This window comes from Mycobacterium sp. MS1601, from assembly GCF_001984215.1.
Lineage (GTDB): Bacteria > Actinomycetota > Actinomycetes > Mycobacteriales > Mycobacteriaceae > Mycobacterium.
On sequence record NZ_CP019420.1, the window covers coordinates 4896913 to 5011435 of the forward strand.

Here is a 114523-nt window from a genome sequence, read left to right on the forward strand (position 1 = left end):
GGTTTCCTCTTTGACTTCCCGCACGGCGGTGTCGGCGATAGTTTCGCCGATGTCGTGGCCGCCGCCCGGTAGCGCCCACAGGGTGTTGTCGCGGCGTTTGATGAGCAGAATGCGACCGTGTTCGTCGGTGACGATGGCCGAGGCCGACGGAACGACACTGTTGGGCGCCGGGGCGTTGGGGTCGTTGTAGTGGTCGGTGCGCATCGGGGTCAGCCTTTCGCGGTCAGCGGTCTGGCGTGGTCCCAGACCTGGGTGAAAGCGTCTTCAAGGGTGACCCAGAGCCGTGGCTCGTGGTGACGTGACAGAACCAGCACAGGGTTGTTGCGCCCGGCTGAGCCGTAGATGTGGAAGTTGACGATCATGGCGTCATCGACCCGAAAGATCGACGTGTAGAGCGCGGTGTCGTGGGTGCGGATGTCCAGCCCCGGGGTGCCGGCGTGAGGGGCGAGCAGTTCCACGGACGTGCGGCAGCGGGCGATGACGGCCTCGCCGATCCCTTCCTCCTCGCCGCGCAGGATCGTGGTGGGGGTGTCGGGGTCCCCGACGAGAAACCGCACCGTCACACCGCGGGCGGCGGCGGCGAGCAGGGTGTCGAGGAATCCGTCGAGGGTGTCGAACAGGAACGTGGCCGCCAAGACGAGGATGTCGATGCCGGTGGTGGCGTCGGCGAAATGCTGCTGCCACATGGTGATGGGTAGCTGGGTGCGGCTGGCATACAGGGTCGCGGTGAACGGCCCACCCGCAGACGCTGTTGCCACTGCGCTCGCGGTGGAGGGTGGGTACTGGTTGGGCCACAGGTCATGCGGGGTGCAGTCGAGCACCTCGCTGGCTCTGTGGGCGTTGTGTTCGCGAATTCTGTAGTCGCTATCGGCCAGCCAGCGTCGCACCGACTTGATATCGACACCCACCGCGGTGGCGAACCGCTGCGAGGACAGACCTTTGGCGTGTAGCCGCTGCACGAGGCGATCGTTGGGAGTGATGGCGGCCTCGGTGCCGTCCTGCTCGTCCATCGTGTCAGCGCACATCTTCCCGTGTCGTCCGTATCCATCCTTCAGCGCGTGGTGTCTAGTTTGCCATGCGACTGCCGCCACCCGGCGGCGATAGTGCCGGTGTGATGTCCGTGGGTATGTCCGGGCCGTGTCCGAAATGCCCGGGGATGTGTCGGAAATGTCGGCATATGTCTCTCGCAACGTCCGTGAAGTCCAAGTGAACTGAGTCCAGCGCCGGACCGGCGTCAACAGATCACGAAAGGACCAGTAGGACAATGCGTTTGAGAATCGATACGTCTGGGACTCGTTTTATCGTCACCCGCGCTCCTGAGCCACGGCTGAACTTCGAAACCGGCGCCCCGAAAGTCGACACCGCCACCGGGATGCCGATGTACGCCACCCAGGTCCTCGCGCTGGATGACTCCGGCGGCGAAGTGCTCAATGTCACTGTGGCAGGAGACCCCAAAGTAACAGTCACGCAGTCTGTTTCGGTAGTTGGTCTGGTGGCCATCCCGTGGGCCCAAGGCGATCGCAGCGGGGTGGCGTTCCGTGCTGATGCCCTCACCGCCGCCACCGCCAGTGGTGCTGCGCCGAGTGAGCAGACACGCCCGCAGAAGTAACAACCCCCAAGCGGGTGTGGGGTGCGGTGAGCAGATCATCGCACCCCACACCCCGACACCCCGGGCATTGCTGTTGACCACACGCTCACGGAGGGCATCTCTCATGACATCGAACAAGAAGAACACCACCAACGGTGGATCAGGCGATGACGACTGGATCGGAGAACTGGTCATGTCGCTGTTCACCGCATCCGGGTATGTGCTGTGGTGGGCGGTGCTCTTCCCGGCGATCAGCGTGCCCATCATCGCCAGCCTCGTCCTTGCTATCAGCCACGGCCCACGCGTGGGCCTGATCTGCGCGATCGTGTGCAGTGCCGGGTATGCGGGCTGGGCCAGGCTCCAACCGGGGTCATTTCGCGCCTGGGTGACCGAACCGGTACGGCGGCGCTGGCTCACGTGGTCGCGCTACACCCGCACCTGGGAATCGACCTGCACCTTGCACGGCCTGACCGCCACCCTCGGCGGACGCACTCTCACTCCCACCCTGCGCACGGTGACGGTCGGTAAAACCACCGATGTGCTCGTGGTGCGGATCGTCACCGGCCAGTCCGTGGCAGATTGGCATAAACAGTCCGACGCGCTGGCCGCCGCGTGGCGCGCCGGCCGCATCAGCATCACCGCCATCTCGCCCGGCGAACTGCGCATCACGTTAATGCGCGCAGACGTGCTAGCTGAACCGATCGCCCTGCCCATGCCAACCCCGGCCACCCGGGCCGATCTGGTGTCGGTGCGGGTCGGGATCACCGAAACGCGACATTGGTGGCAGGTGCCGCTGCTCGGTCACCACGTGCTGATCGCCGGGGCAACCGGCGCCGGCAAAGGCTCAGTGCTGTGGTCGTTGATCGCCGGCATTGCCCCCGCGGTGAAGACCGGGCTGGTCCGGTTGTGTGTCATCGACCCCAAAGGCGGCATGGAACTCGGTGCCGGAGCACCCCTGTTCACCGTGTTCACCCACGACGCCACCGACACCACCCTGGAGTTGCTACGCCAGCTCGTCATGGTGATGCACGCCCGGGCGAATCGTCTGCGTGGCCACACCCGCCTGCACACCCCCACGACGTCGGAGCCGTTGTTCGTTGTGGTGATCGATGAGATCGCCGCACTGACCGCATACGTGACCGACCGCAAGGTCCGCACCGAAATCGAACAACTCCTGGGCCTGCTGCTCTCCCAAGGCCGCGCGGTCGGCATCAGCGTGGTCGCCGCGGTCCAAGACCCGGCCAAAGACACCCTGCCGGTACGGCAGCTGTTCACGGTGCGGATCGGGTTGCGGCTGACCGAAGCCACCCAAACCACCATGGTCCTCGGCCAAGGGGCACGCGATGCCGGGGCAGAATGCGACCGCATCCCCGACACCACCCCCGGGGTGGGCTACATGATGGTTGACGGCATCGCCCACGCCCAGCGGGTGCGGGCCTTTCACGTCACCGACCACGACATCACCGCCCTGGCCAGCCGGTTCCGCCGAACCGCGAGGCGACCGAACAAGCCCCACCAGTCACACAACACCGATACCGGCCACACCGCGAGTGAGGGCAGCGGTGAATAGCTCCACGACATCGGCGCAGCTTGTCCTACCGGGTGTTCCGGATACAGTTGGCACCGCCCAGGTGGTCGAGCAGATGGTGCGGCGCGCCGCCTCGATGGGATACGAATCCTGGTGGCGACGAGCAGAATCCGTCGGATTCTGCGCCCACCCCATCCAGCTGATCGGTGCCGATGAGTACGGGCGTCAGCGGGTGGTATGGATACGCTGCAACAACCGCCGCGCCCACATCTGCCCCTCCTGCTCGGATCTCTACGCCCGCGACACCTGGCAACTCGTGCACGCCGGTGCCGCTGGCGGTCACCACGGCATGCCCACCACGGTGGCCGATCATCCGCAAGTGTTTGTCACTCTCACCGCACCGAGCTTCGGGGCCGTCCACACCGCCACGAAGTCACGGGAGAAGGCAGCGCAGGTGTGCCGCGACCAGCGCCGGGTCGGCGGCTACCGACGCTGTCCGCATGGAAAACAATTGTGGTGCACAATGTCCCATGATCATGGCGACGAGCGGGTCGGCCAGCCGCTGTGTCCGGAGTGCTACGACTATGCCGGGCATGTGCTGTTCACGTGGCACCTGCCCGAACTGTGGCGACGCTTCACCATCACCCTGCGGCGCGCCCTACGCAAAAGCCTGAAAGCCGCCGGAGTTGACCCGGATATGGTGCGAGTGAGCTTCATCAAGATCGTCGAACTGCAAGCCCGCGCTATCCCACACATCCACGCACTGATCCGCCTGGATCCCCACGACGATCTTGACCGCCCCGGGTGGGAATCACCTATCGGTGCAGTCGAACTCGCTAGGGTCATCCAGTACGCCACCCGCACCGTCACACTCACCGTCAACGACCCGATAGCCGATGGCGGTGGCGGTGGCGGTGGGCAGACGATACGGTTCGGCACACAGATCGACACCCAACCGCTAACCGCATCGGTGGATCCACCGCCAAATGAGCACAATTCAGGCTCAGGCCGGTCCATGTCTAGCCGGCTGGTGGCGCGCTATCTCGCCAAGTATGTCACCAAATCCTTGGCAGACCTCGGAATCAGCGCACGCCGACTATCTACGGAAGCCATACCCGACCTGGACGTGTCCGAGCATGTGCGGACCATCCTGACTACCATCAGCGATCTCGCGGACAAAGGACTGTCCGGCATCGGGCGGTGGTTGCACACCCTCGGATTCCGCGGCCACATCACCAGCAAATCCCGCCGTTATTCGACTACTATGACCGTGCTGCGCGAACAGCGCGCCATTTGGACGCGTGAGGAAAACTCGAAAAGCACTGCATACCAACACGATCGCGACTGTGACTTCGCCGGTGGCGATGATATGGTGGCGTGGGAGTTTGACCGTGCCGGCCCCGGGAGCCTCGGCGATCGCAGTCTCGTCTATTCCGCGGCCCTCCAACGTATTCACATCCGCCGCATCGGACTAGTGGAAGCCCGTCGCCACACACGCAGCCAGCATTGGGATTCACCAGGGGCAAGCGATGGCTGAACGATGCCCAACCCCACATGCTCGCTCCGAACGTGACGCTCGAATTAATGCACCGAGCATGTCAGAGGGAGGTGTTCAAATTGACCTGCCGAACCGGAATCGGCTTCCGCGCGAGGCCAACCGCGCGCTGGTAAACGTCATACTGGCTGTGCGGGACCGGACCCGCGGATCACGGAGGGAAGTGGCATGAGCCTCAGGTTCGCTTTCTATGGCCGAGTGAGTACCGAGGACGCTCAAGATCCTGAGGCGAGCCGCAGCTGGCAGAAACGTCGTGCCATCGATCTGATCACTCCGCATGGCGGAGTCCTCGCTGTCGACTACTTCGATATAGGTCAAAGCCGTTCGCTTCCCTGGAAACGCAGACCGGAGGCTTCACGTTTGCTTGCAGATGTCACTTCTCGTGACCGTGGCTTCGATGCCGTGGTGATCGGGGAACCTGCTCGCGCGTTCTACGGACCGCAATTTGCGCTCACCTTCCCGGTGCTCACGCACTACGGCGTCGGCCTATGGGTGCCTGAAGTTGGCGGAGCGGTTGATCCCGGATCCGAGGCACACGACCTCGTGATGACGCTCTTCGGCGGAATGAGCAAGGGGGAACGTGCACGAATCCAGATGCGCGTCCGTACCGCGATGTCGGCACTCGCGCAGGACACAATCAGGTACCTCGGCGGTCGCCCACCGTACGGTTATCGACTCGTCGATGCCGGCCCGCACCCGAACCCCGCCAAGGCAAGTCTTGGGCAGCGTCTTCACCGCCTGGAGCCTGATTCCGAGACCGCCCCGACCGTCGAGCGGATCTATCGCATGTATGCCGATGGTGCTGGCTTGCGCTTCATCGCACAACAGCTCACCGACGATGGAGTGCCATCACCGAGCCAATACGACCCGGCACGGAACCGGCATCGTGACCCACGTGGATGGTCCCATTCGGCGATCCGCGCCATACTCGACAACCCTGCGTACTGCGGTATCCGTGTCTGCGGCAAGCAGGAGAAGTATGAGGTCCTTTTGAACCCCGATGATGTCGCCGCGGGATATGAGACCCGCATGCGGTGGCGCGATCGGGCCGACTGGATCGCACCCGACCAACGCACGCACGAAGCGCTGATCTCTGATGAGCTGGCGCAGGCTGTTCGTCTCCGGATGCGGGCGCGGCGTGGTCCCGGTCGCGTGTGCAGCAGAGAATCGACAGTGCCGTATGCGCTGCGTGGGCTGCTGTTCTGCGCCGCATGTGGACGGCGAATGCAGGGCGCCGCCCGACCGGGGAAGCAAACAACGCGGATCCTCTATCGTTGTGAGTTCGGCAAGTCACGTTCTGTACCTGCGGACCTAAGTGATCATCCGCGCACCGTCTATCTCCGTGAAGACGCAGTGACAGCACGACTCGACGAATGGATCGCCACTCTGGCCGATCCAGAAGACCTCGCACGCGGGCAAGACGTGGACCCGGCGGCCGGACCTGGCTACGCCGCCTTGCAGCGCCAGCTGAGCGAGGCGAATGCCAAGGTGGCCGCGTTGATTACCGCCGTGGAGTCTGGCGTGGCCGTTGAGGATCTAGCTGCCGCGTTGCGTCAACGTACCGCCGAGCGCGACGAGCTGAGGGCACGTCTTGAGCGAGCGGAGCGGCCCCGCGCCATGTCTGCCGCACAGATCAGCGACTTAGTCGAGGAACTGGGTGGACTCTCAGCGGTCCTCGGCGCGGCAACCGGGTCTGAGCGCGCCGAGGTATACGCCAGCCTGGGCCTTCGTCTTGACTACGACCCGCATCTTCAGCGGGTCACGGCGACTGCCGACTTAAGTCGTGTCGCCGGACGTGTCCGAGGGGGGACTTGAACCCCCACGCCCGTTAATAGGGCACTAGCACCTCAAGCTAGCGCGTCTGCCATTCCGCCACTCGGACCTGTGTTTCACACTCGCCCGCTTCGGCTACAAAGCGTGGCGGGCGACTAAGGCTATCGGATGCACCCGGCTGATCCCAAACCAGCGGGTGTTAGAAAGGGGACTGTGAGCACTCCCGCGCAAGAGGTTGTCGGACTCGTCAGCTCGTTGATCCGGTTCGACACCTCCAACACCGGTGATCTCACCACCACCAAGGGTGAGGAGCAGTGCGCCCGCTGGATCATCGAACAGCTCGAAGAGGTGGGCTACACCTGCGAGTACGTCGAATCCGGGGCCCCAGGACGAGGCAATGTGTTCGCCCGGCTCGAAGGCGCTGACCGCAGTCGCGGAGCGCTGTTGGTGCACGGGCACCTGGATGTGGTGCCCGCAGAGGCCTCCGACTGGAGTGTGCACCCGTTCTCGGGGCGGTCGAGGACGGCTACGTCTGGGGTCGTGGCGCCATCGACATGAAAAACATGGTCGGCATGATGCTCGCGGTGGCCCGGCACTTCAAACGGGCAGGCATCGTGCCGCCGCGCGATCTGGTGTTCGCCTTCGTCGCCGACGAGGAAGCCGGCGGCAAGTACGGTTGCCGGTGGCTGGTGGAGAACCGTCCCGAGTTGTTCGACGGCATCACCGAAGCCATCGGCGAGGTGGGTGGCTACTCGCTGACCGTGCCCACCCGCGACGGCGGCGAGCGTCGGCTGTACCTGATCGAGACGGCCGAAAAGGGCATGCTGTGGATGAAGCTGACGGCCCGCGCCCGCGCCGGGCACGGCTCGATGATCCACCCCGACAACGCCGTCACCATGTTGGCCGAGGCCGTCGCCAAACTGGGCCGTCACCAGTTCCCGCTGGTGCTCAGCCCGGCGGTCAACGAGTTCCTCACCGCCGTGGCGGAGGAGACCGGCTACAGCTTCGACCCGGAATCGGCGGACCTCGACGGCACCATCGCCAAGCTCGGCTCCATCTCCCGGATCATCAACGCCACCTTGCGAGACACCGTGAACCCGACGATGCTCAACGCCGGCTACAAGGCCAACGTCATTCCCGCCACCGCCGAAGCGGTGCTGGACTGCCGGGTGATCCCCGGCCGGCAGGCGGCGTTCGAGCGGGAGGTCGACGAGATCATCGGCCCGGATGTCACTCGTGAGTGGGTCACCGAATTGCCGTCATATGAAACGAGTTTCGACGGTGACCTGGTGGAGGCCATGAACTCCGCGCTGCTGACCGTCGACCCGCAGGCCCGCACCGTGCCGTACATGCTCTCGGCCGGTACCGATGCAAAACACTTCGCCCGCTTGGGTATCCGGTGCTTCGGCTTCATCCCGCTGCGGCTGCCGCCCGAGCTGGACTTCACCGCGCTGTTCCACGGCGTCGACGAGCGGGTCCCGGTGGACGCGCTGACGTTCGGCGTCGACGTGCTCGAGCACTTCCTGAAGAACTGCTGACCGAGAAAGGGATCGTCCATGGCATTTCCGTACAACCCGTATGAGTTCCTGCCGAAGCTGCCCGGCTTCACTCTCACCTCCGAGTCGTTCGTCGACGGTGCGGTGTGGGGCAAAGCTCAGGTAAGCGGCTTGATGGGCGCGGGCGGTGAAGACGAATCACCGCAGCTGAGCTGGTCCGGTTTCCCAGAGGAGACCCGCAGCTTCGCCGTCACCGTCTACGACCCCGACGCGCCCACGGTGTCCGGCTTCTGGCACTGGGCGGTGGCCAACCTGCCCGGCACGGTCACCGACCTGCCCGCTGGGGTGGGTGACGGCAGCTCGCTGCCGGGAGACGCCATCACCTTGCGCAACGACGCCGGACTGCACCGCTTCGTCGGTGCCGCCCCGCCCGCGGGCCACGGCCCGCACCGCTACATCGTGGCCGTGCATGCTCTGCAGGTCGAAAAGCTCGACCTCACCGAGGACGCGTCACCGGCATACCTGGGCTTCAATCTTTTCGGAAACGCGATCGCCCGTGCGCTGATCCACGGGACCTACGAGCAGAACTGAGACCGGCCGCCGGGCGTCACCCTCATCCCGTCGGACAGTTTGGACTCCGACCGCACCTGTAACCGGGTGCGGTCGGCCCGGAACAGATCCACGGAGTATTCGGTGGGTCTGCCGTTCTGGTCATAACCCACTCGCTCCAACTGCAACGCCGGGGTTCCGGCGGGCTGGCCCAGCAGTGCTCCCTCGACCGCCGACAACGACACGATCTCGATGGACTCGTCGACCACCGAGATCCGCACGCCCAGCCGGTTCCACAGGGTGCGGTACATCGACGAGGTCATTTCGGTGCGCAGCACCGCCGCCAACTCGGGTCGCAGATACATCTGCTCCAGCGACAGCGTCTCGCCGTCGGCGTGCCGAAGCCGCAGCGCCGAGACCACGGACTGCCCGTCCGAGAGCCGCAATGATTGCGCCACATGGGGATCCGGCGTCACCATGCCGGAGCGGATCACCGTGGTGCCGTCCCGAAAACCCTGTTCGGCCAGGATCTCCGGGATTCCTTTGACCGTGTTGAGGCTGCGCAGCACACCGCGGCTACCGCAATAGGGCTGCGAGGCCTGTGGCGCGGCGTCGCGGGCACTGACCGCGGTCAGATAGGCGCCCCCCGCCCTTCCCTTCACCCGGTTGATGGTGCCCTGCTGCTCCAGCAGCTCGAGGGCCTTGCGCACCGTGGTCCTCGACGTGCCGAGCCGCTCGGCCAGTACCCGCTCGGCAGGCATGCGTGCCTCACCGCGACCGGCCAGCTCGTCGGCCAGCCGTCGCAGCGCTTCGTGAGCGTGCGCAACAGCAAGCATGAATTCACGGTATCGGCGCGCGACGGTCACCGCAGACCTACCTGTCGGTCCACAGGCGCTGTTTACACGTCCTTAACGCACGCCTCACCGAACCAGAAATGGTCTAACCCGACAGTCGAACCCGTGACAGAACGCGACCGCCGCATCGAGCTCGGCTTCTCGATGGCGGCCAGGGCCGGTGAGATCTCCCGGCGCTACTTCGAGGCGCAGGACCTCGACGTGGACGTCAAGGCCGACGGGTCCCCGGTCACCGAGGCGGACCGCGAGATCGAGATGTTCTTGCGCCAGGCTGTGGAGGCTGAATTCGCCGACGACTCCTTCACCGGTGAGGAGTTCCCCGAAACCCGCGGTACCAGCGGATACCGCTGGATCGTCGACCCCATCGACGGCACCAAATCGTTTGTCCGCGGAGTCCCGCTGTACACCAACCTGATCGCGCTGCAGGAAGGTGAGGAGATCGTCTTCGGCGTGATCAACCTGCCCAGCGCCGGGATCCTCGTTCACGCGGAGAAGGGCAAGGGCTGCTGGCGCAACGGCACCCGCGTGTCGGTGTCCGACCGGCCCAGCCTCGACGGTGCCTACGTGATGGCCACCTGGCTGGAGGACTGGGATCCCTCGGTGATCTCCGATCTGCACAGCCAGAACGTGGTGCTGCGCACATGGGGTGACGCGTTCGGCTACGCGATGGTGGCCTGCGGCCACGCGGACGCCGTGGTGGACTACACCGCACACGCTTTCGACCTGGCGCCCATGCCGGTGATCCTGGCAGAGGCCGGCGGCCGGTTCACCAGTCTGGACGGGCGTGAGGTATTCGACGCGGGCAACGGTATTGCCAGCAACGGACGTATCCATCATCAGCTGTTGCCATGGGTGTCATCGGCGTTCGATCAGGAAGGGGTTTCTGCATGAAAGAGTTCATCAAAGGGCTGCCACGCCGTACCATCGTCGGCTTCTTCGGCACGCTGTACGCGCTGGCGCTGCTGTTCGCCCTGTTCCCGCCACTGTACCTGTGGGGCAGTGGAATTCGCGCCGAAATCCTCGGCATCCCGTTCGCCATCATGTACTGGATCATCAATGCCCTGATTCTCGGGCTCACCTTGACGGCGTTCTACGTGGTCGAAGACATCCGCGGCGAGCTCGACAGTGACACTACAGAACCCGAATCGAACGCCCCAGTTACCGGAAGCCTCGGAGGCTGATATGTGGATCATGCTCAGCATGCTGGCGGTGTTCTATGCCATCGTGGTCGCCATTCTCTATGTGACACAACAGAAGACAGCGCCCACCTTCGACGAATACGCCGTCGGTGGGCGCGCCTACGGCCCCTGGTACGTGGCGATGAGCTACGTCAACTCCTGGTGGCCGGGTTCGACGTTCATCGCCTTCTTCGGCCTGGCGGCGGGCGCGGGCGTCTTCGGCCTCTACGGGTTGGCCTACTCCACACTGGGTGTGGCGATGATGTACTTCATGGCCACCCGCGCTTGGCGGTGGGGCAAGAAGTACGACCTGCGTTCCCAGCCGGACCTGCTGGGTAAGCGGTTCAATTCGTCTGCGGTGCGCGTGATCTCCAGCGTCATCGGCATCGTGTCGCTGTTCCCCTGGGTGGTGCTGGGCATGCAGGCGCTTGGCTCGGTCTTCGAACTGGCCAGCGACGGCGCATGGTCGGTGACCACCTGCCTGATCGTCGGCCTGGCCGTGATCATCATCCGCCAGTACTGGACCGTGCGGATGGGTATGCGCGGCCTGATCATGACCGACGCGTTCCAGGGCACCGTCGCCTATGTCTTCGCCGCGATCGTCTGCCTGGTCCTGCTGTCCGGTGCGGCCGGCGGCCCGATCAGCTTCGCCGTGCTGGGCGACGTCGCCGACGAGTTCCTCACCCTGCCCGGTGACGGCGGCTCTTACGGGCCGTTGTACATCTTTGCGCTGATCTTCACCGGTGTCATCGGATCACTGTGCTGGCCAACCAGTTTCCAGCGCATCTACACCGCTTCCAGCGTCCGTTCGGTGAAGTCCGGCACGCTGTGCACCGTGCTGATCTCCGGAGTGTTCTACACGCTGTTGATGCTGGTCGGCATCGCCGCCACCGTCATGCCCGACGTGCTCGACGCACCGCAGATGGGTTGGTTCACCATCATGAGTGACTACGGCGGCACCTGGCTGCTGGGCCTGGGCATCACCATCGTGTTCGCCGCCTCCATGGGCCACATCGACGGCAGCGTCCAGGTCTGCGGTCTGCAGATCGCCAACGACCTGGTGAACACCGAGAAGCGTCCGCTGTCGGACAAGCAGCTGACCCTGGTGGCCAAGTCCTCGATGATGGGCTTCATGGCGCTGGCCGGCGTGGTTGCCTTCTTCACCTTCAACATGGACCGGCTGCAGCTGCTGGCCCAGATCTCCTACCAGGGCATCGTCCAGTTGGCGGTTCCGCTGTTCTTCGGCATCTTCTGGAAGGGTGGCAACAAGCAGGGCGCTGTCGCGGGCATGGTCGCCGGCTTCCTGGTCGCCATGGTGCTCACGTGGATCTACCCCGACGACATCAGGGCGCTCGGCAGCCTCACCGGCGGTATCGTCGGAATCGTGGTGAACCTCGTGGTGTTCTTGGCCGCGGCATGGCTCATCAAGTCCGATGACGAGGAAAAGGCAAGGGTGGCAGCAATGTTCGACGTGGCACGTACCTCTGTCAAGGGTGCTCCGGCGGCTGCGACGCCGCTGGTGCAGGGAACCCCGTGAGTTCTGCTGACCTCAGCGACCACGCGTTCCTGCAGGATTTCGCAGAGCTGTCGGCCATCGGAGCCACACCCGCGGGCGGGGTACACCGGGAGGCGGCCACCGCCGCCGACGGCCTCGCCCGCGAGTGGCTGCGTGACTGGTTGCTTCGGCACGGGATGAGCTGCCTGGTGGATTCGGTGGGCAACATGTACGGCTGCGCCGAGGCGGTACCGGGCGCTCCGTACGTGCTGATCGGCTCGCATCTGGACAGCCAGCCGACCTCGGGACGCTTTGACGGCGCCTACGGCGTGCTGGCGGCGGCCTACGCCGCCGCCCGCCTGCAGGCCGATCCGCCCGCCGGGATCCGGCTGAACGTGGCTGCGGTGAACTGGTTCAACGAGGAGGGCTCGCGGTTCTCGCCGAGCCTGATGGGCAGCGGTGTCTACATCGGCAAGTTCGACGCCGATACCGTGCTGGACACCGCCGCCCTGGACGGCACCACGGTGCGGGAGGCGTTGCAGGCCATCGGTTTCCACGGCCAGGACACCCCACCGGTGGCCGCGGCGTTCGCCGAGATCCACATCGAGCAGGGTCGCACCCTGATCGACGAAGGACTGGACATCGGCGTCGTGACCCGCAACTGGGCGGCCTACAAGTACGTCGTCACCGTCACCGGCGAGCAGTCGCACACCGGCGCCACCCACATGCGCTACCGCAAGGACGCGCTGGTGGGTGCCAGCAAGGTGGTCCTGGCGGTACGCGACGTCGCCGACGAGTACAACGCCCGATTCGGCGAAGGAGCGCTACTGAGTTCGGTCGGGCAGTTCACCGTCGAACCCAACTCGCCGGTGGTGGTGCCCGCACGGGTCCGGCTGGCCGCCGATATGCGCTCGCTGGACGCCGCGGTACTGGAACAAGCTCACACCAGCCTGATCGCCAGACTGGCCGAGATCGACGAGGTGACGGTCACCGTGGAATCGGCGACCCTGCGGCTGTCCAAGGCCTATCCGGACGCCGGGATCGCCCTGGCCGGTGCGGCTGCCGACGAGCTGGGGCTGAGCTGGAAGGAGTTGCCCACCATGGCTGGCCATGACTCGGTGAACCTGACTGACGTGGTGCCGACGGTGATGCTGTTCGTGCCCAGCGTCGAGGGGATCTCCCACAACGAGCACGAATACACCACCGACGCACAGATGGTGGCGGGAGTTCGGATGCTCACCGGAATCGCCGGGCGCATGCTCACCGGTGTGCTGGAGGTGGGAGCACCGGCATGATCGACACCGACATCTCGACTCTGATCGCCGCCTATCGCAGCGGCGAGGCCACGCCCACCGCGGTTCTCGAGGACACCCTGTCGCGCATCGATGAGCGGAATCCGGCCATCAACGCACTGGCCTACGTCGACGCCGACGCAGCGGCGGCAGCCGCGGCGGCCTCGACGCAGCGCTGGGCGGCGGGCACCCCGTTGTCTGCCATGGACGGCGTCCCGGTGACCATCAAAGACAGCGTCAACGCCAGCGGAATGCCGTGGCGGCACGGCTGTGCGGCCTTCGACGACGTGCCCGACTCGACCGTCGACGCCCCACCTGCCGCACGACTCAAAGAAGCCGGCGCGGTGATCCTCGGCAAGACCACCATGCCCGACTTCGGCATGATGGCCGCAGGCGTCAGCTCGCTCTACGGCATCACCCGGAACCCATGGGATCTGACCCGCAGCACCGGCGGCTCCAGTTCCGGCGCCGGCGCCAGCCTTGCGGCCGGAATCGGTTTCGGCTCCGTGGGCACGGACATCGCCGGCTCGGTCCGCCTGCCCGCCGGACACTGCGGGCTGGTGGCGCTCAAACCCACCCAGGGCCGGATCCCGCATCTGGCGCCGTCCACCATGCGCTCGGCAGGCCCGATGGCGCGCACCGTCGACGACGCGATCGCCCTGTACGACATCCTGAGCCGGCCCGACGTGCGCGACCTGTGGAGCCTGGCCCCCGAGGACGGTGCCACCTCGACAGAACCGTTGTCGCCATCGGGGCTGCGTATCGGAGTGCTGACCGAACTGAACCCCGGCTTCGCCGCCGATACCTGCGTGGCCGCCGTGGTGGATGCCGCGGCCGCTGCGCTGGCCGACGGCGGTGCCATGGTCACCACCATGGCACCGGTGTTCGACGACGACCCGTATCCCGCGTTGGACCGGGTGTTCGCCGTGCGTGCCATAGCCGAGTTGGAGTCCATCCCCGAAGATCGTCGCCACCTGGTACATCCGGCGATCCGCACCTGGTGTGCATCCGCGGCCGCCTACACCGCTGCCGACTTCACCCGCGACAGCGAAGCCGTCGCGCACTCGGCGGAGACCATGCGCGCCGCCTGCGCCGAGTTCGACTTCGTGATCGCACCCGTGATCCCGATGGTCGGTTTCGCCGCTGATGTTTGTGGCGGCGACGAGTCACAACCGTTGGCGCACTGCGGTTTCACCGCATGGTCCAACCAGACGGCGGCGCCCGCGTCGGCGTTGTGTTTCGGCTTCTCCGGCGGGATGCCGGTGGGGATCCAGGTGATCGGCCCGCGCCTGGCCGACCGCGCGGTGCTGCGGCTCACCAAATGGCTGGAAAGCAGGCGCGGTTTCGACATCGAGTGGCCGCACCCCGTCACCGCACAGGCAGGAGGCACCACGTGAGCATCACCGCCCGGCTGAGCGCGCTCGGTCTGTCCCTCGACGGCACGGTCACCGCCGACTCCACCTCGTCGATGGCCAGCCCCAGCTGGTGGGGGGCGGACTCCGAATGCCTGGACGTCCGTTCGGATTCGCAGTCGGTGTTCGTCAAGACCATGATCGGCCATGCCGGCGCCTACACCGATGTCGAGCATGCGTTCGCCGCCGCCACCGCGGCAGGAGAGCTGGGTATCGGACCGAAGGTGCTTGCCGCCGATCCCGCCACGGGCACCCTGGTGCTGGAGAACTTCGTGGACACCGCCTCGACCGCCACCCTCAACCGGTTCGACGACCCTGACGCCTTGCAGAAGCTGATCGACGTCCGCGCCAAGGTACACACCAGCACCGGGATCACCAGGACGGCCACGGTGTTCGACGACATCAGGACACTCACGACGTTGGCGCAGTCACAGAATGTGGTTCTGCCCAAGGATTTCAGCTGGATGCTGCGGCTGCTCGACATGGCCGAGAAGCGGATCCTGGCCACCGGTTTCGACACCGTACCGGCCCACGGTGACGGCAATGTGTCCAATGTGCTGCTGGTCGAGGATGGCCGCACCTTGCTGGTCGACTGGGATGTCGCCGCGGTGATGGATCCGTTGCAGGACATCGGTGTGCTGCTGGCCGAGGTGCGTCCGTTCGACTCACAGGCCAGGGCCGCCTTCGAAATGGCGTGGGGTTCCTATGATCAGGCTCTGTTCGACCGGGCCCGGGTGTACGGCATCGTCGACATGGTGCGCTGGGGCCTGATCGGCGCTTACGCCGACGCGGCGCGGCCGGGCACACTGGAGTACTCCAAGCTGTCGGACTGGCAGTTCCTGCGCGCGCGTGCGGGTTTGGCCGACGGGCACTTCCACGACCGATTGGAGGGTCTGTGACCGTGACAGACGAACGCCCCGACAGCGCAGGCGACCGGACGATGGGCTCCGCCCGGTCGGCCGTCGAGCGCCGGGTGGAAGATGTGCTGAGCCAGATCGAACGCTGGCAGGGCCGCACCCTCACGTATGCCCCGGTGCTGGGCGGACTGATGAACAGCAACTGGCGCATCACCGTCGAGGGGCTGGACACCCGCTACTTTCTCAAGATCCCCGGTGACGGCAGTGACGCCTTCATCGACCGCACCCTGGCCAACGAGGCCACCCGCCGGGCCGGTGAGCGTGGAATCGGCGCCGAGGTGGTGCATTTCGACTCCACCACCGGAGTGGAGGTCATCGAGTTCCTGGAAGGTTACCGCGCCTGCACCAACGGTGACTTCAAACGGCCCGAGGTGCCGGTGGAGATCATCGGCATCTACCGCAACCTGCATGACGGCGGTCTGCTCAGCGGCACCAAGACCATGTTCGACATGATCGAAGAACACTTGGACCAGGCCCGTGAGATCGGCGTGAATCTGCCCGTGGACGCGGACCTGATCCTGGGGAGTACCAGCAGGCCAAGGCGGCATTGCTGGCCAGCGGACTCGACCTTGTTGCCTGCCACAATGATCCGATGCCCGGTAACTTCTTGGTGGCCGACGGCAAACCCATGCGGATGGTGGACTACGAATTCGCCTCCAACAACGAACGCGCCTACGAGCTGGCGCTGTTGATCGTGGAGATGTTCTACACCGAGGAGCAGGCGCTCGAACTCATCGAGCAGTTCTACGGCAACACCGATTTCGCCACCCAGGCGCGCGTCCAGGTGTGCTGCGCGCTCGCCGACACCAAGTGGGGTCTATGGGCGGTGGTCAACCAGCAGCTCAACACCACATGGGATTTCGACTACCACAAGTACGGGCTGTGGAAGCTGATGCGGGCGCGGATGAAGATGTCAGACCCGCGGTGGGCCTACTGGCTGACCGCCATCTAGCGGTCAATCGGTCTATTCGCCGATGGCGGCTGCTCGTCCCGTCGGGTACGGCAGGTCGATGCCGTGCTGATCGTAGGCACGCAGAATCGCCCGCCTGAGCTTGCGCTTGACCGCCCACTGCGCGTTGGGCCGCACCTTCACCGTCATCCGCAGCGTCACCAGGTCGGGCGACAGCTCCTGCACCCCCAGCATCTGGGGTTCGCCGATCACCTTGGCGGCCACTGACGGCTCGGCGACGGCTTCCTCGGCCGCCTGGACCGCGACCTCCTGGGCGCGGTCCAGATCAGCCGTCAGCGCCACGGGCACCTCGATCCGGGCGACGGCGTACTCCTGGCTCATGTTGCCCACCCGGGCGATCTCGCCGTTGCGGACGTACCAGAGCGTGCCGTCGATGTCGCGGACCGTGGTGACCCGCAATCCGACACTCTCGACCTCGCCCACCGCGTCGCCGAGATCGACGGTGTCACCAACGCCGTACTGGTCCTCGAGCAGCATGAACACGCCGGTCACGAAGTCGCGCACCAGGTTCTGTGCGCCGAAGCCGATGGCAAGGCCAACCACACCGGCCGAGGCGATGAACGGTGCGATGTTGACCCCGAGCACGTTGAGGACAGCCAGCACCACCCACACCAGCAACACGATCGACACGGTGGATTTCAGCACCGAGCCGATGGTTTGAGCGCGCTGTTGGCGCCGCAGGATCACCTGCTCGCTGGTGGACGTACTGGGCACCCGATCCCGCAGCTTGCGGACCAGCGGAGGTGTCCGGCCCGGCTTGGTTTCAGAGCCGTCGGCGGCGGTGTCCTTATGAGCCCGGGCTGTGGTGGCCCGGTCGATCATGCGTTGCAGGACAAGCCGGATGACCAGGGCCACTGCGATGTAGGCGACGATCCTGATCGGGACCTCGATGAGCCAGTGCCGACTGGTGTCCGTCCATTCGAAAGCCAGAAACGAAACATCCATAGGAGTCCACCCTACGATCCCGGTTACCCGGCGCCGGACCCCACCGCGTCGGACAGCGAGGCAAAACCCCCCGCATGCAGCCGGGACGCCAGGCCGTCGTGAATGTGCTTGGCCCACATGCCGCCACCGTAAATAAAGCCGGTGTACCCCTGCAGCAGTGAGGCGCCGGCGGTGATCCGTTCCCAGGCGTCGTCGGCGGTCTCGATGCCGCCGACGCTGATCAGCACCAGGCGGTCGCCGACCCGGGCGTGCAGTCGTCGCAGCACCTCCAGCGACCGTCGCGCCACCGGGGCCCCTGACACGCCGCCTGCGCCGAGGTCGGCCGCCCCCGGGGTGTGCAGGCCGGCACGCGAGATCGTCGTGTTGGTCGCCACGATGCCCGCGAGCCCGAGTTCGACGGCCAGATCGGCCACCTCGTCGACGTCACTGTCGGCCAGGTCCGGCGCGATCTTCACCAGCACCGGGGTGTTGCCGGCCTCCTGGAGGACACCGGCGAGGATGGGCCGCAGCGCGGACACGGCCTGCAGGTCGCGCAGGCCCGGGGTGTTGGGTGAGCTGACGTTGACCACCAGGTAATCGGCCAGCGGCGACAACAGGCGGGCGCTGGTGCGGTAGTCCTCGTCTGCTTGTGCTGCCGGGGTGACCTTGGTCTTGCCGATGTTGACGCCGATGGGCACGTCGGCGCGGCGGCGGACCAGTTGGGTGGCCAATGCCGCTGCTCCGTGATTGTTGAAGCCCATGCGGTTGAGCAGCGCGCGGTCGGCAGGCAACCGGAACAGTCGCGGTCGCGGGTTGCCCGGCTGTGCTGCGGCGGTGACGGTGCCGACCTCGGCGTAGCCGAATCCCAGCGCACCCCAGGTGGTCAGGCCGTGGCCGTCCTTGTCGAAGCCGGCTGCCAGGCCGAGCGGGCCCGGGAAATGCACTCCGAACACCGTGCTGGCCAGCACCGGATCCGCTGGGGCCAGCGCATGGCGCAGACGTCGTCGCAGCGGGGCGGGGGCGGTGACACCGCGCAAGGCGGCGAAAGCGATGGTGTGGATGCGCTCGGGTGGCAGTACGAACATGGCCCGGCGCAGTGCGTCGTAGAGCACTACAGCTCCGGCAATTCGTCGGCGTTGGGATTCTGCACACGAGACTTCTTGCGTCGCAGCAACACCCGCCGGGTGCCATCGGTGTAGAGCCGAACCTTGGTCAGCTCCCAGCCGCGGTACTCGGCCTCGATCGACAATCGGGTGGACGCGGTGAGTCGGGTGACGTCCGGTGGCAGGCGCAGTGGCACCCACTCGTAGTCGTCGGACAGGTCCATATCCCAGCCCACCGGCATCCGGCCGCGCCGCGCAGCTGTCACGGGGTGCCTGCTGCGGATTCGATCACCTGGACACCCGCGCCTGAGCCCGACACCACGTAGAGGGTGCCGGTGGCGTCGTCGAATGCCACGAAGTCGGGTTGCTGCACAGTTGGGTAACGCACCTTCTCGACAGGTATTCCGGTCGCCAGATCGTAACCAACAACGGCATTGGTCGCGGTCTGTGACACCCAGGCCAGGTTCGACGAACCGGCGACGCCGTAGGGAGCGGCGGGCACCGGGTAGCGCTGCCGCATGATCAGCGGGTCCACTCCGAACACCAGCAACTCGTCACCGCGGGTGTCGGTCACCAGTACGCGACCTGCCGGATCGGCGGCGATGGACGTGGCCCCCTCACCGGCCCGCAGCGCCTGCTGTGCCTTGCCGTCGGTGTTCACGCTGGTCACCGAGGTCTGACCGCGGTCGAGTACCACGGTGGTGTCTCCCACGGTGGCCAAGGCGTCCACGCGGGCGAAGATCTCCACCCGTTGCTCGACATCTGTTCCGTCGGAGTTCAGCAGATAGACCGCGCCGGTGGAGCTGCCCAGCACCGGTCCGTCGTCCTGGCGCAGTGCCACCGCGGTGAACTCGGTGTCGGCGGCCACCTGGATCTGCTCGGTAGCCCCTGTCGACAGGTTCACCCGCGTGTAGCCGCCGCGGCCGGTGACGTACGCGGTACCCCGGCCGTCGCTGGTCAGCGCGGTGGCCTGCCCGGGAATGTCGATCACGCGGGGGGTCGGTTCCAGCACGGTCACCGTGCTGGTCTCACCGGGAGTCAGTGCCACCAGCGCGTCGACGCCGGCGTCGAACACCGCGGCGGCGGGGCGCCCGGGCAGTGGTCGGACGGTGCCGGCCGGGGTGACGGCGGCCGGCGGGGCGGCGGCGGGCCTGGCCGGCTCGATGGTCGGGGGAGTCGAGTCCACCGCGGTGGTCGAACATCCGGCGCTGAGCAGCGCGAATGCCACCAGAACGGTTGCTGTAGCGGTGGCGGGACGGGCGCTAATACGTTTCAATATGAAGGGCAACGGGTAACTCTCGCGCGTGCGGACGGCTTTCTCCTGGACGAGCAATAGTAGAAAACGCTACTCGGCGTTGCGTATTGACGGTATGGTAAATCCATGACACTGGCCCCTGAGAGAGACGTCACAGGTGGTTTTTTCTTCGAGGACATCACCCCCGGAATCCACGCCAGTGGCTTTGGTGAGGTCGGTGACGGGCGCAGTTTCTCCTTCCACGTAGCCAGGCAGATGCTCAGCGTCGAGGTGTACCGGCCCCGTCTGGCCGGCCCCGTTCCGCACGCCGAGGATGTGGTCGCCAGGTTCACCCGAGGTCTGGTGGACATCGACGTCTCCGATGAACGCAGCATCGCCGCGGCGGTGCGTGATGCGGTGTTCTCCGCGCAACCGATCTCCCGCTAGCCCTACGTCGCGCATCCGGCTCGCCGGTCACGGTACGGTCTTCTCCGGGGCCGCAACCGTGGGGGAGGAGCACACCGTTGGACAGTGCAGTGGCGGCGATGTCGTGGCTGCAGGTGGTGGTTCTCGCCATCGTTCAGGGGCTCACGGAGTTCCTTCCAGTCTCGTCATCCGGACACCTGGCCATCGTGTCTCGAGCGTTCTTCGACGACGACGCAGGCGCGTCGTTCACCGCCGTGACCCAACTCGGTACCGAGGTTGCGGTCTTGGTCTTCTTCGCCAAGGACATCGGACGCATCCTCGTCGCGTGGTTCGCGGGGTTGCGAGACGCAGCCCGCCGCAACGCCGACTACTGGCTGGGCTGGTGGGTCATCATCGGCACCATCCCGATCTGTGTTCTTGGCCTGCTCTTCAAGGACCAGATCCGCAGCGGGGCAAGGAATTTGTGGCTGGTGGCCACCGCGCTGATCGTTTTCGCCTTCGTGATCGCCGCCGCCGAGTACGTCGGCAGGCAGACCCGCAAGGTCGAACAGCTCACCTGGCGTGACGCGGTGATCGTCGGCTTCGCCCAGTGTCTGGCGCTGGTCCCGGGGGTGTCACGCTCGGGCGCGACCATCAGCGCCGGGCTGTTCCTCGGCATGGAACGTGAGCTGGCCGCCCGGTTCGGCTTCCTGCTGGCCATCCCCGCGGTGTTCGCCTCGGGCCTGTTCTCCTTGCCCGACGCCTTCGCGCCGGTGACGGAGGGAATGAGCGCCACCGGGGCCCAGCTCTTGGTGTCCATCCTCATCGCCTTCGTTGTCGGTTACGCCGCCATCGCCTGGTTCCTGAAGTTCCTGGTCAACCACGGCATGTACTGGTTCGTCGGCTACCGCGTGGTCCTGGGAACCGTGCTGTTGATCCTGTTGGGTACCGGGGTGGTCGCGGCCACATGACGGTCATCCTTCTGCGGCACGGTCGTTCGACGTCGAACACCGCGCACACCCTGGCCGGCCGCGCCGAGGGTGTCGAGCTCGACACCTTGGGCAGCGAGCAGGCCGCCGGAATCGTGGCCAGGGTCGCCGGGCTGCCCATCAAGGCGCTCATCCGCTCGCCGTTGTTGCGCTGTGGGCGAACGCTGGAGCCGCTGGCGGCCGAGTTGGGGCTCGAGCCGGTGATCGACGAACGTCTCGCCGAGGTGGACTACGGCAGCTGGACCGGCCGCAAGATCGGCGACCTGGTCAAGGAGCCGCTGTGGGCGGTGGTGCAGCAACAGCCCAGTGCCGCGGTGTTCCCCGACGGCGAAGGGCTGGCGCAGGTACAGGCCCGCGCGGTCGCGGCGGTGCGCGAACACGACAAGCGGCTGGCGCAGGAGCACGGCGGTGACACCCTCTGGGTGGCCTGCACCCACGGTGACGTGATCAAGAGCGTGCTCGCCGACGCGCTGGGCACCCACCTCGACAGCTTTCAGCGAATCACCGCCGACCCCGCGTCGATGAGCGTGATCCGCTACACGACGCTGCGGCCGTTTGTGGTTCACGTCAACCACACCGGCGGCGCGCTGGCCTCCGCGCTGACCGCTCCACCGGCCAAGGAACCCACCTCCGACGCTGTGGTGGGTGGCACCACCGACTGAGCCGATTGTCTCGCTCCGCAGCGGTCTCGTACCGCCCCCGCGAGCGGGAGGTACCCCCAGACCGGATCGGTGGCCTGACGGCTCCCGATTACTGCCGACGACGTTCACCCGGTATTTTGGAGGAGTCATGCCGCGCGCAATTCACGTCTTCCGAACACCCGACCGCTTTGTCGCCGGGACTGTTGGGCAGCCCGGAAACCGGACGTTCTACCTGCAGGCGGTGCACGATGCCCGAGTGGTGTCGGTGGTGCTGGAAAAGCAGCAGGTGGCTGTGCTCGCCGAACGTATCGACGCCCTGCTGGTCGAGGTCAACCGCCGGTTCGGCACACCGCTGCCCCCGGAGACCGCAACCGTCGAGGACCTCAGCCCGCTCGTCACCCCCGTCGACGCCGAATTCCGCGTCGGCACCATGGGTCTGGGCTGGGACTCCGATGCCCAGACCGTGGTGGTGGAACTGCTGGCGGTCACCGACACCGAATTCGACGCCTCGGTGGTGCTCGACGACGCCGAAGAAGGCCCGGACGCGGTGCGGGTGTTCCTCACACCGGAGTCGGCCCGTCAGTTCGCCAACCGGTCCAACCGGGTGATCTCGGCCGGCCGCCCACCCTGTCCGCTGTGTGAGGAACCGCTGGACCCCGAAGGGCACATCTGCGTCCGCACCAACGGGTACAAGCGCGCCGAGCTGTTCGGGTCAGACGATGACCCAGCGGCCTGACGTTCTCTCTCGCGGTGAGCTGACGATCCTCGGGCGAATTCGCTCGGCCAGCAACGCCACCTTCCTGTGTGAAGCCGAATTCGACGGCGCCACAACACACTGCGTCTACAAACCCGTGGCCGGCGAGCAGCCGCTGTGGGATTTCCCCGATGGCACCCTGGCGGGGCGGGAGCTGGCCACCTTCCTGGTGTCACATCAGCTGGGCTGGAACATCGTGCCGCACACCATTATTCGTGACGGGCCCGCAGGCCCGGGGATGTGTCAGCTGTGGGTGGATCAACCGGAGGATCACGACGAGGACCAGGCCAGAACGCCGGATCTGGTGGATCTGTGTCCCGTCGAGCACCTGCCCGCCGGCTACCTGCCGGTGCTGCGGGCCCAGGATTACGCCGGCGATGACGTGCTGTTGATCCACGCGGACGATCTTCGCCTGCGCCTGGTCGCGGTGTTCGACGTCCTGGTCAACAATGCCGACCGCAAGGGCGGCCACATTCTGCACGGCGTCGACGGCTGCGTGTACGGCGTGGACCACGGCCTGTGTCTGCACACCGAGGACAAGCTACGCACCGTCTTGTGGGGCTGGGCGGGTAAACCGGTCGACGACGAGATCCTCGAAGCCGTGGCCCGGTTGGTGCAGGCCGTCGACGGGGACTTCGGTGACCAGCTGGCCCAGCACATCACCGAGACAGAAGTCGTGGCCCTGGGGGTGCGGGCCGCCGAGATGCTGGAGAATCCGGTGATGCCCACCCCGGACCGGCGGCGCCCGATTCCCTGGCCTGCCTTCTGACTACATCGGATCCCAGCTCAGGATGCCGCCGTCGAACATCAGCGACATGTGCAACCGGTCGTCCCTGAAGATGTAGCCCCGCACACTCGGCAGCGCCGCGCTCACCTCTTGATCCAGTGACGGGCCCGGGCATCCCATCAGCGTGGCAGCGATGGGTCCGAACGTCAGCGACCCGGTCTCCCCGTCGCCGGTGGGTGCGGCTTCGTACGTCCCGGTGCCGGTGTTGCAGTCCAGGCCGAACGACGCCTGCCCGTCCTCGCCGAAGGACACGGTGAACACCCCGGGGCCGGGCACCGGGGTGACGCCCTGGGCGTCATTCATCGATTCGATCTGTACCAGCTGCCAGCTGGTACCCACCAGAGACCGTGGTTCGGACTGCGCGGCACACCCAGAAACCACCGTCGCGCACACAACCACCGACGTCCAGACGACCCACCGCAGCGCACCCACGACGTCAATCGTGGCAGCTGCACCGGGGATACTGGGCAGGTGACCCCTTCGAGCGATGCTGCGCTGGCGGCCGACTTGGCCCAGGATGCGGGAAAACTCCTGCTGGCGCTTCGCGACGAGGTGGGATTCGACTCGCCGTGGTCGTTGGGCGACGAGGGTGACAGCCGCGCCAACGAGCTGCTGCTGCGCAGGCTGCGCGCCGAGCGCCCCGATGACGCGGTGCTCAGTGAGGAAGCTCACGACAACATCTCTCGGCGGTTGGCCGCCGAGCGGGTGTGGATCATCGACCCGGTCGACGGCACCCGCGAATACTCGCTTCCGGGGCGCGCCGACTGGGCCGTGCACGTGGCGCTGTGGCAACGCACCGGAGGTCCCGACGGCCAGATCACCGATGCCGCCGTTGCGCTGCCCGCGCGCGGCGAGGTGTACCGCAGTGACACGGTCACCGGAGGCGAGCGCAAGCACACCGGTCCCATCCGGATCACCGCCAGCGCAAACCGGCCGCCCCGGGTGCTGTACCGGATAGCCGAGCGGGTGGAGTTCGAGATGGTGCCCATCGGCTCGGCCGGCGCCAAGGCAATGGCGGTGGTGCGCGGTGACGTTGATGCATACATCCACGCCGGCGGCCAGTGGGAATGGGATTCCGCTGCTCCCGCCGGGGTGGTGCTGGCGGCCGGGATGCACGCCTCCCGCATCGACGGATCGCCCATGTTGTACAACCGCGAAGACCCGTATCTGCCCGATCTGTTGTTCTGTCGACCCGAATTCGCCGACATCCTGCTGGGTGCCATGCGGTTGGCCGGCTGAAGACCGAATAGAGTCGAATCCCATGCGATCGTGGTCGGCCGTCGACGTTCCCCAACTACCGGGGCAGGGGCCTGCGTTACGGCTGTTCGATACCGCCGACCAGCAGGTCCGCCCGGTGTCCGTCGGTGATACCGCGACCATGTACGTGTGCGGCATCACCCCCTATGACGCCACCCACCTCGGTCACGCCGCCACCTATCTCACCTTCGATCTGGTGCATCGGCTGTGGCTCGACGGCGGCCACGGCGTGCACTACGTGCAGAACATCACCGATATCGACGACCCCCTGTTCGAACGCGCGAATCGCGACGGCATCGGCTGGCGTGAACTGGGGGACCGTGAAACCCAGCTGTTCCGCGACGACATGACCGCCCTGCGGGTGCTGCCGCCACGTGACTACATCGGTGCCACCGAGGCCATCGCCGAGGTGGTGGAACTGGTGGAGAAGATGCTGGCTTCGGGCGCGGCGTACGTGGTGGACGACGCGCGATACCCGGACGTGTACTTCCGGGCCGACGCCACCGCCCAGTTCGGCTACGAGTCCGGCTATGACCGCGACACCATGCTGAGGCTGTTCACCGAGCGGGGCGGTGACCCCGACCGCCCCGGAAAAGCCGACCCACTGGATGCGCTGATGTGGCGGGCCGAGCGTGACGGTGAGCCGGCCTGGCCGTCGCCGTTCGGACCGGGCAGGCCCGGCTGGCACATCGAGTGTGCCGCAATTGCGTTGAGCCGCATAGGAACCGGGTTGGACGTCCAGGGTGGTGGTAGTGATCTGGTGTTCCCGCACCATGAGTTCTCGGCCGCGCATGCCGAGTCGGTCACCGGCGAGCGCCGGTTCGCCCGCCACTACGTGCACGCCGGGATGATCGGCTGGGACGGCCACAAGATGTCCAAGAGCCGCGGCAACCTGGTGCTGGTGTCGCAGCTGCGCGCCGAGGGCGTGGATTCTGGCGCCATCCGGTTGGGGCTCTTCGCCGGCCACTACCGCGAGGACCGCTTCTGGAGCCCCGAGGTGCTCGGCGAGGCTCAGGCTCGACTGGCTCGCTGGCGTGAGGCCACTGCTCTGGCGGCGGGCCCGGCCGCCACCGATCTGCTGGCCCGGGTGCGCCGTTACCTTGCCGACGATCTTGACACTCCGAAAGCACTTGCCGCCCTTGATGGCTGGGCCACCGATGCGCTGTCCTACGGCGGACACGACTCGGACGCCCCGGCGCTTGTCGCCGCCGCCGTCGACGCCCTGCTGGGCGTCAGGCTCTGACCGGCCGAGCGGGTTTCTGCACGGCGACACGCCGGTGACGGCGGGCAAGAACGCGTGCTCGCCCTCCTAGGGTGAAGTCATGCACAAGCCGCTGGCCCTCCTCGCGCTGCTGGTCCTGCTCGTCGGGTGCGCAACCGACAACAGCGTCACCACCGAGTCCAGCTCCAGCCCCGAGCCGCCGGGCCCGGTCGCGTCCCCGGTGCCGGCGGACGCCCGCGCCATCGCCAAAGAGGCCTACATCTATGGCTTTCCGATCGTCGACAACTACCGCGTGATGTACTCCTATTTCGTCGACGAGCAGGACCCCGACTACAGGGGCGGGTGGAATCAGGTCCACAGCACGGCGCGGCTGTTCACCCCGGAGGACAAGGCGGTCCAGACGCCCAACTCCGACACCCCGTACTCCATGCTCGGCGCGGATCTGCGCACCGAACCCCTGGTGCTGACGGTGCCCCCGGTTGCCCAGGACCGCTACTACTCGCTGCAGTTCATCGATGGCTACACCTCCAACATCGCCTACGTCGGCAGCCGCACCACCGGCAACGGCGGTGGCAAATACCTTCTGACAGGGCCGAACTGGCAGGGCGACACCCCCGAAGGCATCAACGAGGTGATCCGCTCCGACACCGACCTCACCTCCGTCATCTACCGCACCCAGCTGTTCGGACCCTCTGATCTGGCCGAAGTGGAAAAGATCCAGGCCGGCTACACCGCCGAACCACTGTCGGCCTACCTGGATCAGCCGGCTCCCGCCCCGGCACCGCCCATCGACTTCGTGCCACCGCTGAGCCCCGAGCAGCAGAAGACCTCACCGCAATTCTTCGAGATCATGAACTTCGCGATGCGCTTCGCTCCGGGTCGAGACGGTGAGCAGGATCTCCTTACCCGGTTCGCCACCCTCGGCATCGGACCCGACGGTGACTACCAGGCCGACGCGCTGACCCCGGAACTGCGCGCGGAAATCGAGGGCGGCATGGCCGACGCCTGGACCGAGCTGCAGACCTTCCAGAAGGAGCAACTCGGTACCGGCAAGGTCAGCTCCGCGGACTTGTTCGGCAGCCCCGAAGAGATCGGGGACAACTACCTGTACCGGATGGCCGGCGACGTCCTGGGCATCTACGGCAACTCCAAGGACGAGGCGATCTACCCGGTCACCGATGTCGACGCCACCGGTGCTCCGTTGACCGGAGCCAACCGCTACACCTACCGCTTCGCGGCCGGCCAGCTGCCGCCGGTCAACGCGTTCTGGTCACTGACCATGTACGAGCTGCCGCAAAGCCTGCTGGTGGACAACCCGATCAACCGCTACCTGATCAACTCGGAGATGCTGCCCAGCCTTGTCGCCGGCCCTGACGGGGGTTACACCCTGTTCGTGCAGCACGATTCGCCTGGGGCGGCACAGGAATCCAACTGGTTGCCCGCTCCGGAGGGTCCGTTCCGGCTCGCCCTGCGGCTGTACTGGCCCAAGCCCGATGCGCTGAACGGCACCTGGCAGGCGCCCAAACCAGAGAAGGTGACATGAACCGGCGGGGCGCCGGCGAACCTAGCCCCGAAATCCCGGTCCGCGTCGGCGCAGGTACCGCTCGAACTCCGCTGCCAGCGCGTCGCCGTCGATCTTGCCGATGACTTCGTTCATGTCCACTTCGGCGTCACCGCGCTGCTCGAGCGAGGCGACGTACTCGGCGATTTCCTCGTCCTCGGCGGTCATCTCGGTGACCGCCTCTTCCCACTCCTCGGCCTGCGTCGGCAGATCCGCCAGCGGCACCTCGATGTCGAGGACGTCCTCGACGCGGCGCAGCAACGCCACGGTGGCCTTGGGGTTGGGGGCTGCGACACGTAATGCGGCACCGCGGCCCAGAATGTCACCGCCGGGATACCCGCCGTCACGCAGGCGTCCTGGAAGACACCGGCGATCCCGGTCGGCCCCTCGTACCGGGTCTCCTCGAGGCCGAAGAACTTCGCTGACTCGGGGGAGTAGGCAGCGCCGGACACCGGGACCGGACGGGTGTGGGGGGTGTCGGCCAGCAACGCGCCCAGGATGACAACGGTGTCGACGTTGAGCTTGTCGGCGATGGCCAGCAGTTCGGCGCAGAACGTCCGCCACCGCATGTTGGGCTCGACCCCGTGCATCAGCACGATGTCGCGGTCGCTGCCAGGAGGGCGGCAGTGTGAAATGCGCATGGACGGCCATGCCAGTTCCCGGGTGACACCGTCGATCTGCCGGATGACCGGCCGATTCACCTGGTAGTCGTAGTACGACTCGTCGTCGATCTCGACAATGGTCTCCGCTTCCCAGATGGCGTCCAGGTGCTCCAGCGCATCGCTGGCGGCGTCGCCGGCGTCATTCCAGCCCTCGAACGCCGCGACAACGATGGTGTTGTGCAGCTTGGGCAGATCGATGCTGCGCGGATCCGGGGGTGCCACCCATCCAGCGTAAGGCCTGCGCCGCGCTGCAGTGCCACTAGGCATGGCGACGCAGCACCGCTCGGGGGCGAAATACGGTAAGCGGCAATCTGGTTAAACCCCGGTGAAGCGACGTCCGCAGATGGCGTCCAGACGTCGATCGGATGACGACGTAGACTTTTCACCGTCGAGAGGCGTTGCAACGGCTTCCGGGGGCTGGGTTCTCCCCGGTATCCGCCACGCTCGGCAGAGTCAAGGACGCCTTCCGCCAAGGAAGGAGTGCACGTGACTGCCGTTCACCCGGGCACTTTTGCGCCCAACATCCGCCCCGACTGCACCGACGAACTGACGGCGGCCCTCGGACAACGGATCATGGTGATCGACGGCGCGATGGGCACCGCGATCCAGCGTGATCGTCCCGACGAGGAGGGCTACCGCGGTGATCGGTTCACCGAGTGGCCCACCGCGCTCCAGGGCAACAACGACCTGCTCACCCTGACACAGCCGCAGATCATCGAAGGGATCCACCGCGAGTACCTCGAAGCGGGTGCCGACATCCTGGAGACCAACACCTTCAACGCCAACGCCATCTCGCTTGCCGATTACGAGATGGCCGAGCTGGCCTACGAGCTGAACTACGCCGGCGCCGCCCTGGCACGAAAGGCCGCCGACCAGTTCAGCACCCCGGAGAAACCCCGCTACGTCGCGGGTGCCATCGGGCCGACGACGCGCACCGCGTCGATCTCGCCGGACGTCAATGATCCGGGAGCCCGCAACGTCTCCTATGACCAGCTGGTCGCCGCCTACCTCGAAGCTGCCAACGGCCTCGTCGACGGCGGGGCAGACCTGATCATCGTCGAGACCATCTTCGATTCGCTGAACGCCAAGGCCGCGGTGTTCGCCATCGAGACGCTGTTCGAGGAGCGTGGACGTCGCTGGCCGGTGATCATCTCGGGCACCATCACCGACGCGTCAGGGCGGACGCTGTCCGGTCAGGTCACCGAGGCGTTCTGGAACGCCATCCGGCATGCCAAGCCGCTGGCCGTCGGCCTCAACTGCGCCCTGGGCGCCCCGGAGATGAGGCCCTACATCGCCGAGGTGGCGCGGATCGCCGACACCTTCGTCAGCTGCTACCCGAACGCCGGCCTGCCGAACGCCTTCGGCGAGTACGACGAATCCCCGGAAGCGCAGGCCGGCTACATCGCCGAGTTCGCCGAAGCCGGGCTGGTCAACCTCGTCGGAGGGTGCTGCGGAACGGCGCCACCTCACATCGCCGAGATCGCCAAGGTGGTCGACGGCAAGAAGCCGCGCGAGCTGCCACAGATCGAGGTGGCCACGCGGCTCTCCGGTCTGGAGCCGCTCAACATCAACGACGACTCGCTGTTCGTGAACATCGGTGAACGCACCAACATCACCGGCTCCGCCCGGTTCCGCAACCTGATCAAGGCGCAGGACTACGACACCGCGCTGTCGGTGGCGCTGCAGCAGGTCGAGGTCGGCGCGCAGGTCATCGACATCAACATGGACGAAGGCATGATCGACGGCGTCGCCGCGATGGACCGGTTCACCAAGCTGATCGCCGCCGAGCCGGACATCAGCCGCGTGCCGGTGATGATCGACTCCTCCAAGTGGGAGGTCATCGAAGCGGGCCTGAAGAACGTCCAGGGCAAGCCGATCGTCAACTCGATCTCCATGAAGGAGGGCGAGGAGAAGTTCATCCGCGAGGCGCAGCTGTGCCGCAAGTACGGCGCGGCCGTCGTCGTGATGGCCTTCGACGAGCGGGGCCAGGCCGACAACCTGGAGCGCCGCAAGGAGATCTGCGGGCGCGCCTATCGAATCCTCACAGAACAGGTCGGCTTCCCGGCCGAGGACATCATCTTCGACCCGAACTGCTTTGCGCTGGCCACCGGTATCGAGGAGCACGCCACCTACGGCATCGACTTCATCGAGGCCTGCGCCTGGATCAAGGAGAACCTGCCCGGAGTGCACATCTCCGGCGGCATCTCGAACGTGTCGTTCTCGTTCCGGGGCAACAACCCCGTCCGCGAGGCCATCCACGCGGTGTTCCTGTTCCATGCCATCAAGGCGGGCCTGGACATGGGCATTGTCAACGCCGGAGCGCTGGTGCCGTACGACTCCATCGACCCCGAGCTGCGGGACCGCATCGAAGATGTCGTCCTGAACCGCCGCGAGGACGCGGCGGAACGGTTGCTGGAGATCGCGGAGCGGTTCAACAGCAAGGACAAATCCGAGGACCCCAAAGCGGCCGAGTGGCGCAGCCTGCCGGTCCGGGAACGGATCACCCACGCCCTGGTCAAGGGCATCGACGCCCACGTCGACGCCGACACCGAGGAACTGCGGGCCGAGATCGCCAACGCAGGGGGGCGCCCCATCGAGGTCATCGAAGGCCCGCTGATGGACGGTATGAACGTCGTCGGCGACCTCTTCGGCGCGGGCAAGATGTTCCTGCCCCAGGTGGTGAAGTCCGCTCGCGTGATGAAAAAGGCCGTGGCCTACCTGCTGCCGTTCATCGAAGCGGAAAAGGAGCAGTCCGCCACCAAGAGCAAGGACACCAACGGCACCATCGTCATGGCCACCGTCAAGGGCGACGTCCACGACATCGGCAAGAACATCGTCGGAGTTGTCCTGCAGTGCAACAACTACGAGGTGATCGACCTCGGTGTGATGGTGCCCGCGAGCAAGATCCTGGAGGCGGCGAAAGAACACAACGCCGACATCATCGGGTTGTCCGGCCTGATCACCCCGTCGCTGGACGAGATGGTCAACTTCGCCGTCGAGATGGAACGTGAGGGGCTGCAGATCCCGCTTCTGATCGGCGGCGCCACCACCTCGCGGGCCCACACGGCCGTAAAGGTGTCCCCGCGCCGCAGCGGCCCGGTGGTGTGGGTCAAGGACGCGTCGCGCTCGGTGCCGGTGGCTGCGGCGCTGCTCGACGACAAGCAACGGCCGGCGCTCTTGGAGGCCACCGAGAAGGACTACGCCGCTCTGCGCGAACGGCACGCCCAGAAGAACGAGCGGCCGATGCTGACGCTGGAGAAGGCGCGCGCCAACCGGACGCCGATCGAGTGGAACGGCTACACGCCGCCCGTGCCCGCCCAGGGTGTCGGGGTGCGCGAGTTTCTCGACTACGACATCGCCGAACTGCGCGAATACATCGACTGGCAACCGTTCTTCAACGCCTGGGAGATGAAGGGCCGCTTCCCCGACATCCTCAACAACCCGGCCTCGGGCGAGGCCGCCCGCAAGTTGTACGACGATGCCCAGGAGATGCTCGACACGCTGATCAAGGAGAAGTGGCTGACTGCCAGCGGGGTCATCGGGTTCTTCCCGGCGAACGCCGTGGGAGACGACATCGAGGTCTACACCGACGACACCCGGACCGAGGTGCGAACCACCTTGTACAACCTGCGCCAGCAGGGTGAACACCGCGATGGCATCCCGAACCGCTCGCAGGGTGATTTCATCGCCCCCAAGGACACCGGCATCGCCGACTACGTGGGGGCCTTCGCGGTGACAGCGGGCCTGGGCAGTGCGGACAAGATCGCCGAGTTCAAGGCCGATCACGACGACTACAGCGCCATCCTGCTGGAGTCGCTGGCCGATCGGCTGGCCGAGGCGTTCGCCGAACGGATGCATCAGCGGGTGCGCACCGAGTTCTGGGGTTATCAGCCCGACGAGCACCTGGACAACGACGCGCTGATCGCCGAGAAGTACGTCGGCATCCGGCCTGCCCCCGGTTACCCGTCCTGCCCGGAGCACACCGAGAAGACGACGTTGTTCGAGTTGATGGACGTCACCGCACGCACCGGCATCGAGCTCACCGAGTCGATGGCGATGTGGCCAGGAGCCGCGGTGAGCGGCTGGTACTTCTCGCACCCGCAGTCGCAGTACTTCGTGGTGGGCCGACTGGCCCAGGACCAGGTGGCCGACTACGCAAAGCGCAAGGGCTGGACGTTGCAGGAGGCGGAGCGCTGGCTGGCTCCGAACCTGGGCTACAACCCGGAGGACTGAGCGGTCGCGGCGCTCACAACAGGCGGGTCAACCGCTTCTTTCGCAGGTTCTCGGCGATGATCCACGCCACGTCGGGATCGGAGTCGTCCAGGGCGCGAAACGCGGCCAGGCCGGGCTCTGGATTCGCGGCGACGGCCACGCTCCAGCAGTAGCCGAGCGTCTGTCGCAGGGCGCGTACGGAAGGGTCCCGCCTGGACTCGGGTGAACGTCGTGCCAGCGCGGCTGTGGTGTGGCGACAAACCCAGATGGCGGTGGCGGCGCGGCTGGTTGCACGCAGCAGCCGGGGCTCGCAGATCGCCGCCGCGGCGGCTCGTTCCACCAGTGGGTCGGGATCGCGGGCCCACTGACGCACGATGCGGTCGAGTTCATCGGGATCGGTGTCGCCGAGAAGCTGCAGACCCATCGCGACGCCTTCTCGCACGCGCCAACGCGAGTCCGCCGCCAGTTCTCGCAGTGTGACGTTCACAACTTTGTCAGCGGCGCGGCGCCCGAGTGCAACTGCTGCACACAGAGCAAGGTATTCGTCCCCGGTACCGAGCATCTCATCGATTTCAGCTCGATCCGCAACGTCGGCGAAGGCCAAGGCCAGTTCTGTATTGGCGCGTGGCCCAGGCAATCCCGAGTGTTCGAGAAGAAAGCTCTGTCGTTCGGACGGCTTCATCCGACGCAGCTCGGCAGACCATACTGTGCGCGCTTGCATGAAGAAAACCTACGTCCGGAGGCGGCCGCCGCGCGGTCGAGCCGATTTCCGGGCGGTCCGCCACCGGTGCGACAATCGGCGTCATGCGCGCGGTGCTGTGGGATATGGATGGCACACTGGTCGACTCCGAAAAGCTGTGGGACGTCTCGATGCACGCGCTGTACGAGAAGATGGGCGGAGTCCTCACACCGGAGGTTCGTGAATCGACCGTCGGAGGGTCCGCCGAGGGTGTGATGCGGATCGTGTACGACGACCTCGGGCTGGAACACGATCGAGCGGCCATGCTCGAATCGATCGACTGGCTGCACGTCAAGACCGGCGAGTTGTTCGCCGCCGGACTGCCCTGGCAGGACGGCGCCCACGAACTGCTGGAAGCGCTGCTGTCGGACGGGGTGCCGATGGCGCTGGTGACCAACACCCGCCGCGATCTGGCCGAGCAGGCGCTCAACAGCATTGGCCGCCAGTACTTTACGGTCACGGTGTGCGGTGACGAAGTGCCACACGGCAAGCCTGCCCCTGATATCTACATGCGGGCGGCCGAATTGCTCGGATTCGATCCCGGCCAGTGCCTGGCAGTCGAGGACTCCGTGACCGGAACGCTGTCGGCCGAGACCGCGGGTTGTCCCGTACTGGTGGTGCCCAACGACGTCGAGGTTCCCGTGAGCCCGCGCCGACGGCACATCGGTTCGCTGAAGGATGTCGGCGTCGACGACCTGCGGGCCATCCACGCCGGACTGAGCTGACCAGAGGGCCGGATATGGCCCGTTCCGTGGTGTGACTGATTCCGCGGTGTGACTGTGCCACAGTGTGGGTAAGACTCCTTCGCAGCGCTGCGGAAAGAAGGTTGGCTCATGGCTGGTCAGGGTGGTCCCGTCGACAACACACCGTCGGCCATCACCGACGAAGACTTCTCTTCCGGTAAGACCGCCGTTCGAATAGCATCCGTCGCCGCCCTGGGCGGGCTTCTGTTCGGCTACGACAGCGCCGTGATCAACGGTGCGGTGGACTCCATCCAGGAAGACTTCGGCATCGGCAATGCCGAGCTCGGTTTCGCCGTCGCCTCGGCGCTGCTCGGCGCGGCGCTCGGCGCCATGACCGCCGGCCGGCTCGCCGACAAGATCGGCCGTATATCGGTGATGAAGATTGCCGCGGTGCTCTTCCTGATCAGTGCGTTCGGCACCGGCTTCGCCCACGAGGTCTGGACTGTCGTGCTGTTCCGGATCGTGGGTGGCATCGGTGTCGGCGTCGCGTCGGTGATCGCACCCGCCTACATCGCCGAGACGTCTCCGCCGTCCATCCGCGGCCGGCTGGGCTCGCTGCAACAGCTGGCCATCGTGTCCGGCATCTTCTTGTCCTTCGCGGTCAACTGGCTGCTGCAGTGGACCGCGGGCGGCGCCAACGAACCGTTGTGGTTCGGGCTCGACGCCTGGCGCTGGATGTTCCTGGTGATGGCGGTGCCCGCGTTGGTCTACGGCACACTGGCGTTCACCATCCCCGAGTCGCCGCGCTACCTCGTTGCCAGCCACAAGATCCCGGAAGCCCGCAGGGTGCTCAGCACGCTGCTGGGGCAGAAGAACCTGGAGATCACCATCCACCGCATCCAGGAAACGCTGGAGCGCGAGGACAAGCCGTCCTGGAAGGACATGCGCAAACCCACCGGCGGGCTCTACGGCATCGTCTGGGTGGGCCTGGGGTTGTCGATCTTCCAGCAGTTCGTCGGCATCAACGTGATCTTCTACTACTCCAACGTGCTGTGGCAGGCGGTCGGTTTCAGCGCCGACGAGTCCGCGATCTACACGGTGATCACCTCGGTGATCAACGTCTTGACCACCCTGATCGCCATTGCCTTGATCGACAAGATCGGCCGTAAACCACTGCTTCTCATCGGGTCATCCGGGATGGCGGTCACACTGATCACCATGGCGGTCATCTTCGCCAACGCTACGGTGGGTCCCGACGGGAATCCGAGCCTGCCCGGCGCCTCCGGGGTCATCGCGCTGATCGCCGCCAACCTGTTCGTCGTGGCCTTCGGTATGTCGTGGGGCCCGGTGGTGTGGGTGCTGCTCGGCGAGATGTTCCCCAACCGCATCCGAGCCGCCGCTCTGGGACTGGCCGCCGCTGGCCAGTGGGCGGCCAACTGGCTGATCACCGTCACCTTCCCGGGGCTGCGTGACCACCTCGGCTTGGCCTACGGCTTCTACGGACTGTGTGCGGTGCTCTCCGGTGTCTTCGTCTGGAAGTGGGTCATGGAGACCAAGGGCGTGTCGCTGGAGGACATGCACGGCCAGATCCTCAAGACCGAGAAACCGGCGAACACCTGATAGTCGTTTTCCCGGGGCTGTGCCCGCATGAAAGAATCGCAGCCCGTGAAGACCTTCGAGGAATTGTTCGCCGAACTCGGTGAACGCGCACGCACCCGGCCGGAGGGCAGCGGCACTGTCGCAGCGCTGGACGCGGGTGTACACACCATCGGCAAGAAGATCCTCGAAGAGGCCGGCGAAGTGTGGCTGGCCGCCGAGCACGAGTCCGATGATGCGCTGGCCGAAGAGGTCAGCCAGTTGTTCTACTGGGCCCAGGTGCTGATGATCAAGCGCGGCCTGTCCCTCGACGACGTGTACGGCAAGCTGTGAGCGCCATGCTGCGGGTCGCGGTGCCCAACAAGGGCGCACTCAGTGAGTCGGCCGCCGAGATCCTGTCGGAGGCCGGCTACCGTCGGCGCACCGATCCCAAGGACCTGACCGTGATCGACCCGGTGAACAACGTCGAGTTCTTCTTCCTGCGCCCCAAAGACATCGCCATCTACGTGGGCTCGGGGCAGCTGGACTTCGGCATCACCGGCCGCGATCTGGCGCTGGAATCCGATGCTCCGGTGCAGGAACGGCTGGCGCTGGGCTTCGGGTCGTCGACCTTCCGCTACGCGGCGCCGGCGGGTACCCCGTGGACCCACGCCGACCTGGCCGGGAGGCGAATCGCCACCGCGTACCCCAACCTGGTTCGGAAAGACCTCGCCGACAAGGGAATCGAGGCTACGGTCATCCGCCTCGACGGCGCGGTGGAGATCTCCATCCAGTTGGGTGTGGCCGACGCCATCGCCGATGTGGTGGGTTCGGGGCGCACCTTGCGCCAGCACGGTCTGGTTGCCTTCGGTGAGCCGCTGTGCGATTCCGAGGCCGTGCTCATCGAACGTGCCGCCCCCGTCTCCGACCGTGCGCGTGATCAGTTGGCCGCCCGAGTGCAGGGTGTGGTGTTCGGCCAGCAGTACCTGATGTTGGACTATGACTGCCCGCGCGCGGTGTTGGACAAGGCCACCGCGGTGACACCCGGCCTCGAGTCGCCGACCATCGCGCCGTTGGCCGACCCTGAGTGGGCGGCGGTGCGTGCACTGGTGCCCCGCCGTGACGTGAACGCCATCATGGACGAGATCGCCGCGATCGGGGCCAAGGCAATTCTGGCCTCCGACATCAGGTTCTGTCGCTTCTGATCGATCCCGACCGGTGGCAGTTTCCGCAGGCTGGCTTTTCAGGCCGTGCGTACTCATGGCGCGTGTTAGCGTCCGAATGTTGCATCACCCGGTCGGGAGGGTTCCATGACACAAGTTCTCGTGATTCTGCTCGCCCTGCTGATCGGCGTCATCGCCGGTCTGCGGGCTCTCACCCCGCCGGCGGTGGTGGCGTGGGGCGGGTTTTTCGGCTGGATCAACCTTGACGGCACGTGGGCGCAGTGGGTGGCCCACCCGATCACCCTCGCAGTGTTCACCGTGCTGCTGCTCGGTGAGCTGATCACCGACCAACTGCCGAAGACGCCCAGTCGCAAGGTGCCTGCGCAGTTCGCCGCCCGGCTGATCAGCGGTGGCTTCGCAGGCGCGGTGATCGGCACGGCGTGGGGTCATCCCTGGGCCTGCCTGGGTGCGGGTGTGGTCGGTGCTGTCCTCGGTACTCTCGGCGGCGCCGAGGTCCGCGGGTGGTTGGCGGCCAAGGCGGGCAAGGACCTGCCCGCAGCGGTCAGCGAGGACATCGTGGCAGTCGTAGGCGGCTTCGCCGTCGTGGCACTGGCTTCAGTGCTGTGACAACACATTACGACGCCATCGTGATCGGCGCGGGTCAGGCCGGGCCGCCGCTGGCCGGCCGGCTCACCGCGGCGGGCCGGTCCGTCGCGGTGATCGAGCGCAAGCTCGTCGGCGGTACCTGCGTGAACTACGGCTGCATCCCCACCAAGACTCTGGTGGCCAGCGCACATGCTGCCCACGTAGCCCGCCGCGGTGCTGACTACGGCATCACCACCGGTGAGATCACCGTCGACATGACCAAGGTCAAGGCCCGCAAGGACGGCATCGTCGCCAAGGACCGCACCGGCGTCGAGGACTGGCTCGAGGGCATGGACAACTGCACGCTGATCCGAGGCCACGCCCGTTTCACCGATCCGCACACTCTCGATGTGGACGGCCAGACCATCACCGGTGACTCGATCTTCCTCAACGTCGGTGGCCGTGCGGTGGTGCCCGACATTCCCGGTCTGGGCGATGTCGAGTACCTGACCAATGTCGGTGTGCTGGAACTCGATACCGTGCCCGAGCATCTGGTGATCATCGGCGGCAGCTACATCGGACTGGAGTTCGCGCAGATGTACCGCCGCTTCGGTGCGCAGGTCACCGTTGTGGAGCGTGGGTCCCGGCTGGCGTCGCGGGAGGACGACGACGTCTGTGCAGCCATCAAAGACATCCTCGAGAACGACGGCATCACAATCCATCTGGGCTCCGACGATATCCGGGTGGCGCGGGACGGTTCGGGTGTTGCCGTGCACACCCGCGAGGGCGGGCCGGTGGTCACCGGAACACATCTGCTGGTGGCCGTGGGGCGTGCACCCAACACCGACGACCTGGGTCTCGAGGCGGCCGGCGTGCAGACCGACCATCGCGGTTACGTCGTGACCGACGACCAACTGCGCACCAGCGTCGAGCACATCTGGGCGATGGGGGACTGCAACGGCAAGGGCGCGTTCACCCACACCTCGTACAACGATTTCGAGATCGTCGCGGCCAATCTGCTCGACGGCGAACCGCGCCGGGTCAGCGACCGAATCCCCACCTACGCGCTCTACATCGATCCGCCGCTGGGCCGGGCGGGGATGTCGGAGGCTCAGGTGCGCGAGTCCGGGCGAAAAGTGTTGGTGGGCAAGCGCCCCATGACCCGTGTGGGTCGTGCGGTGGAAAAGGGCGAAACGCAGGGATTCATGAAGGTATTCGTGGATGCCGACTCGGGTGAGATTCTGGGAGCGGCCATCCTGGGCGTCGGCGGCGACGAGGTGATCCACAGCATCCTCGACACCATGGCCGCCAAAGCCCCGTACACCACGCTGACGCACACGGTGCACATCCATCCGACGGTCAGTGAGCTGGTGCCGACCATGCTGGAGGAGATGACACCGCTGAGGTAGCCGCAGCTGATAGCGGGCACGGTTGTATGCATGCTCAGTTATGCTGGCGAACCTCGCGACGTTCGGCGACACGGACATGGGGGTTGCGATGCCAACGGACGACACTGACGACGACGACGAGCGGAAACGGATCCTGGCGGCGGCGTACGCCGAGCTGAGCCGTTGGGGCGTCGATCGCTTCACCGTCACTGCCCTGGCAAAGCACGGTGTCGACCAACAAGCGATCTGGCGACATTGGGATGACGAAGAGAGTGTTGTTCTCGAGGCCCTGCTCCATGTGCCCAGCCGCGTCATCAACATCCCGGATACCGGAGCGCTGCGCGACGATCTCGTCGAACTGGCCACCGACATGGCGGCGTTCCTGTCCACCGCGCACGGACGCGGGCTGCTACGCGCCAATGTCATCACCAACGACGACTATCCGCGCATCGCGATCCGGCGCGATGCGTGGGCGTTCGGGGCGCACGCGCTGCTCCAGATCTTCGAACGCGCCCACCAACGTGGTGAGGTCACCGACGGCGTGGACCACCGGATGGCCCTGGAGTTACTGTTCGCGCCGCTGAACATGCGTGTGCTGTTGACCGGCGAGGTCGTCGACGCCGAGTACTGCAGCACGCTCGCCGAATGGGTGTGGCGGGCGGCGACGTCGGCCCCGTGGTGAGGTGGCGGTCAGCGCGCCGCACGCAGCAACCGCAGCTGACCCAGTTCTTCGTGAGTTCGGCATTGACCCAGGAAGCGTTGTGCGCCAATGCTTTCGGTGTATCCCACGGCCACGTCACCTCGGCGTGAGGAGCGTCCTCGGGCGTGATCCAGCGCCGCCGACCACCACCAGTCGATGTGCCCCCCTCGGAGAATCCGAGCGCCAGCTGCCGTCGGCCTCACGGTGCACCGCCCACACCAGGTCGAACTGCTCGACCGGCAGGCTCACCGGCGCTGTACCAGCAGCGTCTGCGCCGACGTGCCGACAAATCCGGCGCGGTCGTACACCTCGGCGGTGGTGACACCGATGCCGTCCGACCCGATGGAACCACGCGCCCGCAGCGCGAAGTCCGCACCGGTGGGCAGTCGGTGCAGATGCAGGACGGTGTCGGTGTTCATGAACATGTACTCCTGGGGATCCAGCACCGAGCCCACGCCGTTGGCCGAGTCCACCACCATGGTCAGCCGCTGCAGTGCGGTGGTGGGTTCGTCGTCGACGAGGGCCACCTTGGGTGTCAACCAGAACACCCGGGAGCCGCAATCATCCTGTTGGCGGCGGAAATCCACGGATTCCAGATAACCCTCGGCATTCCACCACCCGTCGGGTAGCGCGATGGTGGCGCCCTCGACCAGCGGAGGATGGCGTTCGGTGGCCGCATCGGCGGTGTCGCTGACCGCCAGGGCCCACGCTGTCACCCGGGCAACCGGCCGCTGCTGACCCACCGGCGTCATCTCGGCCGCCAGCAGCGAGATCCGTCGTCCCGGCCGGTCCACCCACGTCCGGACCTGCATCGGTTCCACGGGAACGGCACCCAGGATGTCCAGGCTCAGCCGGCCGATCCGCATGGGGGTGTCTGCGAGCTGCTCTTCGACCGCCTTGGTGAGCAGTGCCAGCGGAGGCGAACCGTGCTGGATCTCCGGTGTCCAGTTGCTGCGGGTCAGGTCCGTCGACTCGAACACCCCGTCGGGCCGTCGCCGGTAGTAACAGGAGCTCACGCGGCCGAGTCTGCCTTATGTTGCGGCCACCCCGGATACGGCGGTGGGGTGCCGCCGAACTCGGGGCACAGGCTCTGATGTGCACACCACGTACAGAGCCAGGTCCGATTGGGCCTGAAATCGCCTGTGGCACCGGCAGATCGAATAGCCTGCCAGATGGCGATCAGCGTTTTCTCGAAGCGTTCCAACTCCGCGAGTTCCGGCGCATAGTCCAGCACCTGGCCGTCGGCCAGATAGATCAGGCGAAGCCGCGCCGGGGCGATGCCGCGGGACCGCAGCAGCGCGACGGCGTAGAACTTCATCTGGAACATGGCTTTGAACTCCGCAAGCGCGCGGGCCTCCGGTGGCGCCTTGCCGGTCTTGTAGTCGACCACCCGCACCTCACCTGTGGCCGCGACGTCGATTCGGTCGATGAAGCCACGCAGCAGCGTGCCGTCGGCGAGCTCCACTTCCACCCGCTGTTCACAGCTGTGTGGGTCGAACCGGGTGGGATCCTCCAGCCGGTAGTACCCCGACAGCAGCGTGGCCGCCTCCGTGAGCAACTGCTCACGCTCGACGGCGGGCATCAGATCGGCAACCGCCGGATCCTCGGCCACCACCTGCTCCCAGGCGGGCGCGACCAGCGCCAAGGCGGTGTCCTGCCCGCGCTGCGCCGCGGGCAGTCCGTACAGCTGTTCCAGCGCCGCATGCACCAGCGATCCGCGCAGCTGTGCCGCCGACGGCGGCTCCGGCAGCCGGTCGATGGCCCGGAACCGGTACAGCAGGGGGCACTGCTTGAAATCGGCAGCGCGGGACGGCGAGAGTGCCGGGCGGGAGGGAACCCGTTCGGTAATAGTCTCGTCGTCGGCCATACTTGGCAGCTTATGCATGGGCTCGGACAAATCTGAGAGGGCTTCAGCTGTGTCGCTAACCGGACCGTTCACTGTGGGTGACCGGGTGCAGCTCACCGACGCCAAGGGCAGGCACTACACCATGGTGCTGGCCCCTGGCGCGGAGTTCCACACCCACCGCGGCGCCATCCCGCACGACTCGGTGATCGGCGTCCCCGAGGGCAGCGTGGTGAAGTCCACCAACGGTGACCAGTTCCTGGTGTTGCGTCCGCTGCTCATCGACTACGTGCTGTCGATGCCGCGCGGGGCCCAGGTGATCTATCCGAAGGACGCCGCCCAGATCGTCCACGAGGGTGACATCTTCCCCGGAGCCACCGTGTTGGAAGCCGGTGCCGGCTCCGGTGCGCTGACCTGTTCGTTGCTGCGTGCCGTCGGTCCGACCGGCAAGGTCATCTCCTACGAGGTGCGTGACGATCACGCCGTGCACGCCATCCGCAATGTGGAGACCTTCTTCGGTGAGCGCCCGGCCAGCTGGGATCTGGTGATCGGTGATCTCGCCGAGTACAGCGGCCCGCAGGTGGACCGTGCGGTACTCGACATGCTCGCACCATGGGAAGTGCTCCCCGCAGTGTCGGCGGCATTGGTTCCCGGTGGGGTTCTGATGATCTACGTGGCCACGGTGACCCAGCTGTCCAAGACCGTGGAAGCCCTGCGCGAGCAGCAGTGTTGGACAGAACCGCGGTCCTGGGAAACCATGCAGCGCGGTTGGAACGTCGTCGGCCTGGCGGTGCGGCCCCAGCACAACATGCGGGGGCACACCGCCTTTCTGATCTCGGCCCGACGCCTGGCGCCCGACACCATCACCCCGACCCCGCTGAAGCGGCGCAAGCAGCAGGTCTGAATCGCGGGCATGCGCTCCGATGGCCAAGCGTCCCGGCTCAGAACAGGAACAACCGTGATCAGGAGAGTGCGCGCGGGCCTCGGACTTGCTGCGGCGATGGTGTTTTCGTTCGTGTCACCACCGCAGGCCGGTGCACAGCCGGTGATCACCGTCGAGACGGGTGCGCTTCGTGGCGTCGTCGACGACAGTGTGCAGAGCTTCAAGGGCATTCCCTTCGCCGCCCCGCCGGTCGGTGAGTTCCGCTGGCGCGCACCACAACCCGCCGCTGCCTGGTCGGGTGTCAGGGCTGCGGTCGAGTACGGCAACGACTGCATGCAGCGCCCGTTTCCCAGTGATGCCGCGCCGCTGGGGGCCACCCCGGCCGAGGACTGCCTCTATCTCAATGTGTGGCGACCCCTCGACGGTCCGCAGAACCTGCCCGTGGTGGTGTGGATCCACGGCGGCGGGTTCGTCAACGGCGGCGCCTCGCCGGCGGTGTACTCCGGCGCCGAACTGGCCCGCCGGGGCGTGGTGGTCGTCAGCATCAATTACCGGCTGGGACGGTTCGGGACTTTCGCGCATCCCCAGCTGACCGCGGCACACGAAGACGGCGACCTGCTGGGCAACTACGGGACCATGGACCAGATCGCCGCGCTGCAGTGGGTGCAGCGCAACATCGCGGCATTCGGCGGTGACCCGGCCAACGTCACCGTGATGGGCGAAAGCGCCGGCGGCATGTCGATTCACTCGCTGCTCACCTCACCGCGTGCCCGGGGTCTGGTCGACCGGGCGGTGATCATGTCCGGTGGCGACGCTACGCTGCCCGGTGCGACGCTGGCCGACGTCGAACAGGTGGGTGTGCGGTTCGCCGAATCGCAGGGCATCGCCGCCGACGACGCGTCCGCCCTGATCCGGCTGCGGGCGCTGAGTGCAGATCAGATCCGCGGTGACCTCGACATGGGGGCACTGTTCGGCAGTGGGGAAAAGGACTTCGCCAGTCCGTTCGCCGACGGCGTGACGGTCGTCGACCCTGCGCCGGCCTACCGCAGCGGCGCCTGGGACCGGGTGCCGGTCCTGGTCGGGGCCACCAGCGCCGACCTCGGCGGCCGTGACGGTTTCATGGTGGCCGGTGCCCGCGACGTCGCAGGACTGCTCTCTGGACAGGCGCCGACGTTCTACTACCGGTTCTCCTACGTGGCGGACTCCGGTGACCACGAGACCGGCGCCCAGCACGCCACCGACGTGCCGTTCTTCCTACACACCGAAGCCGTCAGGTACGCCGCCGAGACCACCTCCCGGGATGAGCGGGTAGGGCAGGACGTCAGCGCCTACGTGGTCAACTTCGCCCGCTCAGGGGATCCCAATGGGTCAGGGCTGCCGCTGTGGCCCCGATTCGGCGACCTGATGATGGATTTCACCGCCGAGCCCGTGGTGCAACGCGACCCCTGGGCCTGAACCCACCTCTGCCCGAGCGATCGGCTAGTCGTCGCTACGTGACAGGCCGCGGCGGACCGACAGCAGCTCGATCTCCGGGCGGGCCGCCACCAGGCGTTCGGCGGCATCGAGCACCTCGACCACATGGGCGCGCTCACCGGCCACCGCAGCCACGCCGACGCCGGTGCGCCGGTGCAGATCTTTCGAACCTGTCTCGGCCGCCGAGACGCTGAACTTGCGACGCAGTTCAGCGACGATGGGACGCACCACCGAGCGCTTTTCCTTGAGCGAGTGCACATCGCCGAGCAGGATGTCGAATTCCAGCCATCCGATCCACATGATCAGCTCACCCCTGATAGGCCAGCAGGAGGTCGGCGGTGTGCCGTGACAGCTGCCAGTGATTCTCGGCGAAGCTGAACTCCATGGGGAACACGAACGGTTCGGCCGTTGGATCCGCCGGGGTGATGCTCACCTGTGCGACCACCAGTCCGGCCCGGGTGTCCACCGGCGCGACGTCGCGTGCCGAAATCTCCAGCGGCGGCAGCTGATTGTCCACCAGCGCGGTGGTGAATCTGTCCACCGCAGCGGCGTCGGCAGCGGTGGCGTTTTCGATCAACGGGAGTTTTTCGGCGCCGGGCACGGCCGGATCGGTGATGCGGGTCAACACGTCGATCAACACCGAGGGCTGGGGGAGCTCAGCCGGTCCGGTTGTGGTGGACGTGATCGGCGGCGGAGGTGCCGAGGGTGGGGGCGGAGCACTGCTGCTGCACCCCAACAGCCCGAACGCCGCCACGAGGATCGTGGCGGCGTTCAGTGCTGCGAGTCGGATCAGCGTCAGCCCGCCGAAGCCAGGAGCGACAGTGCCGAACCCTTCTGGACCAGCCAGCCGGAGGGGCTCGGACCGGCGATGAAGGTCACCGGACGGGTGGTGCTGACGCCGTTGGCGGCGGTGGCGGTCACGTTGGCCGTGGCCACCGGACCGTTGACGTCGATGTCTGCCACGCCGAAGGTCAACGGGAACAGACCCTTGGCCTGCGCGTTCGAGAAGGCGCGGTCAGCGGTGATGGCCTCGATGCGGCCCACTCCACCTTCGATGTACGCCGACTTGGCGCCACTGAACGAACCACCGGTGGCCAGCGCGTTCAGCGTCTGGGTCAGGGGGGCCTGCAGGTCAGGTGCGGGCGTCTGCGGCAGCGGTATGTCCCACACCACCGGCTGGATTGCCGGGGATGTGACCGTGGTCACTGATGCAATGGAAGTCACACCTGCCGCCGCGGCGCCGACGACGGCGACCGCACCGACGGCGGTTGCCACACCGGTGGCGAGGGATTTCAGGTTCACGGCTGTCCTTTCGATCGGCCGGCCTCTGGAGCAGAGGCTAACAGTCTCTCTGGTGTGTCGAATTCCTACACCGCACACAAAGTCTGAATCGCCGGTAGCTTTGAAGTTGTTACCGCACCAACTTTCGGTGCGGGGGAGGAGCGCAGCATGAGTGAATCAGAGCGTTCGGGGGAAGACCCGCAGGGCTTTTCCAGCGAAGATGCTGCAGAGCTGGAGTCCTTGCGCCGCGAGGCGGCAATTCTGCGTGAACAGCTCGACGCCAGCGGAAGTCAGGGCGCAGCGCGCAGTGCACGCGATGTGCATCAACTCGAGGCCCGGATCGACTCGTTGGCGGCACGCAACGCCAAGCTGATGGAAACTCTGAAGGAGGCGCGCCAGCAGCTTTTGGCTCTCCGCGAAGAGGTCGACCGGCTGGGCCAGCCGCCCAGTGGCTACGGAGTGCTGCTCAGCACCCACGAGGATGACACCGTCGACGTCTTCACCTCGGGCCGCAAGATGCGCCTCACCTGCTCTCCCAACATCGAGGTCTCGGCGCTCAAGCAGGGCCAGACGGTCCGGCTGAACGAGGCCCTCACCGTCGTCGAGGCCGGAAGCTACGAGGCCGTCGGCGAGATCAGCACGCTGCGTGAGATCCTCGCCGACGGGCACCGCGCACTGGTGGTCGGGCACGCCGACGAAGAACGGATCGTCTGGCTGGCCGAACCGCTGGTGGCCGCCGCCGACCTGCCCACCGATCTGCAGGCCGAGTCCGAGGACGACTGGCGACCCCGCAAGCTGCGCCCCGGTGACTCCCTGCTGGTGGACACCAAGGCCGGCTACGCCTTCGAGCGCATTCCCAAGGCCGAGGTCGAGGACCTGGTGCTCGAAGAGGTGCCCGACGTCAGTTACCACGACATCGGTGGCCTCACCCGCCAGATCGAGCAGATCCGCGATGCGGTGGAGCTGCCGTTCCTGCACAAGGACCTCTACCGCGAGTACGCGCTGCGTCCGCCCAAAGGTGTGCTGCTCTACGGGCCGCCCGGCTGCGGTAAGACGCTCATCGCCAAGGCGGTGGCCAACTCGCTGGCCAAGAAGATGGCCGAGGTCCGTGGCGACGACGCCCGCGAGGCCAAGTCCTACTTCCTCAACATCAAGGGCCCGGAGCTGCTCAACAAGTTCGTCGGTGAGACCGAGCGCCACATCCGCCTGATCTTCCAGCGGGCTCGGGAGAAGGCGTCCGAAGGCACTCCGGTGATCGTGTTCTTCGACGAGATGGACTCGATCTTCCGCACCCGCGGCACCGGAGTCAGCTCGGACGTGGAGACCACTGTCGTGCCTCAGCTGCTCTCGGAGATCGACGGCGTCGAGGGGCTGGAGAACGTCATCGTGATCGGCGCCTCCAACCGCGAAGACATGATCGACCCCGCGATCCTGCGGCCCGGCCGCCTGGACGTCAAGATCAAGATCGAGCGGCCCGACGCCGAGTCGGCGCAGGACATCTTCAGCAAGTACCTCACCGAGGACCTGCCGGTGCACGCCGACGATCTGGGTGAGTTCGACGGTGATCGCGCGCTGACCATCAAGACGATGATCGAGAAGGTCGTCGACCGGATGTACGCCGAGATCGACGACAACCGGTTCCTGGAGGTCACCTACGCCAACGGTGACAAGGAAGTCATGTACTTCAAGGACTTCAACTCAGGCGCCATGATCCAGAACGTCGTGGACCGGGCGAAGAAAAACGCCATCAAGTCGGTGCTCGAAACCGGCCAGCGTGGTCTGCGTATCCAGCACCTGCTGGATTCGATCGTCGACGAGTTCGCCGAGAACGAGGATCTGCCCAACACCACCAACCCCGATGACTGGGCACGGATCTCGGGCAAGAAGGGCGAGCGGATCGTCTACATCCGCACGCTGGTCACCGGCAAGAGTTCGAGCGCCAGCCGGGCCATCGACACCGAGTCCAACCTGGGCCAGTACCTGTAGATCATCACCGCGACACACACTCGCCCGTCTCCAGCTGGAGACGGGCGAGTGTGTGTCGCGGGCAATGTATTAAGCGCACCTATTGACGTCCCTTGCCAGTGACAAGTGCGCGAGCCTAGTACTGACGCTAGTGTCAGTGACTGATTTGTTGACTACGGCAAGGCTGACCTTTCATGATCCCCGACGTCCGCACCATGTGGATGGTCGTCGCCACCACCGCCTTGCTGTTCGGCTTCCTCGAGGTCTGGGCCGGCTGTGGCAGGCGGCGCGACACGGCCATGGTGATGTGGGGCTGCGCCAACGTCGCGGGCGGTATCGGCGCCGGTCTGTTGAGTACCCAGGGGATCTTGCCCTACATGTTCGCAGAAGCCCTGGCCAACGGTTTCCTGGTGCTCGTGTGGAGTCTGATCTGGGCCGGAGTGCGAGTGTTTGCGGGTCGACGGATCCTTTTGCGCGCCAGCTTGTTCGGGCCGGTGGCGGTGACGATGGCATGTCTCTACATCCCGCCGTTCACCACCGACATGGTGGTGCGATTGCAGCTCACGTCAGTGGGCATCGTCGCGTACCTGATCCTCATCACCGTCGACGCCGTACGTGCCGAGCGCTCCGAGCATCTGGTCATGCGACGTGTCTTGGCGGCGTTGAGCATTGTGTCGGTGGTCCCGGTGATCTGGCGGGCAGTCAACGCCCAGCAGAACTCTGGCTCCTTCGAGTTGATGAGGAACACCGCGGCAACCGCGACGCCGCTGGTGTTGCTGTTCGTCGCGGCCATCGCGATCAACGTCTGTCTGTTGCTCGTCGGCCGGGAGCGCCTGGGTAATCAGCTGGCGCAGGCGGCGGTGATCGACAGTCTCACAGGAGTTTTGAACCGGGCCGGGTTCATGGACCAGGCAGCAGAGGCGGCCCATTCCTGCCTGCGTGGCCGGCGGCCGTGCTCTATCGTGCTGATGGACCTCGATGAGTTCAAAGCGGTCAATGACCGCTACGGACATGCCGCCGGGGATCTGCTGTTGTCGGAGTTCGCCGCGATCGCACGAGCCAATGTGCGTCCCGGGGATGTGCTGGGGCGCATCGGCGGCGAGGAATTCTGCGCACTCCTTGTCGGAGCAGGCGAAGCGGAGGCCATCGCCGTGGCCGACCGGTTGCGAACAGCCTTTGCCGACGCGGTTTTCGACTATGCCGGCGTATTGCTCACGGGAACGGTGAGCGTAGGCGTCGCGCAGGTGCGATCAGGAGAAGAGTTGGTGATCCCAATTCGACGGGCTGACGAGGCGATGTACCGGGCCAAGAAGGATGGCCGTGACCGTGTGGTCGGCGCTTCGGACGGTGATCCGCCTGCACGGCCGTGACATCGGTGCGACGGAAATCGACTATGTGGTCAGGTGCGCAGTGAGTAGCTGTTGGCCAGGTAGTCTCGCAGGACGTGAGCCTTGGTAGCAGCGGTAGGCGCCGGGTTCATCGATGACAGAGACACCGTCGCCTGCTTGTGCATCTGGGGCCGTTGAGAAGTGCTGTGACGGCATCGTTTTCGGCCGCGATGGCGGCGGCATCGAGTGCAGACCAGAGTTCGCCCGGACAGTCGTTGAGTGGGAAGGTGTTGTAGACGTCGGCAACAGGACCGGCATCTGTCATGCGGACCAGCAGGACTTCGCCGTAGCGCCTGCCGAAGACGGGCTCAGCCACGGCTCAGATCGCCTGTCGGGACCACGTGAACGCGCACTCCGCACTCGGCGATGCGTTCGAGTTGTTTCTCGTCTGCCGTCGAGTCCGTCACCAGGTGGTCGAGACCGTCCAACGACGCCATCTTGGCCAGGGTCACCTTCCCGATTTTCGAACCGTCCACCGCCACGATCACACGTTGTGCGTTGGCGGCCATGGCAATTGCAGTCCTGGCTTCGGCTTCGTCGAAAGTGGTGGCGCCCACCTCCGCGGACATGCCGTCGGCGCCCAGAATCGCGGTGCCCACCGTGATCACCTGGAAGGCGTGCTCGGACATCGGTCCGACAGCCTCCAGCGAATTGGCCCGCACCAGACCGCCGGTGATGATCACCTTCATGTGGGCGTCGACCGCGCAATTCGCAGCGATGGTCAGTGAATTGGTCACGATGGTCATGTGAGACCTGCCCTTCAGTGACTTGGCGACTTCGCCACACGTCACCCCGCCGGTCAAGGCGACCGACTGCGGTCCGGGGGGCACCAAGGCGGCCGCGTGTGCGGCAATGCGACTCTTGATCGCGACCATGCGGTGATCACGTAGTCGGACCGGGACCTCGCTGCCGCTGGGGTCCAGAGCGCGGGCGCCGCCGTGGGTGCGCACCAGCAGGCCCTGCTCTTCGAGCTCGCTCAGATCGCGGCGCAATGTGGCCGAGGAGATGTTCAACTCGTCGCACAGCACCGTAGAGGTGACCTCACCGCGGTCTCGCAGCAAAGACAGCACCTCGCGCATTCTGTCGGTTCGCTTGATCGACAACGCTCGCCACTCCTCAGCCAATCCCATGAACGATCAGTTTTCCTGATCGTTTACCCGCGTTCCGTTGCGCGTTATGAGCGATCTTCCCATGATCTACCCATGGTTCATCCACATCATCACAATCGTTCGGCGGCGCTGTGACTATCGCCGCCACAGCAGATCTCGTTGCTGCCGCGGTGGCCTCCGGTACCGCTGTCCCGGCGTTCAACGTCATCACCATCGAGCATGCCGAGGGAATCGCCGCGGGCGCCGAACAGGCCGGGACCGCCGCGATCCTGCAGATCAGCGAGAACACCATCGCGTTCCACGATGGCCGCATGGCGCCCCTGGTGGCAGCGTGCGCCCAGATCGCCGCTGCGGCAGGTGTTGGTGTGGCGCTGCACCTCGACCACCTGCAGGACACCGGGTTGATCACCGAGGCGATCACCGTTGCCGCGCAACTGGGAGTCACGTCGATCATGGTCGATGCCGCCCACCTGCCGTACGCGGACAATGTCGAGACCACCCGCGGCCTCACCCGCGACGCCCATGCCGCAGGACTGTGGGTGGAGGCAGAACTGGGCGAGATCGGCGGGAAAGGCAATGCGCACACCCCGGGTGCTCGCACCGATCCGGACGAGGCCGCATCGTTCGTCGCGGCGACGGGCGTCGACGCGCTGGCCGTTGCGGTGGGCAGTTCGCACGCGATGACCACCCGCGATGCCCACCTGGACCACCAGCTGATCGGCGCACTGGCCGCTGTTGTCCCCGTTCCTCTTGTGCTGCACGGGTCTTCCGGTGTCGGCGACGAACAGCTGCGCGGCGCCACCGAAGCGGGCATCCGCAAGGTGAACATCGGGACAGCGCTCAACATCGCCTATACCTCGGGTGTGCGAGAGGTGTTGCGCAAGGATCCCTCCAAGTCAGATCCGCGGCCCTACCTCGCGATTGCCCGCCAGGCGGTCACCGACACCGTCGAGGACCTGTGCCGGGTGGTCACCACGACGCGGGCGGGTGCACGATGACCAGGACACAGCTGATCAACCCCCTGGCAGAGATCATCCGCAGGCACAAATCGGGGGAGCCGGTCGGCATCTACTCGGTGTGTTCGGCCCACCCCACCGTGGTGCGGGCCGCTGTGGAACAGGCGAAAACCGACGGCAGCGTGGTGCTGATCGAGGCCACGTCCAACCAGGTGGACCAGTTCGGCGGCTATACCGGTATGCGGCCCAGCAATTTTCGTGACATGGTGCACCGAATCGCCGACGACTGCGGACTGGCGCGGGAGCGGGTGGTGCTCGGGGAGACCACCTGGGGCCCAACCGATGGCAGAACCGACCCGCCGAAGAGGCGATGGCACACGCCAGGGACCTGATCGCCGCGTATGTCGAAGCCGGATACACCAAGATCCATCTGGACTGCAGCATGTCCTGCGCCGACGACCCGTCCACGCTGACCGACGAAGTGGTGGCGGCCCGCACCGCCCAGCTGATGCGGGTGGCCGAGGACACCGCCGAACGTGCCGGCCTCGAGGGCCCGTTGTACGTCATCGGCACCGAGGTTCCAGTTCCCGGCGGTGCGCACGAGACACTGGCCGGGCTCACTCCGACGCCGGCCACTCACGCGCTTCGCACCCTGAGCGCACACCGGATAGCTTTTGCCGAAAAGGATCTCGATCACGTCTGGCCACGGGTGATTGCGCTGGTGGTGCAACCAGGGGTGGAGTTCGACCACCTCGCGATCGTCGATTACCAGCACAGCGGCACCGCTGAACTGAGAGGTGTCCTGGACGACGAAGCCGGTTTGGTGTTCGAGGCGCATTCCACCGACTACCAACAACCCGCACAACTACGTCAACTCGTCGAGGACCACTGGGCCATTCTCAAGGTCGGACCCGGGCTGACCTTCGCCATGCGTGAGGCGTTGTTCGCCCTGGCCGCGGTCGAAGCCGAACTGGTGGCACCGGCGTCGCAGTCGCGCCTGGTCGAGGTCATCGAGGCGCGCATGCTCGCCGACCCGTCGTACTGGGAGTCCTACTATCACGGTGATCCGCACACCCAACGCACCGCACGCAGGTACAGCTACAGCGACCGGTTGCGCTACTACTGGTCCGATCCCGAGATCGACGCCGCGCGGGAGGCACTGCTGGACAACCTGCGGCGCCGCGGTATTCCGATGCCCCTGATCAGTCAGCACCTACCCGTGCAGTACCACCGGATTCGCGCGGGTCACCTTCAGCCGGACCCCCTGGCCCTGGTGATCGACAAGATCCGCGACGCACTGCGCCCGTACGCCCAAGCCTGCTCGACCACTGGAGAATCCCGATGACCACAAACCCCGTGCCCGCGCAGCAAGACGGCGGCGCAACGATCCTCGAAATCGGACAGCAGCCCGGTGCCTGGCGCGATGTCGCGGCCGGCCTGGATCGACCCGCGCAGGAGTTCCTGCGTGCGATCACCGACCGCACGGATCTGCGAGTGATCCTCACCGGCGCCGGCAGTTCCGCGTTCGCCGGTACCATCGCAGCGCCCGCGCTGCGCCGCCACCTGAACCGACGCGTCGAGGCCATCGCGACCACCAGCATCGTCGCCAGTCCGCTCGACCACCTCGAGCCGAACACACCGACCTTGCTGGTCTCCTTCGGGCGCTCCGGCAACAGCCCGGAGAGTATTGCCACCACCGCCCTGGCCGACGAACTGGTCAGCGACATCTGGCATCTCGTCCTGACCTGCGACCGTGACGGCGAGCTCGGCCGAGCCCACGCCGGGCGGGCCGACTCGTTGGTGGTCTTCATGCCGGAGCGCACCAACGACACCGGCTTCGCGATGACCTCCAGCCTCACCTCGATGCTGCTGACCTGCCTGCTGTTGCTGGGAGACACCCGCACCGATGACGTCGACGCATTGGCCCGTGCCGCGCAGCATGTCATCGCTTTGCAGCCCGACATCCGGGCGCTGGCCCAGGCCAAGAAGCAGCGGTTCGTCTACCTCGGTAGCGGACCGCTGGTGGGGCTGGCACGCGAAGCCGCGCTCAAGCTCCTGGAACTGACCGCCGGAGAGGTGGTCACCTACTTCGATTCACCGCTCGGTTTCCGGCACGGACCCAAGTCCGTACTCGACTCCGACACCCTGGCCGTGGTGTTCGTCTCCACCGATCCCTACACCCGGCGCTACGACCTGGACATGATCGCCGAGATCCGCAACCAACTCGGCACCGATGCCGTGGTGGTGTTGTCCACCCAACCGATACCCGACGAGCTGGGACCTGCGGTGCTGCTGCCGGGACTCGACGGGTTGGACGACTCGACGGTGGCGCTGGCCTACCTGGTCTTCGCCCAGTACCTGGCGTTGTTCACCTCGCTGGAATACCGCAAGACGCCGGACAACCCGTTCCCCTCGGGTGAGGTGAGCCGGGTGGTGCGCGGTGTGACCATCTATCCGATGGCCCGGTGAACGCCATGGCCTGTTACCTCGGCGTCGACGGTGGCGGTTCCAAGACCGCCTTCGCGCTGATCGATGCCGACGGTCGGGTGCGGGGGCGGGCGACGGCGCCCAGTTCCTACTACTTCAGCCATGGCTTCGCAGTTGTGGAAGACGCACTGAGGCAAGGTATTTCCGAGGTCTGCTCCTCTGCGGGCATCACCAGCGATGACATCGACTTCGCCTTCTTCGGGCTCCCCGGCTACGGCGAAGCCAGCGCGGACCTCGCCCGCCTCGACGCGGTCCCCGGCCTGATCCTCGGACATGACCGTTACACCTGTGACAACGACATGGTGTGCGGCTGGGCGGGGTCGCTGGCGGGCGAGGACGGTATCAACGTCGTCTGCGGTACCGGATCGATGACCTACGGTGAACGCCTGGGCGTCGGACGCCGCGTCGGGGGTTGGGGTGAGCTGTTCGGTGACGAAGGGTCGGCCTACTGGGTTGCCACCAGGGGACTCAACGCCTTCAGCCGGATGAGCGACGGCCGGCTTTCGCGCGGGCCGTTGTACGAGTTGCTCACGCAACGACTGCAACTCGCCGGCGATCTCGACGCGGTGAGCCTGGTGATCGAACAGTGGGGTGGCGACCGCAGTTCCATCGCGGCGCTGGCCACCACGGTGTGCGAAGCCGCCCGCCGCGGTGACCGGGTGGCCGAGGGCATCATCGTTGATGCCGCCGCCGAACTGGTGACACTGATCGAGACCACCGGTGCGCTCATCGGCTTCGGTGAGCATGACCGGGTACCGGTGTCCTACTCCGGCGGAATGTTCTCCGACAGCGGCTTTCTCGACGCGTTCCGCCGTGCCCTGGAGCAGCTTCCCGCCAAATACGACCTGCAGAGCCCCGTGCTCGATCCGGCGACGGGTGCCGCTCTCTACGCAGCCAAACGCGCTGGGACACCGTTGTCCGCCAACGCACTTCACCAACTCCGCACATGTGAGGCGAGGCCATCATGACCACCCGCAGTTGGATCTTCTACGCCACGCTCCTGATCCTGTTCTGGGGGGTCTGGGGTGCGTTCTCCGCGCTTCCCGCCACCAGATACGGCTATCCCGACGAGATGATCTACAGCATCTGGGCGCTGACGATGATCATCCCCGCCGCCTTCGTCCTCCGCGGGCAGCGCTTCGACCGGCGCCCCAGAGCCGCGCTCTACGGCCTGCTGATCGGTCTCACCGGCGCCGGCGGGCAGCTGCTGCTCTTCCAGGCGCTGACGATGGGCCCGGCGTACCTGATCTTCCCCATCGTGTCGATCTCGCCCGCGGTCACTGTCGTGATGGCGATGGTGCTGCTGCGTGAACGAATCTCCAAACTCGCCGCGGTGGGCCTCATCGCCGCCCTGGCAGCGATCGTGCTGTTCAGCGTCACCAGCACCGAATCCGACGGTTCGACGGGCCCGTGGCTGCCGTTGGCGATCGTGATCTGCCTGGCCTGGGGAGTGCAGGCCTACTTCATGCGCAAGGCTGCCACCACCGGCGTCAACGAGGCCACCACCTTCGGCTGGATGGCGATCAGCGCAATCGCCCTCATCCCCGTCGCGCTGTTCTCCCTCGGTGGACTTCCGCTTGATTTCCCTTGGCAGGCACCCGCATTGACGGCCGTCACGCAGGTGCTCAACGCCGTGGGTGCGCTGTTCCTGGTGATGGCGCTGTCCCGCGGCAAGGCCAGCATCGTGGCACCCACCACCAACGCGCTGGCGCCGGCACTGACCATCGTCGTCTCGCTGATCGCCTACCAGACGCTGCCGTCACCCTACGGGGCGGCGGGAATCGTGCTGGCACTGGTGGGGTCGACGCTCATGGTGTACAGCGACGAGAAGCGTGGTGAGTCACCGACTCCCGTGGTGGCGGCACCCGGCACGGAGGTGCACACACGATGAAGCCGACCATCGTCATCATCGGAGCGGGCAGTGTCGAGTTCACCCGCGAGTTGCTCGGTGACATCTTCTCCTTCCCGGAACTGGGCTCGGTGCGAGTGGTGCTGCACGACATCGACTCCGAGCGACTCGAGACAGCCGAAGCCATCGCCCACGCGACGGCACGCCAGACCGGAGCCACCCCCGAGGTGGTCGCCTCACTGGACCGTCGCCGAGCCCTCGACGGTGCCAGCTACGTCATCAACGTGATCCAGGTCGGGATGCACGACGCGACGGTGCGTGATTTCGAGATTCCGGCGCGCTACGGGCTCAAGCAGACCATCGGCGACACCATCGGCATCGGCGGCATCTTCCGTGGTCTGCGAACCTTCCCGGTGCTGGATGGGATCGCGCGGGACATGCTGGATGTCTGCCCGGACGCCTGGCTGCTGAATTACACCAACCCGATGGCCATGAACATCACCTATCTGCACCGGGTGGCGCCGAACCTCAAAGTGCTCGGGCTGTGCCATTCCGTGTACTGGACGATGGTGGGTCTGTGCGAGATCGTCGGGGTGCCCTACGAGGAGGTGTCCTACTGGTCGGCCGGTGTCAATCATCAAGCGTGGGTGCTGCAATGGGAGCGGGGCGGGCAGGACCTCTACCCGCTGCTGGATCAGCGCATCGCCGCCGATCCCGAGTTGCGCCGGCGGGTCCGGGTGGACATGTACCGCCGGCTCGGGTTCTACCCGACCGAGACCAGCGAACACAGCAGCGAATACGTGCCGTGGTATCTCAAACACCCCGATGAGATCGAGCGGCTCCGTCTCAACATCGGCGAGTACGTCTCGATCAGTGAGGCCAATCTCGCCGAATATGCCCGCGTGCGTGCCGAACTGGCGCAGACTCAGGTGCTGGACGTCGACAGGGGTGCCACGGAGTACGCACCGCAGGTGATCCACTCGCTGGAGACCGGGACGGTCAGGGTCATCGCCGCCAACGTCGCCAACGCCGGCCTGATCACCAACCTGCCCGCAGGTCTCGCCGTCGAGGTACCCACTGTCCTGGACGCCCTTGGTGCACATCCCATGACCGTGGGTGACCTGCCGGCCCAGTGTGCTGCGCTGAACCGCAACTTCCTAGGTCCGGTGGATCTGGCGGTGAGTGCGGCCGTCGACGGGGATCCACGCCTGGTCCGTGCCGCTGCGATGGTGGATCCCAACACCGCGGCCACGCTGACCGTCGACCAGATCTGGCGCCTGTGCGACGAACTGACCGCCGCTCATGGTGACCTCTTACCCCCGGCCCTGCGCACCACGTCAACGAAGGAGTATCAGCTGTGAAACGTCGATCTCGCCTTTTTGTCCTACTCGGGGCGGTCCTTGCCCTTGCCCTGTCCGCCTGCGGTGGCGGCGGTGGGTCCTCGTCGTCCGGTCCCACCGAGGTCACGGTCTGGCACGGCTTTCAGGACACCCAGGGGGAGGTGTTCAAATCCTTGATCGAGAAGTACAACTCCGAGCATCCTGACGTGTCCGTCCGTGAGTTGTACTCCAGCAGCGATCTGGTGCTGCAGAAGGTACTGACCGCGGTGCGTGGCGACAGCGCCCCCGACGTGGCCTACATGTTCGGTTCGTGGTCGCCGAACATCGCGCAGATCCCCCAGCTGGTCGACATGTCCTCCTATGTCTCCGAATCGGACTGGAACTGGGACGACTTCTACCCCGGCGAGCGAGCCGCGGCGACCGTCGGTGACAAGGTGGTCGGAGTGCCCGCCCTGGTGGACAACCTCGCAATCGTGTACAACAAGCAACTTTTCGCCGAGGCGGGCATCGAAGCTCCCACCCCGGATTGGACCTGGGACGATTTCCGCTCCGCTGCAGCCAAACTCACCGATCCCACCAAGGGACAATACGGCTGGTTGCTGCCCGCCGACGGCAGCGAGGACACCGTGTGGCACTACCTGCCGATGCTGTGGGAGGCCGGTGGCGACCTGCTGTCGCAGGACAACGAGCATGCGACGTTCAACTCCGAGGCCGGGGTGAGGGCACTGACCCTGCTGCAGCAGATGGCCGTCGACGACAAGTCGTTGTATCTGGACACCACCAACGAGAACGGCCCGAAGCTGATGAACAGCGGCAAGATCGGCATGCTGGTCACCGGACCGTGGGATCTCAGCTCGTTGCCGGACATCGATTACGGGGTTCAGGTGATGCCCACCTTCGCCGGATCTTCGGGTGGCCACCAGACGATCTCGGGACCGGACAACTGGGTGGTGTTCGACAACGGTGACGAACGCAAGCAGGCTGCCGTCGATTTCGTGAAGTGGTTGACCTCTCCCGAACAGGTGAAGGCCTTCTCACTGGGCACCGGTGACCTTCCGACGCGCACCTCGGTTGGCGAGGACAAAGAGTTCGTCGCACAGCTCAACGAACAGCTCAAGGGATCCGATCTCTTCGTCGAGAACCTGTCGAATGTGCAGAAGGCCAGGCCGACAGTTGAGCAGTACCCGGCCATCTCGGAGGCGTTGGGCCAGGCCATCGTGTCGGTGATGCTCGGGGAGGCGCAGCCCGCTGCTGCCCTGGACGCCGCGGCGCGGACCGCCGACGACGCGCTGGCGGGCAAGTAAGTGCCGGGTCGGGGGAGGAGGCGCGAATGCAGAGGTTGTTGAGCCGGCTCGGCCGCTCGGACCACGTGAGCGGCTGGGCGTTGGTCAGTCCGGCGGCGCTGTTGATCGGAGTCTTCGGCCTGCTACCGGTGTTGATGTCGTTGCAATTGTCCTTCCAGAAGTCCGATCTGCTGACCGAGCAGACTCCTTGGGTGGGGCTGGACAACTACCGGAAGTTGGCGCAGGACCCGGTGTTCCTGGAATCGGTGAAACACACCATCGTCTACACCGCGCTCTTCGTCCCCGGCACCATGCTGGTGGGCCTGTTGATTGCCGCCGCCATGAACCGCTCACTGCGCTTCATCTCGGTGTATCGGACGGCCGCATACGTCACGATGGCGGTGTCCACCATCTCCCAGGGCATCATCTTCCTCTGGTTGACCGACCGGGATTACGGCCTGGTGAACGCCGCCCTGAATACGGTCGGGTTGCCGTCACAGCCTTTCCTGGCCTCACCGGACCAGGCGCTGTACGTGATCGTCGCGATGACCATCTGGGGGTGGACAGGGTTCTCGGTCATCGTCTATCTGGCTGCTCTGCAAGGAGTTCCGGCCGAACTGCACGAGGCGGCGGCCATCGACGGCGCGACGTCGTTCACCCGGTTCCGGACCATCACCGTGCCCCTGCTGGGGCCGGCGAACCTGTTTCTGCTGGTGTGGCTGACCATCAACGCACTGCAGCTGTTCGACGAGGTGTACGCGACCACCCGCGGCGGGCCGCTGCGCGCGACGACGGTGATCGTCTACTACCTGTGGGACCGGGCGTTTGTGCAGTTCGACGCCGGCTACGCCGCCGCCATGGCGTACGCCCTGTTCGTGGTGATCCTGGTGATCACCGGTATCCAGTTTCGGCTCGCGCGTAGATATGTGCACTACTCATGACCATTCGAGATCTGACCCCGACCGCGGCCCCCGCCGCGGTGACCGCCGAGGTGGAGCCGCCCTCTGCGGCGCGGCGGCGGCTTCGGTTCAACCCGTGGCACCTGGTACTCATCCCGGTGTCGTTCCTGCTGCTGGTTCCCCTGCTGTGGATGCTGGTGACGTCACTGGAGACCGAAGGCGAGGCCAACCGCTTCCCGCCGGTGCTGTTCCCGGCCAGCCCGCGGTTCGAGAACTACTCACAAGCTTGGGCCGCAGCACCGTTCGGGCACTTCTTCCTCAACAGCATCATGGTGACCACGGTGGTGCTGGTGAGCAACCTGATCGTGTGCAGCCTCGCGGGTTATGCGTTCGCCCGCATCCGGTTCCTCGGCCGCGGAGCACTTTTTGTCACCTTGATGGCGACGCTGATGGTCCCGTTCCAGGTCACCATGATCCCGGTGTTCCTGGTCGTGAAGTGGTTCGGGGACAACGTGTGGGAAGGGTTGGGCATCGACCACATCGGCGCGTTGATGCTGCCGAACCTGGCGACCGCATTCGGCATCTTCTTCCTGCGGCAGTTCTTCATGACCGTGCCGGTTGAACTCGAGGAGGCGGCGCGGGTGGACGGCACCTCACGCCTGGGCGTGCTGTTCAAGATCGTCCTGCCGCTGTCGCTGCCCGCATTGTCCACCTTGGCCGCGCTGACGATCCTGACGTCCTGGAACGATTTCCTGTGGCCGCTGATCGTCATCACCTCGCAGGACCAGATGACGGTTCCGTTGGGGCTCAGCTATTTCCAGGGCGCACACCGGGTGAAGTGGCCGTTGTTGATGGCGGCGAACGTGATGAGCCTGCTGCCGATGCTGCTGGTGTTCATCGGCGCCCAGCGCTACTTTGTCCAGTCGGTGGCCAGTACCGGCATCAAGGGTTGAGAGGAAAGACCTTGGCAGAAGTGGAATTTCGCGGCGTGACCCGCAGCTACGGCAGTAGCGTGGTTGCATTGGACAATCTCGACCTGACTGTTGCCGACGGTGAGTTCCTGATCCTGGTCGGACCATCCGGCTGCGGCAAGAGCACCGCGCTGCGGTTGCTTGCCGGCCTGGACAAGCCCACGTCGGGGGAAATCAGAATCGGTGGCGCGGTGGTGAATGCGCTGTCGCCGGGCGAGCGGGACATCGCCATGGTGTTCCAGAACTACGCGCTGTACCCGCATATGTCGGTGTACCGCAACCTCGCCTACGGGTTGCGGCAGCGCAAGACGCCGCGCGCCCAGGTGGACCGGCGGGTTCGCGAGACCGCTGAGCTGTTACAGATCACCAACCTGTTGGACCGCAAGCCCGGTCAACTCTCCGGCGGCCAGCGTCAGCGGGTCGCGATGGGGCGGGCGCTGGTGCGCCGGCCACAGGCATTCCTGCTGGACGAGCCACTGTCGAATCTGGATGCCAAACTGCGCAACCAGGTGCGCGGTGACCTCAAGCGGCTGCACCGGGAGTTGCCCGTGACGTCCATCTACGTCACGCACGACCAGGTCGAAGCGATGACGCTGGGGGACCGGCTTTGTGTGATGTCCGAAGGCAAGGTGCAGCAGATCGGCTCCACCGACGACATCTACAACCGGCCGGCCAACACGTTTGTCGCGGCCTTCATGGGCAGCCCACCGATGAACCTCATTCCGGCCGAGGTTCGCGACGGGGTACTGCACGTCGCCGGGTCGGCTGTGGTGTCGGTTGCCGAGCCCGATGGTCCGGTCACGGTCGGGGCGAGACCGGAGCATCTCGAGGTGCGATTCGGTGACGTCGACGGCGCCGTGCCCGCCCGCGTCGACTTCGTGGAACCGTTGGGCAGTCACGTCCTGGTCACCGCGGTGGTGGGCGACACTCGGGTGATCGCCCAGGCGCCCGCGGGTACGGACGTACCGTCGGAGACCCCCATCGGGTTGGTGCTACCTCCAGAGCGGACGTACTTCTTCGACGCGGTGACGGGGGAGTCCAGGCGCAGCCGCCGGCCCGTCCGCCTGTGAGTCGAGCTCTACGCTGGCGGTGTGTTCTTCTTCCTCTTCGGCTACGGCGTCACACAGAAGGTCCTGGGACCGGGGGAGGTCCGCGTGTGCCCTCGCTGTCACAACACCACCCAGTGGCATCGAACTGAGGAGTTCAAGCAGTTCACGCTGTTCTTCGTGCCGGTTGCACGATGGAAGCGGCGCCGATTCGAGGTCTGCGGCATCTGCCGGGCGGCAGTGCCTGCCTGACCCCTCTTCACTGTATGACACAGATGTGGGCTTGCGGCAAGACCCCCTGTCTGGCGCACACTCTCCGGCATGGCGAAACCCTTCGAAGTACACGAGTCCGGTGCCTACCTGCACGGCACCAAAGCCGTTCTCGCGGTGGGAGATCTGCTGGTTGCGGGGCGGGAGTCCAATTACGAGCCGGGGCGCATCATGAATCACATCTACATGACGCAGACCCTGGACGCCGCGGTCTGGGGCGCGGAAATGGCTGCCGGCGAGGGCCGCGGACACGTCTACATGGTGGAGCCGCTGGGGCCCATCGAGGACGATCCGAACGTCACCGACAAGAAATTGCCGGGGAACCCCACCCGGTCCTACCGCAGCCGGCAACCCGTGCGGATCGTCGGTGAGATCACCGATTGGGAAGGCCATTCCGAGCAGCAGCTGCAGAGGATGCGGGACGGTCTGGAGGATCTGCGGCGCCGGGGTGAGGCGGTCATCTACGACTAGGAAGACCGGGAACAGGTGATTGCCTAATTCTTTCTATCGCAAGAACCTGCAGGTCGAGTTCATGGGCCGGCCGTCGGCGGTTTGCTCAAAATTGCCCGTGGTGTCCGTTTCTGTGGGACATTCGAGGCGGGGGCGCTTTGGATATCGGGCCTCCGGGGCGTGTGGGACGGGGGTGAGCGTTTCCGGTGGGTATGAAACGTGCCGATGAGTTGAGTTTCGAGTTGGCCCGCGCCGCAGTCGCGCAGTTGTCGCCGGCCGAGTTGCCCGTGCTCGACGGGCTCGGAATCGAGTTCGTAGAGGCGTCTTCCGCCCCCACTGGCGGTGATGGCGCACTCGGATTCGACGTCACCCAACTGACATTTGCGGTGGTGGCGAGTCAGTGCGCGGTGGCATCAGCGTCGGTGGTCGCCGAGTTCTTCAAGGCTGCGGCGGGCGAGTCCGGGACGTCGCTGGCCAAGGCGCTGGCATCCCGAATCAAGCAACGACGGCAATCGGCGTCCGCTGTGCCCAAGCCGCCGGTACCCCTTGATCCCGCCTTGCTGATGGAGGTCCGCAAGCGGGCGTTCGAACAGGCTCGGCAGTCTGGACTCGACGAATCGGCAGCAAAACTGATGGCAGACGCTCTAGTGGGATCGCTTGTCGCACAATGACAACGTACGCGGAGTCACCGGCTGAGCCGGCTGAAGGCGGGCTGCATGTGCTTCGGGAGACCACACCCCGTTCCGCTCTGGCACTTCTGGCGCTGCTGATCGCGGCGGCGTCCATCGCCGAATCATTGTGGTACGGCTTCTATCTGCAGCATGCCTACGACATGCTCACCAACATCTGTCGGCAACCCGACGGCGCCGCGTGCATCAAGGCCAATCGCGACCAGGTCATTTGGGTTGTGCTGGTAATTCCGCTGGCTCTGGTGGCAGCGGTCGTCGTCGCGGCGGTGTCCTCGACTGCCCGCAGGCGACGCATGAAGCCGCTCGAGATCGCGCCCGCAACCGCGCTCTCGACAAGTTGCGCCGAGGACCTGAGAACCTCTGTGGCGCCGTTACTGTGGCGGGTTGGCCGCCCCGTCGCGACGGCCAGGGCCGATGGTCTGATTCGCAGGTACATCGAGGTGGGCCCGAGTTGGGCCGCTCTCACCGTGGTTGACAAGGAGAAGGCAGCCGCCATTCTCCGGCACGAGTATGCCCACCATCGCAGCAGAGACGTGATCGTGGCGAGGATGACAATCGCACTGAGCATCGTCGTGACAGTCTTGGCCATCGTGCTTCTGATCCAGTCGTTTTCCATCAGCAACCGCACAGCGTCATTGGTGGTGGTGTTACGCAGCGCAGCTTTGCTCTTCGTGGCGGTACTTTCGCGCTCGGCGGTGCTGCGCGCCCGCGAGTTCGACGCCGACCGTTACGCATCAATGGTCGAAACGGCAGGCCTGCGAAGAGCTCTGGGGTCGGAGACAGTATCCGCCCAGTGCCGGCGGTGGTATGCGGCTCTGGCGCATCATCCTAGTCCGGGAGCGCGGCTCGACGTTATCGACTGCCCGTCTGCGATGTATCGACCGCGGCTCGCTGACGCCCTGCTGGTCGGATTGACAGCAGCCATCGGTGCGCCCGTGATCGCACGGTTGTTGGCGACATGGGCGGGCCCGTCAGGATGGAAGCTGTATTCTCCGGCCATTGCCTGGGGCGCCGTCGGCGTCATCGTGGCGTGTTGGTTGGTGGTCATCCTGTGGAATCACTGCCTGGCCTCTCGGTCTGCTTCTTCGTCTGCGCCGCTACGGTTTTCAATTGTCCTGGGCATCGGCATGGTGGTGGGCAACGTATTGTTCTCCGGCGGGCTCCTCGATGCCGACATCCAGGTGCCGCATCATGTGGTGGACGTCCTCACCGCAGCGATGCTGGCAAGCTCGCTCGGGGTAGGCGCCTTGTGGATCCACCAGGTGCTCCGGTCGGTGGTGGGATGGGATCCGTCGGGGCGACTCTTTCGTGGCTGGGCACTGTCCGCGGCGTTGTCGTCGGTTCTGCTGCTGTCGGCGCTGGTGTCATTCACCGCATTTCTGCATTCGATCGCCGTGCTGAAGACGACTATTGGCGAGTCTGTGGGCCTGGCTGAAATGGACCTCGACTCACCATTCAGCGTGCTGGAGAGTGCCCGGCTGTTCAACGTTGAATGGGTGGGGCTGGTGATTCCGTTCGCGGCGGTGGCCGGCTTGCTGATCGTTGTGATGACTGGTTTCTCGCACCGTGATCGATGGCTGGCAATGCTCATCGGCCCATCCCTGGCGGCCTTGGCGGCCATCGCGGTGATGCAGGTGCTCGTCGAGGTATTCGGGGTGATCGACCGTGCAGAAGCGACCGGATGGTTTGCGATCACCCAGATGGTCTATTTTCTGAACTCCGGTCTGGGTCTCACGGTTGCGGTCGCCGGCGCCCTCGTGGCCGGGGTTCTTCCCGGGCCACGGGTAGTCGTCGCCGGTGGTATCGCCGCGCTGAGTGCACCCGTTGCCATGACCGTCGGTCTGAACCTACGAGGTGGTGACCTCGATGTGTTCAACCCGGTAACCCTCGAGGTCACCGCCATCGCTGTCCTGGCAGCGATGGTGCTGGCTGCGGCCTTGGGCACAGGTCCTCTGAAGCTACGCACCCACGCTGTGGCAGCGGCTGCTGGAGCGGGACTGGTGGCTGTTTTCGTCACGTTGGCGACCAGTGCTTCTGGTGCTCATGCCACCGTCGAAGCCGACCGTGCCTACTACGCCCACAACATGACTGCCGAGGTACTCGGTCCCGACGGGGAAGTCGGCAGTGGGCCGCTCTTCGAGGTTCTCGAGATCTGTTCCGGGCCGGTGCAGTCCGATTCTGCCAACCTGGTGAGCACCGCGATCAAGCGGTACGATTCGTCCGAATTTCGGCCTGAGACAAGGAGTCTGGTGGAGGTGCATGCACATCTGATTGACGCACTGACCACCTGTAGGGACGCCATCGACTATGCACAGCGTACCGGTGGTGGCTACATTGCCCCGGCGGCACTGACGAGCGTCCAGACGAACATAGAGAGCTTCATGACGTCATTGACCGAGACGTTAAACGGCGGAGGCTGATCTGGCGTCGCATCAGTCCCGCTCCATCTCCAGGTAGGCGTCGCGCCCGGCCAAGCTCACAGCGACATCGGCGATCAGCGGGTCGAAGAAGCGCTGGCGGTACAGCGGGTCCACGGACGTGCTGACGGTGAAGTACAAACCCGACAACACCGCGACGAACAGCGAGGTGTGCACAAGTGTCTGGGGCACTGGCACATGGATGCCGAACCATGTTCCGGCACAGGGCGGCTCACCCACCGGACAGCTGTCCTGGGATGACCACAACACTGTCACCTCGTCGGGCACCGCGATGATGCCCAGCGCCAGGAAGAAGGTGAAGATACCCGTGGTGAAGAACACCACCTGAATGGCCTGCGACACCACCATCACAGCGACGACGTTGATCTGTTCGGCCACCGACAGCGCGGTGCGCTCACGGGGTGCGGGTTGCGCCGCCAGCGGAGTGCCCGCCAGCAGTGCTGCGGGGTCGGACTGCTCGGAGCGGTCCTCACGCAGGGCCCGCACCTCGTCGCGGATGGTGGTGACCATGAACAGCAGTGCCACCGCCGCCAGGAATCCGATTGTCTGCCAGAGCCGTTCCCTGGTCATTCGGGCCGAGAGCTGCCACAGCTCGCCGGTGAAGTACACGACGACCACCAGCATCAGCACCGGCAGTGCGCGGCTCATCAGATTTCCCAGAGCCCCCAACTGCACCGAGGCAAACTTCAAGGCCCACAACGCGATCGAGCCGAACCCCAGGTAGGTCAGCCACACGGTCACCAGCGTGCCGGCCAGGAACGCCGGTGCCTCGGCCAAGGCCGCGCCAGACCAGCCGTCGACCGCCAGCGGCGTCACCACCACGAACATCGCCATGACCAGCAGGGCAGCGGTGCGCCGACCCCGTTCCGAGGCCGTGGTGCCGCGCTGATGCAGGACATTCAGGACGAATGGTGCGGCAATCAACAGCACGGTGATGACCGCCAGTCGGATGACGTAACCGTAGTCGGGGGAGTCGCCGGTCAGATCCGTCAACAACATGATCAGGGCGGTCACGGCACCCACACCGGCCACCGCGGGTGCCGATCGCTCGATCAGCGCGTGCGAACGCACCCGCCGGGTCAACACGAGTGGCAATCCGCGCTGCAGGAACCAGTCGTGCACACGCTGCATGTCGGACACGGACACAGTGTCTCAGCGCGCCGCGGTGTAGGTGCGGTAGCGGTCCCGCGCCACCATCGTCAGGCGCAGGTCCTCTACCAACGGATCGAGGAATCGGGAGCGCTGATCGGCGTCGGCCACCGCACGGGCGCTGATGTACATGAACGTCAGGGCGCCCAGGAACATCGTGGTCTGGATCAGCGACTGCGGCACCGGAATCGTCATGCCGAGGAACACGCCGTCAGACGATCCGTTGCGGGTCCAGGCGGCCAGCAACTCGGGACTGAGGAGGATCAGGCCCAGCCCGAAGAAGATCATCGACGTGACGATCGACACGGTGAGCACCTGCACGATCTGTGAGAGGGCCAGCACGAAGCCGACATTCATGCGTTCGGCCCGCGACAGCGGGACTCGGCGGGGTCGGTCCGGCATATTCTCGAAGGGGGTTCCGGCCAAGGTCGCGGCATCTTCGGCCTTCTTGGCTTCGGGATCGAGAATGGGGCGTACCCGATCCATCGTGCTCGACACCAGGAACACCGCGGCCACGGCGAACAGGAAGCACAGAGCCAGCCAGAGTCGAGCCCGGCTGACCAGTTCGGCCATCAACCAGACGTAGGTGTTGAAGAACACCAATACGGTCAGCAGCACCACCGGCAGAGCACGGATGAACAGATTTCCCACCGCCGCCAGGTTCTGCGCCGTCACCCGCGCCGACCAGCCGAGAATCGACCCCAATCCCGTTGCGGTGCAAGCAAATATCGCAGCGATCGCGATGGTGTCCACCGCCAGGTTGACCGAGTCGTAGGCACTGATGCCGCCGAAGATCGCGCCTGCGTAGATCACCAGCACCGCGATCCCCGAGGCGACCGAACGGCTGCGGGACTCCATCCGGGACACCATCCAGCCCGCCACCGCCGCCACCGGCAACACCACCAGCAGAAGTCCCAATACGAACCACTCGGTGCGGGTGGGTGCACCGTCGATGTCGATGGTGTGCTTGCCGGTCACCAGCACGATCAACACCGAGTTGGCCATCAGCACCGCGAAACCGACCAATGCGGGGGCCGAACGCGGCCACACCCGGCGGGTCAGGGCTCCCGGACGCAGGACGGCGGGCAGACCATGTGTCAGGAACCAACTCTCGGCGGCTCGCTGTTCGTTGTTCGATCGGGCCCCGTTGTTCATCGATCGGTGCCGATCGCTGCCCGATACCGGTTGCGCGCCACCAGTGTCAGTCGCAGATCGTCGATCAACGGGTCCAGGTACTCGGAGCGGTACTCCCCGTCGCCCACCGAACGGGCGCTGACATACATGAAGGTCAGGGCGGTCAAGAACATCGAGACGTGGATCAAGGCCTGTGGGATGGGCAGCGTCATTCCCAGCCAGGTGCCCTGGTCGGGGCTGCCCTGGGTCCAGTTGTCGAGCAACTCGGGCGAGAGCGCGATCAGTCCCATCGTGAGGAAGATACCGCCGGTCAGCACGGCGACCGTGGCGATCTGGATCAACTGCGTGGCCAGCAGGACGAACACCACATTCACCCGCTCACCGCGGCTGGGCGGGTCGGGTTCGGCGGGGTCTGCCATGTCAGCGAAGGGTGTGCCGGCCAGGCTGGCGCTGTCGGTCTCACGCACCTTTGCCGTCGCCAGCAGTGGGCGGGCCCGCTCGATCAGCCCGGTGGCCAGGAAAGCCACCGCGATCGCCGTCATGAACGTGATGAGCAGCCACATCCGGTCTCGGCTGACCGAGGCGGCCATGGACCACACGTAGCCGTTGAAGAACACCAGCACCGTCAGCAGCACCACCGGCAGAGCTCTGGCGAACAGTGCTCCCACCGCGGTGAAGCGGCTCAGCGTCAACCGGATTCCCCACCCGATCACCGCTCCGACACCCAGCCCGTTCGCTGTGAGCACCAGACCCACCGCCACTGAGGTGCCGAGGATCTCCAGTGGGACATCCGAGCGGGGGGTGCTGATCAGATCCTGACCCACACAGAGCACCAGGGCGCCGACGGCGATCACCAACCGCAGCCGGTCGTCGGTCACGCGTGAGACCACCTTGGCGGCCACCAGCATGGTCGGAAGCGCGGCCAACAGCACGGCGATGACGGCCCATTCCCTCGGGGTCGGATCACCCTCGATGTGAATCCGTTTGCTGCCGTTCACGAGTGTGAGCGCAGGCCCGACGAGCAACAACACCGCCACCGCCGCCATGGCCGGTGCCGACCGCGGGCCCAGCCTGCGCCACCGGGCGCGCGTCGTCACCACGGAGGGCAAACCACGGCGCAGGAACCACCGTTCGGCATCGCGCCGGTCGAGTGTGCTCATGTGGGCAGGGTGAACCCGCCGCGGTTACCGACCGGCTTGCCGTCCTTGATCACCAGCAGGATGTTCTCCGGCTTGCCGACGGAGTCGATGTCAGCCAGAGGATCGCCTCGCACCACCACCAGGTCGGCGACCTTGCCGGTGGCTACCGAACCCAAACGGTCCGCGACACCACACAATTCGGCAGAGGCGCTGGTGCCGGCCACGATGGCCTGCATCGGGGTCAGCCCGCCGAAGCGCACCAGCAGTCCCAGCTCGGCCAGGTTGGTGCCGTGATCGGGGGACAGGCCCGCATCGGTGCCCAGCGCCACCTTGACCCCGGCCTGGACCGATGCCGCGATCGAATCATGGGCCATGGCATGCCATTTCGCACTCTTGGCGGCGCCCTGCGGCGACGCGGTCACCGGCGTCATGGTCTCGAGCAGTGTCGGCACCAGGAACGTGCCCTGGTCCACCATCTGCGCGCGCAATTCGTCGTCCAGCTCGTAGCCGTGTTCGATGCTGTGCACGCCGGCCTCGACGGCGGCACGGATACCGGGATAGCCGATGGCATGAGCGGACACGGGTCTGCCCCCGTAGTTCTGCCCCTCTTCGACAATCGCGGCGATCAGCTCGCGGCGCATCCCCAACCACGAGGGATCGTCGTTGGGGGAGGAGACGCCACCGCTGGAGGCGACCTTGATGACGTCGGCGCCCTCGCGGATCAGTTCCCGGGCGCGCAGCCGCGCGGCGTCCACGGTGTCCACCAGAGTCGCGCCGATCAACGGCCCCAGGTCCAGCCCGGACGGCAGATGGAAATCGGCGTGCCCGGATGTCTGGCTCAGCATGTTGATCGCGACCAGCAGACGCGGACCCACGATCAGACCGTCGGCCACCGCGTCGCGCACCCCGGGGTCGATGCCCATCATGTCCCTGGCTGTCGTCACGCCGTTGCAGACCGTCACCCGAAGCCGGTCCAGCAGCCGGAACAGCTCGTAGGAGGGCGGTTTCAACGCATGCTCCAGCGGCGATCCGGATGCGCCCGGCAGGGCGAAGTGCACGTGGCAGTCGAAGAAGCCGGGGCACAGCGTGTTCTCGCCGAGGTCCACCCGGGTGACCGCGGCTCCGGTGTAGTCGGCCTCCGGCCCGGCCCAGCTGATGGTGCCGTTCTCCACCAGCACCGCCGCCTGCGAAACGGGGTCGGCGCCGGTGCCGTCGATCAGTGTCGTGTTGTGCAGCAGGTAAGCGTTCATGTCGCGCATTACTGCACCACACAACCGGGGCTCGTGCCCTCCTGTTTAGGCTGGTCCCATGCAAAGGATCATCGGAACCGAGGTGGAGTACGGCATCTCCTCGCCGTCCGACCCGACCGCCAATCCGATCCTCACGTCCACACAGGCGGTACTGGCCTACGCCGCGGCTGCCGGGATCCAACGCGCCAAGCGCACCCGTTGGGACTACGAGGTCGAGTCCCCGCTGCGCGACGCGCGCGGGTTCGACCTGAGCCGAGCCTCGGGTCCGCCGCCGGTGGTCGACGCCGACGAGGTGGGCGCGGCCAACATGATCCTGACCAACGGTGCCCGCCTCTACGTCGACCACGCGCATCCGGAGTACTCGGCACCCGAGGTCACCGACCCGATGGATGCCGTCATCTGGGACAAGGCCGGTGAGCGGGTGATGGAAGCCGCCGCACGCCACGTCGCCAGCGTGCCGGGAGCGGCCAAACTGCAGCTCTACAAGAACAACGTCGACGGCAAGGGTGCCTCCTACGGCACTCACGAGAACTACCTGATGAGCCGCCAGACCCCGTTCTCCGCGGTGATCGCCGGATTCACGCCGTTCCTGGTGTCCCGGCAGGTCGTCACGGGCTCCGGGCGGGTTGGCATCGGACCTTCCGGCGACGAGCCCGGCTTCCAGCTGTCCCAGCGTGCCGACTACATCGAAGTCGAGGTGGGGCTGGAGACCACCCTCAAGCGCGGCATCATCAACACCCGCGACGAACCGCATGCCGACGCCGACAAGTACCGCCGCCTGCACGTCATCATCGGTGACGCCAATCTGGCCGAGACGTCGACCTACCTGAAGGTGGGCACCTCGAGCCTGGTGTTGGACCTCATCGAGGAGGGGATCGACCTCTCCGATCTGGCGCTGGCGCGCCCCGTGCACGCGGTGCACGTCATCAGCCGCGATCCGTCGCTGCGCGCCACCGTCGCGCTGGCCGACGGCCGCGAGCTCACCGCGCTTGCGCTGCAACGCATCTACCTGGACCGGGTGGCCAAGCTGGTGGACAGCCGCGACCCGGATCCGCGGGCGTCGCACGTGGTGCAGACCTGGGCGAACGTGCTGGACCTGCTGGAACGTGACCCCATGGAGTGCGCGGACCTGCTGGACTGGCCGGCCAAGCTGCGGCTGCTCGAAGGTTTCCGCAAGCGGGAGAACCTGGCCTGGTCGGCGCCGCGGCTGCACCTGGTGGACCTGCAGTACTCCGATGTCCGCCTGGACAAAGGCCTCTACAACCGGCTGGTGGCACGCGGATCGATGCAGCGGTTGGTCACCGAACAGCAGGTGATCGATGCCGTGGACAACCCGCCTACGGATACCAGAGCCTACTTCCGGGGCGAATGTCTGCGCCGGTTCGGCGCGGACATCGCGGCCGCGAGCTGGGACTCGGTGATCTTCGATCTGGGCGGCGATTCGCTGGTGCGCATCCCCACGCTGGAACCTTTGCGGGGCAGCAAGGCCCACGTGGGAGCCCTGCTGGACTCGGTGGACTCTGCTGCGGAACTCGTAGAACAGCTCACGAACTGACGGCTATCCCCGGCAGATCGTGCCTTGACCGGTACTGTGGAACCACCTAGTTAGAGGAGGCAGCGATGGCTCAGGAGCAGACCAAGCGTGGCGGTGGCGGCGGCGATGACGACGATCTCACTGGCAGCACGGCCGCAGGCCAGGAGCGTCGCGAGAAGCTGGCCGAGGAGACCGACGATTTGCTCGATGAGATCGATGACGTCCTCGAGGAGAACGCCGAGGACTTCGTGCGGGCATACGTCCAAAAGGGTGGCCAGTGACCTGGCAGTTCCCCGACCGCTTGACCCCCAGTTCCTTCACCTCGAACCTGTCGTCGTTTTCTGATCATCTGCAGCGCGAAGCGCCGCATCTGTTGCCCACCCTGGGTGCGCAGCAGATCGGTAGCGGCGCGGATCTGCCGCACGGCACCACCATCGTGGCGCTGAAATATGCGGGCGGGGTCCTGATCGCAGGTGACCGCAGGGCCACCCAAGGCCACATGATCGCCAGCCGCGACGTGCAGAAGGTGTACATCACCGATGACTACACGGCCACCGGCATCGCGGGCACCGCGGCCATCGCCGTGGAGTTCGCCCGGCTGTATGCCGTGGAACTCGAGCACTACGAAAAGCTCGAGGGGGTGCCGCTGACATTCCCCGGCAAGGTGAACCGACTGGCCACCATGGTCCGCGGCAACCTGGGCGCCGCCATGCAGGGCTTTGTCGCTCTGCCGCTGCTGGTCGGCTACGACCTCGATGACCCGGATCCTGCGGGTGCCGGACGTATCGTGTCCTTCGACGCCGCCGGTGGCCACAACCTCGAAGAAGAGGGTTTCCAGTCGGTGGGCTCGGGATCCCTGTTCGCCAAATCGTCCATGAAGAAGCTGTATTCGCGGGTCACCGACGCCGAATCCGCGTTGAAGGTGGCCGTCGAGGCGCTCTACGACGCCGCTGACGACGACTCGGCCACCGGCGGGCCGGATCTGGTGCGGGGCATCTATCCCACCGCGGTCACCATCGGTGCCGAGGGCGCAGAAGAGATCCCCGAAGCCCGGATCGCCGAACTGGCCCGTGAAGTGATCGCAAGCCGTTCGCGCACAGACACTTTCGGACCCGACGCCGGTGAGGCCCCAGTTTCATGAGTTTTCCGTATTTCATCTCGCCCGAACAGGCGATGCGTGAGCGCAGCGAGCTGGCCCGCAAGGGCATCTCGCGTGGTCGCAGTGTGGTGGTGCTGGCCTACTCCGACGGTGTGCTGTTCGTCGCGGAGAACCCGTCACGGTCCCTGCAGAAGGTCAGTGAGCTCTACGACCGGGTGGGCTTCGCCGCCGTCGGTCGGTTCAACGAGTTCAACAACCTGCGCAGCGGTGGCATCCGATTCGCCGACACCCAGGGTTACGCCTACTCCCGTCGCGACGTCACCGGCCGACAGCTGGCCAACGTCTACGCCCAGACCCTGGGCACCATCTTCACCGAGCAGGCCAAGCCCTACGAGGTGGAGCTCTGTGTTGCCGAGGTGGCGCACTTCGGCGAGACCAAGGCTCCCGAGCTGTACCGCATCACCTATGACGGATCCATCGCCGACGAGCCGCATTTCGTCGTCATGGGCGGTACCACCGAACCCATCGCCACCGCGCTGAAGGACTCCTACGCCGAGAACGCCAGCCTCGGCGACGCGGTGAAGATCGCCGTCAACGCTCTGCAGGCCGGCGGCAACGGTGAACAGCGCACGCTGGGCGTCGCCACCCTCGAGGTGGCGATCCTGGACGCCAACCGACCCCGCCGCGCGTTCCGTCGCATCACCGGGGCCGCGCTGGAAGCGCTTCTGCCGCAGGCCGAGCCGGCGGAGTAGATTCTCTCGACGTGGGCCCAGGTGGTGTTCGACGCCGTCAGGGCAGGTTGACCCCGGCGACCTCCAGCTCCTTCCAGTCGCCGGTGATCACCGCCAGGATGTTGTGCCAGGCATCCGACGGCTCGTTGATCACGTCACTGTGGGCGGTGGGGCCCGCCATCGGTGAGCCGTCCAGGCGGTTGCCGGTGTCCAGGCGCACCACCCCCGCCATGGTGTCCGGGTCGGCGCCGTGCGGGCTGAGTGGAAGGCCCTGCACGATCTCGATCCAGTCGCCGGGCGCCGTCATGGAAAAGCGCTGAATATCCGGGTTGCGGTTGTGCCAGTCACTCGGATCATCCACGCCCACACCGCTGCCCGCGGCCGCCACATACATCGTGCGATCCGCCGTCAATCCCAGCTGCTCGGCGGTGCCCAGGATCGAACCACCATAGGAATGGCCGATGTAGGTCACCGCAACACCCGGCCCGACCGTGCGGGCCACATCCTCGCTGAAGGCCGCCAGTCGCGGCGCCATTTCCAACGCGTACGTCGGCTTCCCGGCGTCCACCACCCCGGCCGCCAGCTGGCCCGTGGGAAACGGGCCGCCCAGATAGGTCAGCATCGCGATGTCGCCGTGCCCCGCCGTCACGAACCGGCGGGCGGTCTCGGTATCGGACGCCGAACCCTCGATGGTGGTGTTCAGACCTGGGATCAAGACCCCGACACTGCTGGCGGTATCGAGGTCGCCGAGCAGTTCGATGAACGACGACCGTTGGGGGTCGAACCCGATGATCTGGCGGTCGCCGGCAAGTAGGCTCTCGTAGAAGTCGAGGCGTGCGTTGGCTTCTCGATCATGGGTCGCCACAATGGCAGCCCGCACCACGGGGTCGGTGTGTGCGGCCAGCCAGACCCTCTCGGCGCTGCCGGTGTCCAGACCCAACCCGGCAGAAAACATCCGTGCCACCTTGTCTTCCTCGGGCAGATCAACCACGCGACGCTGCGCCAGAATGGCATCCGCGATGTTGACCCGGTTGGCCTCCATCCGGAGTTCCCAGGGCACCCCGTCGGTATTCCCCACTTCGAGGGCAACGGCGTCGACCAACTGTCTGCGCTGCTCGGGCGACATCGAGGCAACCTGCTCGGCGATCCGGTCCTGGCTCATCGACGTCCACGCACCCACCACCTCCCGCGGCGTCAGGGCACCCGCGCCGGCAGGGACGGTCGCAGCGCTCTCCTGCCCGGCGAAGGCAAGGTCGATCCGGGCGGCGGTGTCGCGGTCGACGGCTCCGAGCCGCACCAGGGCGTCGACCAGCAGGGCGGTCAATTCCGTTGCGCGCCTGGTGATCATGACCTTGGACCCCGTTTCGCCGCCGAGCAACACCAACAATTCCGGTGCCGCACCGGGCGCTGTCACCGTCCCGTCATCGCCGACCAGGTAGCCGTCGGCCGCGGCGCCGTCGGCCACCCGCACCACCTCGGCTCGCGCCTGCCCGATCAGCTGGGCACCGTCGCGCGCGGCCGCCGCGGCGGCGATCAGGGCACGCGCGGCGCGCCGGGCCGGTGCGGTGATCTCCTCGGCCTTGGCACGCGCCTCCTGTGCGGCCGTGCCCACCCAGAACTCGCCGGTGCCGACTGCGGTACGGGCCACCTCGTCGAGGTGGATCTGCACCAGCCCGGCTGTCCGGTCCCATGCCTGCGCCAGTTCTGACAGCGATTCCGGGGCCCACTGGCGAGCCTCGGTGACGGTCGGTCTTTCCGGCATGGCGCATGGTCACACCACCGGGCCACGGCGCGCCGACCGCCACTAACAGGCACTCTTGCCCACCACCGCCCCCGCCTAACAAGTACGCTCGAACACGTGCAGCGACGAATCATGGGTATCGAGACCGAATTCGGTGTCACCTGCACGTTCCACGGCCACCGGCGGCTGTCGCCGGACGAGGTGGCCCGCTACCTGTTCCGTCGGGTGGTGTCGTGGGGCCGCAGCAGCAACGTCTTCCTCCGCAACGGGGCCCGCCTCTATCTGGATGTGGGCAGCCATCCCGAGTACGCCACCGCCGAGTGTGACAGCCTCATCCAGCTCGTCACTCATGACCGCGCAGGTGAGCGTGTTCTCGAGGACCTCCTGATCGACGCTGAGCAGCGTCTGGCCGACGAGGGCATCGGCGGGGACATCTACCTGTTCAAGAACAACACCGACTCGGCAGGCAACTCCTACGGCTGCCACGAGAACTACCTGATCGTGCGCGCAGGTGAGTTCTCCCGCATCTCCGATGTGCTGCTGCCGTTCCTGGTCACCCGTCAGCTGATCTGTGGTGCGGGCAAGGTGCTGCAGACCCCGAAGGCCGCCACTTTCTGCCTGAGCCAGCGCGCCGAACACATCTGGGAGGGCGTTTCGAGCGCCACCACCCGCAGTCGCCCCATCATCAACACCCGCGACGAACCGCACGCCGACGCCGAGAAGTACCGGCGCCTGCACGTCATCGTCGGCGACTCCAACATGAGTGAGTCCACCACCATGCTCAAGGTGGGCACCGCCGCGCTGGTGCTGGAGATGATCGAGGCCGGTGTGCCGTTCCGCGACTTCTCGCTGGACAACCCGATCCGCGCCATCCGCGAGGTCAGCCATGACCTCACCGGTCGTCGTCCGGTCAGGCTGGCCGGCGGGCGGCAGGCCAGCGCCCTGGACATCCAGCGTGAGTACTACGCCCGGGCCGTCGAGCATCTGCAGACCCGCGAGCCCAATCCGCAGATCGAGCAGGTGGTCGACCTGTGGGGCCGCCAGCTCGACGCGGTGGAGAGCCAGGACTTCGCCAAGGTCGACACCGAAATCGATTGGGTGATCAAGCGCAAGCTGTTCCAGCGCTACCAGGACCGTTACAACATGGATCTGTCGGACCCGAAGATCAGCCAGCTCGACCTCGCCTACCACGACATCAAGCGGGGCCGCGGCGTGTTCGACCTGTTGCAGCGCAAGGGCCTGGCGGCCCGGATCACCACCGACGAGGAGATCGACGAGGCGGTCGAGACCCCGCCTCAGACCACCAGGGCCAAGCTGCGCGGCGAATTCATCACTGCCGCACAGGAAGCCGGTCGCGATTTCACCGTCGACTGGGTGCACCTCAAGCTCAACGACCAGGCTCAGCGCACCGTGCTGTGCAAGGATCCGTTCCGGGCGGTCGACGAGCGCGTGAAGCGGCTGATCGCGTCGATGTAAGCCTGGCGCGCACCGGACCTCTAAGGTCTCATCCGTGGGGATCTCCAAAGTCGAACGCCTGATGAACCTCGTCATCGCGTTGCTGTCGACGCAGGGGTACATCACCGCCGAGCGCATCCGCCGCAGTGTCGCCGGCTACACCGACAGCCCCAGCGACGAGGCATTCTCGCGGATGTTCGAGCGTGACAAGAACGAACTCCGCGATCTCGGGATCCCGCTGGAGACCGGCAAGGTGTCGTCGTTCGACCCGACCGAGGGTTACCGGATCAACCGGCAGGCCTACGCGCTGCCCGATATCGAGCTCACGGCCGACGAAGCCGCCGCGGTGGCCGTCGCGACCCAGCTGTGGGAGTCGCCCGAACTCGTCACTGCCACCCAGGGTGCGCTGCTCAAGCTCCGCGCGGCCGGGGTCGACGTTGATGCCGCCACCGACGACGTGGTGATCTCCAACGCCGCCGGACTTCCCGGGCTACGCGGCTCTGAAGACGTCCTCGGCGTGTTGCTCTCGGCCACCAATGCCGGTCGCGCGGTGCAGTTCCCGCACCGCGCGTCACCCACCGAGCCCTACACCGTGCGCACCGTCGAACCCTGGGGGGTGGTGACGGTGAACCGGCGCTGGTACCTCGTCGGTTATGACCGTGACCGTGGCGCGCAACGGACGTTTCGGCTGTCGCGCATCGGCGACGACATCAAAGCCGTCGGGCCTGACGGCGCGGTCACCCGACCCGACGGCGTCGACCTGCGGGCCATCGTCACCCAGGTGGTGGGCGAGGCCCCCAGTGGTCAGCTGGCGCGGGTGTGGGTGGCCGACGGGCGTGCCACCGCGCTGCGGCGGGCGGGCACCTCCCAGGGGCCGCGAGAACTGGCCGGGCGCGCGGGCGAGATCCTGGAGATCGATATCGGCTGGCGCGACCGGATGGCCCGCGACATCGCCGGCTACGGCGCCGACGCCGTGGTGCTGGAACCGGCGTCCCTGCGCGAGGACGTCCTGACGCGCCTGAAGGCCCAGGCGTCATGAGCGGCCGGCGAGTGACGAGCGGGCGAGAGGATTGCGCATGAGTGGCGTTTCCACGCGGCTGGTCCGGCTGCTCAACATGGTTCCGTACTTCCAGGCCAATCCGCGCATCACCTTCGCCGAAGCGGCCAGCGATCTCGGGGTCACCACCAAACAACTGCGTGACGACATCAACCAGCTGTGGATGTGCGGGTTGCCCGGCTACGGCCCCGGCGATTTGATCGATTTCGAATTCTCCGGTGACGACAGCATCGAGGTGACGTTCTCGGCCGGCATCGACCAACCGCTGCGACTCACCTCGCCGGAGGCCACCGGACTGCTGGTCGCCCTGCGCGCCCTGGCCGACGTGCCCGGCGTGGTCGACCCGGAAGCGGCGCGTAGCGCCATCGCCAAGATCGAGTCCGCCGCAGGCACGCTGTCGCACCACGTAGCGGCCGAACCCGAGCCCGCACCGGTGGAGAACCAGGCCGCAGCCACCGTCCGCGACGCGGTTCGCAAGGAGAAGGCGCTGGTCATCGAGTACTACTCGGCCTCGAGGGACACCCTGTCCAGCCGGCTGGTGGACCCCATCCGGATACTGCTGGTCAACGACCACAGCTATTTGGAGGCGTGGTCACGCGAAGCGGAGGGGGTGCGGCTGTTCCGGTTCGACCGCATTGTCGCCGCGACCGCCCTCGACGAGCCATCCGCACCGCCTGCACCTGCGGTGCAGAATGCGCCGGACATGTCGCTGTTCAGCGCCGAGTCCGACGTCGATCGCGTGCTGCCGTCGGCCACACTGCGTATCGCCGCCGAGGCGTCGTGGATGTTCGAGTACTACCCACTGCGGTCGCTGCGCGAGCTCCCCGACGGGTACTTCGAAGCAGAGATGACCTACGGCAGCCCGGAGTGGATGACGCGGTTGGTGCTGGGATTGGGTGATCTGGTGACTGTCGTCGCACCCGCCGAACTGGCTTCCCGTGTGCGTGCGGCGGCGGTCGCCGCACTGGGCGCATACGCAGCAGCGGGGTAGCATCGCAAGCGCACGGATCGAACAATCTGGAGGTAACCGAAGTGGGTGCTCTGCAACCCTGGCACTGGGTCATCTTGATCGTGGTGTTCGTGCTGTTGTTCGGCGCGAAGCGCCTGCCGGACGCCGCCCGGTCGCTGGGCAAGTCGATGCGCATCTTCAAGTCTGAGGTCAAGGAACTTCAGAGCGACAAAGAGCAGCCGACGGTGACCCCGCAACCGCCGACGGCGACGCCGGTGCAGTCCGAACGAGTGGATGTGCCGCCCCCGGCTTCCAACCACACCGACGTTCGCCCCGCCTGACCGCTGCGGACACCAGCCAGCCCACCTTCGGGGTGCGGCTGGCTGACCGTGTCGTGACGACCCGAAAAGCATGATTCTGTGAGAACCCCCGGAGTGTTCAAACGGCTCGACCCGCGTCAGCGGCGCGCCAAGACGAACCCCGACGGCACGATGTCGCTGGTGGACCACATCCGTGAGCTACGCACCCGGATGCTGATCTCGGCGGCCGCCATCGTGGTCACCACCATCTTCGGATTCTGGTGGTACAGCCACGGCGTCTTCGGCATGGACAGCCTTGGCGAATGGCTGCGCGGACCCTACTGTGCGCTGCCTGCCTCCGCGCGCGCCGAGATCACCCCGGACGGTGGCTGCCGACTGCTGGCCACGGCCCCGTTCGATCAGTTCATGCTGCGGCTGAAAGTCGCGTTGATGGCCGGCATCGTCTTGGCCTGCCCGGTCTGGTTCTACCAGTTCTGGGGCTTCATCACCCCGGGCCTCTACGCCAAGGAGCGCAGGTTCGCCGCGGGATTCGTGGTCGCGGCGGCGACGCTGTTCATCGGCGGCGCGATGCTGGCGTATCTGGTGCTGTCGCACGCTTTGGCGTTCCTGTTGACCGTCGGTAGCGACGTGCAGGTCACCGCGCTCTCCGGCGACCAGTACTTCAGCTTCCTGATCAATCTGCTGCTGGTGTTCGGCGTGGGCTTCGAGTTCCCGCTGCTGATCATCATGCTCAACCTGGTGGGCATACTGCCCTACGAGAAGCTCAAGTCGTGGCGGCGCGGGCTGATCATGGGTGTCTTCATCTTCGCGGCGTTCGCCACTCCGGGCTCGGATCCGTTCTCGATGCTTGCCCTCGGTGCGGCGCTGACCCTCCTGATGGAGTTCGCCATCCAGGTCGGCCGTCTGCACGACAAGCGCAAGGCCAAACGGGAGGCGCGCGAAGAGCTTTCCGATGACGAGGCGTCGCCTATCGAGGCACCCACGCCGGTGTCTGCTCACGATGACATCACCTGAGCTCGACAGATTCGCCGCTGAGCTGCCCTTTCCGCTGGACGGATTCCAGCGGCGGGCATGCGAGGCGCTGGAGAGCGGCCACGGCGTGCTGGTATGCGCACCCACCGGCGCCGGTAAGACGGTGGTGGGGGAATTCGCCGTGCACATGGCGTTGGCGGCGGGGCGAAAGTGTTTCTACACCACCCCGATCAAGGCGCTGAGCAACCAGAAGCACACCGACCTGGTGCGTCGCTACGGCCCGGAGCGCATCGGTCTGCTCACCGGCGACGTGTCCATCAACTCCGACGCGCCCATCGTGGTGATGACCACCGAAGTGTTGCGCAACATGTTGTACGCCAACTCGTCTGCGCTGCAAGGACTTTCCTACGTCGTGATGGACGAGGTGCATTTCCTGGCTGACCGGATGCGCGGCGCGGTCTGGGAAGAGGTGATCCTGCACCTGCCTGACGAGGTCCGCCTCGTCAGCCTGTCGGCGACGGTGAGCAACGCCGAGGAATTCGGCGGCTGGATCCAGACCGTGCGCGGTGACACCACGGTGATCGTCGACGAACACCGGCCGGTGCCGCTGTGGCAGCACATGTTGGTGGGCAAGCGTCTGTTCGACCTGTTCGATCTCAACCGGCACCGTCCTGGCGAGAATCAGAAACTGCTGGTGGACCCCGAGCTGGTTCGGCACATCGCGCACCGCCGAGAAGCCGAACGTCTCACCGACTGGCAGCCGCGGGGTCGCGGCCGCTCGGAGCGGGACCGACACCGCGGCCGTCCCGGCTTCTTCCGTCCGCCCAGCCGGCCGGACGTCATCACCACCCTGGACCGTGAAGGTCTGCTACCCGCCATCACCTTCGTGTTCTCCCGGGCCGGGTGTGACGCGGCAGTCAAACAGTGCCTGCGCTCGTCGTTGAAGCTGACCACCGACGCCGACCGCGCGCGTATTGCCGAGATCATCGACCGGCGCTGCGGTGACCTGCCCGACGGCGACCTCGCGGTGCTCGACTACTTCGAATGGCGCGAAGGGCTGCTGCGCGGCCTGGCCGCCCACCATGCAGGCATGCTGCCGATCTTCCGCCACACCGTTGAGGAGCTGTTCACCGCAGGCCTGGTCAAGGCCGTTTTCGCCACTGAAACGCTGGCGCTGGGCATCAACATGCCGGCCCGCACCGTGGTGCTGGAGAAGCTGGTGAAGTTCAACGGCGAGCAGCACGCGCCGTTGACACCGGGGGAGTACACCCAGCTCACCGGCCGCGCCGGGCGCCGGGGCATCGACGTCGAGGGCCACGCGGTGGTGGTCTGGACTCCCGAGGTGGAGCCGGCGGAAGTGGCGGGCCTGGCCTCCACCCGTACCTTCCCGCTGCGCAGCTCGTTCGCGCCGTCGTACAACATGACCATCAACCTGGTGCAGCAGATGGGGCCTGAGCAGGCGCGCCGGTTGCTGGAGCAGTCCTTTGCGCAGTACCAGGCCGACCGTTCGGTGGTCGGCCTGGTGCGTGGTGTCGAGCGTGGCGACCGCATGCTCGACGACATCGCAGCCGAACTCGGTGGCCGGGATGCCCCGATCCTGGACTACGTGCGGTTGCGGGGGCAGATCTCCGAGCGCGAACGCGCGCAGGCCCGCTCGTCGCGGCTGCAGCGGCGCCGTGCGGTCAACGACGCCATGGCGGGATTGCGGCGCGGCGACATCATCTCGCTCGGTGGTCGGCACGGCGGTTTGGCGGTGGTGCTCGAACCCGATCGCGAAAGTCTCGAGCCCCGGCCCCTGGTGCTCACCGAACACCGCTGGGCCGGGCGGATCTCGTCGGCCGACTACGCCGGCGGGGCCTCGGCGATCGGCACGATGCCCCTGCCGAAGCGCGTGGAGCACCGGCAGCCGCGGGTGCGTCGCGACCTTGCCTCGGCGCTGCGGTCCGCGGCCGCCGGGCTGGTGATTCCCGGGCGCAGCCGCTCGCGGGGCGGCGCCCAGACAGACGAGCCCGACTTCGATCCGGAGCTGCAGGAGCTGCGGCAGCGGATGCGTGACCATCCCGCACACGGAGCCGCCGACCGCGAGGCCCTGTCCCGGGTGGCCGAACGCTTCCTGCGGGTGGAGCGTGACAATGCCGCGCTGGAGAAGAAAATCGGCGCCGCCACCAACTCGCTGGCTCTCACCTTCGATCGGATCGTCGGCCTGCTGACCGAGCGGGGCTTCATCGAAGAGGCCGGCGCCGCGGATTTCCAGGTCACCGAAGACGGCAAGCTGCTGGCGCGGATCTACAGCGAGAGCGACCTGCTGGTGGCCGAGTGCCTGCGCACCGGGGCCTGGGACGGGTTGGCCCCGGCCGAACTGGCCGCGGTGTTGTCGGCGGTGGTGTTCGAGACCCGCGGCAGCGACGGCCCGACCACCCGCGCCTACGAAGTCAGCAGCGCCGAGGTCCGTCGGGCATTGGCGCAGACCCGGCGGCTGTCCGGTCAGCTGCGGGCCGACGAGAACCGTCACCGCATAACGCCCACCCGCGAACCCGACGAGGGATTCGTCAACACGATCTATCGCTGGGCCACCTCGGGTGACCTGGCGTCGGCGTTGGCTGCCTCCGACGCGGCGGGGGCGGGGACGACGCTGTCGGCGGGTGATTTTGTGCGGTGGTGCCGGCAGGTGCTCGACCTTCTCGACCAGGTTCGCAACGCCGCCCGCGAGCCTGCGCTGCGCACTGCGGCGAAACGCGCCATCGAGGATGTGAGGCGCGGCGTCGTCGCTGTTGATGGCGGGTAGGGTGTTGCCAGCGCTACGGTTGATGCCGGTCAATCGAGCGCCCGCGAGCTAGCACGGAGGAGAGACGATGACCGGACCTCAGGGAACCGATCCGACGCAACCCTGGCAGGGCCAGCAAGGTCAGGATCAGCCCTCCAGCGGGTCGTCCGACCAACCCACCAACGAAGCCTACGGTTGGCAGCCGCCCAGCGGTGAGCAGTCGTCACAGCCCACCCAGCAGGGTCAGACCTGGCAGCAGCCGGCCTATCCAGCTCCTCCGCAGCAGTATTCGCCGTACCAGACACCCCCCAGCGGGCAGACTTCCGGTTACAACCCCCAGCAATATCCGACGCAGCAGTACGGTCAGCCCACCCAGGCCTACCCGCAGCCGGGCGCGTACCCGCAGTACGGCCAGCCTGGTCAGTACCCGCAGCCGGGCCAGCCGCAGTACGGCTACCCGGGCCAGCAGCAACCCGGCCAGTACGGCCAGCCGCAGTACGGTCAGCCCGGGCAGCAGTACGGCCAGCCCGGTCAGTACCCCTATGGCCAGATGCCGCAGGGTGAGGACGGCTCCAAGCGCTCCATGGCGGCACTGGGCACCATTCTCGGTGTCCTGGGCGCCATCATCGTGGTTGTGGTGCTGGTACTGGGCTTCTGGAAGCCCGGCTTCTTCGTCACCACCAAGTTGGATGTGGCCAAGGCGCAGGAGGGTGTGCAGCAGATCCTCACCGACGAGGCCAACGGGTACGGCGCCACCAACGTCGAAGACGTCACATGCAACGGCGGCGAGAGCCCGACGGTCAAGAGGGGGACACCTTCAACTGCGAGGTTTCCATCGACGGGACCAAGCGCCAGGTGACGGTGACGTTCCAGGACGATGACGGCACCTACGAGGTCGGCCGGCCGCGCTGATCAGAGCTTGTCGAGCGCGGCCTGCAGCCGGCTGATCGACGAGCTGACGCCGTATTTCTCTGCCAGCTCCGCCACTTTGTGTGGATCAGCAGCGGCCAATGGCAGCTTGTCGCTGTCGGTGGAGAACTCCACCGGCGCATCGGTGGCCACCCGCACCACCGTGCCGGCCACCTCCAGGTAATCTGCGGCCGCCTTCAATTTGGCTCGAATGCCTTTGGGCACAGATGATTTCGGGTCCTCGGCGGCGCTGAGGATGCCGGCGAGGCAGCGGTGTTGCCCCAGCAGCGTGGCGGCTGTCTTCTCGCCGATGCCTGGCACTCCCGGCAGCCCGTCGGACGGATCGCCACGCAGCACCGCCAATTCGGCATAGGCATCGCCGGCTCGGTCGGCGGGCAGCGCGTACTTGTCGGCCACCTCCGTTGGCCCCCACAGCACCGCCTTCGCCAGGCCCTGACCCAGGTAGAGCACCCGCACCGGCACCGGTTCGTCGGTCACCACCTGCAGCAGGTCACGGTCGCCACTGACCACCACCACGGGATCGCGGCGCTCGCGAGCAGCCAGGGTGCCCAGAACGTCGTCGGCCTCGAACCCCCGCGCGCCTGCGGTGGCGATGCCGAACGCGTCGAGCAGTTCGGCGATCATCTCGACCTGCGGGCTGAGCTCGTCGGGCACTTCCTCCACATCCGGTGTGCCGGCCGCGTTTTCCTGCTCCACCCGGTGCGCTTTGTACGACGGGATCAGATCCACCCGCCACTGCGGGCGCCAATCCAGGTCGAGGCACACCACCAACCGGCCCGGCCGTTGCTGGGTCACCAGGGTGGCGATGGCGTCAAAGAAACCGCGCACCGCGTTGACCGGTCGGCCGTCGGGAGCCTTGATGGACGACGGCACCCCGAAGAAGGAGCGGAACCACATGCTGGCGCCATCGAGCAGCAGTACCGGAGAGGAGGTGTCAGCCACGTCCTCATCCTGCCAGCGTGATTATCGACTCATCTACGGCTCTGGATAGTAGACCCGCCAATTGGAGCAGTCGATAGGTTAGCCTTGCTTCACACTCAACCGGCCTAGCGGCTGATTCCCCCGCGAGAAAGGGACTGCGATCGTCACCGTGCTCAAACGCGTGTGGCTACCGCTGGCGCTGGTACTGGTACTCGCCCTCGGCGGTTTCACGGTGTCGCGCGTGCGTGGCATCTTCGGCTCGGAACGGCTGCCGACCTACGCCGGCAGCATGGTCGACGTCGAGGACAACTCGGACCCCAAACGGGTGATCTACGAAGTCTTCGGTTATCCCGGTGCCACCGCCGACATCAACTACCTCGATCCGAGTGGCGAACCCGTGCAGGTGGACGGGGCCACGCTGCCGTGGTCGGTGGAGGTGACCACCAACGCGCCGTCCATGGCGGCCAACCTCGTGGCGCAGGGGAGCTCCGATTTCCTGGGGTGCCGCATCTCCTCCGATGGCGAAGTCCGAGATGAACGGAGCTCCAGCGCCGTGAGCGCGTACGTCTACTGCATCGCGAAGTCCACCTGATGCGACGAGCCCAGCTGAACGCGAACACCGAACCGTCCGCCCTGGCGCGCTGGATCCGGCGTCTGGCCATTCCGATCGTGATCTTCTGGGTCGCGATGGTGGCCGTCGCCGGTCTGTTCATCCCGCCACTCGAGGAGGTGGCCGCCGCCAACTCGGTGCCACTGAACCCCACCGACGCGCCGTCGCTGCAGGCCATGCAGCAGATGGGAAAGGTGTTCGGGAGTCCAACTCCGACAGCATCGCGCTGATCGTGCTCGAAGGCACCGAGCCCCTGGGCGATGACGCCCACGAGTATTACGACGGCCTGATCGAGCGGCTGCGTGACGACTCCGCCCACATCCAGAACGTGCAGGACTTCTGGGGCGACCCACTGACCGAATCGGGTGCCCAGAGCACCGACGGCCGCGCTGCGTACGTCCAGTTGTTCCTGGCCGGAAACATGGGTGAGACGCTGGCCAACGAATCCGTCCAAGCGGTGCGCGACGCCGTCGACGCGGTGCCGCCGCCGGACGGTGTGACGGTCTATGTCACCGGTCCGGCCGCCCTGCAGGCCGATCTACAGCTGGCCGGTGAACGCACCGTCATGCTGATCACGTTGGTGACCTTCTCGGTGATCATCGTGCTACTGCTGTTCTTCTACCGCTCCATCGTCACCGTGGTGATCGGGCTGGTGGTCGTCGGAATTCAGCTGGGTGCGGCCACCGCGGTGGTCGGCGCACTCGGCCACTATCAGGTGATCGGGCTGTCCACCTTCGCCGTGAACCTGGTGGTAGCCATGGCGATCGCCGCGGGCACGGACTACGTGGTGTTCCTGCTGGGCCGCTACCAGGAGGCCAGAGCCGCGGGTGTTGATCCCGAGTCCGCCTACTACGAGATGTTCCGCGGCACCGCCCACGTCATCCTCGGTTCCGCGCTGACCATCGCCGGTGCGGCCTTCTGCCTGAGCCTGACCCGGATGCCCTACTTTCAGAGCCTCGGGATCCCGTGCGCCGTCGGCATGATCGTCGCGGTGATCGTGGCGCTCACACTGGGACCCGCGGTGATCACCATCGCCAGCCGGTTCGGTTTGCTGGAACCCAAGCGCGCCATGCGAATCCGCTTCTGGCGACGCATCGGAACCTCGGTGGTGCGCTGGCCGCTGCCGATACTCCTGGCCTCGCTGGCGGTCGCGCTGGTCGGTTTGGCGGCCCTGCCGTTCTATCAGCCGAGCTACGACGACCGGCAGTTCATCCCGCAGGACATCCCGTCCAATCAGGGTTATCTTGCGGCCGACGAACACTTCTCCGCAGCTCGGATGAATCCCGACGTGCTCCTGATCGAGGCCGACCACGATCTGCGCAATTCGGCCGATTTCCTGGTTCTCGACAAGGTGGCCAAGGCCGTGTTCAGGGTCGAAGGCATCTCACGTGTGCAGGCGCCGACCCGGCCGCAGGGCACGCCCATCGAGAACACCTCGATACCGTTCATGATCAGCATGCAGGGTGTGGGCATGGCTCAGAACATGCAGTTCATGTTCGACCGCCTCGATGACATGAAGGCCCAAGCCGAGGATCTGGGCAACACGATTGCGATCATGCAGAACATGCAGAACATCATGACGCGGATGTCGAACATCACCGACGACATGTTGACCGACGTCGGTGATCTGCAAGACACGGCCAAGGAATTGCGGGACTCCATGGCCAATTTCGACGACTTCTTCCGGCCGATCCGCAACTACTTCTACTGGGAACCGCACTGCTACAACATCCCACTGTGCTGGTCGCTGCGCTCGGTGTTCGACAGCCTCGACGGCGTCACCGTGATCACCGACCAGATGGACCGGATGATCCTCGGGTTCACCGACATGAATGCGCTCTTCCCGGAGATGCTGGCGCAGTTCCCGGCCATGATCTCCACGATGCGGAACATGCAGCAGATGATGCTGACCATGCACTCCACCATGTACGGGATGTACTCGGCGATGGACGAGGCCGGTGAGGGTGCCACCGAGATGGGTAAGGCATTCGACGCCGCGAAGAACGACGACTCGTTCTACTTGCCGCCGGAAGTCTTCGAGAACGAGGACTTCCGCAGGGCCATGGACCTTTTCGTCTCCCCGGACGGCAAATCGGTGCGGATGATCATCAGCCACCGCGGTGATCCGGCCACCCCTGAAGGCATTTCGCGGGTGGAACCCATTCAGGTCGCCGCCATCGAAGCCATCAAAGGCACGCCGTTGGAGGACGCCAGAGTCTCTCTGGGCGGGATGGCCGCCACCTACAAGGATCTGGCGGAAGGCTCCAAGTACGACTTGCTGATCGCCGCCGTCGCCTCGATCTGCCTGATTTTCGCCGTCATGTTGCTGGTCACCAGGAGCCTGATCGCCGCCATGGTGATCGTCGGCACGGTGCTGACGTCGTTGGGAGCGTCCTTCGGGCTCTCGGTGTTGTTGTGGCAGTTCATCATCGGGTTGCCGCTGCACTGGATGGTGGTGCCCATGGCGGTCATCGTGCTGCTGGCGGTCGGCGCCGACTACAACCTGATGATGGTGGCCCGGTTCAAAGAGGAGCTGCCCGGCGGCATCAAGACCGGCATCATCAGGGCCATGGGCGGCACCGGCAGCGTGGTGAGCATCGCCGGGGTGGTGTTCTCCTTCACCATGGCGTCCCTGGTGGTCAGCGATCTGCGCACCATCGGTCAGATGGGCACCATGATCGGTATCGGCCTGCTGTTCGACACGCTGATCGTGCGGTCGTTCATGGTGCCGTCCATCGCCGCGCTGTTGGGCCGGTGGTTCTGGTGGCCGCTGAACCCCCGCACCCGCCCTCTGCCGCAGCCCCGGACTAGCCTTACTGCATGAGTTCGCGCTTCGATTCGAAGGTCTACGGCGATCGACTGAAGGCGGCCGCCGCCGCTGCAAGAGCTGCCGGACTGGCCGGCCTGGTGATCACCCCGGGCTATGACCTGCGTTATCTGGTTGGCTCGCGGGCGGAGACCTTCGAGCGGTTGACAGCACTGGTGATCCCGGCCGCCGGGGAACCCACCGTGGTGGTGCCGCGGTTGGAACTCGCCTCGCTCAAGGAGTCCGCGATCCTGGACCTCGGGATCGTGGTGCGTGACTGGGTGGACGGGCAGGATCCCTACGATCTGGTGGTGTCCGCTGTCGGCGGTCCGGCCAAGGTTGCCGTCACCGATGCGATGCCTGCACTGCACCTGTTGCCGCTGGCTGACCGCCTCGGCGTGGTACCCGTGCTGGCCACCGACGTGCTACGCACGCTGCGGATGATCAAGGACCCCAGCGAGATCGACGCTCTGCGTATGGCCGGTGCCGCCATCGACCGCGTGCACGCCCGCGTCCCGGAGTTCCTGGTGCCCGGACGCACCGAGGCACAGGTGGCCGCCGATATCGAAAAAGCGATTGTCGCCGAAGGGCATTCGGCTGCCGCATTCATCATCGTCGGCTCCGGTCCGCACGGTGCCGACCCGCACCACGAGGTATCGGATCGCGAACTGCAGGCCGGAGATATCGTGGTCGTCGACATCGGGGGCCCGTACGAACCGGGTTACAACTCCGACTCCACCAGGACCTACAGCCTGGGTCAGCCCAGTGCTGAAGTAGCGCAGCAGTATTCGATCCTCCAGCAGGCGCAGAAGGTGGCGGTGGACGCGGTGCGGCCCGGCGTCACCGCCGAGCAGGTGGATGCCGCTGCGCGGGACGTACTGGCCGAGGCCGGGCTGGGGGAGTACTTCGTGCACCGCACCGGCCACGGGATCGGCCTGTCCGTGCACGAGGAGCCCTACATCGTGGCCGGCAATGATCTGCCGCTGGTGCCGGGGATGGCGTTCAGTGTGGAGCCGGGGATCTACTTCCCGGGCCAGTGGGGTGCGCGCATCGAGGACATCGTGATCGTCACCGCCGACGGGGTGGAGCCGGTGAACACGCGCCCGCACGACCTGATCGTGGTGCCGCTGCCCGGAGCCTAGGAGCCGGAGCGATCCAACAGATCCGAGCTGCCCAGCACCCGTTCGATACGCACTTCGATAACCACGCGGCGCGGGTTCACCCGCGGGGTGCGGTAGCGCTGGGCGTAACGCAGCTCCGCGTCGCGAACCGACTCGGTGTCGGTATGCACCGTCGCACGGCCTTCCAGCGACAGCCAGCGGGCGCCGTCGACCTGACTGAGTACCGCAACCTCGCCACGCTCGGCGTTGACGGCCTTCTGGGTTCCGCCGCTGGTGATCACCCGGGCAATGTGCGTCTTGGGATCAAAGGTGAAACCGACAGCCACGACGTGCGGAGAACCGTCGGTGCGCAGGGTCGTCAGCATAGCCAGATGACGTTCGGTGAGGAACGCCAATGCGTCGTTGGTGAGCCGGGTGGTTGTCGCCATCGGGTCTCACGCTAGCGCAGGAGATAATCGCTGCCGTGAAAGACACGGGTACGGGCGTCGTCGTGATTTTTGGTGGCCGCAGTGAAATCGGGACCGAACTCGCGTCGCGGCTGGCGGCCGGTCGTGAGGTGGTGCTGACCACGCGCGGCAGCGACGCGCTGGACCAGCAGGTTTCCGCCCTGACAGCCGCCGGTGCGAGTGCGGTCCATGTGAAGGCGTTCGACGCTGACGATCTGGGCAGCCACGTGAGTGTCCTGGACGAAATCAGCGTTGAACACGGACCCATTGGCACCGCGGTGCTGGCTTTCGGCATTCTCGGCGACCAGGCCCGCGCCGAAGTCGATGCCGATCACGCCGTGGCGATCGTGCACACCGACTACGTGGCCCAGGTGAGCCTGCTCACCGAGCTGTCCAAGCGGATGCGAGGTGTAGGTGGTGGCCGCATCGTGGTGTTCTCTTCGATCGCCGGCAACCGGGTGCGCCGCGCGAACTACGTCTACGGTTCGGCAAAGGCCGGATTGGACGGGTTTGCCAGCGGTTTGGCTGACGCCCTGCACGGCAGCGGTGTGCAGCTTCTGATGGTGCGGCCCGGATTCGTCATCGGGAGGATGACCGAGGGTATGGACCCTGCGCCATTGTCGAGCACGCCCGCTCAGGTGGCTGACGCCGCCGCGCGTGCCCTGGCCAAGGGAAAGCGGTCGGTGTGGGTGCCGGGATCACTGGCCGTGCTGGCCTTCGTGATGCGGCTGCTGCCGCAGGCGATCTGGCGGCGGATGCCGCGATGAGTCGGGTGGTCGTGGTCGGTATCGGTAATCACTCTGAGCGGGTGCGATATCCACTCTCGGTGGCGACCAGTACTTCACCCACCGGTGGGCTGCCGCAAGCTCGGTCGCAGCCCACGTAGTGGCGGTGAACGTGACGGTGTTCCCCTGTCCGGGCGGCCGCGGCGGCATCGGCGCGCACATCGGCGGTAGAGCGCTCGCAACCCGGGCTGCCCACACACGCGCTGACGTCCAGCCACGGCGAGTTCTCATCGAAGATCAGACCCTGGGGTGCCAGCACCCGCAGCGACACGTCCGCGATGTCCTCGGAAAGATCGCACACCAGTAGTGAGCGCCACGGCGTGATGACAATCGGCGCTCCGATGGCCGCCAAGTATTCGGCGGTGCGCGACGGCAACACCCCGAGCGCTACGCCGGCGCCGAGTGCGACGCGACCGTCGCGTTGGGAGAGCCAGCCGATGGGACCGCGGATGCTGGGCGGCCAGCTGCGACCCGGCTCGGCGCGGGGTGTCAAGCCGTCCAGCAGAGTTCGAGCATCGTCCAATTCATGCACGCGCCACTTCTTTCCGCGAACGCTCACGAATCGACGTGCCACGGCGAGCAGTGTCGGGATCGCCTCATCGGTGCCCAGTCGGACGCCGGTGTCGACGCCCGCGAGCAGCAGCGCCAGGGTGTTGTCGTCGAGTGCGTGTACTCCCGCGTCGGCGCGCAGACCGGAGACATCACCGCGACCGTCGTCGAGGCTGAACCAGAACCGTCCCGGCAGCCCGGCCAGCACCGGGTCGGCACATACCGCGGCGTCCAGCTCCGGCACCCAACCCCGCACGTCCAGCACACCGTCGACGCGGCCGGACAGCGGCGAGGACACGATGTTGCGGACGCGCTCGTGGGTGGATGACGGCAGAAGCCCGGCGTCGGCGATCGCCTCGGCCACCGCGGCGGTGTCGGAGATACCGCGCAGTTGCACAGAACCGCGTGAGGTCAGTTCGAGGGTGGCCGAGCCGTGTTCGGCAGCGACGTGCGCCAGCGCCTCGAGTTGGTCGGCGCGCAGCATGCCGCCGGGCAGTCGGACGCGCACCAGGGCGCCGTCGGCGGCCTGGTGCACCTGCAGGGCGCCCGGGCAGGCGTCCTGGTCACGTTCGCGGACCACCCGTCCACCGTACTCAGGCGGGAACCGGCTGCAGTATCGGTGAGTAGTGCGATGCGTCCCCGGCGATGACACGGCTGGGTTGGCCGTGGATGTCGACGGGCACGTCCCCTGACAAGGTGATGCGATTGAGCCGTCGGTACTGGTCGTCGTAGTCGGAGACCGCGTAGTGCTGGGTGGCGCGGTTATCCCAGATGGCGATATCGCCGAGGCGCCAGTTCCACCGCACCGTGTTCTCCAGCCGGGTGACCCGTGCCTGGAACAGGTCGAACAGCGCTCGAGACTCGGCCGAACCCAGGCCGACGAACCGTTTCACGAAGTGGCCGAGGACCAGTACCCGGCGTCCGGTCTCCGGGTGCACCCGCACCACCGGATGCTCGGTTTCGAAATAGGCGGATTCGAACTCGTCCCGGTATTCGCGGGTGGTGTCCGACGACGGCGCGTCGACGTAGTCGTAGACATTGGTGTGCACTGCCCACAGGTTGTCCGCCAGCGCCTTCAACGGACCCGGTAACTGGTGGTAGGCAGTTTCGGTGTTGGCCCACGTGGTGGTGCCGCCGTATTCGGGCAGGGTGACGGCGCGGAGCAACGATGCCTTGGGGATGCGATCGACGAAGGTGACGTCGGTGTGCCAGCTGTTGGCCTTGTCGTAGCGCGAGTCGATCGGCAGCACCTGATGGCCCCGCGATGTCACGGTGGGATGCGCGATCGTCGGTGTGCCCAGTAGCTCAGCAAAAGCCAATTGCTTCTGGTTATCGAGGTGATGCTGATCGCGAAAAAAGATCACCTTGTGCTCGAGTAGCGCGGCATTGATCTGTGCTGCCGTGCCGGCATCGAGGTCGCCTGACAGGGTGACGCCATCGATCTGCGCTCCGAGGTGCGCGCCGAGTTTCGTGATGTGCAGAGCCATGCCGTGATGGTGCTCGGGCGGGGCTGCCCCGAACAGCATTTGGCTACTGCAGATTGAAAGTCCGCCTATCGGAATGGTGATCGTGGTGGAGGTCCGTTTGGGCCGTCGAGGGCGCGGAGTAGGGCGTTGTGTTCCCTTTGGGTGTTGATGTGTTGTTGGCGGTCTTGGGCGCGGGTTGTTTGTCGTGTGGGCATGGTGGTGCCCGGGTCGGCTTTCTGGCGACGTCGGTGTCTCGGGTGGATGAAGGGCATGGATGACGTGGTGGTGTCCCAGTGGGGGAACAGGAGTCTGGCTCGGGGTTCGGTGAGATAGGAGTGGCCGGTGGGGGCGGTCCAGAGGATGTCGCCGTTGAGGAGTTGTTCGTCGGTCCAGTTGGTGAAGGTTTTGGCGAGGTGGTGTTCGCGGCACAGGAGTTTGCCGTTGGAGGCGTGGGTGGCGCCGTGTTCGGCGTGGGGGATGGTGTGGTCGATGTCGAGGTGTTCGGCGGTGCGGTTGCAGCCGGGGAAGCAGCAGCGCATGTCGCGGACTGTGATGAACCGGCGCAGTTGTTGGGAGAAGGCGTAGTGCGGTTCGGGGTCGTCGGCCGGTCGGGGTAGTGGTGTGACGGTGGCGCCGGTGCGGATGAGTTCGGCCAGCAGCAGGGTCGGGATGATGCGGCCGTCGAGGCTGACCGCGGGGCGGATGGTCTGGGAGGCAGGTGGATTCGGGGTGGCGGCGGTGCCGGCGTCGGGGTGATCGGGGCCAGGTGGCGGTGTGCCGGGGTCAGGGTCGGCGAAGGGTGGATCCTCACCGTCGCCGTTTCCCTGGTCGGTGTTGTCGCGTTCGTCTTTGTCGGCGGCGGGTGTGGTTGGTGGGTGCGCCCAGTCGGTTTCGTCGGTTTCGTCGGTGGGGTTGTCCCAGGGCCAGGGCGACTGCGGTTGCGCCGAGGTTGTGGCTGCGGCGGCCTGGTCAGTCTCGCGGGCGATGGCTTCGAGGTCGACGGTGGCAGGGGTGGGTCCGGTGGGGCCTTGGGGTGGGACGTGTTGGGCGGCGGCCACTTCGGCGAGGGCAGCGGTGAGGGTGCCGGATTCGGCGAGGATGTGGATCATCACCGTGCGGACTGTCGACGGGATGGTGGCGGCGGGGCAGTCGGGGTGCCCACACAGGCAGACCAGCCGGTCATGGCCACGGAAGATCGCGCCGTGGGCGGCGGCGCGCAGTTCTCCGCGGCTGCGGGGGTCGTGGCGGCAGACGGTGTCGGCCATGGCGTTCAACACGCGGATGGTGAGGTCGGCGTCGACGGCGGACAGGCGGCCGTAGAGCGAGGCGGTGCCGGTGACGTCGTCGGGTTTGCCGCACTGCACGTCACGGCCGGCGGCGGCGTCGCGGTAGCGGCGCACGGCGTGGGGGTCGTGTTCTTCGATGATGGCGTCGACGGCCAGTTCGAGGTCGTCGTCGGAGTGGGTGGTCCAGCTGCCGGCCTGCTGGGCGATCTCGGCGTCGATGAGCGGTTGGGCGGCCGGGCTCACGAGTTCGGTGCGGTAGACGATGGCTGCTGCGACGCGGGCGTTGATGGCACCGGATTCCAAGCACTCGGCAGTCTTGGGTAGCCGCACCGCGAGGGCTTCGGCGATGCGCATTTGCCCCGACGCTCGCCGCGGGCTCAGTGACATGGCGGCTGCGATTTCGTCTTTGGCGGCGGCCCAGGGGTCGTAGATCCAGAGCTTTTCTTCGTCGGCGGCGTCGGCTTCTCGCAAGGCCAGCAACTTGGCGGCGAACGCCCAGACCCGGGCGGTGCTGGTGGCGACCGCGGTGTTGTACTGCCGGATGGCGGTGACCAGCTCGGCGGCAGTCATCTGTCCGCAGGTCACCGGATCCGGAAGTGTATCGAACATGTGTTCGAGTATGTCACCACACTCTGACAAGCGCGCAGATCAGACCTCTGAGCTGGGACGATACGTCCCAAAGCTCCAGACATTGCCGTGCGGGTCACGAGCCGCGAACTCGCGTGAGCCGTACTCCTGGTCGGTCAGCGGCATGATGATCTCCGCGCCGGCAGCGGCGGCGCGCGCATGCAGGGAATCCGGATCGTCCACGACGACATAGACCACCACCGGACCCGGAAGAGCGAACGGACTGTCGGTGCGGTCGGCGTCGTTGACCATCACCACGCCGTTCCCCACCAACACCTCGGCATGCGCCAACGGTTGGTCCTCCTCGGGCGGTACCACCAAGGTCGGACGCGCGGCGAACGCCTTCTCCAGCCACTTGATGGCCGCACGCGGATTCGAATACGGGACGATCGGGACTGCACCGTTGAGTGACATGTCGGCAACGCTAGACCGACGGCACAGCCGCGTCTTGGACAAAATTGACCAGCAGTTCGGTGGGCGTCTGCCCGGCCAGGCTGCGCACTTCACGGGCCAGATGGGCCTGATCGAAGAACCCGCAGTCGGCCGCCAGCGCGGCCCAGTCGACGTCGCCACGACCGAGTCGGGAGGTCAGCTTCTCGAAGCGGACGATCCGCGCCACCGTCTTGGGCGGCAGGCCGACGGTGTCGCGATAACGCTTGATCAGCCGCTTGTGGCTCCACCCCAGCTCGGCGGCCCCCAGCACGTCCTCGACGGCGATGGTCTGATTGGCCAGCTCGTGCATCGGCACTCCGAGCAGTCGCCGGGCGCCCAGCGGGGTCAGGTCCACCTGCAGGCAACTGGCGTTGCCGCCGTGGTGCACCAGCACCGGTGATTCGGTGACGCCGGCGACGAACGAACCCAGCCGCATCGCCGGACGAGCGACATGGGTAATTGTCCAACCCGTATCGAGATCGACGATGATCGGCACGTAACTGCAGGGCAGCTCCCGGAAGGTCACGGGCTGACCGCTGCGGTCGGAGAACCCTTCGTAACGCAGCACCACTCCCCGCAGCGACGAATGCGGGGTTCCGGCCACGAACGTGATGCCCACATCGACCACCGTAGGTCGCGACGGCGACAGCCCGTGCTGTACCAATGTTTTGTGCCAGAACCGACTGTGCTGCTGCTCTCGACGTCCGATACCGACCTGATCACCGCGCGTGCTAGCGGAGCCGGGTTCCGGTGGGCCAACCCGTCCCGTCTGCTCGATGCCGACCTCCCGGCGCTGCTCGAAAACGTGGATCTGGTGATCGTGCGGATCCTCGGCGGTTACCGGGCCTGGCAGGACGGTATCGACACTGTGCTGGCGAGCGGTCTGCCGACCGTGGTGATCAGCGGCGAGCAGGCGCCCGACGCGGACCTGATGGAGCGCTCCACGGTGCCGGCGGGAATCGCGGTGCAGGCGCATGCGTACCTGGCGCAGGGTGGCACCGAGAACCTGGCGAATCTCTACGCGTTCCTTGCCGACACGGTGTTGATGCAGGGTCTCGGGTTCGAGCCGCCGGTCAGCATCCCGGAATGGGGCGCCCTCGAACGTCGGGAGACTCAGAACAGCGGACCCATTATCGCGGTGCTCTACTACCGCGCCCAGCACCTGGCCGGCAACACGTCATACATCGCGGCGCTGTGCGACGCCATCGAGGCGACCGGCGCCCGCCCGCTACCGCTGTATTGCGCCTCTCTTCGCACCCCGCCGGTGGAGCTGCTGCAGACGTTGAAAGACGCCGATGCCATGGTGGTGACGGTATTGGCGGCCGGCGGCGCCAAACCCGCGACGGTGACCGCAGGCGGAGATGATGACGCGTGGAACGTCGAACACCTTGCCGCCCTGGATGTTCCGATCTTGCAGGGGCTTTGTCTGACCAGCCCGCGGGCCACCTGGGAGGCCAACGACGACGGAATGTCACCGCTGGATGTCGCCACCCAGGTGGCGGTACCGGAGTTCGACGGCCGCATTGTCACAGTTCCCTTCTCGTTCAAGGAGTTCGACGACGAGGGCCTGATCGCCTACGTCGCCGATCCCGAGCGGTGCGCCAGGGTGGCCGGATTGGCCGTCAAACATGCTCGCCTGCGCCATATTCCGACGCGGGACAAGAAAGTCGCCCTGGTGTTCTCGGCGTATCCCACCAAACACGCCCGCATCGGCAATGCCGTCGGGCTCGACACCCCGGCCAGCGCCGTCCAGGTGCTGCGAGCCATGCGCGACGCCGGATACGTCATCGGCGACGTCCCGGGCGTCGACGCCCGGGATGGCGACGCCCTGGTGCACGCCCTCATCGAACGTGGTGGCCAGGATCCGGACTGGTTGACCGAGGAACAGATCGCCGGCAACCCGATTCGGGTGTCCGCCAAGGATTACCGACAGTGGTTCGCCACGCTGCCGCAGGAGTTCGCCGACGCCATCGTCGAACACTGGGGGCCACCGCCGGGCGAATTGTTCGTCGACCGCAGCCAGGATCCTGACGGCGAGATCGTGATCGCCGCAATGCAATCCGGCAACATCGTCATCCTGGTGCAGCCGCCGCGCGGATTCGGGGAGAACCCGGTGGCCATCTACCACGATCCCGATCTGCCGCCGAGTCACCACTATCTGGCCGCCTACCGCTGGCTGGACAACAGCTTCTCCAATTCCTTCCATGCCGACGCGGTGGTGCATCTGGGCAAACACGGAAACCTGGAATGGTTGCCCGGCAAGACACTGGGCATGTCCGCGAGCTGCGGCACCGACGCTGCCCTCGGTGACCTGCCGTTGGTCTACCCGTTCCTGGTCAACGACCCGGGGGAGGGCACCCAGGCCAAACGCCGAGCGCACGCGGTGCTGGTGGACCACCTGATCCCGCCGATGGCCCGCGCTGAGACCTATGGCGACATAGCGCGATTGGAGCAACTCCTCGACGAACACGCCAACATCTCAGCGCTGGACCCCGGCAAGCTGCCCGCCATCCGCCAGCAGATCTGGACCCTGATGCGCGCGGCCAAGATGGACCACGATCTGGGTCTGGAGGACCGGCCCGACGAGGACGTCTTCGACGACATGCTGCTGCACGTCGACGGCTGGCTGTGTGAGATCAAGGACGTGCAGATCCGCGACGGCCTGCACATTCTCGGTGAAAAGCCAACGGGTGACGGTGAACTCGACCTGGTGCTGGCCATACTGCGAGCACGCCAGCTGTTCGGCGGTGAGCAGTCGGTGCCGGGACTGCGGGAAGCTCTGGGGCTCAAGGAGGACGGCACCGAGCAACGCCTGACTGTCGACGAGGCCGAAGCCCGGGCGCGGGAGCTCGTGGCCGACCTGCAGGCGGCGGGCTGGGATCCGGCGGCCATCAACACCGACAACCCCGAGGTTGCGGCGGTGCTGCGGTTCGCCGCCACCGAGGTGGTGCCCAGGCTGGCCGGCACCGCACACGAGATCGACCAGGTGCTGCGTGCACTCGACGGCCGGTTCATTGCGGCGGGGCCGTCCGGGTCACCTTTGCGCGGGCTGGTCAACGTGTTGCCCACCGGACGCAACTTCTACTCCGTGGACCCCAAAGCGGTGCCGTCCAAGCTGGCCTGGGAAACCGGTGTGGCCATGGCGGATTCGCTGCTGGAGCGCTACCGCACCGACTACGGGACGTGGCCGCAGTCGGTTGGCCTGTCGGTATGGGGTACCTCGGCGATGCGCACCGCCGGCGACGACATCGCCGAAGTGCTGGCGCTACTGGGCGTTCGGCCCATCTGGGATGATGCCTCGCGGCGCGTCGTCGACCTGGAGGCCATCTCGCTCGAGGAACTCGACAGGCCCCGCATCGACGTCACCGTCCGCATCTCCGGTTTCTTCAGGGACGCCTTCCCGCACGTGGTCACCATGCTCGACGACGCGGTCCAACTGGTCGCCGGACTCGACGAACCAGCCGAGTGCAACTTCGTCAGGGCGCACGCTGCAAAAGACCTCGATGATCACGGCGACCAGAGACGGGCCACCACAAGGATTTTCGGCTCCAAGCCGGGAACCTACGGCGCCGGTCTGCTACAGCTGATCGACAGCCGAAATTGGCGCGACGACAACGACCTGGCGCAGGTGTACACCGCATGGGGTGGTTTCGCCTACGGCCGCGGTCTCGACGGTACCGAGGCCACCGACGACATGAACCGCGCCTACCGCCGGATAGCGGTGGCCGCCAAGAACACCGACACCCGTGAACACGACATCGCCGACTCCGACGACTACTTCCAGTACCACGGTGGCATGGTCGCCACCGTGCGGGCGCTCACCGGCAAGGACCCGGCGGCCTACATCGGCGACAACACCCGCCCCGACGCGGTACGCACACGCACCCTGTCCGAGGAGACCACCCGCGTGTTCCGGGCCCGAGTCGTCAACCCGCGCTGGATGTCGGCGATGCGCCGCCACGGCTACAAGGGGGCGTTCGAGATGGCCGCCACGGTGGACTACCTGTTCGGCTACGACGCCACTGCCCACGTGATGTCGGACTGGATGTACCAGCAGCTCACCGAGAGCTATGTGCTGGACCCCGAGAATCGCAAGTTCATGGAGGAATCCAACCCGTGGGCGCTGCACGGGATGGCCGAGCGACTGCTGGAGGCCGTCGAACGAGGCATGTGGGCCGAACCGGACCAGCAGACCCTCGACGGGTTGCGCCAGGTGCTCCTGGAAACCGAAGGCGAGCTGGAAGGCTAGATTCGGTCTATGCCGACCTTCGCCGACGTCGCCAGAGCCGAGTACATCCTGCTGACCACCTTCACCAAAGACGGCAGGCCGAAGCCCACCGCAGTCTGGGCCGCTCCGTCAGGGGACGGACTGGTGGTGATCACCCAGGCGAAGTCGTGGAAGGTCAAGCGCATCCGCAACACCCCGCGCGTCACCGTTGCCGTCTGCGACCGCCGCGGCAACCCGAAGAGCGACTCGGTCGAGGCCGTCGCGACCGTTCTCGACAAATCCCGCACCGGTGAGGTTTACGACGCCATCGGAAAGAGGTATGGACTGCTCGGCAAGGCGTTCAACTTCTTCTCGAAGCTGCGCGGCGGGATGGAGAACAACGTGGGACTCGAGATCAAGGCGGTGGTTGATGCCTGACACTTTCGCAGACGTCGCACACGCGAAATACCTGCTGTTGACCACGTTCACCAAAGACGGCAGGCCCAAGCCCACCGCGGTATGGGGGTGCCGCAGGGTGACAAGCTGTTGATCATCACCGACGACGGCTCGTGGAAGACCAAGCGGATCAACAACACCCCGAGGGTCACCGTTCAGAAGTGCGGTGTGCTGGGCAAGCCCAAGGGTGAACCGGTCGAGGCGGTTGCCCGTAACCTGCCCAAATCCGAAGCCCGCCGGGTGTTCAACCTGGTGACGCGGCGTTACTGGTGGCACGCCTGGTGGTGGATCCCGCAGGCATTGGTGCGCGGCGGCATCGACAAAGTGCACAGCGCCATCGAGGTGGAAGCGGCCGCGGTGCCGGCGGGGAACCCCTGACCGGACACGTACGTTGAACCGGGCATGGTGATGCGGATTTTCGCGCTGTACGTCCTCGTCGAGATGGCGGTCATCGTCGCGCTGACGGCGACCATCGGCTTCGGCTGGACCCTGATCGCGCTGATCGGCACCTTCGTGCTGGGCCTGGTGCTGGCCGGGTCGCAGCTGCGCCGCCAGCTCGCCAAACTCCAGCAGGGCATGAAAGACCCCCAGGGTGCCGTCACCGACAGCGCGCTGGTGGCGCTGGGCTCTGTACTGGTGTTCATCCCCGGATTGGTGACCACGGTCGCAGGTCTGCTGATGCTGGCCCCGCCCACCCGCGCCGCGATGCGGCCGCTGGCCGGGCTGGTGGCCGCCAAGGGCCTGGCTCGTCAGGTCACCGTCATCAACCTGGGCGGCGGGGTACCGCCCCGGGGTAGGGGCCAGTACATCGACGGTGAGGTTGTCGATGTCCACGATGACGTCCCGGTTGACCGACCCCTGGAGCCCAAGCCCGAGTAGGTAGCGTGTCCGCGTGACGCAGTTGCTGCTCAACGGGCGCATCCACAGCCCCACCCATCCCGACGCCACCGCGCTGGCGGTCCGCGGCGACACTGTTGCCTGGCTGGGTAGCGATGACGTCGCACGCTCCCAATTCCCGGACGCCGAGGTCGTCGACCTCGACGGCGCATTCGTCGCGCCCGCGTTCGTGGACAGCCACGTGCACGTCACCTCCACCGGTCTGCTGCTCACCGGGCTGGATCTGCGCGCCGCCACCTCGCGGGAACACTGTCTGAGGATGCTGGCCGAGTACGCCGCCGCTCACCCCGACGGGGTGGTCTGGGGGCACGGCTGGGACGACGCGGACTGGTCGGACACGCCCACCACCGCCGAGGTCGACACCGCCTCGGCCGGTCGGCCGGTGTATCTGTCCCGGATAGACGTGCACTCGGCGTTGGCCTCCACCGCGTTGCGCAGCCAAGTCGCCGACCTCGCAGGCGCCGACGGGTACGACGCCGAAGGCGCGCTGCGCGCCGACGCCCACCACTTGGTGCGGGCCCGGGCGCGGGCCCTGCTGACCGAGAGTCAGCAACAGCAGGCCCGTACCGCAGCGCTGGATGCCTTCGCCGCCGCAGGGGTGGTGGCGGTCCATGAATGCGCAGGGCCACAGATCGGCGGCCTCGATGACTGGCGGCACCTGCACGCCACCGACCACGGTGTCGACGTCGTGGGCTTCTGGGGCGAAGCCGTCACCTCGGCCGACCAGGCTCGAGAACTGTTGACGCACACAGGTGCTCAGGGTCTGGCCGGCGACCTGTTCATCGACGGGGCGCTGGGCTCGCGGACCGCGCACCTGTTGCAGCCTTACGCCGACGCCGACCACTGTGGTCGCCACTACCTCGACCCCGACGCGGTCGAAGGCCATCTGCGCGCGTGCACCGAGGCCCGGATCACCGCCGGGTTCCACGTCATCGGCGACGCGGCCGTCACCGTCGTCGTCGATGCGCTGCAGAAGGTGGTCGACGCCCTCGGTGTGCCCGCCGTCGCGCGCTGCGGGCACCGTCTCGAGCACCTGGAGATGGTGACCGTCGAGCAGGCCGCAAAACTGGGCTCGTGGGGTGTCATCGCCAGTGTGCAGCCGAACTTCGACGCGCTGTGGGGAGGTGAGGACGGCATGTACGCCCAGCGCCTGGGGCCCGAGCGCGCCCGCGGGCTCAACCCCTTGGCGCAACTGGCCGCAGCGGGGGTGCCGTTGGCCTTCGGTTCCGACAGCCCGGTCACCGAACTGGACCCGTGGGCCACGGTGCGCGCCGCCACCACCCACCACACGCCAGGAGCCTCGGTGTCGGCCCGGTCGGCGTTCTCGGCGTCCACCCGCGGTGGCTGGCGTGCCGGCGGCGTCCGGGACGGCGTCACCGGAACCCTGGTGCCGGGAGCGCCCGCGTCCTACGCCGTTTGGGAGGCGGACAACCTCGAGGTCGCCGCCCCGGCCGACTCGGTGGCGCGGTGGTCCACCGATCCCCGCTCCCGGGTGCCCGCCCTGCCGGCGTTGGCCGAAGCATCGCCTCGATGTCTGCAGACAGTGCACCGCGGCCGCGTCCTTCACGGTGGGTGCAATGTCTAGAGTCCTGGGCTGGCTCAAACTTCGCGCGGTCCGGCTCAGCCTGGCGATCATCGCCGGCCTGTTGCTGTACGCGAGCTTCCCACCGGTGGGCTGGTGGTGGGCCGCCATCATCGGTGTGGCTCTGTTGACTGTGGTGGTCAAGGACCAGACCACCACCGCGGCAGGTGGATTCGGCTACGGATTCCTGTGCGGCGCAGCGTTCTATCTGCCGCTGTTGCCCTGGATCAGCGGTCTGGTGGGTGTGGCGCCGTGGGCGGCGCTGTCGCTGATGTGTGCCCTGTTCCCGGCCGTCTTCGGGATGCTGGCCGTGCTGGTGCGTGACCTGCCGGGCTGGCCGGTGTGGACAGCATTGGTGTGGATGGTGGCCGAATGGCTGAAATCCGTCATTCCGTTCGGTGGATTTCCCTGGGGTGTCCTCGGTTTCAGCCAGACCAACGGGCCGCTGTTGCCGCTGACCCGGCTGGGTGGGGTGCCGCTGGTGTCTTTTGCAGTCGCCGTCGTCGCCGTCTCGGCCGTCGCAATCGGCCTCGAGGTGGTGGCGTGGTGGCGCGAATCGGCCAAGGACCGCCCGCCTGCGGTGGTGCTGCCGGGGTTGTGCATCGCGGTGGTGTTGCTGGGTATTGCCGCGGTGCATCCCGGGGTGCGGCAGTCCGGTGCCGGGTCCGACGACGATCCCGTGGTGACGGTGGCCGCCATCCAGGGCAATGTCCCGCGCCTAGGTCTGGATTTCAATGCCCAGCGCCGTGCGGTGCTGGACAACCATGTCAAGGAGACCCTGCGGCTGGCCGAGGAGGTACGGGCCGGTCGGGCACCGCAGCCGCAGTTCGTGGTGTGGCCGGAGAACTCCTCGGACATCGACCCGCTGGCCAACGCCGACGCAGGCGAACAGATCTCGCTGGCTGCCAAGGCCATCGGCGCGCCGATCCTGGTGGGTGCGGTGGTGGCACACCCCGACAGCACCAGGGACAACCCGGCAGCCCTGAATACCGTGATCGTCTGGGATCCGGTGGACGGGCCAGGGGAGCGGCACGACAAGAAGATCATCCAGCCGTTTGGTGAGTACCTGCCGTGGCGCGGCTTCTTCTCCATGCTGTCCTCCTACGCCGAGCGGGCCGGCTACTTCGTCCCAGGCGACGGCAACGGAGTGGTGCAGGCTGCGGGAGTCCCGGTCGGCATCACAACGTGCTGGGAGGTGATCTTCGACCGGGCGGCCCGCGAGTCGGTGCTCAGCGGCGCCCAGGTGCTGGCGGTGCCCACCAACAACGCCACCTTCGACCAGACGATGAGCGAGCAGCAACTGGCGTTCTCGAGGGCCAGGGCGGTGGAGCACAACCGTTACGTGGTGGTCGCGGCCACCACCGGCATCTCGGCGATCATTGCGCCCGACGGGCGTGAGCTGGCCCGCACCGAGTGGTTCCAGCCGGGGACGCTCAACATGGCAATCAGGCTCAAAACTGCTCTGACGCCTGCCACGCAGTGGGGTCCGCTGGTGCAGTTTGCGCTGGTAGCGCTAGGTATTGGGGCTGCCGCTTCGGGTTTGTGGCGCCGAGTGCGGCACAATGGAGGGTTATTGCGCCCGACAGGTGAGTCCGGCGCCTCAGATTTGGAAACCCGAGGAGCTTCATGACCATCGGCTCAGGTTCGTCTCTGCCTGGGGAACAGCCCAGCCAGCGCACCTTGGTGATCGTGCCGACCTACAACGAGCTGGAGAATCTCCCGCTGATCGTGGGGCGAATTCATTCTGCCCTGCCGGACGTGCATGTGCTCGTCGTCGACGACGGCAGTCCCGACGGTACCGGCAAACTGGCCGACGAACTGGCCCTGGCCGACCCGGAGCGGGTGCATGTCATGCACCGCACCGTCAAGGACGGCCTCGGGGCGGCCTATCTCGCAGGCTTCGCGTGGGGGCTGAACCGCCAGTACACCGTGCTGGTCGAGATGGATGCCGACGGCAGCCACGCACCCGAGCAACTACACCGCCTCCTGGATGCGGTGGACGCGGGCGCGGATCTGGCGATCGGCTCGCGCTATGTGCCGGGCGGCACCGTACGCAACTGGCCCACTCGACGGTTGGTGCTGTCCCGCACCGCCAATGGCTACTCCCGGCTCCTGCTCGGTGTCGACATCCACGACATCACCGCCGGCTATCGCGCCTACCGTCGTGAAGTGCTGGAGAAGATCGATCTGGCAGCCGTGGACTCCAAGGGCTACTGCTTCCAGATCGACCTGACCTGGCGCGCCATCAACAGTGGCTTCCGCGTGGTCGAGGTGCCCATCACCTTCACCGAGCGCGAGCTCGGCGTGTCGAAGATGAGCGGGTCCAACATCCGCGAAGCCTTGGTCAAGGTGGCTCAGTGGGGTCTGAGCGGGCGGCTGGACCGTGCGCGTGGTGTCAGCCGCTGACTGACCTTCCGGGGTGACTTCACGGAAGCGCGCCGGGTAGTGGCCGCTCCCGGTCATTCGGGAGCGACCACGGTGGAGGTGATGCTCAGCCGCGACGCTTCGTCTTGATGATGTCGAGGCGCTCTTTGAGCAGTTCCTCGAGCTCCTCGACCGAACGCCGTTCCAGCAGCATGTCCCAGTGGGTGCGGGGGGGCTTGACCTTCTTGGGCTCGGGCACGTCACCGTCGATCAGCGTGCCCTCCATGCCGTTCTTGCACGGCCACGTGCCGGGGATCTCGGCGTCGTCGGCGAAGGGCACGTCGAAGATCTCGCCGTTGTCGGTGCGGTACCGCGCGACCTGACGCGGCGCCAGGTCATGGTTGCGGTCGGTCTCGTAGCTCACAGCTCCGAGGCGACTACCTCGCAGGACACGATCAGCCATCGTCGTCAACTCCTTACAGCGCAGATGTTCCGCGTCTATCAACGCAGCGACGCCCACAACAGTTCCCCGATTGGCGGCGCGACAATCCAGGATACCCGCAGATACGGCGGTTGCCGCCGTCACGCGTCTACAGTCTTGGATCGTGAGCCGGAGGATCACCCCCAACCGTGGTAGGTGGGGCATTGGTGAGGTGGGTCGATCGTGAGCGGCCGCAAGAAACGCCCGCAACCGTGCCGGTGGTGTGGCCGCGAGGTGCCTGACGCCGGTCTCGGCAGGCGCAGACAGTACTGCAGGCAGTCGTGCAGACAGCGGGCCTATGAACAGCGGGCCATGGTCAAGGGCTCTTCGGTGCCCGAGGACGCCGTGGTGCTCTCGGCCGACGAGGCCGCCCAGCTGTCGGATCGGGTGTTCCAGGTGCGGTGCGCCGCCGAGGACGTGGCCACTGCGGTCGACGAAGGTGCCGACGGAGCGGAACTGCGTGAACTGTGTGATGCCCTGGTGCGGGCGGCGAAGGCCGCCGACGGTTGGCGCTGATTCAGAGCCCGGCCTTCTGACGCAGCCGGCGCGCCGCGGAACGGGCTTCGGTGGCAAGCGTCGCCGGATCCGCGGTACGCAGCTCGCCGTCGCTGACTATGGTCCGGCCCCCGACCAGTAGTTGCCGTAGCGGGGCGGGCGGGCCGAACACCAGCGCACACACCGGGTCCTCGATGTCGGCGTGCCCCAGCCCGGACAGGTCCCACAGCGCGATATCGGCCAGCTTGCCCGGCTCCAATGAGCCCAACTCGGTGTCGCGGCCCAGGCAGCGAGCCCCGCCCATGGTGCCCATCTGCAGGCACTGCCGCGCCGTCAGGGCCAGTGGACCCAGTCGGAACCGCGCCGCCAACAACGATTCGCGCAGCTCGGTGGCCAACCCGCCGTGCTCGTTGGAGGCCACCCCGTCGACTCCCAGCCCCACCGGCACGCCTGCGGCCAGCAGCTCGGGAATGGGGGCGATGCCGGAGCCGAGGCGGCCGTTGCTGCTCGGGCAGTGCGCCACACCGGTGCCGGTGGCGGCGAACTTGGCGATGTCACCTTCGGACAGGTGTACGCAGTGCGCCATCCAGACGTCGGAGCCCAGCCAGCCCAGCGATTCGACGTAGTCGACGGGGCGCGCGCCGAAGTTGGCCAGGCAGAACGCTTCCTCGTCCTCGGTCTCGGCCAGGTGCGTGTGCATCCGGACACCCAGTTCGCGGGCCAGCACGGCAGACTGCTTCATCAGCTCTGCGGTCACCGAGAACGGTGAGCACGGGGCCAGCGCAATCCGGCAGTGGGAGTCGAACCCAGGGTCGTGGTGCGCGGCCACGGCGTCGGCGCACGCGGCCAGGATGGTGTCGATGTCCTCGACCACCGAGTCGGGCGGCAAACCGCCGGAGGAGGCTCCGAGATCCATCGACCCGCGGGTGGGGTGGAACCGCAGGCCGATCCGCGATGCGGCGGCCACCTCGGCGGCCAGGACGTCACCGACAGGCGTCGGGAATCCGCCGTCCTTCGGAAATATGTAGTGGTGGTCCATGGACGTGGTGCACCCGGTCAGCGCGAGCATGCCCAGACCTGCACTGGCAGAGGCGAATTCGAGGTCTTGGTCCACTGCCGCCCACAGTGGGTAGAGCGTGGTGAGCCACTGGAACAGGGTGCCGTCCTGTGCGTGGCCCCTGGTGATCCACTGGTTGAGGTGATGGTGGGTGTTCACCAGCCCCGGGGTGGCCAGACAGTCGGTGCCGTCGATCAGCTCGCTGTCGGGAAGTTCTGGTGCGGGCCCCTCGCCCACGGCGGTGATCACTCCGTCGCGGACGACGATGTGACCGGTGCGGTATTCCGTGCCCGTGTTGTCGACGGTGGCAACGGCACAGTTGGTGATCACGCGGGTGGGCATGATTCATCTTGCCGTGAACGGTGGCCGAGGGCATCTCCTGGCGAACCCGTCAACGATTACGATCAGTCCCCATGAGTGTGCCGCCGCAGGCCAAACCAGCGGGTGTGGTGTGGCGATTCGACGATTTCGAGCTCGACACCGCGCGATACGAACTGCGGGGCAACGGTTCTGTGATCCGGATCGAGCCCCAGGTGTTCGATGTGCTGACCCAGTTGGTGGCCAACCGCGACCGGCTGGTCACCAAGGAGGAACTGTTCGACAGCGTGTGGGGCGGGCGGTTCGTCGGTGAGGCGGCCTTGACCAGCCGGATCAAGGCGGCCCGTAAGGCACTCGGCGACGATGGCGAAGCTCAGAGCTACATCCGCACCGTGCGAGGCCGTGGCTATCAGTTCGTCGGTACGGTGGCCGATGACTTGCCGGCAATCGAGGAGCCGGCGCCGCAGGCCCCGCTGCCCCGGCAGACCATCGCCTTCACCCGGGCCGCGGACGGAATTCGGTTGGCGTATGCCGTCGCCGGTGACGGGCCACCGCTGGTGCGAGCCGCCAACTGGATGACCCATCTCGGTTACGACATCGAGAGCCCGGTGTGGAGCCACTGGGTTCGAGACCTGTCCCGGGGGCACACCTTCATCCGGTACGACGAGCGCGGGTGCGGGCTTTCGGATTGGGAGGCCGGCGAATTCACCTTCGAGGACTGGGTGGCCGATCTGGAGTCTGTGGTCGAAGCGCTTGGGCTGCAGCAATTTCCGCTTCTTGGAGTGTCGCAGGGCGGGGCGGTGGCGGTGGCCTACGCAGCGCGCCATCCGGAGCGGGTGAGCAAGTTGGTGCTGTGCGGCGCCTACGCGCGGGGTCGGGCGGTGCGCGCTGTGGGCGACCAGGAAAGACGCGCCGCCGCACTGGATCTCGACCTCGCCCGCGTCGGCTGGGGCCGTGACGACCCCGCGTTCCGGCAGGTGTTCGCCGCGCAGTTCCTGCCTGATGGCAGCCGGGCGGACTGGGCGGCGTTCGACCAGTTGCAGCGTCGCACCACGTCACCGGAGAACGCGGTGCGGTTCCTGGAGGAGTTCGCCACCATCGACGTCCGCGAGCTGGCACGAGAAGTCCGGTGCCCGACGCTGATCCTGCATTCCCGCGAGGATCACCGGGTGCCGATGCAGTCGGGGCAGGAGCTGGCCGCGCTGATTCAGGACGCCCGGCTGGTGGCACTGGACAGCAAGAACCATCTGCTGACTGCCGATGAGCCCGCTTGGCAGGTGTTCCGCGGTGAGGTCGCGGCCTTTTTGGCCGGCTGAGATCTCCACCGAATCTCCACGCTATCTCCATGTAGCGCCGTCGACGGTCGAGCATGCTGGTTCACATGAGAAAACAGTTCCGCACCCTGATGATCAGCACAGGCGCCCTGATCGCGCTGGGTTCGCTGCCCGCCTGCTCGGGAGGCACCTCCACTGAGGCCACCTCGTCGACCACCGCCGCGACCACCGCCACGTCGGCGGCCGCCGCGCCCGCGGAGAACTTCCCGCAGACGGCCCGCTACATCGCCGACATGCCGATGGCCGACGGCGGCACCATGACACTGGGCGTCGCGGTCAGTGGCGACAAGGTCGTCGCCTACGCCTGCGACGGCAGCAAGGACGAGGCCTGGTTCTTCGGCAGTCAGGACGACGGTGCCCTCGACATCACCAGCAGGTTCCGCGACACCCTGGTGGCCGACTACGAGGGCGGCAACGTGGTGGGTGACCTCACGATGGACGGGGTGTCCTACACGTTCTCGGCTCCGCAGGTGGCCGACCCGGCCGGGATGTACACCGCTGAACTGGGCGGCGTGCGTGCCTCGTGGGTGGTTCGCCCGGGCGACACCATGACCGGCGTGCAGTTCACGCCGCGCGACGACGACAAGACCGTCTTCGAACTCCAGGGTGAGCAGTTCCGGGAACGCGTGCGCAACACCCGCGAACTGACGCCCGCACCGCAGCTGAGCCTCGATGGTCTGCGCACCACGATCAACGGCCAGCCCGTAGTCGCCGAACTCGTCACCGGTGACACCAGTTTCACCAAGGACTGAGATCGCTTCAGCCGCACTCGAATCGGATGCCGGCGTCGGGGGTGGTGGCACGTTCTGCAAGCAGCCGAACGGCACCACTCCCGCGTCGGACATCTTCAAGGCGGTCTGGTGGGCGAAGTTGACGCAGAACAGCGCCACCGGATCGGTACGGCATTGGTAATCGCCGAATTTCAGTGAACTCCCGTAGGGCAATTCTGGTCCGGTCCCCACCGTGAAGGGTCCCGGGTCGCCGTGTGCGGACCCGATCTGGGCGCTGGTGCCGTCGAAATCGACCCAGTTCCCCACCCACGGGCCATATATTTCGGCCGGTTCGGCCGGCGGGTCGGTCAGTTCCACCAGGCAGGCCATGGCGCCGCCGATCATCGCGGAAGCGGTGAGGCACTGCGTCTTGCCGGATGGTGTGACGAAGGCCACATCATTGCCGAGGTCGCTCTCCACGTCGTCGCGTGTCGCGGTGTGGAACGCGTCGGGATCGGCGGGCTCACCGGCCTGAACCCAGGAGATCACCGCAGCCACCGGTGCGTCGGCAGGCGGGGCCGCCGTGGGGGTGGGACTCGAAGTGATGGAGCGGGTGGACTCTGTGGTCGATGCAGGTGAGGAGCTGTCCGTGGACGGGCTCGTAGCCTCCTCGGTACCGGCCGAGCAGCCCGCCGCCAGCACCGACGCCGCCATCGCCACAACTATCCGCATGCTGGTAACGGTAGTTCGCTACCGTCGGGTTATGCATGAGCACACCAAACGCGTCACCGTCACCAGCGGTGTCGTCGAGGGGTTCACCCGCAACGGCGTGAACCGCTGGCGCTCCATCCCGTACGCGAAACCACCCGTGGGGCCGCTTCGATTTCGGGCGCCGGTGCCGCCTGAACCCTGGCGCGGTGTGCGGTATTGCCACGGCTTCGCCAACTGCGCGCCGCAGCAGCGCAAGTACACGCTCACCGGGATCGGGCGTTACCAGACCATGGGCGAGGACTGCCTGACGCTGAACGTGGTTGCGCCAGAAGTAGAGCCGTCCGAACCATTGCCGGTGATGGTGTTCGTGCACGGCGGCGCCTACATTCTGGGCAGTTCGGCCACCCCCATCTATGACGGGGTGAAGCTGGCGCGCCGTGGATGTGTGTACGTGTCGGTGAACTACCGGCTGGGTGCACTGGGGTGTCTGGACCTGTCGTCGCTCGGCACCGCCGCGCACCCCATCGAGTCCAATCTGTTCCTGCGTGATCTGGTGTTGGCCTTGCAGTGGGTGCGCGACAACATCGCCGTCTTCGGTGGTGATCCGGGCAAAGTCACGATCTTCGGCGAGAGTGCCGGAGCCCACGCCGTGACGGCGCTGCTGGCGGTGCCCGCCGCCAAAGACCTTTTCGCCCAGGTTATCTCGGAAAGCCCCGCCGCAGGCATGTCGTCGACCACCGAACAGGCCGCCGAGTTCGCCGACCGATTCACCGCGCTGCTGGGAGCAGATCGAGCAGATGCGGCGCAGGTGGTGCGCGCCGCGCCGGCCGCCGAACTGGTCGACGCCATGGACCGGTTGATCACCCAAAGCGGTGCCGAGATGCTGGGCGCGTTCCCGGCGGGCCCCACCCACGGCGACGACTACCTGCCCGTCGAACCGGTGGAAGCGATGCGCCGGGGTACCGCGCACCGGGTGCCGCTGATCGTGGGCAGCAACGCCGAGGAAGCCAGGCTGTTCACCCGGTTCCTGAAACTGCTGCCCACCACCGAACCGGTGATCGAGGCACTGCTGGCCGAGGCCGGTCCGGACGCCCGCGCCCGGATCACCGCCGCCTACCCGGATTACCCGCGTCCGGCGGCCTGCATCCGGCTCGGCGGTGACTTCGCGTTCGCCTCGGCTGCCTGGGAAATCGCCGAGGCGCACAGCCGCCACGCCCCGACCTACCTGTACCGATACGACTACGCACCGCGGACGCTCAAGTGGTCCGGACTGGGCGCCACCCATGCCACCGAACTCCTGGCCGTCTTCGACGTCTACCGCACTCGCTTCGGTTCACTTCTGACCGCTGCGGGTGATCAGCGTTCGGCCGCCACCGTCACCCGCGCCGTCCAGAGCCGATGGCTGGAGTTCAGCCGCACCGGAGTGCCCGGCCAGGGCTGGCCGGCGTATCAGCACGACGACCGCTCGGTGCTGGTGTTCGACCGCCGCACCCGGGTGGAACTGGACCCCGACCGCGACCGTCGGACAGCGTGGTCGGGATTCTCCCTGACGTCCTGAGAAGACTGCGGCGAGTTTGTGGCCGATGTCGTGCGCCGTGGTCACGGATGTGATTGCGTAACGCCATGAGCGAATCCCTGCCTCCCGACCCCGATCATCCACTGGATCCGCTGTCGGCCGACGAGTTCACCGCGGTTTCGGCGATCCTGCGCCGTGAGCGCGGAGTCGGTGACGGCTGGCGGATCAACTGCGTTGAGATGGTGGAGCCGGGCAAGGCCGAGCTGGCGGCGTTCGACGGCGGAGGGGACCGGCCTGCGCGCAAGGCGCTGGTGCTGTGCCTGGACCGCTCCGCCAACTCGACCTACCGCTGCGTCGTATCACTGACCGATGACCGGGTGGAGTCCTTCGAACACGTCCCCGGCGTGCAGGCCAACTTCACCGTCGACGAATTCCACGAGTGCGACGAGATGCTGCGCAGCCATCCCGACGTGATCGCCGCGCTGGCCAAGCGTGGCATCACCGACATGGAGCTGGTGTTCATGGACACCTGGACCTACGGCGACGCGGTGGCTCCACCGGAACTCCGCGACCGCCGGATCGGCTGGTCGGACACCTGGCTGCGTAGCGCGCCCGGCACCAACCCGTACGCCACCGCGGTCAGCGGATTGCACTGTGTGGTGGACCTGAACTCGATGGAACTGTTGCGCATCGAGGACGACGACCCCTTCGCCGGTGGTGGAACACCGCCGACGACCATGGGCGAGTATGTGCCCAAACACATTCCGGAGCGCATCAAGGCCGGCTGGCAGCGTGAGCCGCTCAAACCACTGGACATCACCCAGCCGGAGGGGCCGTCGTTCACCCTCACCGGCAATCTGCTGCAGTGGCAGAACTGGTCGCTGCGGGTGGGGTTCAACCACCGCGAGGGCATGACACTGCACACGCTGAAGTACCGCGACGGCGGACGTGACCGCTCGGTGGCCCACCGGATGTCGTTCGCGGAGATGATGGTGCCCTACCGGGACCCGTCGGTGGACCACTACCGCCGCACCGCCTTCGACATCGGCGAGTGGGGGCTGGGTTTCATGACCACCTCACTGGAACTCGGCTGCGACTGCCTCGGTGAGATCCGCTACCTCGACGCCACCCTGCACAACTCGAAAGGTGAGCCCTACACCATCACCAACGCCGTCTGCATTCACGAAGAGGACAACGCGGTGTTGTGGAAGCACGTCGACGTCAGCGGCGCCGAGGTGCGGCGCATGCGACGGCTCACCATCTCCAGCCACGTCACCGTGGCCAACTACGAGTACCTGATCTACTGGCGGCTGTACCAGGACGGCAACATCGAGTGTGAGGTGCGTGCCACCGGGATCATGGTCACCACTCCGGTGCCACCCGGCAAGCCGCATCCCAACGGCACCCTGGTCGACGAACGCACTTATGCGCCATTTCACCAACACTTCCTGGTGGCCCGTCTCGACCTCGACGTCGACGGCACCGAGAACACGGTGTACATGTCCGAATCCCACGCCGAGCCCATGGGACCCGACAATCCCTATGGCCTGTCGGTGGTGCAGCGCAACGTGCCGTTGCGTTCGGAGAGCCAGGCTGTCCAGGATCTGAACTTCGCGACCCAACGTGCGTGGAAGGTGGTCAACACCAACGTCGTCAACGGCCTGGGCACCCATCCGGCCTACAAGTTGGTGCCCACCGGGGCGCTGCCGTCGATGTTCGACCCGGACTCGCCGGTGTTCCAGCGCGCCACCGTGATCGGCCATACCCTGTGGGTGACACCGAACAGTCCTGATGAACGTTGGCCTGCAGGCGAATTCGTGAACCAGTCGTCGAAGGACACCGGGATCGGTGCGTGGATCAGGGCCAACCGGCCGATCGAGAACACCGACGTGGTGCTGTGGTACGTCTTCGGCATCCATCACATCACCCGGCCGGAGGACTGGCCCATCATGCCCGTCGACGTGGTGTCGTTCTGGCTCAAGCCCTACGGATTTTTCGACCGCAATCCGTCGTTGGATGTCGCGGCGAGCCCGCCCGCGCACTGCCACACCAGCAATTGACAGCCGTCAACAAATTCTGGCAAAACGCCCTGCGCGCAGCGAGTGGCTGGAGTACAACAGGGACCAGAACCGGAACTCGTCAGGACTGGAAGAAGGCCAGTAGCTCGGGATTGAGCACGTCGGCGTGGGTGGTCGGCAGACCGTGCGGCAGGTCCTCATAGGTCTTGAGTGTCCCGTTGGCCAGAAGTTCGGCGGATCGGGGGCCGGACGCCACGTACGGCACGATCTGGTCGTCTTTGCTGTGCACCACAAGAGTGGGAATGGTGATCTTCTTCAGGTCCTCGGTGAAGTCGGTCTGGGAGAAGGCGACGATGCCGTCGTAATGGGCCTTGGCACCGCCCATCATGCCCTGACGCCACCAGTTCTCGATCACCGCCTCTGAGCTCTCCACGCCAGGGCGGTTGAAGCCGTAGAACGGTCCCGAAGGCAATGCCCGGTAGAACTCGGAGCGGTTGGCCGCCAGCTGCTCCTGCAGCCCGTCGAAGACGTCCTTCGGCAAACCTTCCGGGTTGGCGTCCGTCTTGACCATCAGCGGGGGAACGGCGCACAACAGCGCGGCTTTGGCCGCCCGGTCCTCACCGTGGCGCGCGAGGTAGTGCACCACTTCGCCACCGCCGGTCGAATGGCCGACGTGGATGGCGTCGGTCAGATCCAGGTGGTCCACCACGGCTTTGAGATCGTCGGCGTAGTGGTCCATGTCGTGTCCGTCGGCGACCTGCGTGGAGCGGCCGTGGCCACGACGGTCGTGGGCCACCACGCGGTACCCCTTGGACAGGAAGTACAGCAACTGAGTGTCCCAGTCGTCGGAGGACAGCGGCCAACCGTGGCTGAAGACGATGGGCTGGCCGGTTCCCCAGTCCTTGTAGAAGATCTCGACGCCGTCGCTGGTGGTGATGATGGGCATGGGCCGCCTCCATCTGGGTGAGTTCAATCGTCTGACCAAAGAAACTTACGCCCGTAGAGACCCGGGTGCGAACCTGTGCCGCGGCCTCGTCGAGGCCGTCGAGCGACTCACGGCGGTAGTAAACCACTGGCGGTGTCGGTTCCCTGTTATGTTGCGTGCGCCGGCGGGACACCGCCCGGTGGTCAGCAATGTTGGGAGGTCGCCGTGCGCACATTGGTCTACACGCTTTCAACGGCGACTGTTGTGGGACTGTCCGCAGTGGGCTGCAGTTTCAGCTTCAACTCCGGCCCGCCGACGGTGGGCAAAGGCGACCTCGAGAGCGACATCTCGAGCAGGCTCGCAGAGGCTGACCAGAAGCCCCAGTCGGTGGTCTGCAGCGCCGATCTGGAGGGTGTGGTGGGCAAGACCACCACATGTGAGGTGGTGCTCAGTGACACCAATGCCATCGAGCCCGTCGTCGAGGTGACCAAGGTCGAGGACACCACGGTCAGCTACGAAATGACCCCAGCCCTGTCGCAGGCCCAGCTGGAGAAAGCGGTGGCGAACCTGGTCACCGAGAGCGCGGGGGAGGAGGTCGCCGGTGTGACCTGTGACGGCGGGCTGCTGGGTGAAGAGGGCAACGAGACCAACTGCTCGATGCAACTGGGCGGTGAACCGCTGGACACCGTGGTGACCGTGACGACGGTGAACGAACTGCTGATGAACTTCGAGGTCAATCAGGTCTGATCGGGCGAGAACTCCTGCGCCATCGCGGAGATGGCTTCGTCGATGATCGCGCGCATCGCCCGTTCGGCGGCATCTTCGTCGCGCATCCGGATGGCCCGCGCGACTTCGTCGTGCAGCGCGATCGCTTCGGCGTTCGGCTCTTCTGGCATCATTCCGTGATGGGTACGGCCGGCGAGCACCTCGGCCACCACGCCACCGAGGGCGCGGAACATCTCGTTGCCGCTGGCTTCCAACAGTGCGCGGTGAAATACCTTGTCGGCCAAAAGGTATGACTCCAGATCGCCGGAGCGCCCGTGAACCACCATGTCCGACACCGCGGCGGCCATGATGCGGCACTGGTGTGGGTCGGCGCGGCGCGCCGCCAAGGCGGCCGCGGCCGGCTCGAACCCACGCCGCAGCTCGGACAGTGATACCAGTTGGGCGGCGCGGTCGCCGGCGGCCAGCCGCCATCGGATCACCTGGGGGTCGAAGACATTCCAGCTCGCGGCGGGCTGGATGGTGATGCCGACGCGCCTGCGGGAGGCCACCATGCCCATGGACTCGAGCACCCTGACGGCCTCGCGGGCGACGCTGCGCGACACCCCGTGCTCGGCGCTCACCCCGTCGAGGGTCAGCACGCTGCCCGCGGGGAGGCGGCCAGAGACGATTCCGGTGCCTACGGCGTCGAGCAGTGTGGAGTGCAATTCACCCGCTGCCGGCTGCGCGCTCATCGATACATCCTCCCATAGCTCCTGGTCGTAGCCATAAAACCCATCATTTCAATCAGGGGCTTGAAATAGTCTGATCAATTAGGCATCCTGTGTGACGTAGGACTCAACAGGGTAGGTGAATGAGATGGGCGCACCAATCGTCGTGATGGGCGTATCCGGGTCGGGGAAATCGACGGTGGGAGCAGCGCTGGCGCAGCGGCTGCGAGTGCCGTTCGCCGACGCGGACGACTTCCATCCCGAGGCCAACGTCGCGAAGATGAGTGCTGGGCACGCGCTCGACGACGACGACCGGTATCCGTGGTTGGAAGCCATCGGCGACTGGTTGGCCGAGCACGCCGACGGTGGCGTGATGAGTTGTTCGGCACTCAAACGCAAGTACCGCGACCAGCTGCGCAAGCACTGTCCCGGCACCGAGTTCCTGCACCTGGCAGGCACTGTCGAGGTGATCGGCCGGCGGCAGGCCAGCAGGCCCGGCCATTTCATGCCGGCTTCTCTGCTGGCCTCACAGTTCGACACCCTCGAGCCTCTGGACTCCGACGAGGCCGGTATCAGCATCGATGTCGACCAGAGCATCGATTCCATTGTGGACGAATATATTTCGTCGACCGGACTGGAGAAGTAGATGTCTGAAGCTGCTCTGGCGGTGCTGGCCGCCGATGCGCCCGAACTCGCCGAACCGGTGGCGTCGGGAACCCAGTTGATCCTGGCGTTCCTCGCCGGTATCGCGGTGATCGTCGTCCTGATCACCGTCGTCAAGCTGCACCCTTTCCTGTCGTTGATCTTCGGCGGCCTGACCGTGGGGCTGGTGGCGGGGGAGGGCCTGACCACGGTCCTGGGATCCTTCACCGACGGATTCGGCACCACCGCAGCCGGTGTCGGGATCCTGATCGCCCTGGGTGCGATGTTCGCCA

At 66.3% G+C, this 114523-nt stretch carries 104 protein-coding genes, 1 tRNA gene and 7 pseudogenes (2 of these 112 running past the window's edge); 78 read left to right on the plus strand and 34 right to left on the minus strand.

The window, feature by feature from the left end; all coding sequences use genetic code 11:
- Positions 1-204, minus strand: partial view of an NUDIX hydrolase gene (locus tag BVC93_RS23595; protein WP_083739570.1) — the 5' portion only. It extends 264 nt beyond the left edge of the window; 204 of the gene's 468 nt are visible here — the first part of the coding sequence; it begins with the start codon at positions 202-204; its stop codon lies beyond the left edge, outside the window.
- 5 nt (positions 205-209) lie between these two features.
- Complete coding sequence (locus BVC93_RS23600) at positions 210-1010, minus strand: hypothetical protein (RefSeq protein ID WP_083739571.1); 801 nt, start codon at positions 1008-1010, stop codon at positions 210-212.
- Positions 1011-1264: 254 nt separating this feature from the next.
- Between BVC93_RS23600 and BVC93_RS23605 the strand changes: the two genes are divergently transcribed.
- The 4 genes from BVC93_RS23605 (at position 1265) to BVC93_RS23625 (ending at position 6486) form a co-directional block, all read left to right on the plus strand.
- A complete protein-coding gene (locus tag BVC93_RS23605) occupies positions 1265-1609 on the plus strand; it encodes an SCO3933 family regulatory protein (RefSeq protein ID WP_083739572.1) in 345 nt (114 codons plus the stop codon).
- A gap of 103 nt (positions 1610-1712) precedes the next feature.
- A complete protein-coding gene (locus tag BVC93_RS23615) occupies positions 1713-3158 on the plus strand; it encodes an FtsK/SpoIIIE domain-containing protein (RefSeq protein ID WP_083739573.1) in 1446 nt (481 codons plus the stop codon).
- Positions 3151-4653: a replication initiator gene (locus tag BVC93_RS23620; protein WP_157517048.1), complete on the plus strand. Its 1503-nt coding sequence runs from the start codon at positions 3151-3153 to the stop codon at positions 4651-4653. Before BVC93_RS23615 ends, BVC93_RS23620 begins: the two co-directional genes overlap by 8 nt.
- 186 nt (positions 4654-4839) lie before the next feature.
- Positions 4840-6486 carry a recombinase family protein gene (locus tag BVC93_RS23625; RefSeq protein WP_083739575.1) on the plus strand — a complete coding sequence of 549 codons (1647 nt, stop codon included), beginning with the start codon at positions 4840-4842 and terminating at the stop codon, positions 6484-6486.
- Here the strand turns inward: BVC93_RS23625 and BVC93_RS23630 are convergent.
- Positions 6468-6553, minus strand: a tRNA-Leu gene (locus BVC93_RS23630). The genes BVC93_RS23625 and BVC93_RS23630 overlap by 19 nt on opposite strands.
- 59 nt (positions 6554-6612) lie before the next feature.
- On the opposite strand from BVC93_RS23630, the pseudogene BVC93_RS23635 reads away from it, so the two are divergent.
- A pseudogene (locus BVC93_RS23635) lies at positions 6613-7982 on the plus strand (M20/M25/M40 family metallo-hydrolase).
- Positions 7983-8000: 18 nt separating this feature from the next.
- The gene (locus BVC93_RS23640) at positions 8001-8531 is read left to right on the plus strand and encodes a YbhB/YbcL family Raf kinase inhibitor-like protein (protein ID WP_083739576.1); all 531 of its coding nucleotides are present in this window, start codon (positions 8001-8003) and stop codon (positions 8529-8531) included.
- Here the strand turns inward: BVC93_RS23640 and BVC93_RS23645 are convergent.
- A complete protein-coding gene (locus BVC93_RS23645) occupies positions 8516-9325 on the minus strand; it encodes a GntR family transcriptional regulator (protein ID WP_157517049.1) in 810 nt (269 codons plus the stop codon). The genes BVC93_RS23640 and BVC93_RS23645 overlap by 16 nt on opposite strands.
- 123 nt (positions 9326-9448) lie before the next feature.
- Between BVC93_RS23645 and BVC93_RS23650 the strand changes: the two genes are divergently transcribed.
- The 8 genes from BVC93_RS23650 to BVC93_RS34160 are packed head-to-tail and all read left to right on the plus strand — an operon-like array spanning position 9449 to position 16589.
- Positions 9449-10234, plus strand: coding sequence for an inositol monophosphatase family protein (locus BVC93_RS23650; protein ID WP_083739578.1), 786 nt, complete (start codon positions 9449-9451; stop codon positions 10232-10234).
- The gene (locus tag BVC93_RS23655; RefSeq protein ID WP_083739579.1) at positions 10231-10524 is read left to right on the plus strand and encodes a hypothetical protein; all 294 of its coding nucleotides are present in this window, start codon (positions 10231-10233) and stop codon (positions 10522-10524) included. The genes BVC93_RS23650 and BVC93_RS23655 overlap by 4 nt, the downstream gene beginning before the upstream one ends.
- A 1-nt stretch (position 10525) precedes the next feature.
- Positions 10526-12058 (plus strand): sodium:solute symporter family protein, encoded by a 1533-nt coding sequence (locus tag BVC93_RS23660; protein ID WP_083739580.1) that lies wholly within the window; start codon positions 10526-10528, stop codon positions 12056-12058.
- Positions 12055-13311, plus strand: coding sequence for a M20 family metallo-hydrolase (locus BVC93_RS23665; protein ID WP_083739581.1), 1257 nt, complete (start codon positions 12055-12057; stop codon positions 13309-13311). The genes BVC93_RS23660 and BVC93_RS23665 overlap by 4 nt, the downstream gene beginning before the upstream one ends.
- A complete protein-coding gene (locus BVC93_RS23670) occupies positions 13308-14705 on the plus strand; it encodes an amidase (protein WP_083739582.1) in 1398 nt (465 codons plus the stop codon). The genes BVC93_RS23665 and BVC93_RS23670 overlap by 4 nt, the downstream gene beginning before the upstream one ends.
- A complete protein-coding gene (locus BVC93_RS23675; RefSeq protein ID WP_192860081.1) occupies positions 14702-15619 on the plus strand; it encodes a phosphotransferase in 918 nt (305 codons plus the stop codon). The genes BVC93_RS23670 and BVC93_RS23675 overlap by 4 nt, the downstream gene beginning before the upstream one ends.
- Entirely contained in the window at positions 15616-16329 is a 714-nt protein-coding gene (locus tag BVC93_RS34155) for a choline/ethanolamine kinase family protein (protein WP_236950098.1), read from the plus strand. Before BVC93_RS23675 ends, BVC93_RS34155 begins: the two co-directional genes overlap by 4 nt.
- Entirely contained in the window at positions 16230-16589 is a 360-nt protein-coding gene (locus BVC93_RS34160) for a phosphotransferase family protein (protein WP_236950099.1), read from the plus strand. Before BVC93_RS34155 ends, BVC93_RS34160 begins: the two co-directional genes overlap by 100 nt.
- Before the next feature lie 12 nt (positions 16590-16601).
- On the opposite strand, the gene BVC93_RS23685 is transcribed toward BVC93_RS34160, so the two are convergent.
- The 4 genes from BVC93_RS23685 to BVC93_RS23700 are packed head-to-tail and all read right to left on the minus strand — an operon-like array spanning position 16602 to position 19865.
- Positions 16602-17552, minus strand: a complete 951-nt coding sequence (locus BVC93_RS23685; RefSeq protein WP_083739584.1) for a mechanosensitive ion channel family protein — start codon at positions 17550-17552, stop codon at positions 16602-16604.
- A 23-nt stretch (positions 17553-17575) separates the two neighbouring features.
- On the minus strand, positions 17576-18616 hold the full coding sequence (locus tag BVC93_RS23690) for a quinone-dependent dihydroorotate dehydrogenase (protein WP_236950488.1): 1041 nt from the start codon (positions 18614-18616) through the stop codon (positions 17576-17578).
- A 26-nt stretch (positions 18617-18642) separates the two neighbouring features.
- Positions 18643-18900: a DUF5703 family protein gene (locus BVC93_RS23695; RefSeq protein ID WP_083739586.1), complete on the minus strand. Its 258-nt coding sequence runs from the start codon at positions 18898-18900 to the stop codon at positions 18643-18645.
- Entirely contained in the window at positions 18897-19865 is a 969-nt protein-coding gene (locus BVC93_RS23700) for a YncE family protein (RefSeq protein ID WP_083741280.1), read from the minus strand. Before BVC93_RS23700 ends, BVC93_RS23695 begins: the two co-directional genes overlap by 4 nt.
- 150 nt (positions 19866-20015) lie before the next feature.
- Here BVC93_RS23700 and BVC93_RS23705 point away from each other — a divergent pair, with 150 nt between their 5' ends.
- The 5 genes from BVC93_RS23705 to BVC93_RS23725 all read left to right on the plus strand — a co-directional run bounded on the left by BVC93_RS23705 (position 20016) and on the right by BVC93_RS23725 (position 23426).
- Complete coding sequence (locus BVC93_RS23705) at positions 20016-20315, plus strand: hypothetical protein (protein WP_083739587.1); 300 nt, start codon at positions 20016-20018, stop codon at positions 20313-20315.
- 98 nt (positions 20316-20413) lie between these two features.
- On the plus strand, positions 20414-21244 hold the full coding sequence (locus BVC93_RS23710) for an undecaprenyl-diphosphate phosphatase (protein WP_083739588.1): 831 nt from the start codon (positions 20414-20416) through the stop codon (positions 21242-21244).
- Positions 21241-21924 (plus strand): histidine phosphatase family protein, encoded by a 684-nt coding sequence (locus tag BVC93_RS23715; RefSeq protein ID WP_083739589.1) that lies wholly within the window; start codon positions 21241-21243, stop codon positions 21922-21924. Before BVC93_RS23710 ends, BVC93_RS23715 begins: the two co-directional genes overlap by 4 nt.
- Positions 21925-22051: 127 nt before the next feature.
- The gene (locus BVC93_RS23720) at positions 22052-22639 is read left to right on the plus strand and encodes a DUF3090 domain-containing protein (RefSeq protein WP_083739590.1); all 588 of its coding nucleotides are present in this window, start codon (positions 22052-22054) and stop codon (positions 22637-22639) included.
- On the plus strand, positions 22623-23426 hold the full coding sequence (locus BVC93_RS23725; protein WP_083739591.1) for an SCO1664 family protein: 804 nt from the start codon (positions 22623-22625) through the stop codon (positions 23424-23426). Before BVC93_RS23720 ends, BVC93_RS23725 begins: the two co-directional genes overlap by 17 nt.
- Here BVC93_RS23725 and BVC93_RS23730 read toward each other — a convergent pair whose 3' ends face one another.
- Entirely contained in the window at positions 23427-23876 is a 450-nt protein-coding gene (locus BVC93_RS23730) for an META domain-containing protein (protein WP_157517050.1), read from the minus strand.
- A 39-nt stretch (positions 23877-23915) separates the two neighbouring features.
- Between BVC93_RS23730 and BVC93_RS23735 the strand changes: the two genes are divergently transcribed.
- From BVC93_RS23735 to BVC93_RS23745, 3 genes are all read left to right on the plus strand, one after another.
- A complete protein-coding gene (locus BVC93_RS23735) occupies positions 23916-24683 on the plus strand; it encodes a 3'(2'),5'-bisphosphate nucleotidase CysQ (protein ID WP_083739592.1) in 768 nt (255 codons plus the stop codon).
- 22 nt (positions 24684-24705) lie between these two features.
- On the plus strand, positions 24706-25944 hold the full coding sequence (mshC, locus tag BVC93_RS23740; protein WP_083739593.1) for a cysteine--1-D-myo-inosityl 2-amino-2-deoxy-alpha-D-glucopyranoside ligase: 1239 nt from the start codon (positions 24706-24708) through the stop codon (positions 25942-25944).
- 79 nt (positions 25945-26023) lie between these two features.
- Entirely contained in the window at positions 26024-27466 is a 1443-nt protein-coding gene (locus tag BVC93_RS23745) for a DUF1254 domain-containing protein (RefSeq protein ID WP_083739594.1), read from the plus strand.
- A gap of 21 nt (positions 27467-27487) precedes the next feature.
- On the opposite strand, the pseudogene BVC93_RS23750 reads toward BVC93_RS23745, so the two are convergent.
- Positions 27488-28413, minus strand: a pseudogene (locus BVC93_RS23750) (PAC2 family protein).
- Between the two features lie 213 nt (positions 28414-28626).
- Here BVC93_RS23750 and metH point away from each other — a divergent pair.
- Positions 28627-32379 carry a methionine synthase gene (gene metH, locus BVC93_RS23755; RefSeq protein ID WP_083739595.1) on the plus strand — a complete coding sequence of 1251 codons (3753 nt, stop codon included), beginning with the start codon at positions 28627-28629 and terminating at the stop codon, positions 32377-32379.
- 13 nt (positions 32380-32392) lie between these two features.
- Here the strand turns inward: metH and BVC93_RS23760 are convergent, their stop codons facing one another.
- Entirely contained in the window at positions 32393-33079 is a 687-nt protein-coding gene (locus BVC93_RS23760; protein WP_083739596.1) for a HEAT repeat domain-containing protein, read from the minus strand.
- Between the two features lie 83 nt (positions 33080-33162).
- On the opposite strand from BVC93_RS23760, the gene BVC93_RS23765 reads away from it, so the two are divergent.
- The 7 genes from BVC93_RS23765 (at position 33163) to BVC93_RS23795 (ending at position 39173) form a co-directional block, all read left to right on the plus strand.
- Entirely contained in the window at positions 33163-33822 is a 660-nt protein-coding gene (locus BVC93_RS23765) for an HAD family hydrolase (RefSeq protein ID WP_083739597.1), read from the plus strand.
- Between the two features lie 108 nt (positions 33823-33930).
- On the plus strand, positions 33931-35400 hold the full coding sequence (locus BVC93_RS23770; protein ID WP_083739598.1) for a sugar porter family MFS transporter: 1470 nt from the start codon (positions 33931-33933) through the stop codon (positions 35398-35400).
- 27 nt (positions 35401-35427) lie between these two features.
- Entirely contained in the window at positions 35428-35709 is a 282-nt protein-coding gene (locus tag BVC93_RS23775) for a phosphoribosyl-ATP diphosphatase (RefSeq protein WP_083739599.1), read from the plus strand.
- Between the two features lie 5 nt (positions 35710-35714).
- A complete protein-coding gene (gene hisG, locus BVC93_RS23780; RefSeq protein WP_083741282.1) occupies positions 35715-36560 on the plus strand; it encodes an ATP phosphoribosyltransferase in 846 nt (281 codons plus the stop codon).
- Positions 36561-36665: 105 nt separating this feature from the next.
- A complete protein-coding gene (locus BVC93_RS23785; RefSeq protein WP_083739600.1) occupies positions 36666-37145 on the plus strand; it encodes a DUF4126 family protein in 480 nt (159 codons plus the stop codon).
- Positions 37142-38512 carry an FAD-containing oxidoreductase gene (locus tag BVC93_RS23790; RefSeq protein WP_083739601.1) on the plus strand — a complete coding sequence of 457 codons (1371 nt, stop codon included), beginning with the start codon at positions 37142-37144 and terminating at the stop codon, positions 38510-38512. Before BVC93_RS23785 ends, BVC93_RS23790 begins: the two co-directional genes overlap by 4 nt.
- Before the next feature lie 88 nt (positions 38513-38600).
- Positions 38601-39173, plus strand: a complete 573-nt coding sequence (locus tag BVC93_RS23795) for a TetR-like C-terminal domain-containing protein (RefSeq protein ID WP_192860082.1) — start codon at positions 38601-38603, stop codon at positions 39171-39173.
- A 263-nt stretch (positions 39174-39436) separates the two neighbouring features.
- On the opposite strand, the gene BVC93_RS23800 is transcribed toward BVC93_RS23795, so the two are convergent.
- Complete coding sequence (locus BVC93_RS23800; protein WP_083739603.1) at positions 39437-40207, minus strand: thioesterase family protein; 771 nt, start codon at positions 40205-40207, stop codon at positions 39437-39439.
- A complete protein-coding gene (locus BVC93_RS23805; RefSeq protein WP_192860083.1) occupies positions 40204-41058 on the minus strand; it encodes a RecB family exonuclease in 855 nt (284 codons plus the stop codon). Before BVC93_RS23805 ends, BVC93_RS23800 begins: the two co-directional genes overlap by 4 nt.
- Positions 41059-41107: 49 nt before the next feature.
- Between BVC93_RS23805 and BVC93_RS23810 the strand changes: the two genes are divergently transcribed.
- Complete coding sequence (locus BVC93_RS23810; protein ID WP_157517051.1) at positions 41108-41938, plus strand: tRNA (adenine-N1)-methyltransferase; 831 nt, start codon at positions 41108-41110, stop codon at positions 41936-41938.
- Positions 41939-41992: 54 nt separating this feature from the next.
- Positions 41993-43372, plus strand: coding sequence for a carboxylesterase/lipase family protein (locus BVC93_RS23815; protein WP_197687517.1), 1380 nt, complete (start codon positions 41993-41995; stop codon positions 43370-43372).
- A 24-nt stretch (positions 43373-43396) separates the two neighbouring features.
- Here BVC93_RS23815 and BVC93_RS23820 read toward each other — a convergent pair whose 3' ends face one another.
- The 3 genes from BVC93_RS23820 to BVC93_RS23830 are packed head-to-tail and all read right to left on the minus strand — an operon-like array spanning position 43397 to position 44692.
- Positions 43397-43690: a DUF503 domain-containing protein gene (locus BVC93_RS23820; protein WP_083739607.1), complete on the minus strand. Its 294-nt coding sequence runs from the start codon at positions 43688-43690 to the stop codon at positions 43397-43399.
- Between the two features lie 7 nt (positions 43691-43697).
- Positions 43698-44144 carry a hypothetical protein gene (locus tag BVC93_RS23825; RefSeq protein ID WP_236950100.1) on the minus strand — a complete coding sequence of 149 codons (447 nt, stop codon included), beginning with the start codon at positions 44142-44144 and terminating at the stop codon, positions 43698-43700.
- Positions 44145-44185: 41 nt separating this feature from the next.
- Positions 44186-44692 carry a hypothetical protein gene (locus tag BVC93_RS23830; protein ID WP_083739609.1) on the minus strand — a complete coding sequence of 169 codons (507 nt, stop codon included), beginning with the start codon at positions 44690-44692 and terminating at the stop codon, positions 44186-44188.
- 147 nt (positions 44693-44839) lie between these two features.
- Between BVC93_RS23830 and arc the strand changes: the two genes are divergently transcribed.
- Both arc and BVC93_RS23840 read left to right on the plus strand, forming a co-directional pair.
- The gene (gene arc / locus BVC93_RS23835; protein ID WP_083739610.1) at positions 44840-46657 is read left to right on the plus strand and encodes a proteasome ATPase; all 1818 of its coding nucleotides are present in this window, start codon (positions 44840-44842) and stop codon (positions 46655-46657) included.
- 173 nt (positions 46658-46830) lie between these two features.
- A complete protein-coding gene (locus BVC93_RS23840) occupies positions 46831-48006 on the plus strand; it encodes a GGDEF domain-containing protein (RefSeq protein WP_083739611.1) in 1176 nt (391 codons plus the stop codon).
- 74 nt (positions 48007-48080) lie between these two features.
- On the opposite strand, the pseudogene BVC93_RS23845 reads toward BVC93_RS23840, so the two are convergent.
- A pseudogene (locus BVC93_RS23845) lies at positions 48081-48289 on the minus strand (hypothetical protein); the annotation flags it as partial.
- A gap of 43 nt (positions 48290-48332) precedes the next feature.
- Positions 48333-49154, minus strand: a complete 822-nt coding sequence (locus BVC93_RS23850; protein WP_236950101.1) for a DeoR/GlpR family DNA-binding transcription regulator — start codon at positions 49152-49154, stop codon at positions 48333-48335.
- 110 nt (positions 49155-49264) lie between these two features.
- Between BVC93_RS23850 and BVC93_RS23855 the strand changes: the two genes are divergently transcribed.
- The 14 genes and pseudogenes from BVC93_RS23855 to BVC93_RS23920 all read left to right on the plus strand — a co-directional run bounded on the left by BVC93_RS23855 (position 49265) and on the right by BVC93_RS23920 (position 63793).
- Complete coding sequence (locus BVC93_RS23855; RefSeq protein ID WP_083739612.1) at positions 49265-50131, plus strand: class II fructose-bisphosphate aldolase; 867 nt, start codon at positions 49265-49267, stop codon at positions 50129-50131.
- Positions 50128-51434: pseudogene (locus BVC93_RS23860) on the plus strand (D-tagatose-bisphosphate aldolase, class II, non-catalytic subunit). Before BVC93_RS23855 ends, BVC93_RS23860 begins: the two are co-directional and overlap by 4 nt.
- Positions 51431-52558 carry an SIS domain-containing protein gene (locus BVC93_RS23865; RefSeq protein ID WP_083739613.1) on the plus strand — a complete coding sequence of 376 codons (1128 nt, stop codon included), beginning with the start codon at positions 51431-51433 and terminating at the stop codon, positions 52556-52558. The pseudogene BVC93_RS23860 and the gene BVC93_RS23865 overlap by 4 nt, the downstream one beginning before the upstream one ends.
- Before the next feature lie 5 nt (positions 52559-52563).
- On the plus strand, positions 52564-53544 hold the full coding sequence (locus BVC93_RS23870; RefSeq protein ID WP_083741284.1) for an N-acetylglucosamine kinase: 981 nt from the start codon (positions 52564-52566) through the stop codon (positions 53542-53544).
- On the plus strand, positions 53541-54467 hold the full coding sequence (locus BVC93_RS23875) for a DMT family transporter (RefSeq protein ID WP_083739614.1): 927 nt from the start codon (positions 53541-53543) through the stop codon (positions 54465-54467). The genes BVC93_RS23870 and BVC93_RS23875 overlap by 4 nt, the downstream gene beginning before the upstream one ends.
- Complete coding sequence (locus tag BVC93_RS23880) at positions 54464-55786, plus strand: alpha-glucosidase/alpha-galactosidase (RefSeq protein WP_083739615.1); 1323 nt, start codon at positions 54464-54466, stop codon at positions 55784-55786. Before BVC93_RS23875 ends, BVC93_RS23880 begins: the two co-directional genes overlap by 4 nt.
- Positions 55783-57069, plus strand: a complete 1287-nt coding sequence (locus BVC93_RS23885; RefSeq protein WP_083739616.1) for an ABC transporter substrate-binding protein — start codon at positions 55783-55785, stop codon at positions 57067-57069. The genes BVC93_RS23880 and BVC93_RS23885 overlap by 4 nt, the downstream gene beginning before the upstream one ends.
- A gap of 26 nt (positions 57070-57095) precedes the next feature.
- Positions 57096-57989, plus strand: a complete 894-nt coding sequence (locus tag BVC93_RS23890; RefSeq protein WP_083739617.1) for a carbohydrate ABC transporter permease — start codon at positions 57096-57098, stop codon at positions 57987-57989.
- The gene (locus tag BVC93_RS23895) at positions 57986-58900 is read left to right on the plus strand and encodes a carbohydrate ABC transporter permease (RefSeq protein ID WP_083739618.1); all 915 of its coding nucleotides are present in this window, start codon (positions 57986-57988) and stop codon (positions 58898-58900) included. The genes BVC93_RS23890 and BVC93_RS23895 overlap by 4 nt, the downstream gene beginning before the upstream one ends.
- Before the next feature lie 11 nt (positions 58901-58911).
- A complete protein-coding gene (locus BVC93_RS23900) occupies positions 58912-59988 on the plus strand; it encodes an ABC transporter ATP-binding protein (protein ID WP_083739619.1) in 1077 nt (358 codons plus the stop codon).
- Positions 59989-60009: 21 nt separating this feature from the next.
- On the plus strand, positions 60010-60216 hold the full coding sequence (locus BVC93_RS23905; protein WP_083739620.1) for a zinc-ribbon domain-containing protein: 207 nt from the start codon (positions 60010-60012) through the stop codon (positions 60214-60216).
- A gap of 69 nt (positions 60217-60285) precedes the next feature.
- Positions 60286-60705, plus strand: a complete 420-nt coding sequence (arr, locus tag BVC93_RS23910; protein ID WP_083739621.1) for an NAD(+)--rifampin ADP-ribosyltransferase — start codon at positions 60286-60288, stop codon at positions 60703-60705.
- A gap of 185 nt (positions 60706-60890) precedes the next feature.
- The gene (locus BVC93_RS23915) at positions 60891-61355 is read left to right on the plus strand and encodes a hypothetical protein (protein ID WP_157517053.1); all 465 of its coding nucleotides are present in this window, start codon (positions 60891-60893) and stop codon (positions 61353-61355) included.
- A complete protein-coding gene (locus BVC93_RS23920) occupies positions 61352-63793 on the plus strand; it encodes a M48 family metalloprotease (protein ID WP_083739623.1) in 2442 nt (813 codons plus the stop codon). The genes BVC93_RS23915 and BVC93_RS23920 overlap by 4 nt, the downstream gene beginning before the upstream one ends.
- A gap of 12 nt (positions 63794-63805) precedes the next feature.
- Here the strand turns inward: BVC93_RS23920 and BVC93_RS23925 are convergent, their stop codons facing one another.
- Genes BVC93_RS23925 through BVC93_RS23940 form a run of 4 tightly spaced genes read right to left on the minus strand, consistent with a single transcriptional unit; the run spans position 63806 to position 68483 of the window.
- Positions 63806-64942 (minus strand): hypothetical protein, encoded by a 1137-nt coding sequence (locus BVC93_RS23925; protein WP_083741285.1) that lies wholly within the window; start codon positions 64940-64942, stop codon positions 63806-63808.
- A 21-nt stretch (positions 64943-64963) separates the two neighbouring features.
- Positions 64964-66115 carry a hypothetical protein gene (locus BVC93_RS23930; protein ID WP_083739624.1) on the minus strand — a complete coding sequence of 384 codons (1152 nt, stop codon included), beginning with the start codon at positions 66113-66115 and terminating at the stop codon, positions 64964-64966.
- Positions 66112-67254, minus strand: coding sequence for a hypothetical protein (locus tag BVC93_RS23935; RefSeq protein ID WP_083739625.1), 1143 nt, complete (start codon positions 67252-67254; stop codon positions 66112-66114). Before BVC93_RS23935 ends, BVC93_RS23930 begins: the two co-directional genes overlap by 4 nt.
- Positions 67251-68483, minus strand: coding sequence for a metal-dependent hydrolase family protein (locus tag BVC93_RS23940; RefSeq protein ID WP_083741286.1), 1233 nt, complete (start codon positions 68481-68483; stop codon positions 67251-67253). The genes BVC93_RS23935 and BVC93_RS23940 overlap by 4 nt, the downstream gene beginning before the upstream one ends.
- A 58-nt stretch (positions 68484-68541) precedes the next feature.
- Here BVC93_RS23940 and dop point away from each other — a divergent pair, with 58 nt between their 5' ends.
- From dop to prcA, 4 genes are all read left to right on the plus strand, one after another.
- Positions 68542-70038 (plus strand): depupylase/deamidase Dop, encoded by a 1497-nt coding sequence (gene dop / locus BVC93_RS23945; RefSeq protein ID WP_083739626.1) that lies wholly within the window; start codon positions 68542-68544, stop codon positions 70036-70038.
- 65 nt (positions 70039-70103) lie between these two features.
- Positions 70104-70298 (plus strand): ubiquitin-like protein Pup, encoded by a 195-nt coding sequence (locus tag BVC93_RS23950; RefSeq protein WP_083739627.1) that lies wholly within the window; start codon positions 70104-70106, stop codon positions 70296-70298.
- Positions 70295-71158 (plus strand): proteasome subunit beta, encoded by an 864-nt coding sequence (gene prcB / locus BVC93_RS23955; RefSeq protein WP_083739628.1) that lies wholly within the window; start codon positions 70295-70297, stop codon positions 71156-71158. Before BVC93_RS23950 ends, prcB begins: the two co-directional genes overlap by 4 nt.
- A complete protein-coding gene (gene prcA / locus BVC93_RS23960) occupies positions 71155-71868 on the plus strand; it encodes a proteasome subunit alpha (protein ID WP_083739629.1) in 714 nt (237 codons plus the stop codon). Before prcB ends, prcA begins: the two co-directional genes overlap by 4 nt.
- Positions 71869-71905: 37 nt before the next feature.
- On the opposite strand, the gene BVC93_RS23965 is transcribed toward prcA, so the two are convergent.
- Entirely contained in the window at positions 71906-73609 is a 1704-nt protein-coding gene (locus BVC93_RS23965) for an alpha/beta hydrolase (RefSeq protein WP_083739630.1), read from the minus strand.
- A gap of 96 nt (positions 73610-73705) precedes the next feature.
- Between BVC93_RS23965 and pafA the strand changes: the two genes are divergently transcribed.
- The 7 genes and pseudogenes from pafA to BVC93_RS24000 all read left to right on the plus strand — a co-directional run bounded on the left by pafA (position 73706) and on the right by BVC93_RS24000 (position 82017).
- Positions 73706-75064 carry a Pup--protein ligase gene (gene pafA, locus BVC93_RS23970; protein WP_157517054.1) on the plus strand — a complete coding sequence of 453 codons (1359 nt, stop codon included), beginning with the start codon at positions 73706-73708 and terminating at the stop codon, positions 75062-75064.
- 34 nt (positions 75065-75098) lie between these two features.
- Positions 75099-76082 (plus strand): helix-turn-helix transcriptional regulator, encoded by a 984-nt coding sequence (locus BVC93_RS23975; RefSeq protein WP_157517055.1) that lies wholly within the window; start codon positions 75099-75101, stop codon positions 76080-76082.
- A 37-nt stretch (positions 76083-76119) separates the two neighbouring features.
- The gene (locus BVC93_RS23980; RefSeq protein ID WP_083739632.1) at positions 76120-77091 is read left to right on the plus strand and encodes a helix-turn-helix transcriptional regulator; all 972 of its coding nucleotides are present in this window, start codon (positions 76120-76122) and stop codon (positions 77089-77091) included.
- A gap of 41 nt (positions 77092-77132) precedes the next feature.
- The gene (gene tatA, locus BVC93_RS23985; protein WP_068917430.1) at positions 77133-77390 is read left to right on the plus strand and encodes a Sec-independent protein translocase subunit TatA; all 258 of its coding nucleotides are present in this window, start codon (positions 77133-77135) and stop codon (positions 77388-77390) included.
- Between the two features lie 78 nt (positions 77391-77468).
- The gene (gene tatC, locus BVC93_RS23990) at positions 77469-78383 is read left to right on the plus strand and encodes a twin-arginine translocase subunit TatC (protein ID WP_083739633.1); all 915 of its coding nucleotides are present in this window, start codon (positions 77469-77471) and stop codon (positions 78381-78383) included.
- Positions 78370-81126: a DEAD/DEAH box helicase gene (locus tag BVC93_RS23995; protein ID WP_083739634.1), complete on the plus strand. Its 2757-nt coding sequence runs from the start codon at positions 78370-78372 to the stop codon at positions 81124-81126. The genes tatC and BVC93_RS23995 overlap by 14 nt, the downstream gene beginning before the upstream one ends.
- A 67-nt stretch (positions 81127-81193) precedes the next feature.
- Positions 81194-82017, plus strand: a pseudogene (locus BVC93_RS24000) (DUF4333 domain-containing protein).
- Here BVC93_RS24000 and BVC93_RS24005 read toward each other — a convergent pair.
- Positions 82018-82932, minus strand: a complete 915-nt coding sequence (locus BVC93_RS24005; protein ID WP_083741288.1) for a 5'-3' exonuclease — start codon at positions 82930-82932, stop codon at positions 82018-82020.
- A gap of 193 nt (positions 82933-83125) precedes the next feature.
- Here BVC93_RS24005 and BVC93_RS24010 point away from each other — a divergent pair, with 193 nt between their 5' ends.
- The 3 genes and pseudogenes from BVC93_RS24010 to BVC93_RS24020 all read left to right on the plus strand — a co-directional run bounded on the left by BVC93_RS24010 (position 83126) and on the right by BVC93_RS24020 (position 87514).
- Positions 83126-83548, plus strand: a complete 423-nt coding sequence (locus BVC93_RS24010) for an MmpS family transport accessory protein (protein WP_157517056.1) — start codon at positions 83126-83128, stop codon at positions 83546-83548.
- Positions 83548-86390: pseudogene (locus tag BVC93_RS24015) on the plus strand (MMPL/RND family transporter). Before BVC93_RS24010 ends, BVC93_RS24015 begins: the two are co-directional and overlap by 1 nt.
- A complete protein-coding gene (locus tag BVC93_RS24020) occupies positions 86387-87514 on the plus strand; it encodes a M24 family metallopeptidase (protein ID WP_083739635.1) in 1128 nt (375 codons plus the stop codon). The pseudogene BVC93_RS24015 and the gene BVC93_RS24020 overlap by 4 nt, the downstream one beginning before the upstream one ends.
- Here the strand turns inward: BVC93_RS24020 and BVC93_RS24025 are convergent.
- On the minus strand, positions 87511-87921 hold the full coding sequence (locus BVC93_RS24025; protein ID WP_083739636.1) for a F420-dependent biliverdin reductase: 411 nt from the start codon (positions 87919-87921) through the stop codon (positions 87511-87513). The genes BVC93_RS24020 and BVC93_RS24025 overlap by 4 nt on opposite strands.
- Before the next feature lie 35 nt (positions 87922-87956).
- On the opposite strand from BVC93_RS24025, the gene BVC93_RS24030 reads away from it, so the two are divergent.
- On the plus strand, positions 87957-88706 hold the full coding sequence (locus BVC93_RS24030; RefSeq protein WP_083739637.1) for an SDR family NAD(P)-dependent oxidoreductase: 750 nt from the start codon (positions 87957-87959) through the stop codon (positions 88704-88706).
- A gap of 28 nt (positions 88707-88734) precedes the next feature.
- Here BVC93_RS24030 and cobG read toward each other — a convergent pair whose 3' ends face one another.
- The 5 genes from cobG to BVC93_RS24055 form a co-directional block, all read right to left on the minus strand.
- Positions 88735-89853: a precorrin-3B synthase gene (gene cobG, locus BVC93_RS24035; protein ID WP_083739638.1), complete on the minus strand. Its 1119-nt coding sequence runs from the start codon at positions 89851-89853 to the stop codon at positions 88735-88737.
- Between the two features lie 13 nt (positions 89854-89866).
- The gene (locus BVC93_RS24040) at positions 89867-90760 is read right to left on the minus strand and encodes a TauD/TfdA dioxygenase family protein (RefSeq protein WP_083741290.1); all 894 of its coding nucleotides are present in this window, start codon (positions 90758-90760) and stop codon (positions 89867-89869) included.
- Positions 90761-90825: 65 nt separating this feature from the next.
- Entirely contained in the window at positions 90826-92634 is a 1809-nt protein-coding gene (locus tag BVC93_RS24045) for an HNH endonuclease signature motif containing protein (RefSeq protein ID WP_083739639.1), read from the minus strand.
- Between the two features lie 39 nt (positions 92635-92673).
- On the minus strand, positions 92674-93066 hold the full coding sequence (locus BVC93_RS24050) for a VOC family protein (protein WP_083739640.1): 393 nt from the start codon (positions 93064-93066) through the stop codon (positions 92674-92676).
- Positions 93067-93076: 10 nt separating this feature from the next.
- Positions 93077-93703 (minus strand): helix-turn-helix domain-containing protein, encoded by a 627-nt coding sequence (locus BVC93_RS24055; protein WP_157517057.1) that lies wholly within the window; start codon positions 93701-93703, stop codon positions 93077-93079.
- A gap of 51 nt (positions 93704-93754) precedes the next feature.
- Here BVC93_RS24055 and cobN point away from each other — a divergent pair, with 51 nt between their 5' ends.
- The 7 genes and pseudogenes from cobN to BVC93_RS34820 all read left to right on the plus strand — a co-directional run bounded on the left by cobN (position 93755) and on the right by BVC93_RS34820 (position 102632).
- A complete protein-coding gene (cobN, locus tag BVC93_RS24060; protein ID WP_192860084.1) occupies positions 93755-97333 on the plus strand; it encodes a cobaltochelatase subunit CobN in 3579 nt (1192 codons plus the stop codon).
- Positions 97334-97342: 9 nt separating this feature from the next.
- Positions 97343-97729, plus strand: coding sequence for a PPOX class F420-dependent oxidoreductase (locus BVC93_RS24065; protein ID WP_083739643.1), 387 nt, complete (start codon positions 97343-97345; stop codon positions 97727-97729).
- Positions 97722-98125: pseudogene (locus BVC93_RS24070) on the plus strand (PPOX class F420-dependent oxidoreductase). The gene BVC93_RS24065 and the pseudogene BVC93_RS24070 overlap by 8 nt, the downstream one beginning before the upstream one ends.
- A gap of 24 nt (positions 98126-98149) precedes the next feature.
- Positions 98150-98626 (plus strand): FxsA family protein, encoded by a 477-nt coding sequence (locus BVC93_RS24075; RefSeq protein ID WP_083739644.1) that lies wholly within the window; start codon positions 98150-98152, stop codon positions 98624-98626.
- Between the two features lie 13 nt (positions 98627-98639).
- Entirely contained in the window at positions 98640-100229 is a 1590-nt protein-coding gene (locus tag BVC93_RS24080; RefSeq protein ID WP_083739645.1) for an amidohydrolase, read from the plus strand.
- Positions 100222-101856, plus strand: a complete 1635-nt coding sequence (gene lnt, locus BVC93_RS24085; RefSeq protein WP_083739646.1) for an apolipoprotein N-acyltransferase — start codon at positions 100222-100224, stop codon at positions 101854-101856. The genes BVC93_RS24080 and lnt overlap by 8 nt, the downstream gene beginning before the upstream one ends.
- Positions 101853-102632: a polyprenol monophosphomannose synthase gene (locus tag BVC93_RS34820; protein WP_083739647.1), complete on the plus strand. Its 780-nt coding sequence runs from the start codon at positions 101853-101855 to the stop codon at positions 102630-102632. Before lnt ends, BVC93_RS34820 begins: the two co-directional genes overlap by 4 nt.
- An 85-nt stretch (positions 102633-102717) precedes the next feature.
- Here the strand turns inward: BVC93_RS34820 and BVC93_RS24095 are convergent, their stop codons facing one another.
- The gene (locus BVC93_RS24095; RefSeq protein ID WP_068917407.1) at positions 102718-103053 is read right to left on the minus strand and encodes an RNA polymerase-binding protein RbpA; all 336 of its coding nucleotides are present in this window, start codon (positions 103051-103053) and stop codon (positions 102718-102720) included.
- A 201-nt stretch (positions 103054-103254) separates the two neighbouring features.
- Between BVC93_RS24095 and BVC93_RS24100 the strand changes: the two genes are divergently transcribed.
- Positions 103255-103587: a hypothetical protein gene (locus BVC93_RS24100; RefSeq protein WP_192860085.1), complete on the plus strand. Its 333-nt coding sequence runs from the start codon at positions 103255-103257 to the stop codon at positions 103585-103587.
- Position 103588: 1 nt separating this feature from the next.
- On the opposite strand, the gene BVC93_RS24105 is transcribed toward BVC93_RS24100, so the two are convergent.
- On the minus strand, positions 103589-104965 hold the full coding sequence (locus BVC93_RS24105) for an 8-oxoguanine deaminase (RefSeq protein WP_083739649.1): 1377 nt from the start codon (positions 104963-104965) through the stop codon (positions 103589-103591).
- Positions 104966-105036: 71 nt separating this feature from the next.
- Between BVC93_RS24105 and BVC93_RS24110 the strand changes: the two genes are divergently transcribed.
- The 4 genes from BVC93_RS24110 to BVC93_RS24130 all read left to right on the plus strand — a co-directional run bounded on the left by BVC93_RS24110 (position 105037) and on the right by BVC93_RS24130 (position 111272).
- The gene (locus tag BVC93_RS24110; protein WP_083739650.1) at positions 105037-106257 is read left to right on the plus strand and encodes an alpha/beta fold hydrolase; all 1221 of its coding nucleotides are present in this window, start codon (positions 105037-105039) and stop codon (positions 106255-106257) included.
- A 65-nt stretch (positions 106258-106322) separates the two neighbouring features.
- On the plus strand, positions 106323-107027 hold the full coding sequence (locus tag BVC93_RS24115) for a hypothetical protein (RefSeq protein WP_083741291.1): 705 nt from the start codon (positions 106323-106325) through the stop codon (positions 107025-107027).
- Between the two features lie 721 nt (positions 107028-107748).
- Positions 107749-109254: a carboxylesterase/lipase family protein gene (locus tag BVC93_RS24125; protein ID WP_083741292.1), complete on the plus strand. Its 1506-nt coding sequence runs from the start codon at positions 107749-107751 to the stop codon at positions 109252-109254.
- A 65-nt stretch (positions 109255-109319) separates the two neighbouring features.
- Positions 109320-111272 (plus strand): primary-amine oxidase, encoded by a 1953-nt coding sequence (locus BVC93_RS24130; RefSeq protein WP_083739651.1) that lies wholly within the window; start codon positions 109320-109322, stop codon positions 111270-111272.
- A gap of 79 nt (positions 111273-111351) precedes the next feature.
- Here the strand turns inward: BVC93_RS24130 and BVC93_RS24135 are convergent, their stop codons facing one another.
- Positions 111352-112176: an alpha/beta fold hydrolase gene (locus tag BVC93_RS24135; RefSeq protein ID WP_083739652.1), complete on the minus strand. Its 825-nt coding sequence runs from the start codon at positions 112174-112176 to the stop codon at positions 111352-111354.
- A 204-nt stretch (positions 112177-112380) separates the two neighbouring features.
- Here BVC93_RS24135 and BVC93_RS24140 point away from each other — a divergent pair, with 204 nt between their 5' ends.
- A complete protein-coding gene (locus BVC93_RS24140; protein WP_192860086.1) occupies positions 112381-112902 on the plus strand; it encodes a DUF4333 domain-containing protein in 522 nt (173 codons plus the stop codon).
- Here the strand turns inward: BVC93_RS24140 and BVC93_RS24145 are convergent.
- A complete protein-coding gene (locus BVC93_RS24145; protein ID WP_083739654.1) occupies positions 112893-113612 on the minus strand; it encodes a FadR/GntR family transcriptional regulator in 720 nt (239 codons plus the stop codon). The two genes, BVC93_RS24140 and BVC93_RS24145, sit on opposite strands and share 10 nt — an antisense overlap.
- 124 nt (positions 113613-113736) lie before the next feature.
- Between BVC93_RS24145 and BVC93_RS24150 the strand changes: the two genes are divergently transcribed.
- Both BVC93_RS24150 and BVC93_RS24155 read left to right on the plus strand, forming a co-directional pair.
- The gene (locus BVC93_RS24150; RefSeq protein WP_083739655.1) at positions 113737-114234 is read left to right on the plus strand and encodes a gluconokinase; all 498 of its coding nucleotides are present in this window, start codon (positions 113737-113739) and stop codon (positions 114232-114234) included.
- Positions 114235-114523 carry the start of a GntP family permease gene (locus BVC93_RS24155; RefSeq protein ID WP_083739656.1) on the plus strand. It continues 1109 nt past the right edge of the window, so only the first 289 of its 1398 coding nucleotides appear in the window; the start codon lies at positions 114235-114237; the stop codon falls past the right edge of the window. It begins immediately after the preceding gene.

Bases quoted from the DNA above. Each gene is read 5' to 3' on its own strand.
- BVC93_RS23850 (WP_236950101.1), bottom strand. From the start codon at position 49,154: ATGGGATTGGCTGAGGAGTGGCGAGCGTTGTCGATCAAGCGAACCGAC.
- BVC93_RS23690 (WP_236950488.1), bottom strand. From the start codon at position 18,616: ATGTTCGTACTGCCACCCGAGCGCATCCACACCATCGCTTTCGCCGCC.
- BVC93_RS23870 (WP_083741284.1), top strand. From the start codon at position 52,564: ATGGCCTGTTACCTCGGCGTCGACGGTGGCGGTTCCAAGACCGCCTTC.
- BVC93_RS23865 (WP_083739613.1), top strand. From the start codon at position 51,431: ATGACCACAAACCCCGTGCCCGCGCAGCAAGACGGCGGCGCAACGATC.
- BVC93_RS23745 (WP_083739594.1), top strand. From the start codon at position 26,024: ATGCACAAGCCGCTGGCCCTCCTCGCGCTGCTGGTCCTGCTCGTCGGG.
- BVC93_RS23605 (WP_083739572.1), top strand. From the start codon at position 1,265: ATGCGTTTGAGAATCGATACGTCTGGGACTCGTTTTATCGTCACCCGC.
- BVC93_RS23795 (WP_192860082.1), top strand. From the start codon at position 38,601: ATGCCAACGGACGACACTGACGACGACGACGAGCGGAAACGGATCCTG.
- BVC93_RS23925 (WP_083741285.1), bottom strand. From the start codon at position 64,942: ATGCAGCGTGTGCACGACTGGTTCCTGCAGCGCGGATTGCCACTCGTG.
- BVC93_RS24135 (WP_083739652.1), bottom strand. From the start codon at position 112,176: ATGCCCATCATCACCACCAGCGACGGCGTCGAGATCTTCTACAAGGAC.
- BVC93_RS23720 (WP_083739590.1), top strand. From the start codon at position 22,052: ATGCCGCGCGCAATTCACGTCTTCCGAACACCCGACCGCTTTGTCGCC.
- BVC93_RS23775 (WP_083739599.1), top strand. From the start codon at position 35,428: ATGAAAGAATCGCAGCCCGTGAAGACCTTCGAGGAATTGTTCGCCGAA.
- BVC93_RS23940 (WP_083741286.1), bottom strand. From the start codon at position 68,483: ATGAACGCTTACCTGCTGCACAACACGACACTGATCGACGGCACCGGC.
- BVC93_RS24130 (WP_083739651.1), top strand. From the start codon at position 109,320: ATGAGCGAATCCCTGCCTCCCGACCCCGATCATCCACTGGATCCGCTG.
- BVC93_RS23895 (WP_083739618.1), top strand. From the start codon at position 57,986: ATGACCATTCGAGATCTGACCCCGACCGCGGCCCCCGCCGCGGTGACC.
- BVC93_RS23930 (WP_083739624.1), bottom strand. From the start codon at position 66,115: ATGAACAACGGGGCCCGATCGAACAACGAACAGCGAGCCGCCGAGAGT.
- BVC93_RS23920 (WP_083739623.1), top strand. From the start codon at position 61,352: ATGACAACGTACGCGGAGTCACCGGCTGAGCCGGCTGAAGGCGGGCTG.
- BVC93_RS23615 (WP_083739573.1), top strand. From the start codon at position 1,713: ATGACATCGAACAAGAAGAACACCACCAACGGTGGATCAGGCGATGAC.
- BVC93_RS24150 (WP_083739655.1), top strand. From the start codon at position 113,737: ATGGGCGCACCAATCGTCGTGATGGGCGTATCCGGGTCGGGGAAATCG.
- BVC93_RS24095 (WP_068917407.1), bottom strand. From the start codon at position 103,053: ATGGCTGATCGTGTCCTGCGAGGTAGTCGCCTCGGAGCTGTGAGCTAC.
- BVC93_RS23670 (WP_083739582.1), top strand. From the start codon at position 13,308: ATGATCGACACCGACATCTCGACTCTGATCGCCGCCTATCGCAGCGGC.
- BVC93_RS24105 (WP_083739649.1), bottom strand. From the start codon at position 104,965: ATGCCCACCCGCGTGATCACCAACTGTGCCGTTGCCACCGTCGACAAC.
- BVC93_RS23770 (WP_083739598.1), top strand. From the start codon at position 33,931: ATGGCTGGTCAGGGTGGTCCCGTCGACAACACACCGTCGGCCATCACC.
- BVC93_RS23600 (WP_083739571.1), bottom strand. From the start codon at position 1,010: ATGGACGAGCAGGACGGCACCGAGGCCGCCATCACTCCCAACGATCGC.
- BVC93_RS24040 (WP_083741290.1), bottom strand. From the start codon at position 90,760: ATGGCTCTGCACATCACGAAACTCGGCGCGCACCTCGGAGCGCAGATC.
- BVC93_RS23950 (WP_083739627.1), top strand. From the start codon at position 70,104: ATGGCTCAGGAGCAGACCAAGCGTGGCGGTGGCGGCGGCGATGACGAC.
- BVC93_RS24025 (WP_083739636.1), bottom strand. From the start codon at position 87,921: ATGGCGACAACCACCCGGCTCACCAACGACGCATTGGCGTTCCTCACC.
- BVC93_RS24045 (WP_083739639.1), bottom strand. From the start codon at position 92,634: ATGTTCGATACACTTCCGGATCCGGTGACCTGCGGACAGATGACTGCC.
- BVC93_RS23765 (WP_083739597.1), top strand. From the start codon at position 33,163: ATGCGCGCGGTGCTGTGGGATATGGATGGCACACTGGTCGACTCCGAA.
- BVC93_RS24065 (WP_083739643.1), top strand. From the start codon at position 97,343: ATGCCGACCTTCGCCGACGTCGCCAGAGCCGAGTACATCCTGCTGACC.
- hisG (WP_083741282.1), top strand. From the start codon at position 35,715: ATGCTGCGGGTCGCGGTGCCCAACAAGGGCGCACTCAGTGAGTCGGCC.
- BVC93_RS23715 (WP_083739589.1), top strand. From the start codon at position 21,241: ATGACGGTCATCCTTCTGCGGCACGGTCGTTCGACGTCGAACACCGCG.
- BVC93_RS23625 (WP_083739575.1), top strand. From the start codon at position 4,840: ATGAGCCTCAGGTTCGCTTTCTATGGCCGAGTGAGTACCGAGGACGCT.
- BVC93_RS23640 (WP_083739576.1), top strand. From the start codon at position 8,001: ATGGCATTTCCGTACAACCCGTATGAGTTCCTGCCGAAGCTGCCCGGC.
- BVC93_RS24075 (WP_083739644.1), top strand. From the start codon at position 98,150: ATGGTGATGCGGATTTTCGCGCTGTACGTCCTCGTCGAGATGGCGGTC.
- BVC93_RS23935 (WP_083739625.1), bottom strand. From the start codon at position 67,254: ATGAGCACACTCGACCGGCGCGATGCCGAACGGTGGTTCCTGCGCCGT.
- BVC93_RS23660 (WP_083739580.1), top strand. From the start codon at position 10,526: ATGTGGATCATGCTCAGCATGCTGGCGGTGTTCTATGCCATCGTGGTC.
- prcA (WP_083739629.1), top strand. From the start codon at position 71,155: ATGAGTTTTCCGTATTTCATCTCGCCCGAACAGGCGATGCGTGAGCGC.
- BVC93_RS23875 (WP_083739614.1), top strand. From the start codon at position 53,541: ATGACCACCCGCAGTTGGATCTTCTACGCCACGCTCCTGATCCTGTTC.
- BVC93_RS23785 (WP_083739600.1), top strand. From the start codon at position 36,666: ATGACACAAGTTCTCGTGATTCTGCTCGCCCTGCTGATCGGCGTCATC.
- BVC93_RS24050 (WP_083739640.1), bottom strand. From the start codon at position 93,066: ATGTCACTCAACGGTGCAGTCCCGATCGTCCCGTATTCGAATCCGCGT.
- BVC93_RS23725 (WP_083739591.1), top strand. From the start codon at position 22,623: ATGACCCAGCGGCCTGACGTTCTCTCTCGCGGTGAGCTGACGATCCTC.
- BVC93_RS24020 (WP_083739635.1), top strand. From the start codon at position 86,387: ATGAGTTCGCGCTTCGATTCGAAGGTCTACGGCGATCGACTGAAGGCG.
- BVC93_RS23820 (WP_083739607.1), bottom strand. From the start codon at position 43,690: ATGTGGATCGGATGGCTGGAATTCGACATCCTGCTCGGCGATGTGCAC.
- BVC93_RS24110 (WP_083739650.1), top strand. From the start codon at position 105,037: ATGAGTGTGCCGCCGCAGGCCAAACCAGCGGGTGTGGTGTGGCGATTC.
- BVC93_RS23980 (WP_083739632.1), top strand. From the start codon at position 76,120: ATGAGTGGCGTTTCCACGCGGCTGGTCCGGCTGCTCAACATGGTTCCG.
- BVC93_RS23995 (WP_083739634.1), top strand. From the start codon at position 78,370: ATGACATCACCTGAGCTCGACAGATTCGCCGCTGAGCTGCCCTTTCCG.
- BVC93_RS23840 (WP_083739611.1), top strand. From the start codon at position 46,831: ATGATCCCCGACGTCCGCACCATGTGGATGGTCGTCGCCACCACCGCC.
- BVC93_RS23880 (WP_083739615.1), top strand. From the start codon at position 54,464: ATGAAGCCGACCATCGTCATCATCGGAGCGGGCAGTGTCGAGTTCACC.
- BVC93_RS23805 (WP_192860083.1), bottom strand. From the start codon at position 41,058: ATGGCCGACGACGAGACTATTACCGAACGGGTTCCCTCCCGCCCGGCA.
- arc (WP_083739610.1), top strand. From the start codon at position 44,840: ATGAGTGAATCAGAGCGTTCGGGGGAAGACCCGCAGGGCTTTTCCAGC.
- BVC93_RS24145 (WP_083739654.1), bottom strand. From the start codon at position 113,612: ATGAGCGCGCAGCCGGCAGCGGGTGAATTGCACTCCACACTGCTCGAC.
- mshC (WP_083739593.1), top strand. From the start codon at position 24,706: ATGCGATCGTGGTCGGCCGTCGACGTTCCCCAACTACCGGGGCAGGGG.
- BVC93_RS24125 (WP_083741292.1), top strand. From the start codon at position 107,749: ATGCATGAGCACACCAAACGCGTCACCGTCACCAGCGGTGTCGTCGAG.
- BVC93_RS23710 (WP_083739588.1), top strand. From the start codon at position 20,414: ATGTCGTGGCTGCAGGTGGTGGTTCTCGCCATCGTTCAGGGGCTCACG.
- BVC93_RS23685 (WP_083739584.1), bottom strand. From the start codon at position 17,552: ATGGATGTTTCGTTTCTGGCTTTCGAATGGACGGACACCAGTCGGCAC.
- BVC93_RS23965 (WP_083739630.1), bottom strand. From the start codon at position 73,609: ATGCCGGAAAGACCGACCGTCACCGAGGCTCGCCAGTGGGCCCCGGAA.
- dop (WP_083739626.1), top strand. From the start codon at position 68,542: ATGCAAAGGATCATCGGAACCGAGGTGGAGTACGGCATCTCCTCGCCG.
- BVC93_RS23655 (WP_083739579.1), top strand. From the start codon at position 10,231: ATGAAAGAGTTCATCAAAGGGCTGCCACGCCGTACCATCGTCGGCTTC.
- BVC93_RS23760 (WP_083739596.1), bottom strand. From the start codon at position 33,079: ATGCAAGCGCGCACAGTATGGTCTGCCGAGCTGCGTCGGATGAAGCCG.
- BVC93_RS34160 (WP_236950099.1), top strand. From the start codon at position 16,230: ATGCCCGGTAACTTCTTGGTGGCCGACGGCAAACCCATGCGGATGGTG.
- BVC93_RS24005 (WP_083741288.1), bottom strand. From the start codon at position 82,932: ATGTGGTTCCGCTCCTTCTTCGGGGTGCCGTCGTCCATCAAGGCTCCC.
- BVC93_RS34820 (WP_083739647.1), top strand. From the start codon at position 101,853: ATGACCATCGGCTCAGGTTCGTCTCTGCCTGGGGAACAGCCCAGCCAG.
- BVC93_RS24115 (WP_083741291.1), top strand. From the start codon at position 106,323: ATGAGAAAACAGTTCCGCACCCTGATGATCAGCACAGGCGCCCTGATC.
- BVC93_RS23890 (WP_083739617.1), top strand. From the start codon at position 57,096: ATGCAGAGGTTGTTGAGCCGGCTCGGCCGCTCGGACCACGTGAGCGGC.
- BVC93_RS23645 (WP_157517049.1), bottom strand. From the start codon at position 9,325: ATGCTTGCTGTTGCGCACGCTCACGAAGCGCTGCGACGGCTGGCCGAC.
- BVC93_RS23705 (WP_083739587.1), top strand. From the start codon at position 20,016: ATGACACTGGCCCCTGAGAGAGACGTCACAGGTGGTTTTTTCTTCGAG.
- lnt (WP_083739646.1), top strand. From the start codon at position 100,222: ATGTCTAGAGTCCTGGGCTGGCTCAAACTTCGCGCGGTCCGGCTCAGC.
- arr (WP_083739621.1), top strand. From the start codon at position 60,286: ATGGCGAAACCCTTCGAAGTACACGAGTCCGGTGCCTACCTGCACGGC.